Here is a 115,343-nt window from a genome sequence, read left to right on the forward strand (position 1 = left end):
CCTCGACGAACACGTCCTGGAAAGCGTTCACAGCTGCCTCAGCCTGTGCCTTGGTCAGGTTGGACTTCTGAGCGATCTTCGAGACGAGATCAGACTTGTTGTATGCCATAAAGCATCCTTCTTGGGTCAGGGGACATTCTGATTACGAACATCCACGTTCTCTATGATATTAGCGCACTCTTATGAGGAAAATGGCATTTTACAAGGGTTTTGGTCGCTTTTTTGAAAATCAGGGGGAAAACAAAGTGTACGGGGGTGTTTGTCAGATCAAATTATGCATGTCAAGCCATTTCATGGCCAACGCACCGACCGGAATACGCAACCAGTAGAAGGCGATTCGGTAGACAAGAGTAGCGGAAACCGCGATGGAGGAGGGGATGCCCACGGCAGTGAACGCCACCGACAACACGGCCTCCACGGCACCCAGACCGCCAGGAGTGGGAACCGCGGAGCCCAAAGTGTTGGCAAGCAGGAAAATGAAGGTGGTTTCCGCAGGATTCGTGTGGTATCCAAACGCCATCAATGCTGCCCAGAATCCCAGTCCGGTCGCAAGGTTAAGCACCAGTGCGCCGGCAATGCCAAGGGCCAGTTCCTTTGGCCGTGCAAGCACATTGACCAGGTTGCGCGCGTATGCTTTGACCACTGGAAGGTATTTCTCGGTCACCAAATGACGCACTGGAGGAATCGCCATGGCGGCTGACACAACCAACGCGACGATGGCGATCACCATGATCAGCGTATTGGTCGGAATCATGCCGGACAATGTGTTGCGGCCGGTGAATAGGCCAATCGTCAGCAACAACACGATGGTGGTGCCTCCCTGTACGGCCCAGACCGCGCTCATAACCGCGGTCGCAGCCGTACTGCGATAGCCGCTTTTACGAAGGAACTGCAGGTTGACGAATGCTGGACCGACGCCGGCCGGCATGGACACCGCAGTGAAACCGGACGCCATCTGAGAGCAATACAAGCCGATCGTGTTGCGTTTATCGGAATCCATGAACACACCCAAGGTGATAGCGGAACCAAGCCACGCCACAAAGCCAAGCGCGACGCAAACCAACGCCATGGCGAGATTGGCGTCTCTGACGGCCTTGATCATTTCGGCCGGCTGAATCTGGGTGAACACCACATATACGGCGACCACCAGCAGCGCAATCGCAATGAACGAGCGAAGACTGAACCGGGAAAGCGTGACTTTTTCCATGGAATCCGCGACATCCTGCGGAGCGAGCGCCGAAATACGCGTACGTAAATCGGTAAGCACATGCTTGTCCCAGCCAGGCAATGCGCGCGTGGAAGCGGGAATGGCAGCCTTCTGTATGAAGGGTGCCAAATCGATCAGCTGCTCGTCTCCCCAAGTCCTGCGAGCGCAGGCGATCGCACGATCATTGCCATTGAGTGTGGCAAGAAGAACCAGCAACTGTACTTTGTCGAGTGCGAAGTTCGGAGCGGAACTGCCATAATCGCCATTATGCCAACCTGCGATTACCGGATGCCCGTTTTCCATGCGGGACAGGGTTTCCGGAGTGATGCGACGATGGGTGAAGCCATGATGGTGTGCTGTGGTGAGATATTCCATGAACGCTTCCATATCATGGTCGGACATGGTGTTTTGGTTGCATTCCAATGGCATGCGGTTGCGGTGGAACACCAGAATGGAGGATTCTCCATAATCGGCCACACCATACACGCGCGGAGTTTCCAAACCGGCATTGGACAGGCCGAGAATCATGGCGTAATGATGGTGCATGGCGTCAACCGAGGAACGGTCGCGACGCATGGAAACACCGGTCAGGCGAAGCCACTGCCATACTTGGTTGAGATATCCGGCCGCATGCACTTGATTGTCGAGTACGGAAACGGTGTATTGCTTGCCGTCATAGTCGACAACATCGTAAATACGGGAATTTTCGGTCAGATCATCATCCAGCGTGGCCTTCAATACTCCCGAATCGACGTAGGGGGCGACTCGGCGGGTGAGCAATGATGTGTCAATACCGATGGAACGCAATGATTGCGCGATTTGTGATCCCCACGCGCCATTGTTCTGCGTGCCTATGGCGAAACGGATCAGCATGCCGATAACACGGCCTATGGCGTAGGATGCGATGACGCCAGCCAGTGAATTCCATGAAAGCACGACCATCAGCACTGCCACTGCATACAGCACGTTCCAGCCCCATTTGGTGCATGAGCGGATACGCCGAGGGCCGGAGACGGTGAGGAACGATGCCATGGCGGCATAAAAATCGGGGAGCAGTCCAGTGCCTACGGATGTGCTGTTGGATTGCAGTGGAATGATCAGCATGGTATTGCCGGAGTTGCTGATCAGCGCGGATATGCCCCACACCGCAAAGAATCCGAATATGAGGGAAACCACGGAAATCACGCTTTGCAGCCACTCTTTGGAAGTAAGCAGCTGGATGAGCACGCTGACGGTGATGCATACGATGGCAAGCTGCTGCAATAATGCCGAGGGAACATCCATCAGCCAGCTGACCACGCGGCCGGCGGAATGAACGTCGGATTCCACGCCGGACGCGGTGCCATGCAAGTACACGGAGAACAGAATCACGCCTATGCCGAGCACCAAGGCGAAGAATGCGTGCGTCAGATCGGCGAAATCACGACTGCGCTTCGGCGGCACATCGTCGATATGCGGGGCGGGCTTATTGACTGCAGGGGAGTGAGACACTGTTGACTTGCTCCATACGTGAGATTGGCTTCAGGTGGGTCATATCGCCCCACTGCATTCGATAATACGCCCTGAGGGTGGCTACGAAATACGCGGCCACCCTCAGGGCGTATGGTTTTGGTACTTATTTGACAGCTTCGGTTCAGTGGTCGAAATCTACCAGTTTGCTGGCGACGCCGGTATATGTTGCCGGAGTCAGCGCCTTCAGACGAGCCGTGGTAGCGTCATCGAACGCCTGCTGATCGATGAACTGCTCGACGGCTTCCTTGGAGATCTCATGGCCGCGCATAAGCTCCTTGACCTTCTCGTACGGCTTGTCCATGCCCGGCAGGCCGGCAAGTTCGCAGGCGCGCATGGCGGTCTGGATCGGCTCGCCAAGCACCTCCCAGTTGGAGTCCAGCTCGGCTTCGATGGCGATGTCGTTCGGATGGATGGAGTTCAGACCGCCCATCAGATTGTTGAGCGCGAGCACGGAGTAGCCCAACGCGGAGCCGATGTTGCGTTGCGTGGTGGAATCGGTCAGATCGCGCTGCCAACGGGATTCGACCAGCGTTGCGGACAGCGTGTCGAGCAGCGAACAGGAGATCTCCAGATTGGCTTCCGCGTTTTCGAAACGAATCGGATTGACCTTGTGTGGCATGGTGGAGGATCCGGTAGCACCCTTGACTGGAACCTGGGCGAACACGCCACGGGAGATGTACATCCACACATCCACGCACAGGTTGTGCAGAATGCGGTTGGTGTGGCTGATGGTGCCATACAGTTCGGCCTGCCAATCATGCGATTCGATCTGAGTGGTGAGCGGATTCCACGTCAGACCCATGCGGTTGGTGACGAATTCGCGGGAGACGTCCACCCAATCGACATCCGGGCATGCGGCCAAATGCGCGCCGAACGTGCCGGTAGCGCCATTGATCTTGCCGAGATATTCCTGAGCCCTGACCTTGTTCAGCTGGCGGTTCAGACGGTACACGTACACTGCGAGTTCCTTGCCAAGCGTGGTCGGTGTAGCAGGCTGGCCGTGCGTTAACGACAGCATGGCCTTGTCACGGTATTCCTCAGCCTTCTGAGCCAAATGGTCGACGATGGCCTGAGCGCCCGGCAGCCACACATTCTCGATGCCGTTTTTCACGCAGCGGGCGATGGACAGGTTGTTGATGTCTTCGGACGTGCATGCGAAATGTACCAAAGTCTTCAGGCCGGTCAGCTGGGTGTCGTGGCCAAGCACGTCGGCGGCCTTGTCGAGCTGGTCGTCGATGTAGTATTCCACGGCCTTCACATCATGATGGGTCTTTGCCTCATGGGCGGCGTGTTGCGCGATACCCTCGGCGCCGAACTCCTCAGGAATGGCGCGCAGGAACGCCTGTTCCTCATCGGTGAGCGGCTTGACGCCGGGAACGATGGTCTGGTTGCCGTTGCCCTCGAAACCGTTGGCCAGCAGAATCATCCATTCGACTTCGACGCGCATGCGCTCGCGGTTCAACGCAGGTTCGCTCAAATATTCGACAAGCGGAGCGGTCTGCTGATGGTAGCGGCCGTCAAGAGGGGTCAATGCGATTGCAGGGGAGATATCAGTAAGCTTCATAGACTACAGCATACGTTCAGCCGTAAACGAAAGTTGCGTATCTGTCCGCTCGGTGGATGGCTTTCATGATGTATGCCGTGATACCGTTCTTGTTGCGCCGTGGCTGCAGTGTTTTTTCATTTGCTCATGCGCCCTTCGAAATACATGACTTCCTGCAGATCGCCGTCGATGATCTCATCGAAATGCCGTTCGTGGGTGTTCACTGCGGTGGATCCCATGTCCGTTGCGTTCTGGTATGCGGCTTGGTGATATTTGAGCCAATGCGTGATTTCCTTGTTGTCTGGAGCGTCTGTGACGGGAGTGCCTGCGAACGTTGATTCCTGGTTGCTGCTGGATTTGCTTGCGGTGCCGCGTACGGTCAGCCAATGGTCGGAACTGGGGTTGGCGGCGCCATCGAGGGCCGCCACGAGCTCGTCGTCCATTTCCACGCTGGTCACCCATGTTTTTTCCGGAATCGGATGATTGGCGACGGGCGACCCGGCGGTAACCACATGTTCGATGTCATAATCGTCTTTCAGGTCCGAGGCGATGGTGGCGGCAACGATGCCACCTTGCGAATGTCCGATCAATGCGACGGGCTCATTGGATTTGATGCCGGCCTGTTTCATGGCTTCCTGCACCATTCGCGCACTGTCCGCTTCCATGCGTTGCTTGCTGTCCGAACTCATGAGTTCGACGTTTTGCGGCCACCCAAATGGAGAATCGTGCTTGCCGTCTGTGCCTGGAATGGTGACGAGCCATGAGTTGGTTCCGTCGGATTTACGGTATTTGGAGATGGCGATGGTGCCGTAGTCAAGTCCGCTGTCGAGATCGGTCTTGCCGAGACGTTCCTCGGCAAGACGTCGAAGATCCTCCATGGCCTCTCCGACATTATGCGATTCACGCACCACTTCGGTTTTCGGATGGACTTGGGTGACGGTGAGATTGTTGCCCTGGATCAGGTTGTAACCGCGCGACGATGCCTTGGAGATGGTGCCGGCTGCATGGTTGACCTCATCGGTACGCAGCAGGCCTTTGGCCTTGCCGTATCCGCTGACCGCGGCGCCGGCCGCGCTCATGATGCCTTCCTGCGCCCAATCCAACGAGTCCAGCAGATATATGGGATTGGATTTGCCCTCATTGGTGGATCCCATCACATATCCCAAGGCGGACATGGCTGCGCCGGCGAGTATCGATTCCTTCGGGAACGATGTGATCGCCACTTGCAGCAGTTCGTTCAGTGTTCTTCTGCCAGCGTCGTCGACTTGGGAATATAACGATTGCGCGCGAATGATCAGCGCCGATAGCTCAGACAATCTTGCCGCCATGGCTCCCAGCGCGCTTGCATGGGCGTCACATTGTTCGACGAGCTGGTCGTATGGCAGTTCGATGTGATCCGTGGCATTGCAATAGGGGCTTGATCCGGACAGCGAGGCGATGGCCGACGACGCATAGGGGTAGGAGGAAAGCTGAAGGCTCAATGCCCGGACTGAATCATGGGCGCGGTTCAGAGCGTCGGCTTGATGGCTGAGGGCTTTTGCCGCGCGCATATATGCCTCGGTTTCCTCCGTGGAGTATTTGCATCCGCCGCTGACTTTGGCGGTCACTTCCCAGCTCATGCCGCACCTACTGCCCATAGGAGACGCAAGGTGGCGTTGATCGAATCCCGTAGCGTCAGGGATTGCTTGCGTAACTCATCAAGCCGCGCGCGGTATGATTCGGCGGCGGTTCCTGTCCAATCGGGCAATGAACTGGATGCGAGCGTGGCGTCAAGATCGTCAAGATGTTTCGATATGGATGTGAGCTTGGCATTGACGAGCAGTTGGGTGGTTCGCACGCCAGCACGGCAATGGCATGGCATGCCTGGCGTTGAGGCCAAGGTGTTGATGAGGTTGAACCCCAGTCCGGGAATAAACGGATAGGTGATTGATGCGTTCATAGCTATATTGGAGCACATCGGGCGGTTGCCTAAGCCGGCGAACAAGGCTTGTGGTCGGAGGACGGGCGAAAAGCACGATGTCGGCGTGTCATCGTTGAAAAATCAACAAAAACACGCCGACATGCCTGTGGATAACTTCCTGAAATAAGCCCCCTTACCAGGGTTTTGCGGGCGAAGATGTTTGGTTGGAATCCTGCTTGGCCGCCGAACCGGAATCATCGGAATCGGACTGGGCGGACTGTGCGTTCTGGGCCAGAAGCTCCTCCACCTTCTGACGCTGCTCGTCAGTCAAGGTTCCTCCGTTGCCTTGGCCTCCATCGGTGACGGATTGCCCACCTTCGATGGCTGTGTCGGCCTCGGTGCCGTCGGCATGCTGCATCTCTTCGATTTTCTTGCGTATGGATTCGGTCAGTTTTGCCGAAACTTCGGCATTATGCTCGATGGATGTGCGTACGTTTGGCAGCAACAACATGCCGGCCGCGCCAGCTTCACGGAATTGCGCGTCGGTCTGCTGCTGTTGGGTCTGCAATTTGTCGAAATCGGCGTCTTGCTGTTGGCTGGCTTTGATATTCGCATTCAGACTGTCCGTGGCCTGGTTGTAGTTGCTGACGGATGCGAGATTCACTATGCCAAGCACGCCCACAATAACCGATATGGCTGCGATGACGGCGATGGCGATGCGAACGGGCAGCGATGCACGCGCTGTAACGGTTGTGCTCACAGCAGCCTCCTTGATTGCGTGATCCATGCCCCGGCCTCGAACGTCAGCAGCAGCGCTACGGCAATGGCGAACGGCCAGACCATGGCGACGGTTCTTGTGCGTTGCTTGGATGTCTGCGTGACACGCCATTTGCTGGATGCCTCTTTGGAATCCCCGCCACTCATGGTCGTCGTGGCATTGAGCTGGATGGCGGTTCCACTGAGCTCGTCGGCGATGGCGTTCATTTCGTCGGCATTCATACGGGACACGCCAGGCTCGCCGGTTTCCGGATCGGTGACCCATTGCGTGTCGCCTTCCTCTACGCCATCGCCGGTCACGGGGATATTGCCTCCCTGCTCGCTGCCCACGGCGACGGTGAACGCATCGGAAAGGTAGCGTCGCAACGATGAGAACGTTCGGCGTGTTTTCGACGAGGTCTGCTCGCCATCCGAAATCAGGTACAGCACGATCGCATCATCGGGATGCTGATCGTGAATCGACTTGCATGTGAGCAACAACTGGTCAATCGGCACATCCAAGGTCGAACCGGCCGAAATGGAAGTCGATTCCGGTGCAAGCGTGTCCGCCCAATTATCGATCGCCTTCGAATCAGGCGTCAACGGAACATCCAACGTTCCCGAAGCGCCGAATCGCAATGCCGCGAAACTGGAATTCGGATACATGGCGGCAATATCCTTCACCGCCTGCTTGGCAACATCCAAGCGGCTGAGCTGTTCGTCGGAACCATACTGCGCGTCCGCGACCGCCATGGAACCGGTCACATCTACCGCCACCACCACATCGGTGGTGTTAATCGCACGGCTGTTCGTGGACGAGACGATGCTTGGCGTCAATGCCATGATGGCCACCAGCGCACAAATCATCGATCGTCTTGCGCAAGCCCAGACGGTTTCATCGCTTTGGCTGCGTCTACGGATATGAAGCACAATCTGCGCGACTGCGCAAACCAGCATGATCACGCAGATCGCCGTGCCTAAAGGCCATCCCAAAGCAGGGGAGAGCGTCAGATTGGTCATCGCCTCAACCTCCAAGCCAAGAGCAGCCAAATCACTATCGCCACTGCCAATGCCAGCGTCCACCATCCCGGTGCGTCCGATATTGCGGCCTTGCTGCTTGCCGCGCTGTCATGGTTGCGCCGCGATTCGATTTGCTTGACCAGCTCAGCCACGGAAGCGCCGTTCGATTGCGTGAGAAACACGCCGCCATGCGATTCGATTTCGGATTCGAACTGTTTGGTCGTCTGTTCCGATTCGCTTTGCTGCGGTCCGGAGAACAGTCCGTCCACGGTGATTTCCGCCTGTTTGGTCAGGTCAAGAGCCTCCTGAAGCGTGTATGTCGGATCTCCGGAAACGACATTGTCGGTGGCGAGCACAATGGAAGCGGCACGTTGACGGGATGCGGTCTCGGCGTTGGAACTGCCGTAGGCGAAACCTGGCAGCATGGCTGCGCAACTCACCACGCCGTCGCCGATCAGGGAAGTGGCCTCTTTACGATTCTGCGTACCTTCCAGCCAGTCGGAAATCGCTTGGTAATCGCTGTCTTTCATCTTGTCGATATCATCCTGCGATTCGACGCCTTTCAGTATCGTGCTGGTCTTGTCGAGCTGTTCGGACACCAATTCGTAATCGTCGGTCAACGGAAACACGGTACGTGACGTGGAATTGAAAATGCTCAATCCGATGCGCTCGCCCTTGAAATTGTCCACCAATGTGCGGTAGGTATCGATCACTTCGCGGTCGTATGGCAACGCCGAACCAGATACGTCCAAGCACAGCACGATGTCGCGGCTGCTCGCACGCTCCTCTCCCTCATCCACGGTGCTGGGGCGTGCCACCAGCGCTATCGCCAGCACCAGTGCCATCACCAACAGAACGACGGCGGCACGTGACATGGTGCGCCACTGCCGAAATAATCTCGATGCGGTTTCGGTGTTGAGATCGTCATCCAAACTGAACGTCCGCACGGATCCTGAGTCGTTATGCCTGCGTTTTGCGGACGCCAATACCATGATGGCGATGACGGCCAATGACGCAATCAGGCCTGCAAGGCCTACCCACGGCCAGTGCCATGACAATTCCATTCATCGCCACCTTTCCACAAGATTGGCAACCCACTCTCCAGCCTGTTCAACCGTGGCCTCTCTGGCCGTGTGATTGCGTTCGGCATCCGCGAATTCCGGCGGATACAATGCCTCGATGGTCTGCCTGAGCAGGGTGAGCCCATGCTGGTTGCCGGTCGTGCGAGGTGTCGCTTCAATATCGGTGAGCGTCTGATTGCGCACATCGCTGCCGGTGGCCGTGGAGACGAAATCTCTGGCGATCGATGCGAGCAGGGCGAACGCTTCCTCTCTTCCGAGATCGCCGTTGGCATGACGGTCCACCACATCGTTGATGCGTTCATGCCATATCGACGTGCCCGTCGATGCGTCGTGACGTCCGCGATTGGTCTTCTTCGTTGGCTTGAGAGTTGGTTTCGACAGCCATACCACCAAGACGACAAGTGCCACGGCAAGGATGAGGCATACCGCGACAACGATGCCCAGCCCCGTTTCGATATGAATCGGGTCCAGTGTGTCGAAATCGTTGCGAGACAAGGCGATGTGATTCATGCTTTGCCTCCCAAGGTGAGTGAGGACGGTGCTTTGAGCTGATTGCGTGTGGAGCGAGATAGGGATGCGGATACCATCCGTACGAATTCCCGGAACATACGTTCGCTTGAATCGGCACGGATCACTGTGGAACCGCAACGATTCAGCTCATGTCTGATGGACGCGGACAGATATTCGCGATGCGTGCGAACCTCCTGCGCCGTTTTGCCGGTGCGCAGGAATGCCGGAATGCGGCGGTCGCTGCCCGCGTCGAATACGTCGCGCGCATGGCTATTGTCGAACGGATTAATGGTTGCGACATCGATGAGCACCATCGGATGGGTCCTTGCGATCCTGCGAATGGACTCCACGTGACGTTCCTTAAGTGCGTGCTCATCGGTGGCGATCACCACCAACGCATCTCTGTCGCGAATGCGACGGGCGTACTCCAGCAAAGCGTCGATATTGCGAGGTTTGTTCCAATCACGCTGCAGCGCATTGTCCAACGTCTGTTCGAATTGCGTAAGTCCGCCATTGAATGGCACACGGGTGATCGAGCCTGAATCGCCGAATACTATGGACACTTCGTCACCACGACGCAGGCTGAGCGCCGCGAACATGCATAGGGCGTTGGCTGCGACCTGATGAACCTGTTCGCCGGAAACGCAGGTACCGGTCATTTCCTGTCCGACATCGAGCAAAAGCCAGGCGCGTGAAGTGGATGGGCGTTCGCGCTGCACCACCATGGGGCGGCCCACACGGGCGCTGGTCTTCCAATCAATCCGTTTTGCCTCGTCTCCAGGCTCATAGATGCGGATATCCATGACATCGTCGGCGCCGAAACGCTTGTCTGATGCGTGCGCACCCTCAAGAACACCGAGCGCCTTGCGAACAGTCGGCAGGCTCAACGTGGTTCCGAGGGCTTCGATCTTACTGCGGATCGGATCTTCGGAACGAATTGCGTCGATCATGGAACGGGAACCGCCTGAACGATCGAGTCCACGACCTGATCGCTGGTGACGCCGTCGGCAAGGGCCTCGAACGTGAGCAGGATGCGGTGGCGAAGCACTTCATGTGTGAAGGCTTTGACGTCTTCCGGAATCACATAGTCGCGGCCTTGCATCAACGCGTTGGCCTGTCCGATGCGAGTCAGCGCGATGGACGCGCGTGGCGAGGCTCCGAGACGCACTAGTGTGGACAATCCCTGCACCGGCTTGGTGCCGGCTCCTCGGGATGTGGCAGTGATATCGACCGCGTATTTCATGATTGCGTCGGACACATGCACGCGACGGGCCGCGGCGCGCAGGAATTCGACATCGCTGATGGACACGACGTCACCGGTGAGCGTTCGTGAATCAAAAGTGTCGGAGCCGCGGTGGGTGAGCATGGTGAGCATGCGCTGTTCCTCCTGCGCGGTCGGATACGTCATGACGGCTTTCATCATGAAACGGTCCATTTGCGCCTCAGGAAGGTTGAACGTGCCTTCCTCCTCGATTGGATTCTGTGTAGCGATGACCATGAACGGTTTCGGCAGTGCGATGCACTGGCCGCCGATGGTGGTGGCTCCTTCGGCCATGGCTTCAAGCATGGCCGATTGGGTTTTTGCGTTTGAACGGTTGATTTCGTCGAGCAGCACGAAGTTGGCGTGGATCGGGCCGATCTGCGTGGAGAACTTCTGCGTCGCGAAATCGAAGACCTGGGTGCCCACCAGATCGGATGGCATCAGATCAGGCGTGCATTGCACTCGCTTGAACGATCCGGACACGGAAGTCGCCAGCGTCTGCGCGGCCGTGGTCTTGGCCAGACCCGGTACGGATTCGATGAGAATATGTCCGCCTGCCACCAGCGTGGTGATCAGCGATTCACGCAGGTTGTCCTGTCCAACTAGGGTCTGCGCGAAGCGTGCGCGGATGCACGTGCCGAGCTGTTTCGCCCGGTTGATGTCCTCTGGGGGCAACGTGCTCGGTTTGGTGACGGCCGGCATTGGAACGGGGGTTGGTGTCGGTACCGGATTCTTCGGAGGGAATAAAGCCATAGTTGCTACTGTAACGGGTCAAGCTGACGGGAGGGACCAGTCCACAGGCTTCTCGCCTGCGGCGATGAGCGCTTGGTTGGCGCGGGAGAACGGTTTTGAACCGAAGAATCCGTATCGCGCGGACATAGGACTCGGATGAGGTGAGGCGATAATATATGCGTTGGTGAGCAGCGGTCCCAGCGTCTGCGCCTTGCGCCCCCACAGGATGGCGACCAAGGGTTTGATGCTGCCATCGGGATTGCGGCGGTTGTTAAGCGCTTTGATCGCCGCGTCGGTAACGATCTCCCACCCCTTGTCCTGATGGCTGCCGGGCTTGCCCGCTTCGACGGTCAGGCATCTGTTGAGCAGCATGACGCCTTGATTCGTCCAAGGCGTCAGATCGCCGTTCGTGGGCATGGGTACGCCGAGGTCATCCGTCAGCTCCTTGTATATATTGGTCAGACTACGAGGAATGGGCTGGACATCGGGCGCCACGCAGAAGCTCAGTCCCACCGGATGACCGGGGGTTGGGTAGGGGTCTTGGCCCACGATAAGCACCTTGATGCTGTCGAATGGGATGGTGAAGGCGCGCAGAATGTTCGCGCTGGCGGGAAGATACCGGCGTCCGGCTGCGATTTCGCCTCGAAGGAAATCGCCCATGCGGTGCACCTGTGGCTCGACCTCGGCGAGGGCATTCGCCCATCCGGGCTCCACGAGATCTTTCAACGGCTTGATGTTCGATTGTGTCATGCACCTTACTGTACGACGTGTTGCGGTCCTGATGACAGGGGTGGTTTGGTTTTCACGGGATGGTTTCACGAACGTTCGGAATAGGGGTGGGAATGCGGCTCGATTGTGTTCTGACTGAGGTGGTCGGTACACTTGGCAGATAAGTGTGTGAGAAACGAGGTTTGCAATATGGCTAAGCAGGACAAGGAGACCTACGATTCCTACGAGAAGGATGTGTACGACAATCCTCCGGCGGGACCTATGGGTGTTCACCGTGGCGCGCGTTCCGCGGCGTCCCGGGCCATGCCGTACGTCATTGTCATCATTGTGGCGCTGCTTGCTGGTTTGCTGTTCTGGAGCATTTATTCAGGTGAGATCAACAATCTGAAGATGCCGTGGTCGTCGCAGGAGAGTTCGACTACTTCAAGCGCCGAAAAGAGCAAGAGCGGCGAGAGCAAGTCCAAGTCCCAATCCGACTCCGCTTCCGGCAATAAGACGGACGCATCCAATGCCGATTCGCCGACCGACTCGCAGCAAAATGATCAGAACGCCGACCAGAATGCCGGCCAGAATGCCGAGCAGACGGATAACGCCACTGCGCAGCAGGCTGTGAACACGGGTACTGAGGTTCGCGTCGTGAACGCGACGAATATCACCGGTTATGCGCAAAGCAAGGCCGACGTGCTGACCCAAGCCGGGTATACCAGTGTTTCTGCCAGCAATCCGACGGGAAACGTTCCTTCGCAGACCGTGGTCTGGTATCAGAACGAGACCGATAAGGCGACCGCCGAAAACGTCGCACAGACGCTGGGAATTTCGAATGTGCAGCAAAGCGATGGACTCGTCACGCCAATCGTTGTGGTGTTGCTTGACTGAAAAACGCCGTGAGCGAAACAAAAAAGCCTTGTTCTTTTCCCCAAGAACAAGGCTTTTTTGTTTTCCTTGGAATTCCAACGTTGATGGCTTATTTAGACGAACAATTCTTCTTGCTTACAGCGCAACTGGCGACATGGAGTTTGGCACTCTCGGCCTGAGAGTGCTAATCTGCCAATTAGCACTCGAGGAGCGAGAGTGATAACTGGCAGCTGACGGCTGGTGCGTTCTTCGCTTCGAAGGTGGGAATAATACCGTGTAGCCATATGTGGAGGAACAATGGCAAAGATCATTGCATACGACGACGAAGCTCGTCAAGGAATGCTCGCGGGCCTCGACAAGCTCGCTGATACCGTCAAGGTCACCCTCGGTCCGAAGGGCCGCAACGTGGTCCTCGACAAGACCTACGGCGCTCCGACCATCACCAACGATGGTGTCTCCATCGCCAAGGAAATCGACCTGGACGACCCGTACGAGCGCATCGGCGCCGAACTGGTCAAGGAAGTCGCCAAGAAGACCGATGACGTCGCTGGCGACGGCACCACCACCGCAACCGTGCTCGCCCAGTCCCTGGTGCACGAAGGCCTGAAGAACGTCACCGCCGGCTCCAACCCGATCGCTTTGCGTCGTGGTATCGAGAAGGCTTCCGAAGCCATCGTCAAGGAGCTTATCGCAGCTGCCAAGGACGTTGAGACCAAGGATCAGATCGCTGCTACCGCAACGATTTCCGCCGCCGATCCGGAAGTCGGCGAGAAGATCGCCGAAGCTCTTGACAAGGTTGGCCAGGACGGCGTCGTGACCGTTGAGGACAACAACCGCTTCGGCCTGGATCTGGACTTCACCGAAGGCATGCGTTTCGACAAGGGCTATATCGCTCCGTACTTCGTGACCAACGCCGAAGATCAGACCGCAGTGCTCGAAGAGCCGTACATCCTGCTGACCTCCGGCAAGGTGAGCTCTCAGCAGGACGTCGTGCACATCGCCGAGCTGGTCATGAAGACCGGCAAGCCGCTGCTGATCATCGCTGAAGACGTTGATGGCGAGGCTCTGCCGACCTTGATTCTGAACAACATCCGCGGCACCTTCAAGTCCTGCGCCGTCAAGGCTCCGGGCTTCGGCGATCGCCGTAAGGCCATGCTGCAGGATATGGCCATCCTGACCGGCGCCCAGGTTGTGTCCGACGAACTCGGCCTCAAGCTCGACTCCGTCGACATGTCCGTGCTCGGCACCGCCAAGAAGGTCATCGTCTCCAAGGACGAGACCACCATCGTGGCCGGCGGCGGCTCCAAGGAAGACGTGGCTGCCCGCGTGGCTCAGATCCGTGCCGAAATCGCCAACACCGATTCAGACTACGATCGTGAGAAGCTGCAGGAGCGTCTGGCCAAGCTGGCTGGCGGCGTTGCCGTCATCAAGGTTGGCGCTGCCACCGAAGTCGAGGCCAAGGAACGCAAGCACCGCATCGAAGATGCCGTGCGCAACGCCAAGGCCGCCATCGAAGAAGGCCTGCTGCCGGGCGGCGGTGTCGCTCTGGTCCAGGCTGCAGCCAAGGCCGAGAGCGATGTCAAGCTCGAAGGCGACGAGGCAACCGGTGCCGCGATCGTGTTCCGCGCCATCGAAGCCCCGATCAAGCAGATCGCCGAAAATGCTGGACTGTCCGGCGACGTGGTGATCGACAAGGTTCGTTCCCTGCCTGACGGCCAGGGCCTGAACGCAGCCACCAACGAGTATGAGGACCTGCTGGCCGCCGGCGTCACCGACCCGGTCAAGGTCACCCGTTCCGCTCTGCAGAACGCAGCTTCCATCGCTGGTCTGTTCCTGACCACCGAGGCTGTTGTGGCCAACAAGCCGGAACCGCCGGCAGCCGCTCCGGCCGCTGGCGCTGACATGGGCTACTGATCCAACGGTTTGGCAAAGCCTGACGGCATAAGCAAAAAGCTATAAGTGGAGTCCGTTTCCCATAGTGGACGCGGGCTCCACTTTTTGTTTGCGCCAGCTATTGCTTTGATTGTGTCGGAAGTACCGCCGCTACTGCGCAAACAGACGCGATGCCTGCATTTCGGTTTCCGCATACAGTGCGGATGCCTGCGTCAGCGCATGCTGAATCGATTCGAGCGACTGCTCCATCTGCTGTTGGGCGGCACGCCATTGTTCCGCCACCGCATTGAACTGTGTGGCCGCTCCGCCCCTCCAGACGCTCTGCAGATTGTTGAGATTGGCGTACATGCCCTGCACCGACTGACGTATCGCTTGGATGGAGGCGTTTACCGCCGCGCTCGAGGATTGAATCTGCTCGCTGTCCACCTGAAACTGTGCCATGATGATCCTTTCGTTGCCAGGTACTTTTGTGTGCTCGGTTGGTACCGTTCTCTCGCACTTGACGTATCTGAACGGTAATGTGGACTGTATGGCAACAGTGAACGCGATGAATGAAAAAACCAGGGTTGTGGTCGGAGGATGTGCGAAAATGTGCCCAATCGGTGTGTCGCGACAACGGCAAAACTTCAGAAATCGTTGGAATGTAGCGGCTTGCATGCTTCTTTCTATGCTGTTGTGTTGTGCGATGATGTTGTGGATAACTCCCGTCGGCAGCGCGGAAGACAATACGGGCACCGGAATCACGGCCACGGAAAATATCACCGACACTGAGAATCTGCTCGGATCAAACGTCGCCGAGATCACGGATGCCATCAGCGCGACAAAGCAGGAAACGGGCGTCACCGTGCATTTGCTGTACCTGGCAAGTTTCAACACCGAAGAAAAACCTGCAAAATGGGCGAGCGCGCTGTTGGAATCGCTTGATCCGAAACCGAATACGGTTTTGCTGGCGGTCGCTTCGAACGATGGCAATCTCGTGGTTGCCGTTTCGTCGAATTCCGACGAATGGTTGAAGAAGAAGTCGACGGTCGATGCGCTTTCCGATGCTGCGCAGAAACCTTTGATGGAAAGCACTCCGGATTGGTCGAAATCCGCAACCGATATGATGGATCAGATTGCGGTGCAGAAGAAGACCTCGACGTCGTCGCAGACCGTGCTGTTGGGTGTTGGCGGCATGATAGCCGTGCTGGTGCTGCTGATTGTGATTATGGTGGTGTTCCATATTCTGCGCAAGCGTGGCATCATCAAGCGCAAGGTGCGCAAGCATGCGGGAAGGCATGCCGCGATTACTGTGCGTTCCGAGCCGGTGAAGGCGTGGAGTGTCGATGGTGAGCTGTCCGTTGAAGCGCATGATGGAGGGCAGACGTCAAAGGAAGACTCAGAATCCGTTCAGGAAACATCCAGTGAACAGAGTGATGCTTAAAGCATGAGCAAGCCTATTGAAGCATCCATTGTCGTTGTTGACGACGAACCGTCCATCCGTGAGCTGTTGGTGGCATCCTTGCATTTTGCGGGTTTTGAAGTGAATACCGCGGCTTCGGGATCTGAAGCCATCGAAGTCATCGAGAAAATACAGCCTGATTTGATTGTGCTTGATGTGATGCTTCCGGATATCGACGGTTTCACGGTGACCCGTCGTATCCGTCAGGAAGGCATCACTACGCCGGTGCTGTATTTGACGGCTCGCGATGATACTCAAGACAAGGTCATGGGTTTGACCGTGGGGGGTGACGACTATGTGACCAAGCCGTTCAGTCTTGAGGAGGTCGTTGCGCGAATCCGTGCCATTCTGCGCCGTACCCAGGAGCAGGTTGAGGATGATCCGATTATCCGTGTCGCGGATCTGGAGATCAATGAGGATTCGCATGATGTGTCCCGTGCCGGACAGCCGATCGATTTGAGCCCCACCGAATACAAGTTGCTGCGTTATTTGATGGATAACGAGGGGCGTGTGCTCTCGAAGGCGCAGATTTTGGATCATGTGTGGCAGTACGATTGGGGCGGGGACGCCGCGATTGTTGAATCGTACATTTCATATCTGCGCAAGAAGGTCGACGGACTTACGGTGGAGGATGAGAACGGCGAGAAGCACAAGGTGGCTCCGCTTATCGAAACGAAGCGTGGCATCGGCTACATGATTCGTGCGCCGAAGAACTAAACGGTCCCGCGATGAGTCAGGATACCCGTCAGCCGTCGGCTGACCCGCAGAACACGCAGAAGAACGGCGGCCAGCCGCGTCCGCAACGTGTGCCTTGGCATCGGCGGATCGGCAGGAAGGTGCAGGCCATTCCGTTAAGCACCAAGCTGGTCACTTGCATCATTGTGTTGTTGACCATTGGCACTATCGGCATTTCCTTTTCCATTCGCACGCTTGTGGGCAATTATCTGCTACAGAAAACCGACACGCAGTTGGTGAATCAGGCGCAGATGATTTTCAATAGCATGGATTCGCTGGACAGCACCACGAGCGAGGATGGCCGGAGCTTGGTGAACACGTATTATGTCGAGGTGCGGGACAGCGAATACAAGCGTACCGGCGCTGGGTCGGTGCCTATGCTCCGTGAGGGCGTGGTGTCCGAGCCGAGTCTGCCTTCCGACGGCAGTATCGACGGGGTCACGCTCGGAGAGCCGTTCACCACACAGGCGGTGGTGCACGTTACCACCAGCAGGGTGCCGGATCATGCCATCATGCAGGCCGCACAGTCGCCGTGGCGTGTTGTGGCGCTGCCTTGGAGCGAGAAAACCAAAACGGGGCAGGTCAAAGACAGCGGCGTCGTGTTCATCGGATTGTCGCTGAGTGACCAGATCGACACGTCCAACACGTTGACGCGGTTCTGTGCCATGGTCGGCATCGCGGTGGTGTTGATCGGCGCCATTCTTGGTACCATCGTCGTGCAAAGCACGCTTGCTCCGCTGAAACGTATCGAGAAGACCGCTGCGAAGATTGCGGCAGGGGATTTGAGCCAACGTGTTCCCGATTTGCCGGAAAATACGGAAGTCGGATCGCTGTCCATGTCGCTGAACACCATGCTGACGCGTATTGAGGAAAGCTTCCACGCGCAGGAGGAAACGACCGAGAAGATGAAACGGTTCGTTTCCGATGCCAGCCATGAGCTGCGTACTCCGCTTGCCGCGATTCACGGATATGCGGAGTTGTACAAAATGCAGCGTGACATGCCCGGAGCATTGGAACGTGCCGATGAGTCCATTGAACATATAGAAGCGTCCAGTGCGCGTATGACGGTGCTTGTCGAGGATTTGCTGTCATTGGCGCGGTTGGATGAAGGACGTGGCATCGATATCACCCAGCAGGTGAAGCTGACTTCCGTGGTCAATGATGCGGCTGATGATCTGCACGCGCTCGACCCGGATCGTGGCATCACCTGCGGCCAGGTGGTATTGCAGGCGGGATCGGATATGGAACATCCTTCGCGTCTCGCCTTCCAGCCGGGAACCATGCCGGACATCACGTTGACCGGCGATGCATCACGCTTGCGTCAGGTGGTCACGAACATTGTGGGCAACATCCATCGGTACACGCCGGCCGATTCCCCGGTTGAAGTGTCCATGGGCGTGCTTCCGGCGTCCATCAGCCCGGAATCATTGTCTCGCATGCCATCCAACGAGCAGTCGTTGCATCACTTTATCGAGGCCATCGAGGTGGGGCAATCCATGCAAGTCGGCATGAATTACGCAATTGTGCGATTCAGCGATCATGGTCCCGGCGTTCCCGCAGATGCACGCTCGAAGATCTTCGAACGGTTCTACACGGCGGATCCGTCCAGAGCACGACAGAAGGGCGGTACGGGTCTCGGCATGGCGATCGCCCAGTCCGTGGTCAAGGCACACCATGGTTTCATCTGCGCTTCCGGCAGTGACGGGACTGGATTGACACTGACGGTAGTGCTTCCGGTGGCTCCTGTGGAACCACGTCCGTTGGCGCAGACCAGTGACGAACGCAAGGTCGACAAGCGTGGGCGCAGGCCGAAAAAACAATGATGCAAACATGCAAAAAGGCATGATCTGACGATTGTTGGCGCAAGAGATGGTTACATATCCCACCTCTTGCGCTAAACTGTATCTTTGATTTGTAATCGGCGGACGATTGTTCTTTCGTTCGCCTGAAGGTATGTGGATTACGTAAGAGTGAGGTGACAATGCCTAGCGGACGCGTTCGTTGGTTCGATGCGAACAAAGGCTATGGTTTTATTCAGAACGAGCAGGGTGCCGATGTGTTCCTGCCTGCAGCCGCCCTGCCGGAGGGCGTGAAGACGTTGCGTAAGGGTGCAAAAGTCGAGTATTCCGTGGTGGAGGGCCGCCGTGGTCCGCAGGCAATGGGCCTCACCCTTGTGGCATCCGCGCCGTCTCTGGTCAAAGCAACTCGACCGAAGCCGGATGATATGGCCGCCATTGTGGAGGATCTTATCAAGTTGCTGGATTCCGCGGGGAACCAGTTGCGCCGCCACCATTATCCATCTCCGGCTGAAAGCAAGAAACTGGCCACGCTGATGCGTGCCGTGGCCGATAACTTCGACGTACAGGAATAATTCATGTCCGATACCACAATGGATCCCAAGGCGATCGCCCAGGCGGTGGCCATCGAAGTCGCCGATGAGGATGGCCAAGTCGGTGACTTCGTCGAAGCCATCGACTTGGGAGACAACGTTACTGATTTTCGTTTTGAAACCTGCATACGTGGGTATGAGGGATGGCAGTGGTCGGTGACGTTGTATCGCGATGCTGAGTTGGACCATTGGACGGTCAATGAGTCATCGCTGGTGCCTACCGACAAGGCGTTGCGCCCACCGGAATGGATTCCATGGAAGGATCGTCTTGAACCGACCGATTTGGCGGTGACCGATTCGATCGGCACCGATCCCGATGATCCACGTATGGAAGAGGGGTTCCGCAGAACTGAGCCCGTTGAGTCTGCCGAAAGCGTTTCCGACGATGTGCAGACCGTCGAAGCGGCGGACGGCGGCGACAATGCCGGAGCGGACGCTGACGTGGTTGACGGTTCGCAAGACGAGAATGCCGTAGCATCGGTGACCTCCGAAGAGGACATCGACGAGGCGGTTGAGGAATTCGATCTGTCCCGCAGGCACGTGCTCACGCCTTTGGGCCGTTCCCAGACCGCGAAACGCTGGTATGAGGGACCGCGCGGACCGAAATCGTTGTCCACCAAAACATCGGATGGCAATCCATGCTCGACGTGCGGATTCTTCATTCCTCTGAAAGGCGAACTGAATCTTCTGTTCGGCGTGTGCGCTAACAAGTGGAGTCCTGATGACGGTCGTGTTGTATCCATCGACCATGGCTGTGGCGAACATTCCGAAATCGAGCCGCCGGAACCGTCTCACTTGTGGGTGCAGTCGAAACCTGCATTTGACGACCTGCATATCGATATCATCGCGCAGGCGCCGCGTGATGAACGCGGTTCCGTCGAACTGATCGAGCAGCTGTCGGTGAATGAAGACGGCAATCCGAACGATGAGGAAGAAGCCTCCGAAGCCGATATCGAAGCCAATACCGTGGATGATGATGCGAATCAGGAGGAAGTGCTCGAACATACGGCCCAGCAGGATGAGCCGGAGGTGGAATCCACCGTTGATTTGAGCGATGACGAAGAGCCGGTTATCGTCGAATCCGAAGAGGATGAAGCGACGGATGCGGAACCCACCGAAGCCGAGGAAACGGACACTGCAGAGGAAAACGCTCCGGAAGCTGAGTAATCCTGTCTTATCGAGGATATGAAAGAAGTCCGTTCCCTATGTAAGGAAGCGGACTTCTTTCATATCCTCAAAGGTTTAGTGCACGACAGTGACGGTGCAGTCGGCGAAATTGACGATTTGCTTGGAGACGGAACCAAGGAAATGCGCGTCCAAGCCGGACAATCCACGGGAACCGACCACTAGATGGCGTGCGTAACGGGATGCCGCGATCAGCCCCTTCGCAGCGGAAATATGGAAGGCGTGCGATTCGATCTGGAAATCGTCGGGAATGCCGGCAGTGGGAATCTCAACCGAATCGAGCAGCTCGTCAAGAATGCGTTCCGCCCGTTCCTGACCGACGGCAATCGGCGCTATGGCGTTCTCATATCCCTCGATGACGCCAAGATCCTTGAGCTGCCAGCAGAACATCACCTGCAGGGGAGCGTGATGCAAAGCCGCCAGGTCGATAGCGAATCGCAAGGCGTGTCGCGAGGTTTCCGAACCATCGACGCCAACCACGATCGGCCGCTGGTTCTTAGGCAGAGGGGAGCCGGGCAAATCGTACGTCACCGTGTTCTCCGAAGGCGTAAGCGCGTTGGCGATGGCATCCTGCACGCTGGATTCCTCGTCGTCGAGAATGCGAACTATGGTAACGGGAACCTGTGCGGCTTCGGCAAGCGATTCCGAAAGCGAGCCGAGGAACCAGCGTGCCACTCTGCCGAGTGAACGGCGTCCGACTACGATCTGCTGCGCATCCTTGCCGATCTCCAGCAATGCGGACGTTCCTGTGGCCTTGACCGACGTGAGTTTGACATGATCCTCATTGATGGTCATGCCCTGCGAAGCTTTGGAAACCCAGTCGCGAAGCCGTTGCGCGATCTCATGGCGGACTTCGGCCCACTGCTCTTCATCTTCCGGTTCCGAGCCCATATCCCAGGAATGGGACCATGCGAACACCGCATTGACCTGCTGGCCGGTAAGCGATGCCTCGTTCAGCGCCCAGCGTAATGCGGCGAAGGATTCGTCGGAACCGTCGACGCCGACGACGATGTCGTGCAAGCGGATATCTGCGAGCATCCCGGATTCGGTTGCATTTAGGGTGGTGTCGCTCATCTTGGTGACCTCCTTGGTCGTTGCTATATGTCAAGCATATCCGTTGCGTTGCGTCGAGAGCGCAATTTACGCGCGGATGAAAACAAACGTCATCGCGAATCGGTAGAGTGTTGATGGACTAACAAGAGTGGAAGGACAAGCATGTTCGAACGGTTTACCGACCGTGCGCGGCGCGTGATCGTGCTGGCGCAGGAAGAGGCTCGTACCCTCCAGCACAACTACATCGGTACCGAGCATCTGCTGCTTGGCCTGATTCGTGAGGGTGACGGCGTCGCAGCCAAGGCGCTGGCCTCAAAGGGTGTGACCTTGGATGACACCCGCAAACAGGTCGAAGAGATGATCGGTAAGGGGAATGCCACGCCGAACGGCCACATTCCCTTCACCCCGCATGCCAGGCAGGTGTTGGAGCTGTCGCTGCGTGAGGCGTTGCAGCTGGGGCACAGCTATATCGGCACCGAGCATATCCTGCTCGGTCTGATTCATGAAGGCGAAGGCGTCGGCACCCAGGTGCTGATCAAGATGGACGTCAATCTTGGCGAGCTGCGCAGCGCCACCATCGACCTGATCCGTGGCAATTCCGGTGATGGCAAGGGTGATGGCAAGGGCGATTTGGCCAATGCCGGTGGCGTGCAGGATCGTCGCAACCAGACCGGTTCCGCGATTCTTGACCAGTTCGGCCGCAATCTGACCGCTGAAGCTGCCGCCGGCAAGCTTGATCCGGTGATTGGGCGTTCGAGTGAGATCGAGCGTGTGATGGTGGTGCTGAGCCGCCGTACCAAGAACAATCCGGTGCTAATCGGCGAGCCGGGTGTCGGCAAGACGGCCGTGGTCGAAGGCTTGGCGCAGAAGATCAATGCCGGCGACGTTCCGGAGACGCTGAAGGGCAAGCAAGTCTATTCGTTGGATCTGGGATCCATGGTGGCTGGCTCGCGGTATCGTGGCGATTTCGAGGAGCGTCTGAAGAAGGTGCTCAAGGAGATCAAGACCCGCGGCGACATCGTGCTGTTCATCGATGAGATCCACACCATTGTGGGCGCTGGTTCCGCAGATGGCGCTCTTGGCGCTTCCGACATGTTGAAGCCAATGCTCGCGCGAGGTGAGCTGCAGACCATTGGCGCCACCACCACCGACGAGTACCGTAAGTACATCGAGAAGGATGCCGCTTTGGAACGTCGTTTCCAGCCCATCCAGGTGCATGAGCCGAGCATTGCCGAAACCATCGAGATCCTTAAGGGCTTGCGTTCGCGTTACGAGAACCATCACCATGTGACGATCACCGATGGTGCGTTGCAGGCCGCGGCCGATCTGTCGAGCCGTTACATTCAGGACCGTCATCTGCCAGACAAGGCCATCGATCTGATCGATGAGGCCGGTGCGCGTCTGCGCATCCGTCGTCTGACCGCTCCGCCGGAGCTTAAGGAACTTGACACGAAGATCGCCAAGCTTGCCGAAGAGAAGGACCAGGCCATCAAGGGCCAGGACTTCGAAAAGGCCGCTGAGCTGCGTGATAAGCAGGAGAAGCTGGAAGCCGAACGCAAGCAGAAGGAATCTTCGTGGCGTGAGGGCGAATCCGATGTGAAGATGGTTGTGGATGAGGATGTCATCGCCGAAGTGATTTCCCAGACCACCGGCATTCCGGTGTTCAAGCTCACCCAGGCCGAGTCCAAGAAGCTCATGACCATGGAAAGTGAGTTGCACAAGCGCATCATCGGCCAGGACGAGGCCGTGTCCGCGTTGAGCCGCTCCATCCGTCGTGCTCGTGTTGGTTTGAAGGATCCGAAGCGTCCGTCCGGTTCGTTTATCTTCGCTGGCCCCACCGGCGTCGGTAAGACCGAGCTGGCCAAGACGCTCGCCGAATTCCTGTTTGACGACGAGGACGCACTGATTCGTGTCGACATGTCTGAATTCTCCGAGAAATATGCGGCTTCGCGCCTGTTTGGTGCTCCTCCGGGATACGTCGGTTACGAAGAGGGCGGCGAACTCACCGAGAAGGTTCGTCGCAAGCCGTTCTCCGTGGTGCTGTTCGATGAGATCGAAAAGGCCCATCCGGATATCTTCAACACGCTGCTGCAGGTGCTTGATGACGGTCATCTGACTGATGGCCAGGGCCGCAAGGTGGACTTCAAGAACACCATCATCATTCTGACCACCAATCTTGGTACGCGAGACATCGCCAAGGCCGCCAACACCGGCTTCAACTTGGGTGCCAACACCGAGTCGAGCTACCAGCGCATGAAGGATCAGGTTTCCGCGGAGCTGAAGCAGCAGTTCCGTCCGGAATTCCTGAACCGTCTGGACGACATCATCGTGTTCAAGCAGCTCACCGAGCCGCAGGTGCGTCAGATCGTCGATCTTGACGTCAAGCAGCTCAATGATCGCTTGTTCGATCGCCATATGTCGCTCGAGCTTACCGACGCTGCCAAGGATCTGCTCGCGCAGAAGGGCTTCGACCCGCTGTTGGGCGCGCGTCCGTTGCGTCGCGTGATTCAGCGCGATGTCGAAGACGCCATTTCGGAGAAGATCCTGATGGGCGAACTCGAAGATGGCCAGCGCGTGAAGGTCGATGCGGAAGGCGAAGGCATCCTGGGCGAGTTCACCTTTACCGGTGAAGCGTTCGAAGATCCAAACACGGAGCCTGCTGAAGGTGAAGTCGCAGCTGAAACCGAGGCACCTGCCGAATCGACGGAATCGACGGAACTTACGGAATCCGCAGAATCTGTTGAATAAGCAATCGGTGCGTAAGTAACGCGACACACGAAAGGCCTTGAAATCGTATGTAATGATTTCAAGGCCTTTCGTATGCCGAAAGTATTTCGAAACTTGACGAATTACAGTGTCAGCAGATCGAGATCGGCAGTGATTGACGTGTTACGGGTGAACAGTGTGCGACCCTCTCGTACCGAGCGAAGCACTTCGCAACGCTCGTATACGGCGTCGAACACGCTGGAAGCATCAAGCACAATGAAGTTTGCGGGCTTGCCTGCCTCAAGACCATACGAATCGCGCATGCCGAGCGTGGTTGCGCCGTTGACTGTCAGGAACTTCAACGCATCATCGATCTCTTCAAAACTCATCATCTGTGCCAAATGCAGCACATAATCGAGAATCAGCATCATATTGCCGTTACCGACCGGATACCAGGGATCTTGCATGGAATCCTGACCAAGCGACACATTCACCCCAGCTTCGGTGAGCTCCTTGACTCGCGTGATGCCACGACGCTTCGGGAACGTGTCTTGACGCCCCTGCAGATACAGATTTTCCGTAGGTGCGCAGGCGAAATTGATATGTGCGGCCTTCAACAGCTTGGTCAGATGGAAGAAATAGGCATTGTCGGCCGATCCCAAGGAGCAAGTGTGGCTTGCCGTGGTCTTCGAACCGATACCGGCGCGATAGGCGAGTGCGGACAGCAGTTCAAGATAACGTGAGTTTGGATCGTCGGTTTCGTCGCAATGCACGTCGATGAGCTTGTCGTACTTCGAAGCCAGTTCGACCACGGTGTGCATGGAACGTTCGCCGAACTCACGGCACTGCTCGAAATGCGGAATGCCACCGACGCAATCAGCACCCATTTTCAGGCCTTCCTCAACCAAATCCGCGCCGGATTCGCCATGAGGACCTTCATAGGAGTACATGCCCTCCTGCGGGAAGGAGACGATCTGCAGCGTGACAGTATCTTTCAGTTCCTCCTTAAGCTCCAGCAGAGCTTTGAGCGAGGTAAGATTCGGGTCGGTCACATCGGCGTGCGAACGAATGAACTGCACGCCATGACGCATTTCCTTGGCGATGCCGATTTTCGCGCGTTCCTTGATCTCGTCGACAGTGAGATCTGCCTTGGTTTCACTCCAACGCTGAATGCCTTCGAACAGGGTGCCTGACTCGTTCACCGCGCCGGGCTTGCGTGCGGTAAAGACGTAATCAAGATGCAGATGGGTGTCGCAGAATGGTGGACAGACCAGCTTTCCGCCCAAATCGACGACTTCCACGCTCGCCATATCTTTGCCTTGTGCTTCGAGTGTTGCTTTGAGATGGGGTGCAATGCTGATGAACTTGCCGTCTTCGACGAGAATATCTTGGATTGCCGCTGTTTCGGCTGCGGTGCTGCCCGGCATGCCGGTGGCGATGTGTGCGTTGATGAACAGTTGCGTGCTCATAATCACTCCTTCCAATACGAGTTTTCATGCGAGTTTTCGGGTTCCGGCAGACGTTTTGTCATATGTCCATTGGGTTACGGAAGGGAACCTTTGACGTAATCGTTGATGGTTATTGTCGGCGTATTGCTTTGCGGTCACGTTACTTGATGTGACATGTGTATTACTTCGGATTGGACGGTTTGTATGGCTGTTACGGTGAGGGAAGTGCTCGATGATGCCTTGGTTGCGACGGCGGAACCACAGGTTGAAGTTGCTGGCGATAGCTTGGATAATCCGGTGCGTTGGGTGTTCACCAACGAACGCGAGGACGTCGCCTCATTTCTGGCAGGAGGCGAGCTTCTGGTGGTGGAGGGGCGATCTTTAGTTGCGGACGGTCGTGAAAAACGTGCGGACGAATATGTGAAAAGCCTCGTGAATGCTGATATTGCGGCATTGATGGTCGAATTGGTTGAAGAAGTCACCCAACTGCCGAAAATGTTGGTGAAGGCAGCCAAGCATGAAGGACTTACGATTATTGGATTGCGCAGTCGCATTCCTTTCGTCGATATCTGCCAGAGCGTCAATACCATGATTGTGCGTGATCAGATGCGTATGCAGATGCAAGTGGACGTTATGTCAACTTCGTTGCGTTCTGAGCTTGCTCAAGCGTCCAATCCCAAAGCCGTTGCCGATGGCATTGCGAACCTGTTCGGCGAGGATGTGGTCATATTCGACGTGGACGGTCTTGAAGTCGCCCGAGCCGGACAGAACATCAATACCGCTACAGATTGCGGCATTGTACTTGCACTGGAGGAACAGAAACGGCCTTTGGGTGCTTTGGAGATCAGCCAGCGCAATACGGTGTTCGATGAAGCGATGTGCAGAAGGATCGAACAGATTGCCGCTCCGGTTTTGACACTGTATCTCGATGGGGGAGCGCGCGTCGGCATGGTGGCGCATCTGATTGCGGGGCCGGAAGATGGCGTGCATGTTTCGTCGATGGAAGCGCGTGAGGGCCATGCCATGCTTGATGCGTTGGGATTCGCCGCTTCGGGCGTGTATATGCCATTTGCCATGAAACTCAAGTCGGTGGCCAACGCCATGCCGGCAATCGTGTCGATGATCGACGATTTCGAATCCAACGGCGGTTGCGAATCGATCTGTTTGTTGGAAGGCGATTTAATGATCGGTTTTCTCGCGGCGCAAGACAGCGGCGGCGATGTGTCGGTATTTTCAGATCGGTGTTTGCATGCGTTGACGCAAGTCGCTGCAAACGAATACGTATATACCGTGCATGGACGCGCAGCGTTGGACACGATTTCATTGATGGACGCGTTCGGTGCGTTGCGCAGTGTGATTCGAACATGCATTTCGAACGATGCGGAATGCCCGTATGGAACCCTCGAATGTGTGGATTCCTCGTTGCTGGAACGCATGTTGGGAATGGAACGTACCGATGAGGCCGTGCGCATGGTGATCACGCAGACGGTTGGGCATGAGCTTATGCATAACGCCATGCTGATCGACACGTTGTGCGCCTGTTTCGACAATCTCGACAACAAGACCGGCGCATGCGAGCAATTAGGTATCCAACGGCAGACGTTGTACAACCGATTGGACAAAGTGACACAGATCGTGGGCATAGCGCCTACCGATAAAATCAGCTGGTCAATGCTGCTTTTAGGTGCGAAAATGGCGAAATCGCAACATAATCACACCATATCTTCCACTTCGGCGCTGTAAGCAAGGGGAACTTGGCAAAACGTCAAAAACAAACGGTTGCGGTTTAACAATCAGTTCACTTTGGCGCAAATACTTCGGGCGATAGTCAGAGTCACAACGTTCGCCGGGTATGAAGAAAACGCGAACGTACAGACAGATTCAGCAGAAGAAAGCAGGTGACATGATGAGTGCCAGTGCAACAATCGCAACCGCCAACAGGGCTTCCGTGTCTGAACAGTCCGAAGAGCAGAAGATGGTCAAGAAAGTGGCCGTCTCGTCTTTCCTCGGCAACTTCATTGAATGGTTCGACTACGCTTCCTATTCCTACTTCGCGACCACCATCGCTTTGGTGTTTTTCCCGTCCGGCAATCACACGGTCGCCATGCTGCAGACGTTCGGCGTGTTTGCACTGTCATTCGTGCTTCGTCCGATCGGTGCACTGTTTTGGGGTAACTTCGGCGATAAGAAGGGACGCAAGGGCGCTCTTGCGATTTCCATCATGTTCATGTCGGGTGCATCGTTCCTGATTGGCTGCCTGCCGTCATATGCTGCGATCGGCATTTTCGCTCCGGCACTGTTGCTGCTGCTTCGCATGGTGCAGGGCTTCTCCGCTTCCGGTGAATATGCCGGCGCCGCAACCTTCCTTGGCGAATACGCGCCGACCAAGAAGCGTGGCATCTACTGCTCGCTGATTCCGGCATCCACCGCCATCGGTCTGCTCGCAGGCTCCACGCTCGCCACCGTGATGACCGCTTCGCTGAGCTCTGATGCACTGACCTCTTGGGGATGGCGTATTCCGTTCCTCATGGCCGGCCCGCTTGGTCTGATCGTGCATTTCATCCGTACCAAGCTCGCTGATTCGCCGGTGTATGCTTCCATGACCGAAGCTTTGGACGACAAGCAGCAGTTCGCTTCCACCACTAAGAGCGTCTCCCCGCTGCGCGAGCTGTTCCAGAACCACTTCAAGACTTTGGTCATCAGCTTCGGTGCCTGCGTGCTCAACGCGGTCGGCTTCTACACGGTGCTCACCTACCTGCCGACCTATCTGAGCGACACGGTTGGCATGGCTGCCGCACAGTCGTCCACCATCACCACCATCTGCCTGGTACTGTATGTGGCTTTGGTGTTCGGCATGGGTCACATCTCCGACATGTTCGGACGCAAGAAGGTGCTGATTGGTGCATGCGTGGCCTTCATCGTGCTCACCGTTCCGGCCTTCATGGCGCTGAACACCGCACAGTTCTGGCCGGTGCTGATCGTTGAGCTCGCCATGTGCGCCACCCTGACCGCCAACGACGGTACGCTTTCGAGCTACCTGACTGAAACCTTCCCGACATCGGTTCGTTTCACCGGCTTTGCATTCAGCTTCAACCTTGCCAACGCCATCTTCGGTGGAACCGCGCCGTTCATCGCAACCTGGCTGATCTACACCACCGGTTCGAGCATCGCTCCGGCCTGGTACATGGTGGCGGTGGCCGCCGTGGCACTGGTCGCCATGATCCTCTCTCACGAAAACACGGATAAGGATCTGAGCCGCATCTGAGAAGAAACGGTTTTTACGAAACAATTCCTCGAAACAATAAACGCCGTCCCTGAAACATCGATTGCAACATCGATTCGCGGGGACGGCATCATCGCAATCATTATCAATTGTTGAAACGCAAACCAACAACAGCACATAAAGGAGCAATCATGAGCAGCAGCCGTCGGATGGACCATATGACCTGGCCGGAAATCGAAGCATCGAAATCAAAGCCGGTTATTGTGCCAATCGGCTCCACCGAACAGCATAGCCAGCATCTTCCCCTTGGTGTGGACGCCATGATCGCCAGCCATGTGTCTGAAGACCTCGCCGAACGCATCGACGGCATCGTGGCACCGACCATGAACTACGGGTACAAGTCGAAGCCGCTTTCCGGAGGCGGCCCATTGTTCCCCGGCACCATCGACATGAACGGTGTGACGGTGATCAATCAAATGCATGATGTGCTTGGCGAGCTGATCGCGGACGGTTTCACCAAAATCGTGGTGATGAACGCGCATTTCGAAAACGAGGCATTCATTATCGAGGCAATCGATCTGATCACCCGCGAAACCAGGGGAGTGGCCACCATCGTCGAAACCAACTGGTGGGATCCGCTGCCGGAGAACGTGGTCGAGCAGGTGTTCGACGGACTCGTGTTCCCCGGTTGGGCGTTGGAACATGCCGCAGTGACGGAAACCTCATTGATGATGCATTACGAGCCGGAATTGGTGCATATGGACCGTGTGATTGACGAAGGCAATGTCACACCGAAGGCTTACGTGCGCTACCCGGTGCGCAAGGGCGACGTTCCGGATTACGGAGGACTGGCCACTCCTGCAGGTTCCAGCGCCGAACGAGGTAAGCTCATCGTCGATGCCTGCATTGATGCGGTGGCCGATATTTGTGCTACCGAATTCGGCGAATGATAGTTGAATATTCTGTATGGTGATTGCGCACGTGAGAACACGTGCGATTATACGAAGAAGGCTGGTATGTGACGGATGTCGTTACGTACCAGCCTTCTTGATTATGCCTGAGTGAAGTCCGGCTGATATTTGACCGCATCTCTGTGGCGCAACCAAATATCAGGATGTGCGACTTACTTGATGGCGTTCAGCCACTGTTCCTTGGTGGCCTTCTCGGATTCGAGCTTGGCCTTCTTCTTCGGATCGGATTCCGCGGCGATCTTCTGATCAAGCTCAGCGAGCTGAGCGTTGAGCTGTTCTTCGAAGGAGGACTTGCGGGCGTCGGCTTCCGGATCGGACTGCTTCCAAGCGGCATCCTCAATGGCCTTGATCTGCTTGTCTACAGCATCGAGACGGCCTTCGATGCGGCGCACTTCGTCACGCGGCACGTAACCGATCTGGTCCCACTCCTCCTGAATGGCGGCGAGAGCCTGACGGGCCTGCTTGGCCTCTTCTTCGCTTTTGACGGGAACCAGCGCCTCGGCCTTGACCAGCAGCTCTTCCTTCTTGGCAAGATTTTCCTTCTCGGAGGAGCTGATCTGGTCACGATCGGCCTGACGTGCGTTGAAGAAGGTGTCTGCGGCGGCGCGGAAACGCTCCCACATGGCATCATCGTCACGACGACCGGCACGACCGGCCTTCTTCCAACGATCCATCAGCTCGGTGAACTTGCGGGAGGTTTCAACCCAAGCGGTGGAATCCTGCAGCGCCTCGGCCTCGGCGATGATGGCTTCCTTGGTGGACTTGGCGGAATTACGCTCTTCGTCACGGTTCTGCACCCACTTGCGGCGGGCGAAATTGAACTTGGTGCGGGCCGCGGAGAAACGAGCCCACAGGGCGTCCGCATCTTCCTTGTCGATGCGGACGTTGTTGCGCTGATGCTCCTGCCACTGCTGGAAGAGCGAACGGAACTTGTCTGCGGTGGAACGCCAGTTGGTGTTCTCGTCGAGGGAATCAGCCAGCGCCTCGGCCTTCTCCACAATGGCGGTGCGCTCCTCGACGGCCTTGGCGATAGCGGCCTTGCGTGCCTCGGTCAACGCGGTTTTCTTGGCTGCGCCTTCCTCCTTCAGCGCCTCGAACTGGGCCTTGAGAGCGGCCAGATCACCCACCACTGCCGGCTGTTCGGTTTCCGCGGACAGCGTCTTGATGGTCTCGTCGATTTCGCGGGACTTCACATTGTTGGACTTGAGCTTGTTCGCGAACAGGTCCAACTTGGCCTTCAAATCAAGGTAACGGCGGGCATACAGAGCCAGCGCCTCTTCCTTGGAGGCATCAGGGAACTGACCGACCTCACGTTCTCCTTCGCCGTCCTTGACGAACACAGTACCATCGTCGGCGACACGGCCGAATGCTTCGGCGGTCTTCACATCGGCATCGGAGAAGCCGGTGGATGCGGCAGCCGGAGCGGTGTGCTGTGGAGCTTTCTTGGCGAAGGCCGCGGGGCTCGGAGCATGGGGCTTCATCGAAGCCGGGCTCGGAACGGCCGGTTTGCTGGCCTTGACTGCGGGCGTCGTTGCCTGCTCGGTGGTTTCATTGGTGTTCTCGGACGCGGTGACATTCTCGTCGGCCATGGCCAGCTCCTTTAAGTAAGCTTCATGTAGTGCAGGGGATGCGGATCGTGCGAACGTGCTTTCAAAGCCTGAAAAACGCGCTGCATTTTCCGCAACCTCATTTATTATAGGGAATCGTGGCAAAAGGCGCATCTATTTCAGGATTTCCAGAGTGGCTCCCCTCTGAACGTGTTGTGGAGCAGCGTGTTATCGACACGCTCCGTGAAGTTTTCGAGCTCAATGGCTTCATTGGCATTGAAACTCGTGCTGTTGAGCAGGGTTCGAGTCTGCTCAAGAAGGGCGAAACCAGCAAGGAAATTTACCTGCTGAGCCGCCTTCAGGAGGTCGGTCATGAGTCCGACACTCCGATTGAGGACCGCCTTGGTCTGCACTTCGATTTGACTGTTCCGCTGAGCCGTTATGTGGTCGAACATTCCGGCGATTTGGCATTCCCTTTCAAGCGTTGGCAGATTCAAAAGGTCTGGCGTGGCGAACGCCCGCAGGAAGGTCGTTTCCGCGAGTTCGTGCAGGCCGATATCGATGTGATCGGCAACGGTGATCTGCCCGATCATTACGAGGTCGAGCTGCCGCTGGTCATGGTATCGGCATTGGAACGTCTGCGTGAGTTCGGTTTGCCGAAGGCCACCGTGCATGCGAACAACCGTAAGCTTTCTGAAGGTTTCTACCGTGGTCTTGGCTTGACCGATGTCGAGGGCGTGCTCCGTGAGATCGATAAGCTCGACAAGATCGGTGCCGACGAAGTGGCCAAGTTGCTGGTCGAAGGCTGTGGAGCCGACGAGAATCAGGCACGTGCGTGCCTTGAGCTGGCTGAACTGACCGCAGCTGACGGCGCTGAACTGTCCGGCAAGTTCGACACGCTGTGCGAGAAGCATGGCATTGCCAATGATTCCGAGGCGTACGTGCTCGCACGTCAGGGTCTTGACACGTTGGCGATGATTGTTGACGAGGCCGCTCGTATTCGCCCGGGATCCGTGATCGCTGATTTGAAGATCGCGCGTGGTCTGGATTACTACACCGGTTCCGTGTATGAGACGTTCCTTGACGGTGCTGCGGCTCTTGGTTCCATCTGTTCCGGCGGTCGTTACGACAATCTCGCATCGCAGGGCAATAGGAAGTATCCGGGCGTGGGCCTGTCCATTGGCCTGTCCCGTCTCGTTTCATACATGCTGCACACCGCCGGTGCCCATGCGAATCGCGTGTCTCCGGCTTCCGTGCTCGTGGCCGTGTGGAACGAGGAGGACCGTTCCGCTTCCAACCAAATCGCCAATCAGCTGCGCGCCCGTGGCATTGCGGCAGATGTGGCTCCGACCGCAGCCAAGCTTGGCAAGCAGATCAAGTACGCAGACAAGCTCGGCATCCCATACGTGTGGTTCCCCGCGGACAAGTCCGCGCAGGACGCTTCGGACGAAGTCAAGAACATCATCACGGGCGACCAGCAGCCGGCCAACGCACAGTCTTGGGAGCCGGATACTGTGTATGCCCAGCAAACCGTTACCGTAGAAGCCTGAAATCGCAAGACTTCAATCATTAGAGAACAAGGAATAGGGGAAGCATGAGCCAGACGGCTTATAGAACACATCATGCAACCGAAGTGACCGAGGAACTCGTCGGTCAGAAGGTGACGCTCTCCGGTTGGGTCGATCGTCGTCGTGACCACGGTGGCGTGGCCTTCATCGATCTTCGTGACAACACCGGTCTTGTGCAGGTAGTTATCTACGACGAAGACATGGCACGTCCGCTGCGCTCCGAGTTTGTGATTCAGGTGGTGGGCGAGGTCCGCCTGCGTCCGGACGGTAACGAGAATGATCATCTGGCCACCGGCAAGATCGAGGTTGTGGCGGAAAACATCGAGGTGCTCGCCAAGTCTGACGCGCTGCCGTTCCAGGTGTCCACCGCGTTGGAAAACGAGTCCGAGAACAAGCTGCCGGGCGAGGAAGTTCGCCTCAAGTACCGTTATCTCGACCTGCGCCGCCCGTCCATGCAGCGCAATCTGAAGCTGCGTTCCCAGATGTCGAAGGCTGCTCGCCACGCTCTGGAAGAGATGGGCTTCGAAGAGGTCGAAACCCCGACCATGATCAAGTCCACTCCGGAAGGCGCTCGCGATTTTGTGGTGCCGGCCCGCTTGGTGCCAGGTTCTTGGTACGCGTTGCCGCAGTCCCCGCAGCTTCTCAAGCAGCTGCTGATGGTTTCCGGCGTGGAACGCTACTACCAGCTGGCCCGCTGCTACCGTGACGAGGATTTCCGTGCAGATCGTCAGCCGGAGTTCACCCAGCTCGATATGGAAATGGCGTTCGTGGATCAGGAAGACGTGATGGCCATGGCCGAAAAGGTCATCGCCGCCATCTGGAAGTCCGCAGGCTATGAGATCCAGCTGCCGATTCAGCGCATCACTTGGCAGGAAGCCATGGATAAGTACGGCTCCGACAAGCCGGATCTGCGTTTCGGCAACCCGCTGATCGAGCTGACCGACTACTTCAAGAACACTCCGTTCCGCGTGTTCCAGGCTCCGTACGTTGGTGCGGTGCTCTTCAAGGGTGGCGCGGCCACGCCTCGCCGCCAGTTCGACGCTTGGCAGGATTGGGCCAAGCAGCGTGGCGCCAAGGGCCTCGCCTACGTGGTGTTCGCTGAGAACGGCGAGCTCAAGGGACCTGTTGCCAAGAACCTGTCTGAAGAGGAGCGCGCTGGCCTGAAGGAAGCCGTTGGGGCAGAAGACGGCGATGCCGTGTTCTTCGCAGCAGGCCGTCGCACCTCCGCTCAGGAGCTGCTGGGTGCCGTGCGTGTGGAACTGGCCGATCGCGCCGGTCTGCTCAAGCCGGACGACTTCGCTTTCACTTGGGTTGTGGACTTCCCGCTGTTCAAGCCCACCGACGATCCGGATGACGACGATGTGGCAGTCGGCCACTCCAAGTGGACCTCCATGCACCATCCGTTCACCATGCCGTCCAAGGATTGGATCGACACCTTCGACAAGGATCCGGAGCACGCCATGTCTGATTCCTACGACATCGTGTGCAACGGTAACGAAATGGGCGGCGGTTCCGTGCGTATCCACCGTGATGACATTCAGGATCGTGTGCTCGATGTGCTCGGCATCACTCCTGAAGAGGCTGCCGACAAGTTCGGCTTCCTGCTTGAAGCCTTCAAGTACGGCGCTCCGCCGCACGCTGGCATCGCTCTCGGTTGGGATCGTACCGCCGCCATCCTGGCTGGCGCCGACTCCATCCGCGACGTCATCGCCTTCCCGAAGGCTGGCGGCGGTCGTGATCCGCTGACCGGCGCCCCGGCTCCGATTTCCGACGAACAGCGTGCGGAAACCGGCGTTGATTATGATCCGGAAGAAGACGAAGACTGATAGTGTTTTCGCTTTGAGATAACAGGCTGTCTTTGCATGAGAGACCGTGCAAGGACAGCCTGTTTTTATTGTTTACGTTGTCTATTTTCTCTTGCTGCCGGTATGGTGGAGCAAAGATGAGTATCTGAAATATTATGAGAAAGAACTGAATCTGTAGTATGAATTTGAAGCAATCGTTGGAAAAACATGATTTTCATGGTGTCTGGATGCGACTTCTCGCGTTGGCGATGATACTGATTGTGGCAGTGAGTGCACTCATCGCATCCCCAGTTAGTGCTAACGCCGCCGAAATCGGAGATCCCTCCGCAGTCAAGGGCAAAACCTACGCGGTCGGCACCGATACCACATTCGCACCGTTCGAATATCGCGAGAACGGCAAGATGACCGGTATCGATATGGAACTGATCCGTGCCATCGCCCAAGAAGAAGGATTCGAAGTCACCATCCAATCATTGGGTTTCAATGCAGCATTGCAGGCTTTGAGCTCCAATCAGGTGGATGTGGTGATCGCAGGCATGTCAATCACCGACGAACGCAAGGCGACCTACGATTTTTCCAATCCTTACTTCCAGTCCGGTATCCAGATGGCCATCGCTGAAAACAACGATAGTATTACCAGCTACAAGGATCTTGACGGTAAGACCGTTGTCGCGAAAACCGGATCGGAAGGCGAATCCTACGCCAAACAGCATGCAAGCGAATACGGCTATACCGTGACTTCCGTGGACCAGTCATCAACCATGTACGAGATGGTCAAATCCGGCAATGCGGATGCCGTGTTCGACGACTATCCGGTGCTTGCCTACGGTGTTTCCCAAAACAACGGTTTGAAGATCGTGACTCCGAAGGTGCCGCATGGTGAATACGGCATGGCCGTGAACAAAGGCAAGAACGCCGATCTGCTGGCCGCCATCGACGATGGTCTGAACAAGCTCATCGCTTCGGGCGAGTATGAGACGATTGTCGCACAGTATTTGGGTGCCGATGGCGCGAAGGAACAGGTCGAGGCGATTTCCGGCAAGGTCACCGACAACGGTGCCGACGGTGAGGCGCAGAAGAAGGTCGGTTTCTTTGGTCTGGTCAAACAGTCGATGCCGGCTTTGCTGACTGGTCTGAAGAACACGCTGTTGATCACGTTGCTGTCGTTTGTGATCGCACTGGCGTTGGGTGTTGCTTTCGGCTTGATGAAAGTATCGGAGAACAAGATTCTGAGAGGCGTGTCCAAGGTTTATATCGCAGTGTTCCGCGGCACTCCGATTCTGGTGTGGGCGTTCTTCTTCTATTTCGGTGTGCCGCAGCTTATCGGACACAGTGTGAACATTTGGGTTGCAGGTGCGTTGACGTTGTCGCTCAATTCCGGCGCATATCTGGCGGAGATCGTGCGTGGCGCCGTGCAGTCCGTTGACTCTGGTCAGATGGAGGGAGCACGATCGCTTGGCCTCAACCATCATCAGGCCATGGCGCGCGTGATCATGCCTCAGGCCACTGCAATCGCCATGCCGTCGATCATCAACCAGCTGGTCATTATGATCAAAGATTCCTCGCTGCTGCTGGCCATCGGCTTTGGTGAATTGCTGTATCAGGCGCAGCAATTGTATGCGGCGAACTTCCGCGTCACCGAAACGTTGCTGATCGTCGGTGTGATGTACTTCGTGGCCATCACCATCCTCACATGGCTGGCCAATATCGTTGACAGGAAGGTGAATCGATGAGCGAGAACTGCAATCACGGCAACAATGATGGCGAAGTGATCATCGACGTCAAGAATCTGCATAAAAACTATGGTCATATGGAAGTCATCAAAGGCGTCGATCTTACGGTACGCAAGGGCGAGGTGATCTGTATCATCGGACCGTCTGGTGCCGGCAAATCCACCATGTTGCGTTGCCTGAACGGACTTGAACAGGCATCCAGCGGCCAGATCGTGGTCAACGGTCATGATCTGGGTGATCCGCATGTGAACATCGACCAGGTTCGAGAGCAGGTTGGCATGGTGTTCCAGCATTTCAACCTGTTCAACAACATGAGCGTGATTGACAACATCACGCTTGCGCCGAAACTGGTGCACAAGGAAACCGACGAGCAGGCGCGTGAACATGCGATGGCATTGCTGAAAACCGTGGGATTGGCCGAAAAGGCCGATGTCATGCCTCGCTCGTTGTCTGGCGGTCAAAAGCAGCGTGTTGCCATCGCACGATCCTTGGCCATGCGTCCGAAGGTCATGCTGTTCGACGAGGCCACGTCGGCGCTTGACCCGGAGATGGTCGGTGATGTGCTCGAAGTCATTCGTGAGCTGGCCGAAGACGGCATGACCATGGTGCTGGTGACCCACGAGATGGGTTTCGCCCGCGAAGTGGCCACCCGCGTGATCTTCACCGACGCCGGCGTGATCGAGGAGGAAGGCACTCCGGACGAGATCTTCAACCATCCAAAGAGCGAACGATTGAAGACGTTCCTTTCCAAAGTGCTCTGAGTGCTCTCTTGGCCCCGGCGATTGCTTAATCGCTGATCGCGGATGAAATGCTGCGATCGTGTGACGGATGGTCATACGAATCTGCATGTAAAAGACAGGCGAATGTAGGGTGAAATTCATCTTGCGTTCGCCTGTTCGGCTCTTTCTCGTTGCTTGGCGTTCCTACGTTGGTATGCATGAGCATTGGTGATACATGGCGTCGCGTTGTGGATGGTTTCAAATCCAAGGTGCCCGAACGAGTGGTGTTCGGTGCGGTGGTTGTATTGTTCGTAATAGCGGTGCTGGCTATCGAATTGCCACGATGGTGGTAGCTGCCACGTACGGCGCTCAAGATATCGGTATTGCGGTCGATAACGCGCTATGATGCATTTTGGGACAACGTTGTCTCATATTTCGAGCACGTCAGGGGGTGGTGACGGCCGCGGAAACATGGCTTTCATATACTATCCGTATGACAGATATCAAAGAAACGCAAGAGACGCGCCCGATCATGCCGGGTACGGAAGACAGCGACCGCCCGCTGGTCGAATTGACCCACGTTGAAAAGCACTACGGTGACTTGCATGTGCTCAAGGACATCAACCTCACCGTCAAGAAGGGCGAGGTGCTGGTCATCGTCGGTCCATCCGGTTCCGGCAAGTCCACGATGTGCCGCACCATCAACCGTTTGGAAACCATTGATTCCGGTGATATTCGCATTGATGGCAAGCCATTGCCCCAGGAAGGCAAGGAGCTCGCCAGCCTGCGTGCCGAGGTCGGCATGGTGTTCCAGTCGTTCAACCTGTTCGCCAACAAGACCATTCTTGAGAATGTGACGCTTGCGCCGATCAAGGTGCGCCACATGGATAAGAAGGCGGCCGAGGATCTCGCCATGGACCTGCTCTCCCGAGTGGGAGTGGCTTCGCAGGCTTCCAAGATGCCATCGCAGCTTTCCGGCGGTCAGCAGCAGCGTGTCGCCATCGCCCGAGCGCTTGCCATGCAGCCGAAGGTCATGTTGTTCGACGAACCGACGTCCGCACTTGATCCGGAAATGGTCAATGAAGTGCTTGACGTCATGGTGGAGCTGGCTCACGAAGGCATGACCATGCTGTGCGTGACCCACGAAATGGGCTTCGCGCGCAAGGTGGCCGACAAGGTCGTGTTCATGTCCGACGGCCAGATTCTTGAGCAGAGCACGCCGGAGGACTTCTTTGAAAATCCGAAGACCGATCGTGCCAAGGACTTCCTGTCGAAGATTCTCACCCACTGAAATGACTGACGGGAATAAGACAGAAGAAGGATTTTCGATATGAGACTTTCTATGAGGGCGAAGCGTATGCTACGCAGGGTTATAGCGACCTTCTGCGCATGCGCATGCGTGTTCGCAGTGTCCGCCTGTGGCGCGGACGACGCCGATGGCAAGATTCGCGTCGGTATCAAGTTCGACCAGCCTGGTTTGGGATTCAAGAAGTCCGGCACCTATGTCGGCTTCGATGTGGATGTGGCCAAGTACATCGCCAAGAAACTCGGCTATTCCGAAGACCAGATCGTATGGAAGGAGGCACCGTCGAAGCAGCGTGAGGCCATGCTGCAGAATGGCGATGTCGATTTCATCGTCGCCACGTATTCCATCACCGACGAACGTAAGAAGGTTGTCTCCTTCGCTGGACCGTACTTCGTTGCGGGTCAGGATCTGCTCGTGCGTAAGGACGAAACCTCCATCAATGGTCCGGAGGATCTTAATGGCAAGCGTCTGTGCTCCGTAACCGGTTCCACTTCCGCGGTCACCGTCAAGGAGAAGTTCGCCAACGAAGTGCAGCTCATGGAGCAGCCTGGTTACGCGGAGTGCGCTACCGCACTGTTCTCTGGCATTGTTGATGCGGTGACCACCGACGACATTATTTTGGCTGGTCTTGCCTCCGCGTCCCGCGGCCGTCTGCGCGTGGTCGGCAAGCCGTTCACCCAGGAGTATTACGGCGTCGGCATCAAGAAGGGCGATACGAAGCTGGCCACCCAGATCAACAACGCCATCGCCGATATGATCCAGGATGGTTCTTGGCAGCGTGCCATTTCCGACAACACGAAGGGCACCGCATACACGCCGAACGCGAAGTACAATCCGCCGGAGCCGACTGAGGGGGAGAGATAATGGAAGCGTTCATCTCATTGTTCAGCCAGTACAATGTGCCGGCTGCGTTCTTGGTGAACATTGAACTGACCCTGTGGTCGGCGTTGTTCTCCACGATTCTTGGCGTCATCCTCGTGATGATGCGCATCTCGCCGGTCGCGTCGCTGCGTATGGTCTCGGGTGCTTACGTCGAGCTGTTCAAGAACCTGCCGTTGACCATCATCATGGTGTTCATGGTGCTGGGTGCCTACGCGCAGCTGAAGCTCAGCTTCTCCGACACGTTCGCCACCAACTTCTTCTGGCTTGCCGTCACCGGTTTGAGCCTGTATACGGCGGCCTTCGTGTGCGAATCGCTGCGATCCGGCATCAACACCGTGCCGCTTGGCCAGGCTGAAGCCTGCCGTGCGCTGGGATTGAACTTCATGCAGTCCGCCACCCAGATCATTCTGCCTCAGGCGTTCCGTGGCTCCGTGGCACCGCTGGGCAACACGTTGATCGCATTGCTGAAGAATTCCACGGTTGCGGCCGCGGCTTCCGTCGCCACCGAAACCTCGTCGTTGATGAGCGAAATGATCGAATACCGTTCCGACGTGATTGTTCCGATCTTCCTGATCTTCGCATTCGGTTATGTGATTCTGATCATTCCGATCGGCATGCTGACCACGTATCTGTCCAACAAGCTCGCGGTGAGGAGGTGACGCACCATGGCAAGCGATGAAAGCGCGGTGCTGTTCGACCAGCCCGGTCCTAAGACCCGTAAAACCATTCGTATCGTCAACTGGATTGCCGGCATTGTCTTTGCAATCGTAGTTGTGCTCATTCTCATGAGGCTTCACAATCCGCCGGATGGCGAGAACCAGCTGAGCTGGGAGTTGTGGAAGCCGGCGCTTGACGCTGAAGCATGGACCGATTTCTATCTGCCCGGATTGTGGGCCACGATTCGAGCTTCCGTGTTGGCAGTGATCGGCGCAGTGCTGTTCGGTCTGATTTTCGGTATCGGCCGTCTGCTGCCGAATATCGTGATTCGTGCGGTTTCCGGCGCCATCGTTGAGTTCGCACGTGCGGTCCCTGTGCTGCTGCTCATGATCTTCTTCTGGCGTTGGTTCGCTTTCGCAGGCATGTCAAGCCCCGCATACTGGGCTGTGGTGCTCGCATTGGTGATCTACAACGGTTCCGTGGTGGCCGAGCTGGTTCGTTCCGGTGTCGGCAACCTGCCGAACGGCCAGCGTGAGGCGTCGCTCGCCTTGGGCTTGACCCGCACGCAGTCGCTGATGGAAATCGAAGTGCCACAGGCCATCTACGCCATGCTTCCTGCCGCCGTGACGCAGTTGGTGGTGGTACTGAAGGATACCGCTCTCGGCTCGATCATCATGTACACCGATTTGCTGCAGGAATCGCGTCGACTTGGTTCGATGTACTTCAATATTCTGCAGACATTGGTTGTGGCTGCCGTCATCTACTTCATCGCATGCTGGCTGCTGAGCCGTCTTGCGGAATGGCTGCCGGAACGCATGCAGAAGCACACTGCGGCACCTGCCGAACCGGAACCGGTCGCTCCGATCGCCATTATGGATCCGTCGAACGTGAACCAGATCGCCGTGGCTAGGGAAGGTGTGCCGCTTGGCGGTGCCCAGCGCCTGTACCATGTGCACCATCGTGGTTCCAACGCGTCGATTCGCCATTGGCGTCAGACCCGCTATGTTCAGGGATTCGATGAGACGCATCCGGAAAGCCAAGTCGAGTTCGATAAGAACGGCAGGCCGATCAAAGATACGTCCAAGCAGGACAAGCTGAGATTCGACAAGCCGAAGTCAGACAAATCAAAGGGTGATAAGCCCAAGCAGTGACGTCATTTGATCTGAGAAGACCGATAGGGCGCTGGTTTCTTGCAAAGAGCGAGGAATCAGCGCCCTATTGCGTGAAAGAAGTCAGACAAAACGTCAGAAAAGCGGGATGCGGCGATTGGGTGCGGCGATGCCACGGTTCAATCGCCGCATCGTCTATCATAGGGGACAAGCGAGGAGGCTTGACATGTCAGACAAAGACAAGGATGCGAAGACGTCGTCCATTGCGAAGACGTTGAACAAGGTTGAGGACAGGCTTGAGAAGGGGGAGAACTGCAGTTCCGTTGCCGAAGGGCTTGCGAATGTTGCCAAGGCCAGCGAGTTGCTCAGTTCCGTGTGGACGCTTCCGCCCAGTCAGTTATTGCGATTCCATCATGATACGAGGGTCGCTGCAATCGATGGCGATTCCACGCCGGGTTTCGACGGCAACAAAGATGATGCGGAACGATTCATTGCGATCAGTTCTTCTGAAATCGCACGATATCAGCGGCTTATGTACGCCAATGGAGTGAAAGGTTCCCGCCGTCGTCTGTTGATTATTCTGCAGGGCATGGATGCTTCCGGCAAAGGCGGCATCGTGCGTCACGTATTCAGCCAGGGCGATCCGATGGGCATGCATTATCACGGTTTCGGTGCTCCCAAAGGCGAGGAAAAGGACCACGATTATTTGTGGCGCATCAAACGGGAACTGCCGCAGAATGGTTGGATCTCCATTTTCGATAGATCGCACTATGAAGATATCGTCATGCCGCGCATTTACAAAACCTATCCGGAAGAGGTATGGCAGGCGCGATATGACGAAATCAACCGATTCGAATCGCAATTGGTTGCGGACGGATGCTCCATCATCAAAATATTCCTTGTGGTGAGCAAAGAAGAGCAGAAGGAGCATTTCCTCGGCAGGCTGGAGGATCCGACCAAATATTGGAAGTTCGACCCCAGCGACCTTGAAGCGCGTGCCCGTTGGAACGACTACATGGCCGCATGGCAGGACGTGTTCGCGCGTACGAGCACCGAGCAGGCGCCCTGGTACCTGGTGCCTGCCGACAATCGTTGGTATTCAAGGGCGGTTGTGTCTGAACTGCTCCGTAACGTATTGAAGAACATGAACATGATCTGGCCGCCCCTGGAAGTCGACGCCGACGAGATGCGACGTCAGTTGGAAACGCTGTAGTCGAAGAACACGACTTCGCCGCTCGACTGTGTGGTGTCCAAATCGACGGTTCCGGTGATGGCCCAATCATGGTCGCCATCGGAATCGTCGATGATCTGACGCACCTTCCAACTGTGCTCGCTGTTCTCCTTGGAATCGTCGAGGATGAACAGTTCGCCGCTACGGGCCTTCGCATCCGTGTTGACGTATTCGTGCTCATCGTAGAAGTCGTCGAGCGCATCCTCCCATTCGTGCACGCCATAACCCCAGTCTTTGTCCAGCGCGCCGAGCTCGTCGGGTTTGTCGAGATCCATGAGCTGCACGCGGCGGAACATGGCGTTGCGCACGAGCACGGTGAGGCCTCGACGATCCTCCACCACGGCCTGCTTCGCGCCGGGCGCGGCCAGGTTCGCGGCGGCTTCGGAAGCGTCGGTGCCGGCTCCCGCGTTCTCCCATTCGTCGACCAGCGAGGAGTCGATGGAACGAACCACAACGCGCAGCCAGGAGATGATGTCCCGTAACTGTTCGTTGCGCTTCTCCAAAGGAACGGTACGCGCCAACGCGCGATATGCGTCAGACAGATAGCGCAGCAGCGTGCCTTCGGAGCGGGCGATATTGTAGCGCGCGATGTAACCGGTGAAATCGGAGGCCGTTTCGACCATGTCCCGGATCACCGATTTCGGGCTCAACCAATAATCATTGGCCCAAGGCACATCGTGACGGTATTCGTCGAACGCAGCCTGAAGCATGTCTTCCAATGGTTTCGGATACGTGATCTCCTGCAAGCGGTCCATACGTTCGTCATAGTCAAGACCGTCTTCCTTCATGCGGATCATCGCCGCGTCGCGGGCTTGACGTTCCTGCGCGCGCAACACCTGCTTCGGATCCTCCAACGTGGCTTCCACCATGGAAATCACGTCAAGCGCGTAACTTTCCGATTCCGGATCAAGCAGTTCCAACGCAGCCAGCAGGAACGGGCTCAACGGCTGGTCAAGCGCGAAATCATCCGGCATGTCGACGGTCATGAAATAGTCCTTGCCACCATCATCGCGGTCTTCCGTTTCGATCACATTCGTGTCGAACAAGGTCTGGAAGATCTCGTCGGCACGATCATGAAGACGCTCCTTCTGTTCCGGAGTCTGCGCAGAATCGTCGATCAGGCGATCGATGCGGTAGCGTGCGTCGCCGCCCTGCGCCACTTCGTTCAACACCATGGAATGCGTGACCTTCATATGCGGCACCAAAGTTTCAGGGTCCGCGTCGATCAGCTTATCGAACGTGTTCTCATTCCACGTGACGAAGCCCTCAGGCGCCTTCTTGCGCTTGACTTTCTTGAGCTTCTTCGGGTCGTTGCCCGCTTTGGCGAGGGCCTTGGCGTTCTCGATTTCGAATTCCGGACCCTCGGCGATGACCAAGCCCTCCGTGTCGAAGCCCATACGTCCCGCACGCCCCGCGATCTGATGGAATTCGCGGGCACGCAGCTTGCGCATCTTCGTGCCATCGAACTTGGTCAATGCGGTCAACACCACGGAATGAATGGGCACGTTGATGCCGACACCCAACGTGTCAGTGCCGCAGATCACCGGAAGAAGACCCTGCTGGGCGAGTTGCTCGACCAGACGGCGATAGCGGGGAAGCATGCCTGCATGGTGAATACCCACGCCGGTACGCAGCAGACGCTGCAGAATCTTACCGAACGCCGTGGTGAACTTCGTGCCCTTGATCGCCTCCGCAATGGCCGCACGTTGCTCCTTGCTGGACACTCCCGTGCTCGCCAGGGCGTTCGCCGTCTCCAATGCGGCGTCTTGGGAGAAATGCACCACATAGATCGGCGTTTCCCCTCTGCCGAACGCCAGTTCGACGGTTTTCTCCAACGGGTCAAGCGTGTACTCGTACGTCAACGGTACCGGACGCGGCGCATCGGCGATGATGTCGACGTCCGTGTCCGTCATGTCCTCCAACTTGTCGGCGATTGCATCGACGTTGCCCAATGTGGCGCTCATCAGCAAAAACTGCGTGTTCGGCAATGTCAGCAGCGGAACCTGCCAAGCCCAACCACGCTCCGAATCGCCATAATAATGGAATTCGTCCATCGCCACACAGCCGACATCGGCATGACGGCCCTCACGCAATGCCTGGTTCGCAAGAATCTCCGCAGTGCAGCAGATGATCGGCGCATCGGCGTTGATGTGCGTGTCTCCGGTGATCATGCCGACGTTCTCACGACCGAACACCTCCACCAAATCAAAGAATTTCTCAGACACCAACGCCTTGATCGGAGCCGTGTAATACGAGCGACGGCCCGTGCACAACGCAGCGAAATGCATACCCAACGCCACCAGTGATTTGCCGGAGCCGGTGGGCGTGTTCAAAATGACATGATCGCCCGCGAGCAGGTCCATGATGGCCTCTTCCTGATGGGGCCACGGCTCAACACCTTTGACGTCCGCCACCCACTCGAAAAAGCGTTCGTAGATCTCGTCCGTGTCGATGTTGCGCTCGCCATCGCTCCAATTCGGCGCCAAGGCGCCCAAAGAACCGTAATTCGTATCGTCAGCCATGATTGCCAGTCTAGCGGCTGGCATGAACTCAAATGTCGAACGTGTGTTCGAATTATTGCGTATGTTGCGGTACAGTAGAAATTATGACTGAGGATTTGTTTGGTGCGATGGACGCTCCCGAAGATATGACACGCCCGCTGGCCGTGCGCATGCGTCCGTCGAGCGTGGACGAAGTGGTGGGCCAATCGCGGGTGCTAGGACAGGGCTCTCCTCTGCGCAGACTCGCCAATCCGGCGTCCAAAGGCTCGCTGACCGCGCCGAGTTCCATTATTCTGTTTGGACCTCCCGGAGTCGGCAAAACCACGCTCGCCTATATTGTGGCCAAACAGTCCGGTCGAGTCTTCGAAGAGCTTTCCGCAGTCACCTCCGGCGTCAAGGACGTGCGGGATGTACTCAGACGCGCCCATGATCGTCTTGTCGCGGAGGGCAAGGAAACGGTACTGTTCATCGACGAAGTGCACCGATTCTCCAAATCGCAGCAGGATGCATTGCTGCCAAGCGTGGAAAACCGTGACGTCACTTTCATTGCGGCCACCACGGAAAATCCAAGCTTTTCCATCATCAAACCGTTGTTAAGCCGATCCGTGGTCGTCAAACTCGAATCGCTGGAACCCGACGACCTGAAAACGCTCATCAAGAGGGCCATCGAAAGCGAGCGTGGGCTTAAAAACGAAGTCAAAATCAACGACGAAGCCGTTGACGAAATCGTGCGTATGGCCGGAGGCGACGCGCGAAAAACACTGACGATCCTTGAAGCCGCCGCGGGGGCGCTTACCGGAGACCAAGCGCGCAAAAAAGGTACGAAACGGCCAATCATCACTCCCGACGTGGTATCGCAGGTCATGGACGTGGCCACCGTGCGCTATGACAAAGACGGCGACGACCATTACGATGTGATTTCCGCATTCATCAAATCCATGCGTGGATCCGACCCGGACGCCACCATGCACTACTTGGCACGGATGTTGCGCGCCGGCGAGGATCCGCGATTCATCGCACGGCGCATTATGATCGCAGCTTCCGAGGAAGTCGGTATGGCGGCTCCGCAGATACTGCAGGTCACCGTCGCGGCGGCACAAGCCGTGTCCATGATCGGCATGCCCGAGGCGCGCATCATTCTCGCGGAAGCCGCGCTCGCCGTTGCCACCGCTCCGAAGTCGAACGCCAGCTACAACGCCATCAACAGCGCGCTCGCCGATGTGGACGCGGGATTGATCGGTCAGGTACCCTTGCACCTAAGGAATGCGCCGACCGCCCTGATGAAAAGTTGGGGCAATCATGAGGGGTATCGGTACGCTCATGATTGGCCGGGAGCCGTGGCTCCGCAGCAATACATGCCGGACGAGCTGGCAGGGCGGGAATACTACCATCCGAACGATCGCGGCTACGAGCATGAGATCAAACCGAGACTGGAGAAAATTCGCAAAATCCTGCATGAGAAGAACGGTGATAGGGGCTGATCGTTTCTTCCCGCCGCTGACGAGTTCACCCATATCCGTGTACAATGCTGACCTAGTGAACGTTAACATACGTTCGTGCTCAACGTGGAGGGCGAGTCTGGGCAAACTTGGACGCAGTGTTGAAGGGAATGACGAAGCAATGCGAAATATGCAGGATGAGTCTAATCAACGATTGATCATGATCGTCGACGACGATCAGGCTTTGGGCGAGATGCTATCCATCGTATTGGAGAGCGAAGGATTTAAAACCGTGACCTGCTTGGATGGGTGGCGTGCGGTGGAAATGTTCCCGACATTGCAGCCGGATTTGATGTTGCTTGATGTGATGCTCCCCGGTTTGGATGGCGTCCAGGTGGCGCAACGCATACGGCAGAACTCGAATACGCCGATCATCATGCTTACCGCCAAATCCGACACCACCGATGTGGTGAAAGGCCTGGAAGCGGGGGCGGATGATTATGTGTCCAAACCGTTCGAGGTGGTGGAGCTTATGGCCAGAATCAGGGCTCGGCTGCGCATGCCCAAGGTAAACGCGCCTGCAGGCAAGGATGAGGGCGACCTGACTGAACGATTGCAATGCGGCACGCTCGTAATGGATAGGGCTGAGCATACCGCCACCAAAGATGGTGTGGATCTGCAGCTGACGCCGACGGAGTTTGAATTGCTGTACGTGCTGGCGGCTCACGCGGGTGAAGCCCTGAGCCGTGCGAACTTGCTGAAACGTGTTTGGGGATACGAAAGTGGCGGAGATACCAGATTGGTCAACGTGCATGTGCAACGGCTGCGCATGAAGGTGGAGACCGATCCGGAGAATCCGCGGATCGTGCAGACCGTGCGCGGGATCGGATACAAGTTCGTAGCCCCGACGGTATAAGCGAACCATGCTGATGAGAACCCATCGAGTGTGGTGTATCTGGCATCGTGACAGACAGCAGGTGCGCCGATCATTGCAGGCGAGAACGGTGGCCGTGTCGATGCTGGTGGTGTTGCTGACGGCCGCGTTGCTGTCTTTGTTTTCCATGTACGTCATCAGGGGATCCGTGCTGGAGCAGGCGACGGATGACTCGCGCAGCGATTTCTCATCGCAGATTGTGCGCGTCCAGAAGCATCTGAATGCCTCGAATCTAACTGGAACGGACCAATACCAGCAGTTAGTGAGCAATCTGGCGTCCGAATTGCAAAGCAATGGTTCGAGCAATCTGGTCGGCGTGTACCTGATGGAACGTGATGCAGCGGATTCTGCGGAGCGTGGATTCGTGCCGGTATCGACGGAGCCGGAATATTCAAATCTGGTGTCGTCATCTATGCGCAACCGCATGCGTGCTGATACGTCCGGATTGATCTACTATCAGCCGGTACGTATTCCGAGAACTTCCGGAGGTACGCCCGGCGCGGTTTTGGGATCGGTGATTTCGTCGAATAACATGGGCTCATTGGAAGTGTTCGCACTGTACTCCTACCAATCGCAGCAGCAGGCGCTGAGTCAGATCCAGATCAACATGCTGATGGTGTGCGTGGCGTTGAGCGTGTTGATCGGGATGATCATTTTTCTGGTCATGCGTTCGGTTATCACTCCGGTACGGCGGGTCGCCTTGGCTACGGAAATCATGGCATCGGGAACTTTCGACGCCCGCGTGGCGGTGGACAGGGCCGATGAGATAGGCGTGCTGCAGAAATCGTTCAATGAAATGGCCGAATCGTTGGAGAATCAGATCGAAGAGCTGGAAAAAGCCGGGGATATGCAACGCAGCTTCGTTTCGGACGTCAGCCATGAATTGAGAACACCGGTGACGACCATGCGTATGGCCGCCGACATGCTGTCGATGCACAAAGACGAATACGATGCCACCACAAAGAGAACGGTGGAATTGCTGGATGGCCAGATCCGCAGATTTCAGGAAATGCTCGCCGATTTGTTGGAGATTTCGCGTTTCGACGCCGGGTATGCGGCGCTTGATTTGGTGGAGGCCGATATACGCGAGCCCATCGAACAGTCGGTTGAAGCGATTTCCGCCATCGCCCAGACCAAACATGTGCCACTGGATGTGCATATGCCCAACGTGGAAGTGCTTGTGAGAATCGATACGCGTCGTATAAGCCGTGTCGTACGCAATCTTCTCGCTAATGCCATCGATTTCGCGGAGGGCAAGCCGGTTGAGGTCCGTCTTGCCGCCAATCAGCGAATGGTAGTAATCAGCGTGCGCGATTACGGCGTTGGCATGACCTCGGAACAGTGTTCCAGAATGTTCGACCGGTTCTGGAGGGCGGATCCTTCCAGAGCGCGCACTACCGGAGGAACCGGTTTGGGCATGTCCATCGTACTGGCTGACACGAAACTGCATCATGGTGATGTTGCGGTGCGATCGCGGCTGGGTGAAGGAACATGGTTTTTGGTGACGTTGCCTCGCAATCCGGACGATGTCGATTGCGGTATGAACAACGCTCCGATTCGATTCGCGACCGATGGCGACGATATGCGGGTGGTCGGAGGCTTTGGCGTTGCCGATAACGGATTCGTGGACTATCTGACCAATAAACCCATGGTGGAGGGGCTGTGATGACTGCGAAAAACATTCGTCGTGTGATTGCCGCGGTCTCATTAGTGGTATTGCTGGGATGCTCCATGATGCATCTGGCCGGATGCTCGAGCATATTGGGACTTCCTGAAGATGGTCCGGTGCAGACCATGACCCCGGAGGAACAAAGCACAAGAAGAGTGTTCACGTCTCCCGACGGGCCGGCCGATGACGCGCAGCCGGAAGCCATCGTCAAAGGATTTTTCGACGTCATGCCTGCGGGAGTGCAGAGTGACGGGTTCGCCACGGGCAAGCAGTTCCTTACCGATGGCGCCGCATCAAGGTGGAATGCCGATAACCGGACTACGGTATATGCCGACGTGCCGAAATTCGTGCGTAAGGCCAGCACGGTGGAGTCAGGGCAAGGCGGGCAGAAAACCGTGGTGAGCGTCAGCCTCCAGATACAAGGGGAACTGGATGCGCATGGCGTGTATACGGCGGTGGCGAGCGGAGGGGCAAAAACCTACGATTTCTCCCTCTCCAAAGTGCGTGGCCAATGGCGGATCAGCAAACTGCCGACAGGCGTGATGATCAGCTCCTACGATTTCGAGCAGGTGTACCGTCAGGTTTCGCTATATCAGTTGGGCTCTTCCGAAAAAGAACTGATCCCCGATGTTCGTTGGCTTTGCTGGAGGGATTGGCGGACGCGCGCCGTGCAGGAACTGCTTGCCGGAAATGCGGCATGGCTGGAAGGCGCGGTAAGCGACACCAATACCAAGCGGATCGTGTTGCAGCCCGACGGTGTGCAGATGCGCGATTCGGTGATGGAAATGAGTCTCTCATCGGCGATGGAACGAATGACGGATGCCGAACGTGGCATTTTGGTCAGGCAGATTCGCCTATCGTTGGGGGACGGCAGCGCCGAGACGGAAATCAAGGTGATGTCTGGAAACCATGACTATTCGCATGCCGATGATTCGTCGTCTCTTGATGCGCAGACTCCGCTGAATCCCATGTATACGTTGAGCGTCGGCAATATCGTGTCGTTGAAATCCTACAGCGCCATTCGTGTGGCGCAAACGGATCTTTCGGACGTGCGAAGCTTCGTTTTCTCAGCACAGGGCGGAGCCGTGCTTGGTCGTGACGGATATGTGAAAAGGCTCGCAGAGGACGGTTCCACCCATGCATTGATGTTTTCAGGACGCATGATGAAAACCATCTGCAAAGGAAACGACTCCGAGATTTGGGGCATCGACACATCTGGCAAGCACATCATGGTCGATGATGCCGGCACGGTTCTCACCCTTGACGTTCCCGGCCTCGTATCAGCACAAACGCTCCATTCCATGAGGCTTTCCCCTGAGGGGGACCGTATCGCATTCTCCATCGAATCGGATGGGGGAGCGCAGTCGGGTGTGGCCATCATCGGGATATGCCGGGACCATGATGGCTCCGTGGCTGGGCTGTCCCAAGCGTTCGCTTTGGTTTCCACACAGTCCAATGTGTCGATGATGACGTTCTATAACGACGTCACTTTTCTCTATGCCACGCAATACGAGCGGGGGCGTGCGCAGATCGGACGACGTCAGATGGTGCCTGGTCCTGAAACGAGTCAGGCGCTACCCGACAATGGTGCGGTCGATATGGCCACAGGAGAAGTCGGCACATATCGCAGGCTTGTCGTACTCGACCATCTCGGAGTGGCGAGAACGGTCGACGGATCGTTGGATGGTGCATGGACGATTGCTGATTCCCAAGTTACGTCGTTATCTGTGCAATAGTGAAAAAGTTGTAATTCCGCCATTGTTATCGTTTCGTTATTGACTTGTTATCGAAACGTTATTGCTATGGATTGAGACCTTGGATTGTTCGAACGATACTGAAAACACTGATGGCAAGGAAGCCCATCAATAGAAATACTCGAGGAGGAGTTTTCATGAAGAATTGGAAGAAAGCTATTGCGATTTGTGCTTCGGCGGCAGCTATGGCCAGCATGGCGGCCTGCGGTGGCGGCAGCTCCAATGGCGATTCCAGCTCCAGCAAGAGCGATAAGAAGACCATCGGTTTCGTGGCAGTCGGTCCGGAAGGCGGCTTCCGTACGGCCAACGAGAACGATCTGAAGAAGGCATTCGAGGATGCCGGATTCGATCTGGTGTACTCCCCGACGCAGAACAACGATCAGCAGAAGCAGATTCAGGCATTCAACAAGTTCGTCAACGACGAAGTCGACGCGATCGTGCTATCCGCAACCAACGATTCCGGTTGGGATGACTGCTTGGAGAACGCGGCGGAAGCTGAAATCCCGGTCTTCACCGTCGACCGCAACATCGATATCAAGAGCGATGCGGCAAAGAAGGCAGTCGTCTCGCACATCGGCCCGTCCAATGTCTGGGCCGGCGAGCAGGCCGCTGAATTCGTCAACAAGAGCTTCCCAGATGGCGCCAACGGCTTCATTCTGGAAGGACCGGCAGGCCTGTCCGTGGTGACCGATCGTGGCACCGGTTGGGATAACAAGGCAGCAAGCAATATCAAGGTGCTTGAGTCCCAGTCCGCCAACTGGTCCACCGATGAGGCAAAGACCGTGACAGCAGGTCTGCTCGACAAGTACAAGTCCGACAATCCGCAGTTCATCTTCGCCCAGAACGATGAGATGGGTCTCGGCGCGGCACAGGCCGTTGATGCCGCTGGTCTGAAGGGCAAGGTCAAGATCATCACCATCGATGGCACCAAGGCCGCTCTGCAGTCTCTGGTCGACGGCGATCTTTCCTACGTCATCGAGTACAACCCGATCTTCGGTAAGGAAACCGCCAACGCCGTCAAGGATTATCTGGATGGCAAGTCTGTTGAATCCGATATCGAGATCGAATCCAAGACCTTCGATGCAGACAGCGCCAAGGAAGCCCTGGATGCCGGTACCCGTGCGTACTGATCCGATCAGATAACTTTCCGAATAGCATCTCTCCTTTTCACATAGCCCAAGAACGGTGCACCGCATAGCGCGATGCACCGTTCGTTCCATCTTGGGCAAATATCACAAAACGATAACAATTTTCGTAAGGCGAAGACATGGTAGATAAGCAACCAATCGTCGTGATGAAAGGTATCACGATCGAGTTCCCGGGCGTCAAGGCCCTGGACGGCGTCGACCTGCGTCTGTATCCAGGTGAAGTCCACGCTCTCATGGGCGAGAACGGCGCTGGAAAATCGACGATGATCAAAGCGCTTACCGGCGTGTACAGGATCAACGCGGGGTCCATTGAAGTGGAAGGCAAGCCGCAAACCTTCACCGGTACCGGTGATGCGCAGAACGCGGGCATCGCCACCGTGTATCAGGAAGTTAACCTGTGCACCAATCTCAGCATCGGCGAAAACGTCATGCTTGGTCATGAGGTGCGAGGGACGCTGGGCATCAACTGGAAGAAAACCTATGAGGAATCGAAGAAATTCCTCGCCCAGATGGGTCTGGATCATCTTGATCCGAGAGCACCGTTGAGCTCCATTTCCATCGCCATGCAGCAGCTGGTCGCCATCGCCCGAGCCATGGTGATCGATGCCAAGGTGCTGATTCTTGACGAACCGACGTCATCGCTTGACGCCAACGAAGTGCAGGATCTGTTCAAGATCATGCGCAAGATTCGTGATTCGGGTGTGGCGATCCTGTTCGTGTCCCACTTCCTTGACCAGATTTACGAGATCACCGATCGCCTGACCGTGCTCCGCAACGGTAAGTTCATCAAAGAAGTCATGACCAAGGACACTCCGCGTGACGAGCTCATCGGCATGATGATCGGCAAGAGCGCGGACGAGCTGAGCCAGATCGGCGCCAAGAAGGCGCATCGTGACGTGACTGAAGGTGAACAGCCCATCGTCTCCGTCAAGCAGCTTGGTCTGAAAGGCACCATCAATCCTACGGACCTAGATATCTACCCAGGCCAGGTTGTCGGCTTCGCAGGCCTGTTGGGATCCGGACGAACCGAACTCGGCCGACTGCTGTACGGTGCGGACAAGCCGGATTCCGGTACGTACGAGCTCAAAGGCAAGAAGACCAGTATCTCCGATCCGTACACGGCATTGCGCAACAAGATCGCATACTCCACGGAGAACCGTCGAGACGAAGGCATTATTGGCGATCTGACGGTCCGCGAGAACATTCTGATCGCCTTGCAGGCGACGAGAGGCATGTTCAAGCCGATTCCGAAGAAGGAAGCCGACGAGATCGTCGACAAGTACATGAAGGAGCTGAACGTTCGTCCGAACGATCCGAACAAGCTCATCAAGAACCTGTCCGGCGGCAACCAGCAGAAGGTGCTGATCGCACGTTGGCTGGCCACGCATCCCGACCTGCTCATTCTGGACGAGCCGACGCGAGGCATCGATATCGGCGCCAAGGCGGAAATCCAGCAGGTGGTGCTTGATCTTGCCGCTCAGGGCATGGGTGTGGTGTTCATCTCGTCCGAAATGGAAGAGGTGGTCAGGCTTTCTGACGACATCGAAGTGCTGAAGGATCGCCACAAGATCGCCGAACTCGTCAATGACAACACGGTTTCCCAGGAAACCATCGTCCAAACCATCGCGAACACGAACGTCAATACAGGAAAGGAGGCATGATGAGCGACAAGAAAACAAAGCAGGACGGCGATTCCCTCGTCAAGAAGCTGCTGTCGTCAAACCTCACATGGTCTGTGGTCGCACTGATTGTGCTGATCGTCATCTGCACCATCTCCGATCACCAATTCCTCTCGTTGAGCTGGAATAAGAACACCGGAGGTCTTTCGGGACCGCTGATCACCATGCTGCAGGAATCGGCGCGTTATCTCATGATCGCCACCGGCATGACATTGGTGATCTCCACTGCAGGCATCGACCTTTCCGTAGGTTCCGTTATGGCGGTTGCCGGTGCGGCGGCCATGCAGATGCTGACTTCCGGCGTTAACGTGTGGCTGGCGATTTTCCTCGCACTGCTCATCGGCCTCGGTGTCGGCTGCATCAACGGCGCATTGGTTTCCATTCTGGGACTGCAGCCGTTCATCACCACGCTGATCATGATGCTCGCAGGTCGAGGATTGGCCAAGGTCATCACTTCCGGCCAGAACACTGATGCCAGCTCCGTTGCAGGCGGCGCGCCGCTGAAATGGATGGCCAACGGCTTCATTCTGGGCATTCCCGCCAATTTCGTCATCGCATTGGTCATTGTCGCGCTGATTGGCCTGCTGTGCCGCAAAACGGCCATGGGCATGATGGTCGAATCCGTCGGCATCAATCCGGAAGCCTCCCGCATGACCGGCATCAAGCCGAAGAAGATCCTCTTCCTCGTATACGCGATTTCCGGTCTTCTGGCAGCCGTGGCAGGCCTGTTCGCCACCGCATCCGTGATGCGCGTCGACGTGGTCAAGACCGGGCAGGATCTTGAAATGTATGCCATCCTCGCAGTCGTTATCGGCGGAACCTCGCTGCTTGGCGGCAAGTTCTCCCTGGCTGGCAGCGCGCTTGGCGCGGTGATCATCGCCATGATCCGCAAGACCATCATCACCCTCGGTATCGATTCCGCCGCAACACCGGCATTCTTCGCCGTCGTGGTGATCGTGATCTGCGTGATGCAGGCTCCGAAGATTCATAACCTTGGCGCGGAAATAAAACGTAAGTGCGCGCTGAAGACGCAAACTAAGGCGGTGGCAGCATGACTTCTGCAACAGCTACTCAGGTCAAGAAGACCGTGAAACCGACTCGGCGTCGTCTTGACGCTCAGATGATTCCAACCATCGCAGCAGTGGTGATCTTCATTCTGATGATCATCATGGGTCAGGCGCTGTTCGGCACCTACCTGCGTCTTGGATTCGTGTCGTCCCTGTTCATCGACCATGCCTACCTGATTATTCTGGCCGTGGCTATGACGCTTCCGGTATTGACCGGCGGCATCGATCTGTCGGTTGGCGCCATCGTCGCCATCACCGCGGTCGTCGGTGTGAAACTCACCAACGCAGGCGTCGCGGCTCCGCTCGCCATGGTCGTCATGATTCTCATCGGCGTGGCGTTCGGCCTATTGACCGGCACCCTGATCGAAGAATTCAACATGCAGCCGTTCATCGCGTCGCTGGCTTCGATGTTCCTGGCGCGAGGCATCGCATCCATCATTTCGACCAAGGCGCAGACCTTCCCCGAAAATAACAACTTCGATTTCATTTCGCAGAAGATCACCATCATCGACAATCCGAAGATCTCCCAAGATCTGTACATCAATGTCGGTGTGATCATTGCGGCGCTCGTGGTTATCTTCGGGTACATCCTGCTGCACCATACACGCACCGGACGCACCATCTACGCCATCGGCGGCTCGCGCTCCTCCGCGGAACTCATGGGCTTGCCGGTCAAGCGCACGCAGTACGTCATCTACCTGACCTCCGCCACACTGGCCTCCATCGCCTCCATCGTGTACACGGCCAACATCCGCTCTTCCATCAACACGGTCGGTGTCGGCTGGGAACTTGATGCTGTGGCCTCCGTGGTCATCGGCGGCACCATCGTCACCGGCGGCTTCGGCTACGTGCTCGGTTCCGTCATCGGCGCTCTGGTCCGTTCCACCATCGACCCGCTGACCTCCGACTTCGGCGTGCCGGCCGAATGGACCACCATCGTGGTCGGCCTGATGATCCTGATCTTCGTGGTGCTGCAGCGTGCGGTCACCGCCTTCAACAAGAAAGAATAGGAGGAACGGCTCCAGTTCATACCATTTGTTTCTGATTCCCTTTGCGTAAGGCTGGACGTGCCGAAATGGTACGTCCAGCCTTACGCATGCCGTTCCCATCTAGGTCAGGGCTTCCATTACACTACACAGTGGTTTTCATACGAATGAATCATAGACGGCATCGCACAGGGCCGTAGGAAAAAGTGCGCGGATAAGGAATTATGGAAGAACGGAACATTACTACAACAACTGCAGCCACTGAATCGCAGGCGATTACGACAAACGCCGGAACTCAGGAAGCGGCGATTTCAGACGAACGCATCCCCGGCAAACTCATCGGAGCGATTGTGGCGGTCGGCTCCCTCGCCTTCATCGGCATTCTCACCGAAACCGTGATGACGGTGCTTTTCCCGCAACTCATGCGGGAATTCAACGTCGACACCGCAACCGTGCAGTGGATCACCACCATCTACCTGCTGGTGGTCGCGGCCACCATGCCGTTGTCGTCGTATCTTAACCGTCGGTTCAAGCACCGCACGTTGTTCCTTGCCGCGGTGGCGCTTGCCGTGCTCGGCTCGCTCATTATGATTGTCGGTCATGCGTTCCCGGTCATTCTCATTGCCCGTGTGATTCAAGGCATGGGTTCCGGTGTGGCCACGCCGTTGATGATCAACATCATTCTTGAACAGTCGCCAAAGAGCAAAGTCGGTCGTTTGATGGGCGTCGGTTCGCTGGTCATCACCGTCGCTCCGGCAATTGGTCCGACCGTTGGTGGCGCGGTGTCGAGCATTCTGCCATGGCGTGCGATTTTCGTGATTGTCATTCCGATCATTCTGCTGGTCTCGTTGCCGGTCGGTTTAAAATGCGTCGAACAGCATCGCCCGACGGAAGAGGCGCGTCTCAATTCGTTGCAGTTCGTGTCGATTGTGCTTGCATTGTGCGGATTGGTGATGTTCCTAAACCAAGCTGGAGTGGCCGTCAGCGCCGCGGTTTCCGGCGGCAGCGCCACGGTTTCCGGCGGCAGCGCCACGGTGTCGGCAGTGTTCGCCGTGGTGAGTCTGATCGTTGGATTGGGGGCATTGCTGTTTTTCGGCTGGTCGTCGAAGCGTTCGTTCTCGCCGCTGATCCGTTTGGGCTGGCTGCGTGACCCGATGGTGTTGTTACATTTGATCGCCTACATGCTGCTGCCGATCGTCGGCATCGGTTTCGGTTATGTGATCACCAATGTGGCGCAGCTTTCGTTGGGAACCAGCGCGTTCCTGTCCGGCGCGTTGGTGCTGCCGGGTGCGCTGATCGGCGCGTTTTTCGCACCGGTGGGAGGTATGCTGTACGACCGTTTCGGACCGGTGCGTCCGATTCTCGGCGCGTTTTTCGCCGCGATTTGTGGGCCGATTCTGCTGCTGGTATTTTCCATGCGACTGACACCCGTCACGCTTGCCGGTTTCTACTTCATTTTCGGATTTGGTTATTCGCTTGGTTTTTCCAATATCATGACCAATGCGTTGCGTAACATCGCACCTCAGTTCATGCCGGACGGCAATGCCGTGTTCAACACCTGCCTGCAGTTCGGCGGCGCGGCAGGCACCGCGCTGTTCTCCACGATTCTGTCGGTGGCTCAGGCTGGCGCAGGCGAAGAGGGGGGTGCCACGTTCCGTCACGCTACGGCTGTCGGTGGCAGCTGGACGTTCGCTACCATGATTGGTATCGTGGCCATTGCCATCTGTTGCTTGATTGCGGCGTTCCGTATTGGTGCGAAACGTAATAGCAGGCTATAGAAAAAGCCTGTAGCGTAAAGTGAGGAAAGCGTTCCGTCAAGGAATATCGGCTTGCTATGCTGTCTCTACCGTGTTATTGAGAGGACAGCAATGAGACTACAGCACCCGTATAGCGGCATCACTACCGGTCTGCTCAAGCCGATTACGGCGGCGCTTTCCATAGTTGCGCTGCTTGCGGGCTGTGGATCCGTGGAGGCGAAGGATTCCCAGCAGGAAGTCACCAGTGCCGATAAGGTGGTCAGCGTCAATATCACGGAACCATCGAATGGCTTGTTGCCAAGTGACACCAGCGATATGGCCGGTTGGAAAATCGTCAGCCAGCTGTATGACGGCCTGGTCACTTTCGATGCGGAAGGTAATGAGACGTTGGTCGAGGCCGAATCGATCACGCCGAATGACGACGCTTCCGAATACACCATCGCACTTAAACCGAATCTGGCGTTCTCCAATGGTGAGAAGATCACCGCCGACACGTACGCGAAAAGCTGGTCATTCGCGGCCAATGCTGCCAATGGACAGGTCGGAGCCTCCATTTTCGAAGATATTCAGGGCTATGATGAGCTGCAGGATGCAAGTGGTTCCAAAACCGCGCAATTGTCAGGCCTTACCGTGGTCGACGACACTACGCTGAAGGTCAAGCTCAAAGCGTCGAATTCGGCGTTCCTGTACAAAATCGGAGATATCGCGTTTCTGCCGATGCCATCCGAAGTCATCAAGAATCCCAAGGAATACGGGCAAAAGCCGATTGGCAACGGTCCGTACAAGCTGAAGGCGTACAAAAGCGGCGAAGAAATCATTCTTGAGAAAGACGACTCCTACAAGGGGCCGCGCGAAGTCAAGAACGCAGGCATCGATTTCAAGGTGTATCAAAGTCTTGACGCAGCCTATTCGGATCTGCTGGCAGACAACCTCGACGTGCTTGATGCCATTCCGACTTCCGCGTTGAAAACCTATCAGAACGAAAAGAACATCACCGCCGTCAGCAAGCCCGGTCCGTCGTTCTCAGCATTTACGATTTCGCAGAATCTCAAGCATTTCCAAGGTGAGGAAGGCAAGTATCGGCGTCAAGCCATCGCGCATGCCATTGACCGTGAGAATATCGCCAATGCGATTTTCGGTGGCACGGTAACGCCCGCCACCGATTTCCTTGCGCCGGTGATCAAGGGATATGACACCGATCTCGACACGGATGGCGTGCTCGCATATGATGAGACGAAAGCCGAGGAATTGTGGGCGAAGGCGGATGCGATTTCGCCATGGAGCGGAACGTTCCGCATCGCATACAGCGCCGATGGCACCGATAAGGAGTGGGTGGAGGCTGCGGCCAATTCCATTCGCAACGCGCTTGGCATCGATGCGGAAAGCTATCCGTTCGCCACGTCCAAGGAACTGCGCAGCGCCATTCAGGAGCGCACCATCGACGCGGCATTCAAATCGGGCATGCAATCCGATTATCCGCATCCGGAAGGCTATCTGGTGCAGGCATACGACTCATCGGCAGCGGACGGCAAGGGTTTGAACAACGGTGATTACAAGAGCGACGAATTTGATGCGCTGATTGACCAGGCTGCTGCGGAGACCGATTTGGACAAGGCCGTGAGCCTGTATCGGCAGAGCGAACGTGTGTTGCTGAAGGATTTGCCGGTGATTCCTTTGTGGTATACCAACGTGACCGCGGCATCGGCCAAAAACGTGGAAGTGAGCTACAACTATATGGGCGTTCCCGAATACAACACCATCGTCAAGTAAGGTTTGTTCTAGCGTGAAGACTCCACTGTGAGCGCAATTTCACCACCCGTCGCTTCGAAGCGGTAGGCTGTGAAACTATAGAGAACATAGGAAAAGGAGACAAGGTGAGCAACCTCAGTGCACCCCTGCCCGTCATGGCCGGCGAAGATATGCCGGCCGGACCCGCCGATCCGATTTTCAACCGTCTGCTGAAAGACCGCATCATTTGGATGGGCGAGGAAGTCAAGGACGAAATGGCCAATCGCATCTGCGCACAGATGCTGATGCTGGCAGCTGAAGATCCGAAGAAGGATATTTGGCTGTACATCAATTCCCCGGGTGGTTCCATCACCGCAGGCATGGCCATTTACGACACCATGCAGCTTATCGAGCCTGACGTGGCGACCGTCGGCTTGGGCATGTGCGCATCCATGGGCCAGTTCCTGCTGAGCTCCGGCACCAAGGGCAAGCGATTCCTGACCTCGCATGCCCGTGTGCTGATGCACCAGCCGTCCGGCGGCATCGGCGGCACCGCCACCGACGTGCGCATCAACGCTGAACTGATCATGGACATGAAGAAGACCATGAGCGAGCTGACTGCCGAACAGACCGGCCATACCGTTGAGGAAATCTACCGCGACAACGAGTACGACCACTGGTTCACCGCGCAGGAAGCGCTGGAATACGGTTTTGTGGATAAGCTCGTTTCCACGCACGACACGATGAACGCCACCAAGGGAGAGTGAACATGGCAAGCGAAGAATCCCGATTCGTAGCCCGCGCAGAGCGTCTCGCAGGACCGACCGGAGTGGTTGGTTTCCAGGCTGCAGCAGCCCGCGAAGCCGCTTTCGCGCCGCAGAACCGTTATGTTCTGCCGCAGTTCGAAGAGAAGACCCCGTACGGTTTCAAAAGGCAGGATCCGTACACCCGCTTGTTCGAAGACCGCATCATCTTCATGGGCGTGCAGGTCGACGACACTTCCGCCGATGACATTATGGCTCAGCTCCTGGTGCTCGAAAGCCAGGATCCGAACCGTGATGTGATGATGTACATCAACTCTCCGGGCGGTTCCATGACGGCTATGACCGCCATCTACGACACCATGCAGTACATCAAGCCGGATGTGCAGACCGTATGCCTTGGACAGGCCGCTTCCGCAGCCGCCATTCTGCTGGCCGCCGGAGCCAAGGGCAAGCGTCTGATGCTGCCGAACGCGCGCGTGCTCATCCATCAGCCGGCCATCGATCAGGGCTTCGGCAAGGCGACGGAAATCGAAATCCAAGCCAAGGAAATGCTGCGTATGCGTGAATGGCTTGAGAACACGCTGGCCAAGCATACCGGTCGCGATGTGGAGAAGATTCGCAAAGACATCGAGGTCGACACCTTCCTGACCGCACCTGAGGCCAAGGAATACGGCATTGTCGACGAAGTGCTGGAACACCGTAGCTGAACGGCGCATATGCGAGGTTCCATCTGAAGTCGCATCTTCACAAATCAATACCCCTGCCGGGCGTTGGCAGGGGTATGCTGTTCTTCAATGATGATTGCATGATGGCGATTGCTCAATGGCAGGTACGGCAAACAAAGGGGTGCGAATGGGACGAGTGGTCAGCTACAACGATGAAGTGTCACGATGCACGTTCTGCGGCAAAACCGAAAATCAGGTACGTAAGCTCGTTACCGGATCAGGTGCGGCCATTTGCGACGAATGCATCGAACTGTGCGTCGACATCATTTCCGAAGAACGTGTCAAAGACGCCCAGCTGAACACATTGCAGCTGCCGAAACCCGCACAGATCAGCGCCTATCTCGACAACTACGTGGTCGGGCAGGAATCCGCTAAAAGAACGCTTTCCGTGGCCGTATACAACCATTACAAGCGCGTCAATATGGAAATGCGCGAATCCGCGGCATTGCGCGATCGTGCGGCGCATGCGAGCGACGATCCACTGGCCGGCGTGCAGGTGTCCAAATCGAATATCCTGCTGCTGGGGCCGACCGGCGTGGGCAAAACGTATCTTGCGCAGACGCTGGCGAAGGTCATGAATGTGCCGTTCGTCATCGCCGACGCCACCACACTCACTGAAGCGGGGTATGTGGGCGACGATGTGGAAACCGTACTGCAACGGCTTATACAGGCCGCTGACGGCGATGTGGCGCGAGCGCAGCAGGGCATCGTCTATATTGACGAAATCGACAAGATAGCGCGTAAGAGCGGCGAGAACACGTCTATTACGCGAGATGTGTCCGGTGAGGGCGTGCAGCAGGCTCTGCTGAAGATTTTGGAAGGTACTGTGGCATCCGTGCCGGTGGAGGGTTCGCGTAAGCATCGTGAGATGGAGACGGTGCAGATCGACACTCGTGACATTCTGTTTATCTGCGGCGGCGCGTTTGTCGGGCTTGCCGATATTGTGGCGCAGCGTTTGGGCGCTCGTGAAAGCGGATTTGGTGCCGCGTGGCATGATCATGAGGTGCCGAATCGTGAGCTGCTTGCCCAGGCTTCGGCCGACGATCTTGCCGATTTCGGTTTATTGCCTGAATTCATCGGTAGATTGCCGGTGGTGAGCGTGCTTGAGGAGCTTACGGAGGATGATTTGGCGCGCATTCTGGTCGCACCGGAGAACGCACTGGTCAAGCAGTATCAGAAGTTGTTTGCGATTGACGGGGTGACGTTGACGTTCACTGAGGGGGCGGTGCGGCAGATCGCGGCCACTTCGATTCGCAGGGGCACGGGCGCCCGAGGCCTTCGATCGATTATCGAAAAAACCTTGGAGGACACGATGTTCCAGCTACCAAGCGTGACTGGCGTATCGGAGGTGGTGGTGGATGAGGCGTCCGTCAATGGTTCCGGCACTCCGAAACTATTGAAGGTTTCCACGGAGGAGATTCCTCGCAGACGTGCCGCGTAGTGCATTCGGCGTGTTGCGCGTCGTATGTGCGAGAGTTCAGATTTCGTAGGGTTGAAGCAAGTATGGATGCCGGTGCGAAATCCACGAAAACAGGCGCGACACGCCGAGATTTTGCTGCGCGGCCATTTGGGTGTATCTTATTCGAGTTGCCGAAAACAAGCAACGTTGCGCGAGTAGCCCAGCGGATTAGAGCAGCTGACTACGGATCAGCAGGTCGCAGGTTCGAATCCTGTCTCGCGCACCGGCCACCGGTCATCAGGTGGCGTAAATAAATGAGATGGCGTTGCGCGAGTAGCCCAGCGGATTAGAGCAGCTGACTACGGATCAGCAGGTCGCAGGTTCGAATCCTGTCTCGCGCACATGAACCTCCTTCGCGAAATGCGGAGGAGGCTTTCTTTTTTTCTGGAAGTAACGGCGGCGCTGCCGTGAATAGTGTTCGAGTCAATGCGATTCGCAAACCTACCAGAATGCTTATGTAAAGCGGCTGTTGTCGAGATACGTTCGGTTTCTCTCCGAGCGAACGGTGTGGTACAAGAAAAGCCGCCATGCCGAATAAAACCGTAAACACCAGTGAAAAAGACGGTTTGAAAACATAAACGCCGACACCTCTCGGTACACTGGAACCGCTATTGAAGCGTCTGCGCATGCCAATACCGCAGACGCTTTTCTTAAGTGAATGGCGGGCCGTGGATACTCGCGGCAACAGACGGGAGAGCAATGACCGAACGTAAGCAGGGACTCTGGGCGAAAATACGATACATAGCCGCTTCCGACCGCATATCTGGTCTGATTATGCTTGGCTTCGCCCTCGCAGGTCTGTTGCTTGCCAATCTGCCGTTCACGGCGCATGCGTTCGAAGAGTTGGAGAATTTCCGCATCGCCATTCCCTACACCAATATCGATATGGGATTGGGACACTGGGTGCAGGATGGTCTGCTGACGGTGTTCTTCCTGACTGTCGGACTGGAATTGAAACAGGAACTCGCCACAGGTTCGCTGTCGAACCCCAAGGCTGCTGCAGTGCCGATGCTGTGCGCTGTGGGCGGTATGATGGCTCCTCCGGTGTTGTTCCTGCTGGTATTGTTCCTGTTCTCCGGTTTCGGATCCGATCCGTTGGCCATCGCTTCGGGAACGAGTTTCACCTTTGGTGAGATGTCTCATGGTTGGGCGGTTCCTACGGCCACTGATATCGCGTTCTCTTTGGCTGTGCTTGCTTTGTTCGCCAAAGCGCTGCCGGGCTCTATTCGCGCGTTCCTGATGACGCTTGCCACAGTGGACGATCTGCTGGCCATTATTCTGATCGCGGTGTTCTTCTCTTCGGTGAACGCATGGTACTGGTTCGTCGGCATCGCCGTATGCGCTGTCGTATGGTATTTCCTGGTGCGTATGCGCAAAGTGCCATGGCTTGCCGTGGCCATTGTCGGCATTCTGGCTTGGGTGATGATGTTCGAAGCTGGTGTGCATCCTACTTTGGCTGGCGTGCTTGTTGGATTGCTCACGCCGGCTCATGAGCGTTTCGGAGAGAAAACCCCACGCGCCGAACGCTATGCGGACAAGCTGCAGCCGTTTTCCGCGTTGCTGGCTCTGCCGATTTTCGCCTTGTTCGCCACTGGTGTGCATTTTGAATCGTTGACGTTGGCCCTGTTCATTTCGCCGGTCGTCGTTGCCGTTATGGTGGCTCTGGTGGTCGGCAAGCCGTTGGGCATTATGATCACGGCATGGCTTTCCACGCATGTGGCCGGATTGAAAATGGCTAAGGGATTGCGTGTGCGCGACATGTTCCCCGCGGCCTGCGCATGTGGCATCGGCTTTACCGTATCTTTCCTGATTTCCTCGCTTGCATATCAGGATGCCGAACTGTCTGCTGAAGCACGTTTCGGTGTGTTGGTCGGTTCCATAGTCGCGGCGGTGATTTCCGGCATTCTGCTGAGCCGCCAATCCAAGAAGTTTGAGCTTGCCGCTGCCGCATCCTCGAAGCATAAGCATCATACTGCTGACGAGGATGCTGCTGGGGAAGTGGAATCTGTTCTCGAAGACGGCACCGTTGTGGTCAGCCAGATGATCGACACACATCCAAAGGTCAAATAACGACGTTCCGGCGTATGGCATTCCGCGCCATACGCCAGACACAACAAAAGCCGACACTCATCACTTATCCGTGAGTGTCGGCTTTTTGTATGAGGAAACGGTAGGCCGCTGGGAACGGCCATACTAGCGTTTGACTGCTACGAGCAGGCCCGTACCGGTCGGGGTGAGGGCAGTGACGAAACGCTCATCGGATTCCACGGTTTCCAGCAAACCACGCATGGCAATGGATTTGGCGTCACGATTGGCGGGATTCAAAACGCCGCCTGCGGACGTGGCTGAATCAAAAGCAAGAATATCGGTGAACACGATTACGCCATGCTTCTTCAACAGGCGGGGAGCCTGCTCGAAGGAAGCGCCGTAATTTTCCGCGTCGCCGGCAACTACAATCAAATCGTAGTTTTCTGCATTCAGACGTGGCAAAAACACGTCGACGGGAGCGTTGACGGCGCGAAGCGTGGTCTGTGTCTCGTCGGAAAGCCGATTAAACAACGTACGAATCAGCGCAATGCCCTGGGAAGAGGAATCAACCGCCGTAAGCTGACCGGAATTATCCAAACCGTTGACCAGCTGCAACGTTTCCACCACGGAACCGGTGCCGACGGCGATCACCGATGTCGCATTCACCATATGCACGAGCATGCGCAACAGCTCGGCTTGGGCTGCTGAACCCTGCGGAATGCCTGCTTCTTCAGCATGGGTGCGAATAGCATTCAAGTCGGTTGACTGGCGGGAGAACGCATGGTCCTCAACGTATTCCCATGACTTGGCGAGATTGGTATATGACGTTCTATCCATGGGTTCAGCGTTCCTTGACTTGGGCGATCAGCTGCCAGATTTCCTCGCCGACGTCAATGCCACGCGGGCATTCGCGGGTACATGCGCGGACCGACTGGCATGCGGCGATGCCATCGGCGGAATCAATGGCATCCATGCGTGCGTTCGCCTGACCGTCGCGGGAATCGTTGATGAAACGAGACGCCGCGATAAGGGCTGCAGGTCCGATGAACGCTTCGCCGCCCGCATACACAGGGCAGCTGCCTTCGCAAGTGCCACAGGCGATGCAGTTGCTGAGAAGCTCATACTTGGCAAGCTGCTGGGGATTCTGCAGATATTCGAAAGCGTTGATCTTGCCGTCCGCAGTGGTGGCGAGTTCTCCACGCGCCTGCAGATAGGGCTTGAGTTTTCTGATTTGGTTGAGCATCTGATCGATATCGGCAATCAAATCGCGCTGCACCGGGAAACCCGGCAGGGGAGCGAGCTCGATGACGCCAAGATCCCCTGCGCCGACCGCATTTTCCTGAATGTCGGAAACATCTCCGGTGTGTCGGAATCCTTCATCGTCGACCAATGTCGGATTCGACGGTTTGGCCCAATCCTTGACGGACGCGGTGCACAGCAGGGTGGGGGTGCCGTTGATGGACACCGCATCGGAACCGCACATGCCATGTCCGCACGAATAGCGGAATGCCAGCGTCGGATCGATGGTGCGTTTGATCTTCAACAGGCAATCAAGCACCGTGTCTTCCGGACGCACGTTCAACGTGTAATCCTGCAACCACTGCTTGCCGCGCGGGCGGCGGCGCGCCGACGTGCCGGAATCCCCAAACGGAGAGCTTTTTCTGGCGAACGGAGAGCCGCCACGTTCGCGGTCGCGGGCACGCTCGGCGCGCGGGGCAAACCTATTCACCCGCAATGTCACCGTATTCACGCCGTTTTCCATACCGCTCATGTACCCGCCTTTCCAATAAAACCGTCAACTAGTCTGCCATACGCCGTGCCCAGCGGAATCAGTATTCGCGGGCTTTTGGCGGCATATTCACAATGTGCACCGGCTGCCAGGAAATCTGGCCGGAGGCATTCACCATGGAATGGGCCAGGAAATGCTCATCGTCGCGTTCCGGAAAATCAAGACGCTTCAGCGAGCCACGGGATTCGTGACGCGCATCGGATGAGGTGAGTACGGCCTTGCCGAGTTCCAGAAGGTGGCGGACCTCCCAAATGGCGGTGATCTCCTGGTTGAACGTGGGGGAGTCGGAATGCGCGTGCAGGGCTTCGGCACGGGGCGCAAACTCATCATGCAATGCCGTTAGCGCCTGTTCGATACCCTGCTCGTCGCAACGCACGGCGACAGCGCGTTCCATGACGGTACCCAGATCGGCCATCAGCTGGTAAGGATTGTCGGCTGCATGCTCCTCGTCTTCCGGAAGCTGCACCAGCAGATCCTTGAGTTCGTTGGAACGGGTGTCAGCGGCCTGCTGGACCGCATCCGAACCATTGTCGGCGTCGGATTCAGCCATGGGATCGTTCACTGGAGCGCTGGAAATGCGTTCCGCCAGCGCCTTGCCGGAGCGGGTGCCGAACAGGCATGCATCCAGCAGGGAATTGCCGCCGAGACGGTTTGCGCCGTGCACGGACACGCATGCGCATTCGCCGGCAGCGAACAGGCCTTCGACGACATTTCGTTCGTCGTTCTGCCAACGGTAGACTTCGCCGTCGGTGGTGATCGGAATGCCACCCATGGTGTAATGCGCGGTAGGCTTAACCGGCACGAAATCGTGTGTCGGATCAAGATCCGCATATTTTTCGATGGTTTCCACCACCTGCGGCAGTACCTCATGCATATGGTCGGCATCAATACCGGTCATATCAAGCCACACGCAATCCTTTGGCCCTTCGGGGTCCTTCGGATCCGCCACGCCGTGGCCGGCATCGATTTCAGCCATAATGGAACGGCTCACCACATCTCGTGCAGCCAAATCGGCATGGCCGGGAGCATACTTTTCCATGAATGCCTCGCCATCGGCATTGCGAAGCACGCCGCCTTCCGCTCGTGCCGCTTCAGACAGCAGAATGCCGGTATGCGCCAGACCAGTCGGGTGGAATTGCACGAATTCGCTGTCTTCAAGCTGCAGTCCCGCTTGCAGTGCGAGAGCCATGCCGTCGCCGGTCAGATCCCATGAATTGGAGGTGGTGTGGAATAGGCGGCCTGCGCCTCCGGTGGCCAGAAGCACGTTGCGTGCGTGGATGGCGTGCGTTTGGCCCTTATGCGTGTCAAATGCCACTACGCCTTCGACTTTGGATCCGTCTTCGGTGATTACCAGATCGGTCACGTACCATTCCTCGGCGAATTCCACGCCTTCGGCCACGCATTGCTGCCACAAGGAGAAGAGGATCTGATGACCGATGCGGTCGGCCGCATAGGCGGCGCGGCGAACCGGTTCCTTGCCGAAATCCTTGGTATGTCCGCCAAAACGTCGTTGTGCGATATGGCCGTCCTCAGTACGGGAGAACGCCACACCGTCATGTTCCAGATCGATTACGGTTTCCGACGCCTCTTTGGCGAGCAGTTCGGCCGCGTCCTGGTCGACGAGCCAATCGCCGCCTTTGACCGTGTCGAAGTAGTGCCAGTGCCAGTCGTCTTTTTCGACGTTGCCGAGGCTGGCCGCAATGCCGCCTTCCGCGGAACCGGTGTGCGAGCGCAACGGCTGGAGTTTGGAGATCACCAGGATGTTCGGCTCGATGCCGGCTTCCTTCAGGGCTTGCATTTGTTCGCTTCGCAGCATTCCCAATGCTGCGGACAGGCCTGCCGCGCCTGCGCCGACGATTACTGCATCATACATATCTTCAACATGCTTCGGACTCATAGCAACGATTTTCGCACAAGGTGTGACCTCATTGCGGTTTGCCGGTTGGCGGGTTTGCCGCTGCATGCGTGGTTATGCGTGTCTGATGCGTATGTTTTCGATGGATTCCGTTGATCTGTGCAGGCTTGGCGGTGGCGTTGTTGGGCGTGATGTCATGTGGCGCTTGCGTCGGTGATGGTGATGTTGCCATGCTGTGTGCAGATAAGTCCGTTGAGTTCCATTAATCCCAGCTCCATGCTGATTCGTGAGATTGAGTATTCTCCGGGATTGCTTTCGGCCAGGATGGCGAGTAGACCGTCAGTGGAGACGTGGCCGTATTTCGCGCTGCATGTTCGTATGGCTTTGAGTATGGCTGCAGTGGCGTTGGTTGGTTGCGACAGACTGGTGTCGGTTGACTCTTCCGACGGTTCGTCGTCGTTGTCTGCCGCGTCGGCTGATTGCGGGCGATGCGCTGCGTGGCAGAATTCGTCGATATCGGTCAGCGAGCAGATGATGGAGGCTTGGCCTTCTTGTATGAGTCGGTTGCATCCTGTGTTGTGAGGCATGGTTACATCTCCTGGCACGGCGAATACACGGCGGTTGAGTTCGTTGGCCCATCCTGCGGTGTTAAGCGCGCCGGAGCGTGCGCGTGCCTGGGCTACGATGAGGGTGGATGATAGCGCCGCTATCAGGCGGTTCCTGATAAGGAATCGTCTGGCTTCCGGAACGGTTCCGGGGCAGAGTTCCGAGATGAGCGCGCCGGAATGGTTGATGATGGTTTCGAAGAGGCGCTCGTTGCTTTTCGGACCGATATAGTTGAGTCCTCCGGCGAATACCGCGACGGTGCGTCCTGCGAGGGGCGTTCCGATCTCGTCCATGGCTTGGATGGCTCCCCAGTGGGCGGCCGCATCGGTGCCCAGAGCGCCTCCTGACACTATGAGATGGCCTGCTCGGGCCGCTTGTTTGGCGAGCTCGTGTGCGCTTTGCCTTCCGTACTCGCTTACGCCGCGTGATCCGACGACACCGACCGGTTCGGAGCATGACACCAACGCTTGGGGGTCACCTTTCCCCCATAGGCATAATGGCGCGGCCCAGTCCGTGTGTATGGTGAGGTCGGCAAGCTGCGAAGGCCAGTAGGGGTGATGCGGCGCGACGATCCACTGCGTGCCGTTTGCGGTGAACCACGTTTTGAGCTCCTCGGGGTCGGTGCTGGGCAATGTGGTCAGGCGATGCTGCCACGAGACCATTGCGCCGTGGAAGGAGGCCATACCTCGAGCATTGATGGTGCGTCCCCAACGTGTAATGCCGTTGATGAGCGCCGCGTCCAAGGTTTTATAGGCTGCCGTGGCCACGCTTTCATGATTGCCCGGACCGCTGTCGGCAAGCAGTTGCAAGGTATGCGTGGCTGATCCGATGCCTTTGACCAGCGCGTACATCATCGCATCGGCGCTGTCCAGACAATAGGTGAGCACCGCGCGTGACAGGGTCTCATCGTCGATGGCGGTTGCGTTGACGCTCGTATCGGCGGTTGTGTTCTCGTTCATGTCAACCTCGTTCTCATGGAGATTCCTTGCATCATCTCTTCCGGTCCGGGAGAGGTTTTGCCTGACAGGTCGGATAGCGTCCATGCGAGTCGCATGGCTCGGTCCGCCCCTCTGAGGCTGAGCCGTTCGCTGGCCAACGCATGGTTCACGAGCTCGATGGCTTTTGTGGACGTGTTGGCGCGAAGCCATGTTCCGGTGGCTTGCGCATTGCAGACCCATCCGAATTCCCGGAAACGTTCCTGTGCCGTTTGCCTTGCCACCATGACCCGCAGGCGGATGGCGTGGCTGGATTCGCCGGAAGGAACCGTGCCTGGGTTGATGCGTTCCACAGGAGGCACTTCGATCTGAATGTCGATGCGGTCGAGGATCGGCCCCGACAGGCGGCTGAAGTACTTGATACGGTCTTTTTCCCTGCACGTGCAGCGCTCGCCGTTGCCGTATGCGTAGCCGCAGGGGCAAGGATTGGCCGCCATGATCAGTTGGAATCGTGCCGGATAGTAGGTGGTACCTTTCGCGCGGGATATCGCCACATACCCGGATTCCAATGGTTCGCGCAAGGTTTGCAGGGTGCGTGCCGAGAATTCGGGCGCCTCGTCCATGAATAGGATGCCCCGATGCGCCCGCGTGATCGCGCCTGGTTGAGCCAATCCCGCGCCGCCGCCGACCAAGGATGCGGTGGATGCGGTATGGTGCGGCGCTTCGAATGGCGGAACATCGCTGATGCCATAGCTGGGCAATGTGCCGCATAGGGAGCGGATCGATGCGACTTCCAGTTGTTCCGATTCGCTGAGCGGACTCATAATGCCGGGAATGCGCGAGGCGAGCATGGTTTTTCCGGTGCCGGGAGGACCGGTCATCATCAGATGATGGCCGCCGGCAGCCGCCACTTCCAACGCCCATTTGGCCGTTTCCTGCCCCATGACTTCGTTCATATCTCCGGGAGGAGGACATACCGACATGGCGCCGTCGTTGGCATCCACGTCTCGGATCATATCGGGTATCGTATAGTTCGCGGTGCCTCCCATCAGTTCGATCAGTTCGCCGACGTGACGTATTCCAATGGCGTCGACGTCGGGCACAAGGGCCGCCTCGTCCAAATTGGCATGCGGTACGATCACCTTGCATACGCCTTGATCGCGTGCATGCAGCAGAATCGGCAGCAGACCGTTGATGGGCAGTACCGTGCCATCGAGATTCACCTCTCCGAGCACGACGGTGTCGTTCAAGCAGTCATGCGGTATCGTTCCGGATGCGCTAAGCACGCTCGCTGCGATCGCCAGATCGTGTGAGGATCCGCGTTTGGGCATGGACGCCGGCGAAAGATTGACCGTAACCCGTGTCTCCGGCCATTTGGCACCGCTGGCCTGACATGCGGATTTGACACGTTCCCTCGCTTCGGAGAGCGAGGTGTCGGGAAGTCCGATGATGGAAAAGTAGGGGAGTCCCGGAGATACGAACGCCTGGATTTGGATGATGAAGGCTTTCAGGCCGATGAGACCCACGGAAAGCGCGCTGCCGATAGCCATCAGAACGCTCCTTCGATATGGTGGACAAGCGGTTTGCCATCACGGACGATGACGGTGACGACGTCGAAGCGCACGCCGTTATGCGGCGTGCGATGGTCGCTGTCCGACAGCCATTGCACGGCCGCGTGGCGCAGGTTGATCTGCTTGGATGACGTCACGGCTTCCTGCGGAGTGCCATAGCGGAGCGTCCGCCTGGTTTTGACTTCGACGAAGACGATGATTCCCGTATCGTCGCGTGAAACGATATCGAGTTCGCCATATCGGCAGTGCCAGTTGCGGTCGAGCGTCTGCCAGCCTTGGCCTTCCAGCCATGCGGCCGCATACTGTTCGCCGAGTTCGCCGACCTGTCGTGCGCACAGTGTGCCATCATGCAGTCGCCGTGCGATGGAATCAAGAAGCTGTTCCGAGCGCTGCGTTGCGTTCGGAACGTTATGTGTTGTGTTGCCGTTCATGATTCAAGTCCAGCAGAAAGGACCGGCGCGAAGCAAGGGCGAACGGCGAATGTGGATAGAGGATGCGGTTTCGGGCGTGTTTGGGATAGTTGGTGGATAACTTGCCGTTATCCACATTGCTCCACAAGGCGAGCGGCCATGGAGCGCCCGAAACCGCATATGGTTGGAATGTTCAGCGGCGAACCAGACGCGTCAACTCGTCAAGGTTCAGCTCGAAGCTCACACCGCGCTCAGTGTGGTTCGGCTGGAATTGCGTGCTTTCCATGGCATGGCGTACGAATTCGCCGGCGATATGCGCCGATTCAGCCAGAGGTCTGCCGGCCATCACCGCACCGCATAATGCGGATGCGAAGGCGTCGCCGGTGCCATGTGTCATGAACGGCAGCTTGTCGTGCGCAATCTCTTGCTTGCCGGATGCGCCGGAAGTGGCCGATGCCACATAGTTGCGAATGATGCCATCCTGACGGTCAACGCCTTTGAGCACCACGTTTTTCGCTCCCAAGGCAAGCAGCGCGTCAATAATGCCGTTCACTTCCGCGTTGTCGATGTTCTGCCCCGGGTAGGTGCGTCCCGTCAGCATGGACGCTTCCGTCAGATTCGGCATCAGCACGTCGGCGCCATCCACCAGCGTGCCCATCGCCTCGCATAATTCCGGCGTGTATGTGGCGTAGATCTCGCCGCCGTCTCCCATCACCGGATCCACCAAACGCAAGGCGTGCGGGTAATCCGCATACAGACGTTTGATAATCGCGACTTGTTCGGCGGAACCGAGGAAACCGGAATACACGCCGTCCAAATCGACGTTCTCCTTGCGCCACGCATCCAGATAGCCGTCCAAAATTTCGGTCGTATCGTGGAACGTGAACACGCTGTAGCGCGTATGCGCCGAAAACAGCGCCGTCGGCACGGGGCATACGTCGCATCCGGCCGCCGACAGAATCGGAATGGCCGCCGTCAGCGAGCACTTGCCGTAACCGCACATGTCGTGCACCGCGGCCACACGTGGAATGTACCGTGGGTCACGGTCGAACAGAATCACATCATTCATGGGAACCCTCTCTTGCGATTGCCTGACCATGACTTTAGCCGCTTGCCTGACTTCACCGCCCCATCGCCTCGTACGGCGAGTCACCATGATGCCGTTTGCTGGCGTGTCGCAAGTTTTTTGATGGCTACCAGAGTAGTTTTGCAAAGCCTGGATGGCAATGATTGCAACGGTTTATAAGGGGATATAGGCAAGTGCGATAACGTTTGGCTTGCATTGCGGAGCGCGGCCGGATTATTGTCGCTACCAACACCTGACCAACCGCCACACACGGCAAGGCGGGTGGTCAGCAAGACAAGCAACGAACCACTTCCCCACAAGGAGCAGAAACCATGGCAGATTCCAAGAACTACCGCTTCGAAACCCTGCAGCTTCACGTCGGCCAAGAGCAGGCCGACCCGGCAACCGATTCCCGCGCGGTGCCGATCTACCAGACCACCAGCTACGTGTTCCATAACTTTGATCACGCCGAGGCGCGTTTTGGTCTGGCCGATCCGGGCAACATCTACGGCCGCCTGACCAATTCCACCCAGGGCGTGTTCGAAGACCGCATCGCAGCCCTTGAAGGTGGCGCCGCTGGTTTGGCAGTCGCTTCCGGCGCCGCCGCGGTCGAATACGCCGTGCGCAACATCACCCAGTCCGGCGACCACATCGTGGCTGCCAAGAACATCTACGGCGGCACCTTCAACCTGCTGCGCCACACCCTGCCGCGTGACGGCATCACCACCACCTTCGTCTCCGCTGAGAACCCGCAGGAGTTCGAGGATGCCATCCAGGAGAACACCAAGCTCGTCTACTTCGAGACCTTCGGCAACCCGAACGCCGACCTGCCGGATTTCGAAGCCATCACCGCCATCGCACACAAGCATCATCTGCCGGTGATCGTCGACAACACTTTCGCCACCCCGTACCTGTTCCGCCCGCTGGAGCACGGTGCTGACGTCGTGGTCGAATCCGCCACCAAGTTCATCGGTGGCCACGGCACCACCCTCGGCGGCGTGATCGTGGAAGGCGGCAACTTCAACTGGGCCGAAGTGCCGGGCAAGTTCCCGACTCTGACCGAGCCGGATCCGTCGTACCACGGTCTGAACTTCTACGAGGCTCTGGGCGGTTCCGCGTTCGTGACCCGCATCCGCGCCATCCTGCTGCGCGACACCGGCGCAACCCTGTCTCCGTTCTCGGCCTTCCTGCTGCTGCAGGGCACCGAAACCCTGTCGCTTCGCGTCGAGCGCCATGTCGAGAACGCGCTGAAGGTCATCGACTACCTGAAGACCGTTCCGGAAGTCGAATCCATCTCCCACCCGTCCATCGAAGGCCGCAAGGACAACGAGCTGTACAAGAAGTACTTCCCGAACGGCGGCGGCTCCATCTTCACCTTCGACATCAAGGGCGGCAAGGACGCGGCACGCGTGTTCATCGACAACCTGCACCTGTTCAGCCTGTTGGCCAACGTGGCCGACGCCAAGAGCCTCGTGATCCACCCGGCCTCCACCACGCACTCTCAGGAGACGCCGGAGGAGCTTGAGGACCAGGGCATCCACCAGGGCACGATCCGTCTGTCCATCGGCACCGAGAACATCGAAGACATCCTCGACGATCTCAAGGGCGGTTTCGCGGCTCTGCGCGAATCCGGTCTCGCCAAGTGAGGCGTATCGGATCGGCGGAATAACGCCATCCTGAGCAAATGAAACGGTTTGTGGCACCGAAGAGAAGGTTGGTGCCACAAACCGTTTCGCCATATTCGCGGACGTTGTCATCGTAATGTAGCGCAGATGGTATAGAATCTGCGATTGTTACGAAAAGTAATATCTAAATTCTATCTTTTGAAAGAAAGAAGTTCAGATTTCTTTCAAAAAGATAAATAGTGGTAATGATATTGCGGATTACGTAAAGAGAGAAGAGAGAGGCGATTATGGCTCAAGAAGTCAAGAACGATATCAAAAAGGCGTTGCAGGTCAACACCATTCCGCTGATCGCCATTATGACCGCGGTCACCACGGTGCTGACCATGCTCGTGAAGATCCCGACCCCGATCCGTGGCTACCTCAACCTGTCCGACACCATGATCTATTTCAGCGCGTATGCGTTCGGACCATGGGTGGGCGGCATTATCGGCGGTCTTGGCCCGGCGTTGAGCGATCTGATTTCCGGTTATCCGCAGTGGGCCATCTTCACGTTCGTCATCGATGGCCTGCAGGCCGTGCTCGTGGGCCTGCTCGTCAAGAAGTTCAATCCGGCGAACATCATCATCGGTTCGGTGATCGCAGGCGTATGGAAGGTGTTCGGCTATTTCATCGCAGGCGGAATCCTTTCCGGATTTGGCCCGGCGTTGGGTGAGATCGCGGGCAACTCCTTCCAGATGGCGGTGGGTCTGATTGTGGGCTTCGCGCTGTTCACCGCCGTTCGTCAGGCCTATCCGCCGCTGGTACGTTTGGGCAACCTCGGTATTAAGGCGGGGGAGTGATACATTAATATCATGTGAAGGCAGGCCCGTGGATTTGCCGATGAAAGGCGATTCCACGGGTTTTATTGTGAAATGCGGTTACCGGCTGCGGAAAAAATGCGTGAAAGCACGGGGTGAGCGTCATGATTACGGTTCGCGACTTAGGATGGAAGTACGCGCCACTGACCGACGGGGGCAAGCCGGTGGAAAGTCTCAAGCGCGTCAGCTTCGACATCCGGTCCGGATCCTTCGTCGGCATCATCGGACCGACCGGAGCGGGCAAGTCCACGCTATGCATGGCATTGGCCGGCATCATTCCGAACCTGGCCGACGGCACCATGAGCGGCGTCGTGGAAGTTAACGGCATGAATACGAGCAGGCACTCCGTCTCGGCACTGTCGGAGCGCGTCGGCTACGTGCAACAGGATCCGGAAGCGCAGCTGTTCTGCTCGAGTGTCGAGGATGAGATCGCTTTCCCGCTGGAAAACCGCGGAGTAGCCCCAAGCATCATCGACAAGCAGATCGACATCATGCTCGACTTAGTCGGCATGGCCGGATACCGCAAGCGTGTGCCGACCAGCCTGTCGGGAGGCCAGATGCAGCGCGTGGCCATCGCCGCCGCGCTCGCGGCGGAACCCGATGTGCTTATTCTTGACGAACCCACCGCGGCCCTCGACCCCGAAGGCAAGCAGGAAGTGTTCGACGTGCTCGACCGCATTCGCCAGACCCGTTCCATGACGGTGATCATGGCCGAGCAGGATACCGAACACATCGCCTACTGGGCCGATCAGGTGCTCTTCATGGTCAACGGTGAAGTGGTGCGCAATGGAGACGCCAGCCTATTTACCCGGGAACGTAGACTGTTGGAATCCTCCGGCGTGCGGGTGAGTGACGGACCATCTCCAGTCATCAAGGCGTTGCCGGTAGGGAACGACGCCAAGCCGAAGCATGCGATCATCAGTCTGGACCATGTGACGCACCGCTATGGGCAGGGCGGCAATGCGTCTCCCGCACTGGACGACGTCAGCTTGGATATCGAACAGGGCGCCTTCGTAGGGCTTATTGGGCGCAACGGGTCAGGCAAAACCACGCTCGCCAAGCATCTGAACGGGCTGATTCAACCCACGCAAGGAATCGTGAATGTGGATGGGCTCGACGTGTCGAAGCATAGCGTGGGCGAAATGGCCGCGCACGTCGGATTCGTATTCCAAAATCCCGACCATCAGATTTTCTGCTCCAGCACCAAAGAGGAGATCGCGTTCGGCCCGACCGCGCTCGGACTTGACGCGGCCACCGTGTTCAAACGTGTCGACGAAATGATGACATTGTTCGACCTGCACCGGTATGAGGATGTTTCGCCGGCCACGCTCGGCTACGGCGAACGACGTGCGGTGGCATTGTCTTCGGTGATCGCCATGCGTACGCCAATACTCGTCCTCGACGAACCTACGGCGGGTCTCGACCATCGTCTCGCATCACGATTCCTTGGAACCGTGGAAAAACTCAACCGGCATGGCGTCACCGTCATCATGATCAGCCATGACATGCGTGCCGTATATCGGTATTGCACGCACGTGCTCGAATTGGAAGACGGTCATATCGTGCAATATGGACCGATCGACAAATCGCAGGAAGCGCAACAATCGCCCGCGCGACAGGCGCGTCAGCCGTACAAGTCGCGCGGTCCGGTATCGGCGACCCACGTATTGTTGAAAATCGCCAAGGATGAATGCGACAAGGAGGAACGCTGATGGATGCCGACCTGTATGTGCCAGGCGACGGATGGTTGCATCGCACCGATCCGCGCGTCAAATTCCTCATCTCCATCGTCATGCTGGCCCTTTGCCTCGTATGGCGTAACTGGGCGTTCATCCTCGGCATCCTCATTCTCGAACATGTGATGCTCGCCACCGACCGTGTGCCCGCCGAACGCATTGGATGGGTGTGGAAGATCCTCGCCGTGCTCATCGTGTTCATCGTGGTGCTTTGGCCGGTCTTCGACCAGAGTGGAACGCACGTGCTCTGGCAGTGGGGATGGTTGCGTCTCACGCAGGAGAACCTGCTCATGGCGGCGGTGATGGGTCTGCGCATTCCAGCGCTCGGCTTTGCATGTTTCATCACGCTGTTCACCACCAGCCAGACCAAACTGGTTCGTGGCCTTACCTCGCTTGGTATGCCCTACAAGGCCGGGCTTACCCTGGCAACCGCATTACGGTATATTCCCGTGTTCTTTTCCATCTTCCAATCCGTGTCCGAAGCGCAGCGTGCGCGAGGGCTTGATCTGAGCGGCAAAGTCAATGCGGCAGGTAAAAAACGCAACATATTCGTACGTCTCGTAGACCGGTTCAAATCGTATCTGCCGATCATCATCGCCGTATTGATCCGCGCCTACAAAATGAGCCAAAGCGTGGGCTGGGCCATGGAATCGCGCGGACTCAACCTGAATCGGAACGGTGTGAAACGCACATATCGGGTCAATCTCACGATGAGCATTGCCGACTGGATTATTCTCGTGATTGCCATCGCCGCCGCCGCAGGCAGCGTGTGGTTGATGACATGGCTGTCATAGGGGGTGCAATGACACAGGATGAAGGGCGTACCACAATCACCGCACGTGATTTGAAGGTGGTATCGGCACTGCAATGCAACGGACGCATGACCATGCAGGCGCTTGCCGATAAAATCGGCATTTCCGTATATGCGGCGACGGAAAGCTACAAACGGCTCACCGATGCGGGCATCATGACCATTGTGCCCGTATGCAATCCGTTGAGTCTCGGCAATTACAGTCAGGTGCTTGTGGGACTGCGCATCAACGGCAATCGCAACGAGGCGCTCGCCATGCTCAAAGCCATGCCTCAGGTCACCTATGTGGTCTGCACGCTGGGCGATGCCGACATCATCGCCGAAGCCGTGGTGTATTCAGCCGACGGTATGGACCATTTCCTGAAGTACGATTTGCGCGCACTGCCCGGATTGACCCGTCTGCAAGTGTTCTCCTGCGGTCGATTGGTGCTTGACGACCATAATGTCAGCGTGGTCAACCGTCTGCTGGCCGAACGCGGCGAAACTGGATTCATGACCAAACGTGAGGCCAGCGTCGGCACCGATATTCCCGTGCATCGGTTGGACGCGCGATTCGTGCACACGTTCAACGAATTGCAGAAAGACGGCAGGGCAAGTTACGCCATGCTGGGGGAGCATCTTGGTGTGACGCACACCGCGATTCGTGGGCGCGTCAAAAAACTGGAGGATTCCGGTGTGATGCGCATTATGGCCACGGTAAGCCCCATGCGTTTAGGCGGATTCCGCCAAGCGTTTCTCGGCATCGGTGTGAAGCCTCCGTATCGCCTCGACGTCGAACAGTTGTTAGCGATCGACGAGGTGACATATGCAATGAGCGGAGTCGGTTTGAATGGCGCCGACTACCTCATCGAAATCATCGCCGGAGATGACGAGGACCTGTGGCGTGTGGTGGATGAGTCCATCCGTTCGCTGCCAGGCGTGGACCAGACATGGTGGGCTTCCACCGTCAGCGTGGAAAAAGAGTCGTACTGGCTCGAACCTCCGCAGGATGGTGTACTTCTCGACGATTGATGAATCAATGGTATTAGGCGCCTCGTCTTTGCTCATTCTCAAGGATGAGATGATAATTCAGACCAACGCATGATATTCGAATCAGCTGTTTTTCCGTAATTTTGGAGGTAATCCAAAGAAAGGAATGACAGCATGGATATCAGGGACACCATCAAAGCTACCAATACGGCCATTGCAACCGTGGATCTTGTGAAGGACTACGGTTCCGGAAATAACACGGTGCATGCGTTGCGTGGCGTCAACGTCGCTTTTGAAAAAGGAAAATTCACGGCGATTATGGGACCTTCCGGTTCCGGCAAATCCACGTTGATGCACACGTTGGCAGGACTGGATTGTGCAACCGGCGGGCACATCATATTCAATGGCGACGATCTGACGCGCATGAACGACAACCAGCTTACGTTGCTGCGCCGCCGCGACATCGGATTCATCTTCCAAAGCTTCAACCTGCTGCCGATGTTCACCGCCGAACAGAACATTCTCATGCCATTGACCTTGGCTGGAGCGAAACCCGACCGACAGTGGTTGCGTCTGCTGGTGGAAACGCTTGGCCTTAAGGAACGTCTCAACCATCGTCCGAACGAACTATCGGGAGGCCAGCAGCAGCGTGTGGCCATCGCACGAGCATTGATCACCAAACCGAAACTGGTGTTCGCAGACGAGCCCACCGGCAATCTTGATTCCGTATCAAGCGCCGAAGTGCTGAGCTTCCTGAAACGTTCCGTCAACGAACTTGGCCAAACCATCATCATGGTCACGCATGATGCGGTCGCCGCGTCTTACGCCGACCGTGCGCTCGTGTTCGCCGACGGCCAGATCGTGGCGGACGTAAACAAGCCGACAGCAGACCAGATGAGTGAACTGCTGATGAAGGAACGTGAGGCCGCCACAATGAATGTGGCTTCCGCGAGACATTCCCGCTAAACGCACTATAGAAGCATTCGAAGAAGGGAACAGAATCCACCATGTGGTCCATCACTTTGAAACTCATGCGAAAAACCAAGCGCATGCTCATACCCGCAGGCATCGCCATCATGATCGGCACGGCGTTCATCGCCAGCACCTTCCTGTTCGGCAATGCCATGAACGACTCCCTGACACGGCAGCTGACCGCCATGTTCGGAAACGCCAACTATGCGGTGACCGTCAACAGCTCCGACCTGAGCGATAAGGAACTCAACGAGGCGTATTCCAGCACTGTCGGCGACTTTCATCTCGACCAGATCGCCGGCATCGAAGGGGTTGGCGGCGTCCGTGCCTCGGTGGAAACCGGCGTCAGCGTTTCCAAGGGAGACAGCACCGTCAGCGGCGAGATCATTTCCACCGCGGCACAGAAGAACATGCTCCCCGTGAATATCACGGAAGGGGACCAGCCGAAGGATTCCAACGAAGTCGCGCTGCCGGAAGACATGGCGAAACAGTTGAACGTCGGCGTTGGAGACACTGTAAGCCTGACCTCCCGATATGCGGTAGGCGACGATGGCAAAGCCAAGGCGGACAACGTGCGCGTGGTAGGACTCACGTCCGATCCGAACGGCGCCTACTCATACTATGGTGGTGCGATCGTAGGATCCAACAATCTGCTTGCCGCAATGCAGGGAGTGGACGATTTCAACGCCACCGGAACAACAATGGTGTATCTCGACCTTGCCTTGGATGGAAACAGCGTATCCGCAAAAACCATCAACGGTGTGAAAGCGTTGCTGCCAAAGCATTTCGATCTGATGTCACGACAGCAAATCAGTGACGAAAGCATCAAATCCTTAAGCGGCAACCAAACCAACATCGTCACCACATTCCTTATGTGCTTCGGCGTGCTTGCCATGTTCGTGGCGGCTCTGGTGATCGCCAACACGTTCCAAGTGCTCGTGGCGCAACGCCGCCGCACACTCGCCTTGCTACGCACCATCGGCGCAAAGAAAGGCCAACTGTATGGTTCCGTGCTGTTCGAAGCGGTGGTGCTCGGCTTCGTCGCATCCGTGCTTGGCGTGGTGCTTGGAAGCCTGCTCATGTGGGGCATGTGCGTCAGCGACATCATGCAGGCGGGTATGCGGTTCAACTTCTCCTGGCAAGCCGCCGTCGTACCGATTCTCTTCGGCATTGTGGTGACGGTGCTTGCATCCATGGGATCCGCACGTTCCGCCACCGCGGTAACGCCATTGGAGGCATTGCGTCCGATTGAACTGACCGACAACCGTCGTTCCAGCCTTACGCGAGCCATAATCGGTATTCTGATGGTGGCGGTCGGTATCGCCATGGCCATATTCTCCATCTGGCAGGTGCAGGCCACCAACGGCGGCGAGGATGCGAGCGGCGATCAATTCACGATGATTCTGCTCATAGCCATCGCCGGTGCCGCACTGGTGTTCCTCGGCATGGTGGTCACCGCGGTATTCTGGATGCCGACCCTCATGAAGGGCGTTGGAGCGTTGGCCTCGCTGACAGGTCCTTCCGCAACAGTTGCACACGCCAACATTCAGAAGAATCCGCGACGCATCGCAGCAACCGGTGCCGCTCTGCTCATCGGTGTCACCTTGGTCTCCACCATCGCAACCGGTGCCGCTAGCGCCAAAGAGACTATGAATGGTGCGCTCGCCACCCGTTATAGCGTCGACATCGTGGCCATGGGCGATGACATCAGCCAGCAAATGGTCAAGGATGTATCTGACATCAACGGCGTGTCCGACACGTTGTATGCGCCGGCGGTTTCCGTGACCTTGGAGAAAGCGGATGGAACCCAGCCTACGTCCGCATTGCTGGTTGGCGTGAAAAACATCGATCAGGTCAAGCAGGTCATGCGTGCCAACTTGGGTAACGCCTCCATCGACAGTGATAGCGTGCTCATGCCAACATACAATGCGCAAACCGGCAAGGAGCTGCAGTTCGCCAATGGCACGGCTGATTTCTCCACTGAATGGAACCAGAACGGCGACGCTACGCGTTCGCTGACATTGCAAGCCAACCAAGCCGACTACCGTCGTGTATCCGCGCAATATGGAGCTGTCGGATTCGTGGATGAAAGCCATTTCACCAATGGTGACCTTGACGCCGCCACCCATGTGTTGCTGGTCAAGGCAGACACTGACAAGTCGGGAGTTTCCGTTGACGACATCTACAACGACATGCAGGCCGCATTGGAGAAGAGCACTGATGCGACAGTGACCGGACCGATCGCCGAACGCATCGTATGGGCGAACATGATTGACTCCATGATGATGCTTCTGGTGGGGTTGATCGCCGTGGCCGTGCTCATCGCACTTGTCGGCGTAGCCAACACGCTGTCGCTGTCAGTGATCGAACGCACCCGAGAATCCGCCACACTGCGTGCCATCGGCATGACGCGAGGCCAGTTGCGACGCTCCCTCGCGGTGGAAGCCCTGCTCATCTCGCTGGTATCCGGCATCTCGGGCGTACTGCTTGGCACACTGTTCGGCTGGCTGGGCGCATACGTGGTGTTCAGCATGTACGGCAAAGTGGTGTTCCCGTTCGAATGGGGCATTAACGGCATCGTACTCGCCGTGGCAGCCGTGGCAGCACTGCTCGCCAGCGTATTCCCCGCACGCAGGGCAGTGAGCACGCCTCCTGTTGAGGCGCTCGCCGAAGCCTGAGCTTCATAGCAAACACAACGAAAAGGACTCCTACCACAAACATGGTAGGAGTCCTTTTTGCGTATCATGCATACGCAAAACAACAAACCAGTCAGACCAAATGGTTTTCGTAAGCGAACACCACCGCCTGTACGCGGTCACGTGCATTGATTTTCGCCAGAATATGCGCCACATGCGTTTTCACCGTCGGCAGGCTGATGAAAAGCTTGTCGGCAATCTCCTGATTCGACAATCCATGCGCGATCTCAATAAGCACTTCGCGCTCGCGGTCGGTCAGGTCATCCAATTCCGGATCGGTATATGTTGAATCCGTAGTAGAAGTAGTTGCGGAATTTTCAGGCCTACCAACGTTCGCAGCCATGAAATCGCCTTCCATCATTTTCTCGATAAGACGTTTCGTGGCGGACGGTGCGATAATCGCATTACCTTGAAAAACCGTGCGAATCGAATTCAGCAATGTTTCCGGTTCCGTATCTTTCAGCAGAAAACCGGACGCTCCGGCAGTGATCGCAGCCATAACATATTCATCCAAGTCGAATGTCGTCAGAATGATCACTTTGGTATGAGTGACTTCTGATTGCGTTCCATCGGCAGCGAAGCGATGCCGCAACGCACTGATCTGCCGGGTCGCCTCGATACCATCCATGCCGGGCATGCGCACGTCCATCAACACCACGTCAGGATGCAGCGTTTCCGCCAACGCCACAGCTTCCGCGCCATCGCGAGCCTGCGCCGCAACCGCCATATCAGGTTGGGAGCCGATCACCATGGCGAAACCGGCACGTACCAATTCCTGATCATCGGCAATGACCACACGAATCTTCTGTTCCTCGCTCATACTCTCCACCTTATCGGCATTGTTCCGCTCACAGCGCGAAACAAACCCTTAAATCTCCCTGAAAAACTTGAATCGGCTATCGAGACACGCGCTGCAGCTGCTCCTCCAACGGTGCCGCGGGCCTCAACTGCAGTTCGCTCGCACTACCGGCATGAGCGTCATCGCTGAAACCAGTCTCACGAAGCACGCCAAGCAGTTCGCGCATACGCTTGAGCGCGGCGCGCCCCTGCTCGCCAATGGCTTTGAACGCTGCGGAAATCTCGTCGGCGGTAGGCTCCTTGCCTTGTGCTTCGGCGCTGTCCAACATATGAATACCATCGACGGCCTGGCTGATCACGCTGTTCAACGTGGCGGTGACTTCAGCCTGAATGCTGGCACTGATACGGTCACGTTCCATATTCGCCGCGAGAATACGCTGCTTCTCCTGCTCGGCCACCAGTGCCTCTTCGCGAGCCTGCAATACCAGTGCGTTTGAATCGCTGGAACGCGCCCAACGTGCCCACGCCATGATGCCGGCGCACAGCATCAGCACTGCAACCGTATACATGACACCGGTAAAGAACGCTGCACTACTACTTGACGTGGCTGAAACCGGTTTTGTTAAGCCCGCGGAAGCGGCGATGGCGCCGAACAAGGTAGTGTATCCGTGCTGGTCGGCTGCGATTTTCAAGCCCATCAGAGCTGAACAGGTGACAGCGGCAAGACCGGTCCAGCGCCATGCGTGTTCACGCCCATACAATACGGCTGAATACAGCGCACACAGCGACGCTACGATATGTCCAACCTCAATCAATCCCAAAAGCACCAATTGCACAACCGACAATACGAACACAATAAGCGCGCAAGTCTCGGGGAACCTGCGTCGAAGAGCCAGCGCCAGCAAGCAGCATGCGGCGATCGCATGAGAGAGCTGCGCATCGCGTGAACTATCAAAAAAGAACGTAATCGACATGCGATTCAGCAGCATGACCAATATCACGGCGCCAACGGAATCCATGAGCACATAATGGTGCTGCGTCCACGCGGAAACACGTTCCACCCAATTCAGCCCTCGCGAATTGGATGTATTGGCAAGTTCTACGGATTTCAGTTTCAACGATATGAGCAAATCATGCAGATTGGGTGCGGTAATGCGCAAGTGTTGCAGGGCGTTCGAACGATGATCGCGACCGGTTGGTGGGTTGGTTTCCTGCGTCTGTTCCGATGGTTGATCTGGGATTCGCGCCGATATGTTGACGGCTGTGTGAGGTGCGATTGCTTCGTCGGATAATTTCGCTTTGCTGGATATGGCAGTTGTGTTGCAAGATTCGGACTGTTCCGAGGCATACTGTTCGCCGGTTTCGTCTGTCGCTGGCTCTTTACCGCCGTAAGGCAGGGTGGCCATAACTTCGAAGCCTCCGCCGAGTTGAGGGCCAGCCTGCAATGAGCCTCCGGCCGATTCGATGCGTTCCTTCATGCCCAACAGGCCGTAACCTGGCGTATGCCCGTCGATATTGGCCGCCGCGCCACGACCATTGTCGGTGACGCTCAAAGTGAGCAAACCGTTGTTCCATGACTCTTTGATATGCACATCGACGTGCGGCCCCGCATACTTGCGGATATTCGTCAGCGCCTCCTGCACTACATGGTAGGAAGCTATCGAGGCTTGTTCACCGAGTTGTTCTGGGCTGGCGGTGCCGGTGATATTCCGTCGGATTCGAATGTCGGGGGAGACGTTTCGCGCTTGTTCCACAAGATTGCCGATATCGTTATAATCGGCGTGCGGTGAACCCCCGAATACTCCCAGAAGACGTTGCATGTCATGCAGTGCGCGTTCCGATTCGTGTCGAATCGTCTCCATGGTGTTTCTAGCCACCGCGGGATCATGCGTGCCTGCATAGCGGCCGCCATCAGACTGCACGATGATGATTGACAGGGTGTGCGCCACCACATCGTGCATGTCACGTGCGATGCGTGCTCGTTCCGCCAACGCGGCGATATCGCGTTCGTCCTGGTCTCGCGCGGCGATTGCCTCATTGCGTTCCCGCATCATGCGAACGGTTGCCAGACGGGCACGCTGCCAGAACGCTACAATGACGGTGGAAATGATACATACTTCGAAAATCGGCGTCAGCACCAGCATGTATTGCGCCACCATGTCGGCGACTTCCGACATGGATGTTCCTGTGTAGATGGAGCCGAGAGTGACTTCCGTGACCATTGCGCCATTTGGATTTGAGCCATTCCAACTGCTCCACGTATGCACTTTGCCACCGGTGAGCAGCGGCCCATTGGTCATGGTCCATGCCATCAACGCCGAAGCCAGAAGACCGATGGCCAACGCCAAAATAATGAAGGCTTTCGTGTTTTTGGGATTGCCGTAGACGATCACCGAATACAGCATGACCAATGCCAGAATATCGGCGCCCAATATGCAAGGGCCGAATATGAGATGCGTCAAGGCCAATGCCACACAGAGCAACGCTCCGGTCTGTGGCCGCCATCGACGAATCAGCAGCGGGATCAGCATTGCCGCTTCCCACGCCATCTGTATGGAAGGATTAAGGTCAAACAGCAATCCCGGATTATAGGTGATGCTGCCGGTCACGCCGAACAGCCGAACACCTATAACAAGCGTGAGGATGAGATCGCCTGCGAAGACATGACCATGCATCCACGACAAGAGACGCTGCTTGAAATTCGACATATGCTCCACCCTAGCGCCAGATACGCTGTGGCGCCATCATGCGCAGGAATGAAATGGCGGTAAGATAAAGCCGCTTTTGTGAGGTAAGGTTGTCTCCGCGTGTGGGTGGGATGGAAGCCATCAAGAAGCCACTACTCGCATTGAATATGCCGATGACGCCAAAGGAAAGGTGAATGCATGACGTTGCTGAGCGAATACTACGTGCCCGGATTGCATATTGAGGATCGTTCCATCAAGGTGCCGTTGGATTGGACGGGCCACGAGCCCGGTCATGGGTTCGATGGCGAATCGATCAGCCTGTTCTACCGTGTGGTCACCGCTCCCGAACATGTGCATGACGACCTGCCGCTACTCGTGTTCCTGCAGGGCGGCCCAGGCGGTTCCGGTCCACGTCCGCTCGGCCCAAGTTCCGATGGCTGGATCGAGGAAGCGATCAAGCATTTCCGCGTGGTATTGCCGGATCAACGTGGTACGGGGCGTTCGTCTCGTGTCGACACGCATGTGATTGAGGGCATGGACGGCGACGGCAAGGCCGGTGCCGCGTTTTTGAAGCGTTTCCTCGCTGATTCGATCGTTCGTGATTTCGAGCATCTGCGTCGCACCGAATTCGGGGGCGCACGTTGGGTCACGCTTGGTCAAAGCTATGGCGGATTCCTGACATTGACGTATCTTTCGCTGTTCCCGCAAGGGGTTATCGCCAGCTTCACTACGGGCGGTATTCCGCACGTTCCCGCCGATGCGACCGACGTGTACCGTCATACGTTCCCGCGCATGGCGGCAAAGACGAAGCAGTTCTACGAGCGCTACCCGATCGATATCGAACGTGCCGCTACGGTTGCCGACATACTGCGATCTCGCAAGGTCACATTGCCGAACGGCGATCCGCTTACGGTGGAACGCTTCCAATGCTTGGGATCCGATTTCGGTATGAAGCCAAGTTTCGAACGCGTGCATTGGATTCTTGATCAGGCATTCCTTGACGGAGACGGTTCGGCCTCGACATCGACGGAACTGTCTGACGAATTCCTGTCTTCCGTGATGGATGCGACCTCGTCTCGCCCACTGTATTGGCCGTTGCAGGAGTTCATCTACGCCAACGGCGAGCTGAAAACGCCGATTCGCTGGGCCGCCCAGCGCGTGCGCTGCGAGCATCCGGAATTCGCGGGTGACATTCGTCCGCTTAATTTCACCGGCGAGGCCATGTTCCCGTGGATGTTCGAGCAGGAACGTGCGTTGCGTCCGTTCAAACCTGCCATGGACGTGCTTATGGAAGACACGCACTTCGGCACGATCTACGATGCCGACCAGTTGGCTCGCAACGAGGTTCCGCTGCAGGCCGCCGTCTATTTTGACGACATGTACGTCGATTCTGGATTGCAGCTCGACACGCTGTCTCGCGTCGGTCGTTCACATTATTGGACTACCAACGAGTTTGAACATGACGGCGTGCATGGTTCCACCGTGTTCAGACATCTGTTTACCGAGGCGTTGAACCGCGGAGATTTGGCGGAGTTGTTCTGACGATTGTTCGGCAACGACGAGTATCGATAGCAAAGGAAAGAAACATGGCCAATCCAACCATCGGATTCATCGGATACGGCAATATGGCACAGGCGATCGCCGAAGGCCTAGTCAACGCTGGCGTCGTCAATGGCGGCGACATCGTGGCCTGTGCCGCGCATTACGACAAGCTGGAACGCAACGCCGCCAAACTCGGCGCAAAAGCGGTGCGTACCGCCGCGCAAGTCGCCGAAGCAGCTGACATGGTCGTCATCGCCATCAAACCGTATCAGATCGAAACCGTGATCGCACCGATCATTGATCAGCTGGCGCAAGAGAACACCATCGTCGTGTCCATTGCGGCAGGCTGGGATCTGAACAAATTCCGCGACCTGTTCGGAACGTCTTTCGAACAGGCACACATCCAATGCACCATTCCGAACACGCCGATGGCTGTCGGCAAAGGCGTGCTGGTCACGGAAATCGACAACACGCTCACGCAGGAACAGACGGAAACCTTCGAAAGCCTGTTTTCGTCAATCAGCCTGATTGAACGCGTGGACACCGCACACATGGGCATCGGCATGTGCATCGCCGGCTGCGCGCCGGCCTTCACCGACATGTACATCGAAGCATTGGGCGATGCCGGTGTGAAATATGGATTGCAGCGTGCTACCGCGTATCGTCTGGCTGCCAAAATGGTGGAAGGCGTGGGCGCGCTCTATTTGGCCAACGAAACGCATCCGGGTGCCATGAAAGACGCTGTCTGCTCTCCGGGAGGCACCACCATCAGGGGTGTCGCATCGTTGGAGGAAAGCGCGTTCCGTGGTGCCGTTATCAAAGCAGTCGACGCCATCGAAGCCTAATACTAAGCTAGGGAACCATGTCTCTTACTATCGGAATCGTCGGACTGCCGAACGTCGGCAAGTCCACCATGTTCAACGCATTGACCCGCAACAACGTGCTGGCGGAAAACTATCCGTTCGCCACCATCGAACCGAACACCGGCATTGTGCCGTTGCCGGATGACCGTCTGCCGGTGCTCGCCAAGCTCGTGCATACGGAGAAGATCGTGCCGGCCACCGTCACCTTCGTCGACATCGCAGGAATCGTCAAGGGCGCTTCGGAAGGCGAAGGCCTGGGCAACAAGTTCCTCGCCAACATTCGCGAAGCCGACGCGATCTGCGAGGTCGTGCGTGCCTTCGAAGACGATGATATCGTGCACGTCAACGGCAAGGTCGATCCGTCCGACGACATTGAAACCATCAACACCGAGCTGATCCTCGCCGATCTGCAGACCATCGAGAACGCGCTGCCGAAGTTGGAGAAGGATTTGCGCGGTAAGAAGATCGAACCGGCCTACATGGAGGCCGTCAAGCAGGCGAAGACCATTCTTGAAGCCGGCGAAACCATTGATAAGGCGGCTCGCGAAGGTCGTTTCGACAAGGATTCCGTCTACGATCTGCACTTGATGAGCGCCAAGCCGTTCATCTATGTGTTCAACGTGGACGATGCCGAACTGCAGAACAAAGACATGCAGGCCAAGCTCGCCGCATCCGTGGCTCCGGCTCCGGCCATTTTCCTCAACGCGCAGTTTGAAGCCGACCTGACCGAACTCGACGAGGCTGACGCTCGCGAGATGCTTGCGGACGCCGGTCTTGAGGAGTCCGGATTGGATCAGTTGGCGCGAGTCGGCTACGATACGCTCGGCCTTTCCACCTTCCTCACCGCAGGCGAGAAGGAAGTTCGCGCATGGCAGATTCATAAGGGCTATACTGCCCCGCAGGCTGCCGGCGTGATTCATACGGACTTCGAAAAAGGCTTCATCAAGGCCGACATCGTCTCCTACGACGATTTCGTGGCTGCCGAAGGCTCCATGGTCAAGATCAAGGAGGAAGGCAAGCTACGCCAGGAAGGCCGCGACTACGTGATGCAGGACGGCGATATCGTCGAATTTAAATTCAACGTCTCCAAAAAGTAAGTGTTTCTCTGGCTCCCCTCTTTGAGGGGAGCTGTCGCTACAAGCGACTGTGAGGAGCGGCACGGATAAGGCCTGAGAAGTCGTCTTCTCAGGCCTTTGTCATGACATTGTTCTGCAAGGACTGGCTGCTGCAGCAGCATAATGTGTGTTTTATTATTCGGCCTTGGTGGCTTGCTGGTCAATCCAATTGTTGACGTCGGTGACCGCCTCGTCAAGGGTTGCTTTGGCGGCTTTGTAGTATTTGGAATCTACAGGTTGACGATTTCCGCGCCGAACGGCCAGAGCGCAAGCTTGGTCATCTTGAATGATTGCAATCCGAACGGAATACCGATAATGGTGATGCAGTTGAGCACGCCGGCTCCCAGATAGCCGAGCGCCATCCGCCAGCCGACCAGCACCACCCACAGGATATTGCCGAGAACTCGCATGATTTGCCCCTTTCCGATTCCGGTCGATGCCTCGCATGTTCGGCTTCACTATTTTGCCAGACAGCATGACGGAAACACGAGACGTAACCTTTAGCTCGCCCCTGATTCATTCTCGGACCGCTATTCAGGCGGATCGTATGCGGTAAGCCCAATCCTTTTGTGAAGATTTTGTGTATTGTCGGGCATACGTGGTTTTCACCGTCGATTTGAATGATGATAGGCTTCTCGATGTCTGCCGTATGAAGACCCATCAAGGAGATGCCATGAACCTGTATCGCTACGCGATGTTCATCGCACGCGCCTGCCGTGGGTCGTTCGTCGGCAATGTTCTGTTTGCCAATCCACAAATGGCCCTATTCTCGATGCTGGTGTAGCGGGGACACGCCTTATGCCGGGATGTACCGATGGCCCATCCGCAGTCGACGTCGCATGAATCGCTCACCATAGCCATCAACTTACGCAAAGCCGCGAATCGTTTGCCGTATATGAATGCGGAACGGATGGCGGCTTTTCCTTTACCCCGGACTCATCAGTGTCCCCGCGTCTTGACACAAGTATGGGGCCGGATCGTCCATACATGCCGTTACCAACAGAAGGAAATGCTGTGACCTCACAGAAGACCGCGGAATTTGGGTCCGCCGCCAGTTCCGTAAAGCCTATTGATTCGCACGCCCGATTCATCGTCGTGGGCGTGATCGTCGTCGGCTCGTTCATCGCGCTGCTCAACCAGACCGTCATGTCACCGGCCTTGCCGGCACTGATGCGTGATTTCAATATCACCACCGGCACCGTGCAGTGGGTGACCAGCGTCTACATGCTGGTCTCGGGCATCATGGTGCCGATTTCAGGCTATCTGATTGATAAATTCTCCACCCGAAAGCTCTTCGCCGGAGCTCTTGCCACTTTCATGGTCGGCACACTGCTGTGTGCCGTCGCACCGAATTTCATGCTGTTGCTCGTCGGACGCATACTGCAATCCGCCGGCTCCGGCGTGCTGTTGCCATTGGTCGCCGTAGTGCCGATGCTCGTCTATCCGCCGGATAAGCGCGGCACTGCCATGGGCATGGCCGGTATCGTCATGGCCGCCGGCCCGGCTATCGGCCCGGTTGTCGGTGGTCTGGTGATTGACAGTTTCGGATGGCGCCCGATGTTCATTGGCATCGCAGTTGTGGCACTGGTCATCCTTGTCGGAGGCACGATGATGCTCAAGAACGTCGGCGAGTTGAAGAACCCAAAGCTCAACATCCTGTCCGTGATCCTTTCGACCATCGCGTTCGGTGGCCTGCTCTATGGCTTCTCGTCTGCTTCCACGATGGGATGGACCAGTCCGGTCGTCATTATTTCAATCGTCGTTGGTCTTGTGGCCTTCGTCGCATTCGTATACAAGCAAGTCAAGCTCGATGAGCCATTGTTGCGCGTTGACACCCTTGCCACCCGCAACTTCCGCAACTCCGCGATTCTGGTCACTCTGATTAACGCCGCAGTCGCCGCAACCAACGTGACGTTGCCTATCTTCATCCAGAATGTACTCGGCCAATCCGCCACCGTCACCGGCATGGTCATGCTGCCCGCCGCGGCGGTCGGCATCATCCTGAGTCCGGTCGCCGGTGCCGCATTCGACAAATTCGGCCCGCGCGGCGTGGGCATCGGCGGCCTTGCGCTCATGACCATCTCTCTTGGTCTTCTCGGCACCATCAATACCAGGACATCAGTGCTGTTTGTCGCCGTGTTCTGCGCATTGCAGGCATCCGGTCAGGCTATCGCCAACATGCCGATCAACACTTGGGGCGTCAACGCTTTGCCGAACGACATGATCGCCCATGGCAACGCCATCGCCAACACCGGCCGCCAGATCGCGGCAGCCATTGCGACCTCGCTTCTGGTCACCGCAGAAACATCCGTGACCGCCTCGCACATGTCTCAGGGTGTGAAGTCCGCCACGGCCAGCGGCATCGCGTTCTCCTACCTGCTGTGCGCCGCCATCTCGCTGGTCGCCCTGATCATCTGCATCTTCACCGTCACCAGCCGTGCCAAGGAGAAGGCCGCACGCAACGCCAAGGCCTACGAGGCGCAAGCCTCCGCCGAAGTCGCGGTCGAAACCACTGAAGGCCAGCCCGCCGAGCATCACTACGCCGGCGCATACGTGGCCCCCGCCGCCTCCCTGTTCAAGCAGGCCCAGGAACAGTCCATCGGCGGAATCATGGACGATCAGCCCTACAGCTGCCTGGACAGCGATGACATCACGCATGTGGTGCACGAGTTCATCCGCCTCAACGTCTCCAGCCTTCCCGTGGTGAACGGCGATGGCAGGCTCGTCGGCTTCGTCAGCGACGGCGATGTCCTGAAAGCGATTGCCACCTATGAATCCCGTACGGTTCCCACCGGCACCGGTTCGACGATGGTGGTGTTCGACGACGAAACCGTGGCCTCCAAGGTGCAGGCGCTCTCCGGCAAGAAGGTGATGGATATCGCCACGCGTAAGGTCGTTGCCGCCACGCCCGACCAGCATGTTGGAGAGGTGGCCCGAATCCTCGCCAAGAAGCAGTTCAAGAAACTGCCGGTGGTGGATGGTGATGGCAGACTCGTCGGTGTGATCCGCCGTAAGTCCGTGATGGAACATGCCTTCGACGCGCTGTTCCCAAAGGATGATCGGTGATTCGGCGTCATCATCGCTGAATAGAATGAATGAAATATGAGGCTTCCCTTCTCGCGGGGAAGCCTCATTGCTTTGTCCGCGGAGTCTTACGGCACCTGCGCAAGGGCAACGTCACGCCTTCATGATGCACTATTGAATAGTGTGTTCCTATCGTTGCATGGTGACGCTAACGCATGGCGTCACGATACTGAAGCCTGCCATCTAACGGCGGGTACGGCTCGTTGCTGGAGTCGTGCACGCATACGCGCGTCGGCGTGCGTGGGATGTCCATTCAGGTTTTTCCCATCTTCGGACTCGTAAAATAGGCGAGGTTAACAAGACGAAGAACGATGACATCCGTCGATTCGCAAGGGGTGGACGCATATGGATTATCAGTATCAGGCCGTTGAACAGCCTTCCAATCCCCGCAAAACCTGGCCGATTGTCTTTTCCGTGGTCGTGGCGCTCACTGTGGCATGCAGCGCAGGAGCGTACGTCTACCACAACAAACGGCAGGAGGCGTTGGACACATGCCGGCAATCGCTTGCGGAATTCAGCTCGGCCCGTAAGGCCGTGCTCGACACATCCGAAAACGGTAGCGAGCTGCAGAAATTGATCCGTGGTGCGCTCGGCGTGAACGACATCATCGACGCGTTCGCGGACGCGGCTACCAGCGCAGAGAACACGGTCGATACGGAAGGCTGTAAGGCGGACGCCACCATCACGCAGCTCAATCTCATCGCCAAAACACTAGACAGCGCCACGGACTCCCTGAATAACAGCCTGAAGGACATCCGGGAGAAGAACGGCACGAATGCGCTGCAGGATTCGCGGAACGATTCGGATGGCACGACAACGAACGGACCATCCTCCAATACTCAGTCCAATACGTCATCGGGGCAATTGCTCGACGTTCCTTCGAACGGTTCTTCCGCCACGGAATCGTTGGATGAATCGAAGAAGGAACTGCAGCAGTCGCTCGACAAGGCGGACAAATTGGTCAACAAGCTTGGCAAGGACGAAACACTGACGTTGACTGGCCGTAAACTGCTGTCCGCATTGTCCAAAGCTGTGGATTCCGGTCAAAAACTCATTGAAAACAGCAATATCAAGGATTCCAAGTACTACAAGGCAGCCAAAGTCACGCTCGATGAGGCCATCGATGTGGCCGAGAATTGGGTGGACAGACAGGCGTCCAAAGCGCAATGACGATTCTCCCTCGTGTTGCTTCCATACGCATGTCTAAAGTTTCCCGGAAAAACGTCGACGATTATGACATCAGAGAATATGACGCCATGACGGATGGAAGCGTAAGAGGGGATACGAATGACGAAATCGGGGTGTGGGCCGTCGGGAAACCTCGCGTTTGCGAACCCGGTCGCCCGTCCATATCCTAGGCGATCGGGTTCGCAAGACCGATCAGAAGAACAGCGCTGAGACTCCGGCCGCAAAGCACATCAGCAGCACAGACGTGATGAAACTGGCTAGGAATGCCTTCTGCCCCTTCTTGGCGATGGCGCTGAAATTCACGTTGATGCCGAGCGCGGCCATGGCCATGCCGAGCACGATGTACGCGAAATCGACCAGATTCGGTGCGATGGCACCGATGAACGGCACGAACGTGCCGATGATGGAAGCGCCGATGAAACCGAGCATGAACCATGGGAACGACACTTTGCGTTTACCGTCCGCTGGCATTTCGGAATGGTTTTTATCCCACCAAACGGCGATGACGATGGCTGCGAACACCAGCATCAGCACTCGCGACAGTTTCATGATGGTTGCGATGTCCACCGCGCCGAACGCGTCGCCGGCCGCCACGGCATGGGCGATTTCGTGCAAGGAAGCTCCGGCGGTAATGCCCAGCTGTGTCTTACTCAAACCGGTCAATGGTCCAAGGGTGATTTCCAGTAACGCGAAGATGGTGCCCATGATGGCGATGATGGCCACGGCCATTACTTCGTTGTTGGCTTTTTCATCCTCTTTTTCCGGCGGTACTTTGATGGAGCCAGACAATCCCATGACGGCGGCCGCACCGCAAATGCCGGTGCCGCCCGCCACCAGAATGGCGAGTTGCGGGTCGACGCCAAATTTGCGGGCGATGGCGTAGCACACCACGATGGTGAGTGTCACGACCACGGCCGCGATGGGCAGACACTTGATGCCTTGGGTGAACAATACGGTCAGATTGAGCTTGAATCCGAGCAGAATGATTCCCAGACGCAACAGTTTATTGGAAATAAGTCCTGCTGCGTCCTTCACGCCGGACCTGTGTTCCACGGAACGGCTGGAATACCATTTGCGAATCGGAAACTGGACCGCCATGCCGATGAGCAATGCGATGATCAGCGCGCCGAACAGACTGAATCCCGGAAACTGTTTAAGCCACGAAGCCACTAGTGAGGCGGCCAAAGTGACGATGCTGACGAAAACCATTTCCTTGGTGGCTATGCGAGCCCACCATGTTTTGCAAAAATCAATCACGTGTCTCAAGTGTTCCGGCCGGTTCGGACATCGGTATGGTGCAGAAAGCGATAACTTCAGCGCCGTGCCAACGATACTGAAATCCAATGCGCGATCGGCAGCAGGTACAGGAACACTGCCAATGTCAGACTGGACGTGGGCGCTCCCACCGAAGCGAGCGGCACCGCTCCGGCGATGGACCATGGAATCAGCGGAGCCACCACCACGGCGGTATCCTCCAGATTGATGGCCTTGCGATGCTCGTCGGACTCCAGATGGTCGCATAGCTGATTTGTCAGCATGATCGACAACGTTTGATTGCAGGCGACGGCACTCGCTACGAGAGACGTTACCAGCGTGGCGCCGAATACGCTGATATGCCGGGCAAGCGATGCGACCATCCGATGCGCGCCATCCAGCAGTTCCGTCTCTTGGAAAATGCCGGAATATGACGATGAAATGCATACGATCAGCATCACTTTGACCATTGAAACGATTCCGCCACCATCGATCAGCGGTGCGACGCGCGCGTCAGCACAGTGGAATCCGAATACCAGTGCGTGGCCAATCGCGGTCCAATCCATATGTTGTACTGCAACGCAAATCGGCAATGCAGTCAGTATGCTGGCGGTCATGGTGATGCGCACGTCAACCCTGGCGATCGCCAGCGCGACCAACACCACTGCGGGCAGGACGGTGACCCAATCAAGATCGAACGCGTTGGAAAACAGTCCGGCAATGTCAATGGAGCTGTTGGAAGGATGCGTGCACAGCGTCAATGCCGCATACACTGCGCACGTCAGCACGAACGGTACCGCGGCGGTTTTCAACATCAGTCGGATATTGTCGAAAATGTTCGTGCGCGTCAGCGTTTTGACCAATTGGGCGCTGGTGGATACGGGGGAGCAGCGGTCACCGAAATAGATGCCGGACAGTATCGCTCCACCGAGGAACACCGGTGGAACCTGCATGGAAGTGCCCAACGTCATCGTGATCACACCCATCGTCGCGGCCGAAGCGAACGATGATCCGGTCAGCAGAGACATCAGACAGTTGAGTAGGAACGTGAGTAGGACCACCACATGAGGATGCACCAGACCTGCCGTATTCGTCACAATGAACGACACAGTGCCTGCGGCGCGCCACAGGGTGGTCAGCAGGCCGATCAGAACGAACGTTACTACCACGATGCTGGCTGCACGCATGGTCGCGAAACCTTTGGAAATCATGGCGGTGAACGTATGCCCGGTAAGACGCCCATGAGCTAGGAAGATCACCACGCCGGCCAACAACGCCGGAATAATGGAAATGCCGGCGATAATGCAGACGATCAACGCACCACAGAACAACGCCATTGTGATGAGCTCGGCCATGGATACACGTCCTTCCTTCATAGGTGCCATGCGAAACACCGCACCAGTGAACCCGATTGGCATGGTTGATGCGTGGACTGTTTCGATATATGACTATCGGTGTGGCATGTGGCCGTTGCGCTGCGTCGGTTTGCTTCAAGCTGACTTGAAGTTGGTAATCTGGCTCTGGAAGCAAAATCGAACAGAATAAGGAGAATTCATGGCTGATTTCGAAGCAAGGAAGCTGGACGAATTGGATCATCGCACTGATGATGCCTCCGCGCCCGAAGTGTTCTTCACATCTGTGATCACGCCGGAAAGCCTGATCGGAGCCTATCATGCGCTCGGACGCAAGCCTCAAGGCAACGTGGCCATTAAAATCCATTCCGGCGAATCGGCGAAATCCAATAACCTCAATCCGGCGCTCGTCAAGGATCTCGTGCAGGAGATCGGCGGCACGCTCGTCGAATGTGCGACCGCATACGATGGCAATCGCGAAACGCCTGAGAAAAGCCTTGCCGTGTTCAAGGAACGTGGATACGCGGATATCGCGCCGATCCAAATCATGGACATGGGCGGTGAAATCGAAATTCCGGTAGCCAAGCACCGTCATATCGCCTATGACATCGTCGGCAAACATATCGACGACTATGATTCCATCTTCGTGCTCTCGCATTTCAAGGGGCATCCGATGGGCGGCTTCGGCGGCGCGCTCAAAAACGTGTCAATCGGCATCGCATCGTCGAACGGCAAACGCTGGATCCATTCCGCGGGCGTGGCCACCGACCACTGGGTGGAAACCGCCCAAGATGACTTCCTCGAATCGATGGCCGAAGCCGACGAGGCGGTGATCAGCCACATGCATGGCAACATGATGTATCTGAACGTCATGAACCGCCTATCCGTGGACTGCGACTGCATCCCCACCCCATCCGAACCGGACATGCACGATATCGGCGTGTTGTCATCGCTTGACCCGGTGGCGCTCGATCAGGCATGCGTGGACCTTATCCACGTTGCCCCCGACGGAGCTTCCGTCACCGAACGCATCGCTTCCCGCCACGGCGAACACACGCTCGAATACGCCGAAGAACTCGGCATCGGCTCACGCTCGTACCGTCTGACCGTGCTCGACTGACAGTGTCCGTAATGACCACGAAACCGGCGGGAACAGGCGGTGTCGTAATCGCCCATATTGAAGCGCTGCTTGCCGAACGCGACCATGTGCTCGTTGCGATAGACGGGCCATGCGCATCCGGCAAAACCATGCTCGCCGCAACCGTCAACAAGCGTTTCGGCGGCAACGTGCTGCATATGGACGATTTTTTTCTACGTCCCGAGCAGCGCACGCCGGAACGATTCGCGCAACCCGGCGGGAACGTGGACCGCGAACGGTTCGAAACGGAAGTATTGGCTCCGCTTTTCGCCGGAAAAACCGTGCAATACCGTCCATGGGATTGTCATTCGGGCGATTTCGCGGTCTCTCGTACCGTCGAACCGGCTCGGTTGACCATCGTGGAAGGCAGCTACAGCATGCATCCCGATCTGCGCGGGTACTACGATTGCATGATCTGTCTTGCGATTACGCCTGCTGAGCAACTGCGTCGGCTTGAGCAACGTAATCCGCGCATGCTGCGACGTTTCGTCGACGAGTGGATTCCGTTGGAAAACCGTTATTTCGAAGAGACCGGAACCGAATCGGCTGCCGACATGATCGTCGACACTGCATTGCCGGATAACGTATGACGACCATTGAAGAGAAGAAAACAAAAGGAGAATGAATATGTCTGATTCTGCAACTATGTCCGTGCGCGCTTTGCATCGTACCGAACTGCCGAAGCTGAGCCTGAGCACCAAAGCCGCGGCCACCGTGTTGGCCATTGTGGCCGCGGTCGCATTGCCGCAGCTGTTCCATGTCATCGGTGCCGTTTCCGGGCAGGGCACCATGCTTGGCGTAGCATTTCTGCCGATGCATCTGCCGATCATCTTTGTCGGCCTGATTGCCGGTCCTGCCGTCGGCGCCATCGCCGGAGCCGCCGCGCCGCTCGCCAGCTTCCTGCTGTCCGGCATGCCGATGCTGGCGATGCTGCCGCTGATGATGGTGGAATTGTGCGCGTATGGTCTTGTGGCCGGTCTGCTGCGCGAAGTCAAGCTGCCGAGTCTTGCGAAGGTGGTCATCGCCCAGCTGGCCGGCCGTGTGGTGCTGACCGCGGCCACTGCGATCGCTGTGTTCGCGTTCGGCTCAAGCAAGGCGGTCGCCGCAACATGGACGAGCGACCTGGCCGCCGGTCTGCCGGGACTCGCCTTGCAGTGGGCGCTGATCCCGCTCGCCGCCTACTGGACCGAGTCGCTGATTGCCAAGCGCAATCACTGAACAACGATAGTTCAAACGCGGCAGTCAGCCACGTTCTGAACAAAACCGATATTTTCGGGAGCCAAGCCATTACGCTTGGCTCCCGTTGTCATATCAGTCGGGAAATCGGGAGAAACGGTCATGATCGCGGGAGTGTCCATCACCACATTGCTGCTGGTGCTCGCAGCCGGCATCGGGGCGGGATTCGTTGGATACGCGGTCGGCGCATCCTCGCTGATATCCTATCCGGCGTTGCTGGCGTTCGGCATTCCGCCTGTGCTGTCCAACACCACGAACACGGTGGGCGTGTGCGGTACGGGCATCGGCGGACTGCTTTCCGCCCGAAAGGAGCTCAAAGGCCAAGGCGTGCGCGTGGCCGTCTACGCCTGCATCGGATTGGTCGGTGGCATTATCGGCGGACTGTTGCTGCTGGAACTGCCGGCAGAAGTGTTCGAATGCGCGGTGCCGCCGCTGATCCTGTTCAGCGCGATCATCATCGCACTCAATCCACGGAAGAAGGCGGCCGCGCGAGACGCCGTGGCGCAGGCGCTGCCGCAATCGCATCAAGGCGAACGAGCCGCGCGGATCGCCAGCAAAACCGCAAGCGGCACGTTGCGCAACGATCCGTGGTGGCTATGGCTTGGCGTAAGTTTTGTCGGCATTTATTCCGGCTATTTCGGTGCCGCAGCAGGTACGCTTGCCTTGGCGATTCTCGACTTGGGTAAGATCGGCCCGTTCCACCAGATCAACGCGCTGAAGACGGTAGTCGGGTTCGGTGCGAACATTTCCGCCGCAATCATGTTCATCATCCGTGGTTCCGTCGATTGGCCGTTCGCCATCATGATGTGCCTCGGTTGCACGATCGGCAGTGCGATCGCACCACCCGTCACCCGCCATATTCCGGAGAACATCATGCGCGCCGCCGCTGTGCTCACCGGCATCATCCTCGCCGTCAAGCTCGGCTGGTCCACCTACCTGTGACATGCGCTGTACATTGATTCGCAAGGTGAAGTCCCGCTGGAAGAACCGGTTTCTCCAGCGGATTTCTTTTTCTAGCTGCCTTGCGATTGAAGGACCTGCGAGCCGTCCATCGGTATCTCGCAAAACAGCATCGTGTCAGATAAGCGTCGACAGCGCTCGCATGACGATGTCCACGTCCTTGTTTTCCAATTCGCGAATGACATGCAGATAGGTTTCCTGTGTTGTGGTCATGCTGGCGTGGCCGAGGCGGCGCGACACGCTGGCGATCGATACGCCGGCGAACAGCAGCAGTGATGCGTGCGTATGCCGCAATCCGTGGATGGAAATGACTGGCACATCCACGTTCTTGCAATGTCTGGCAAGCACGTCGTTGGCTGTGGAATTGTAGACTTTGCCGTGCACGAAGATGGGTTTGTCATGCGGAAGATTCTTGAGCAGTCCGGAAAGCTGCATGATGAGCTGCCAGTCAAGCTGCACTTTGCGCACGGAGGATTCGTTTTTCGTGGGTACAAAACCGCCGCCGTTTTTGTAATCCCAGGTTTTGCTGACGGAAAGCGTTTGGTGGGCGAAATCGAAGTCGTCGGGCGTGAGCCCAAGCGCTTCGGAGAAGCGGAGTCCGGTTTTCGCGATGAGGAGAATGAGCCAATCCCAACTTGCCTCATCGCCAAGATCAAGATCAGCGAGCATAGCGTGCAGCTCGAATTGGTTGAGATACTTCATTTTTTTGATGCGTGGCTGCTTGCCTTTGATAATGACTTTGCGTGTCGGATCACGGGGAATGAGTCCTTCATCAACGGCATCGAGAATGGCGCCTTTGATCTGGTGATGAAAATCCATGGTGGTCTGGCGCTCATGATGCTGCGCGTAACCGTTAATGAGCTGCTGATAGGCGGTGCGATCCATATCGGCAAGTCTTAGTTCAGGGATGAGTTTGCCGATCCAAGATTGTGTGAGTCGATATTTACCCATGGTCACGTCTCTGATGGCACCTTCCTTATACGTTCTCACCCACTGGGCGTAGTAGTCGCAAAACAGCGATTCCGAAGTGATGTTTTCCTGCATAGTGTGCACCTTTCTAAAAAGATGGGGGATAAGGTGCAGCCATCATACTTACGCTGATGAAGGGTGATGAGCGAGTCCAGACAGTCGAAGAACGCGCCGATTTGGCGCTGCTCTGGTAAAGACGGAACGAGAATTTCCTGCTCAAGGAAGTCCTTTACAACTAATTCGTTCATCATAGTGCCACTTTTTGTGGAATTCACAAGAATTGGCCGCATAACTTCCTCGCTGTGAATAAAGTACTTCCAGAATGAGTACTCCTGTTCAACAATTGGTCGCAAGCAAGTGAATCTTGGTGACATAATGCCGTTTCCAGCATCATTAAGCACGAACCTTCCATAAGCAAATTCTTTGTTAGCATGTCCTTCAAATGCGATATCGCCTAATCGAAGCCGCTTGTAGCTCGGCAAGGAAGATTCATCAGCTCCGTTGCCTGTAGAGTTAAACGTCATTGAAGCAACGGATAAGGTTCGTTCAGATCCTAAACCATCAGTATTTCGCTCATCATTTTTCTGATATAGCTCACCCAGCTTACGCTGTTCCCAAGCGGGGGCGCGGTATTCTTATGGAAGATGTGCAGTCACTCGTGGAGCCGTGCATTGGTTTGCCGGTACCGCAATGAGGAGGGATAGATGAATAAGCAGCAGCTCGCTTCGAAGATTTGGGAATCCGCCAATAAGATGCGTTCCAAGATCGAGGCGAACGAATACAAGGATTACATTCTTGGCTTCATTTTCTATAAATTCCTTTCGGAAAACGAGCTGATGCGCTTGAAGGCCAACGATTTCACCGAGGATGACCTGCCACAACTTACGGAGGATAATCCGGACATTGTGGAAGGCGTACAGGATGAGTGTGGCTATTTCATCGCCTATGACAACCTGTTTTCCACATGGATCAAAAAGGGCAACGATTTCGAGATTTCCAACGTGCGTGATGCGCTTTCGGCGTTCTCCCGCAACATCAATCCGGCGCGTAAGAGAGTGTTCGACGGTATTTTCGACACGTTGCAGACCGGGCTTTCCAAACTTGGCACCGACGCGAGAAGCCAGTCCAAGGCCGCGCGAGATTTGATTTACCTCATTAAAGACATTCCGATGGATGGTCGTCAGGATTATGACGTTCTCGGCTTCATCTACGAATATCTCATCAGCAATTTCGCCGCCAATGCGGGGAAGAAGGCCGGCGAATTCTACACACCTTCTGAGGTTTCCCAGCTGATGAGCGAAATCGTCGCCTGGCATTTGCAGGGGCGCGAGCAGATCAAGATCTACGATCCGACATCCGGCTCCGGTTCCTTGTTGATTCATATCGGTCAGGCGGTGGCTCGACGTAACGGCAATCCGGATTCCATCATGTATTACGCGCAGGAGCTCAAGGAGAACACCTACAACCTCACGCGTATGAATCTGGTGATGCGTGGCATTCTTCCCGACAACATCGTTGCCCGCAACGGCGACACTCTGGAGGACGACTGGCCGTGGTTCGACACGTTGGAGAACAAGGAGGAAACGTACAATCCGCTGTTCGTGGATGCGGTGGTCTCCAACCCACCCTATTCGCAGAATTGGGATCCCACTGACAAGGAGATCGATCCGCGTTTCAGCTATGGCATAGCTCCGAAGTCCAGGGCAGATTATGCTTTCCTGCTCCACGACTTGTACCATCTGCGTGCCGATGGCATCATGACCATCGTTCTGCCGCATGGCGTGCTGTTCCGCGGCGGAGAGGAAGGTCAGATTCGTAAGAATCTGATCGAGAACCGTCATATTCAGGCGATTATTGGTCTACCTGCGAATATTTTCTTTGGTACGGGTATCCCCACCATCGTGATGGTGTTGCGCAAAAAACGTGACGACGACAGGGTGCTCATCGTTGATGCGTCGAAACATTTCATCAAGGACGGCAAGAACAACAAGCTACAGGCTTCTGATATCAAACGCATTGTCGATGTGGTGTCGAACAATCGCACGGTACCCAAGTTCAGCCGTCTGGTGTCCATCGATGAGATTCGCGCCAACGATTACAACCTCAACATTCCGCGTTATGTCGATTCATCCGAGGATGCGGAAATGTGGGATGTGTACGCTTCGATGTTCGGTGGCGTTCCGAAGAGTGAGGTTGAGCAGCTTGAGGAATATTGGAACGCTTGGCCGAGTTTGAAGGCTGAACTGTTCCGTGATAATGGTGCCTGCTATGCCTGCGATCACGATGATATCGCCACTGTGGTGCGCAACAATGCCGACGTACAGGCGTTCATTGCCTCGTATGGGCAAGCCATTTCCGGCCTGCCTGCTGACCTGCGCTCCCGTTTGGTGGCGCATCCTGAACAGGTGGATGCGCTCGGGCAGGAAACGGCCATCGGCAAGGAATTGGATGCGATGGTTGCCGATACCGCGCTGATCGATCCGTATGACGCCTATCAGAAACTTGATGATGCGTGGAACGGCATCTCCATTGATCTGGAAGTGTTAGGTTCCGAAGGTTTCGATGCGGTAAGAGCCGTGGATCCGAACATGGTCGTCAAGAAGAAGGCCGGCAAGGATGTGGAAGTGCAGGATGGCTGGATTGGCCGCGTTCTGCCGTTCGACCTGGTTCAGCGCGAGCTGCTGCACGATGATTTGGCCGCAATCGAGACGGACGAACGCCGTGTGCAGGACATCGATTCCGAGGTTGAAACCATTTTGGAAGGTTTCGATGAGGATGACAAGCAGAACAGCGATGCAATCAATCAGGACGGTGACGCCTTCGTTGCCGCCGAGCTGAAGAAAGCGGTCAAGGCGATCGGCAAGAATCCGTCCTCCGATTTCGAGCGTGGCTTGGTGCAGTCCCAGAAACTGTTTGATGAGGCGAAGAAGCTGAAGTCCGGCATCAAGACCAAGCGAAACGCGTTGGAGGAGAAGACCTACAACACGATTAAGGCATTGAGTGACGAGGAAGCCAGAAGGTTGCTGGAAGCCAAGTGGATTACGCCATTGCAGAAGCAGTTGGAAGAACTGCCGAATGCCGTGATCGACGAGCTCATTGGCAAAGTGAACGCGTTGAAGAACAAGTACGCCACCACATATGCCGATGTATGCGGCCAAATCGATGAAGCGGAGAAGGAATTGGCCGGAATGCTGGGCGATTTGACCGGCAATGCTCGCGACATGGCGGGTCTGGAAGAGCTCAAAGCACTGCTCGGGGGTGAATGATATGGCCGAACAGCATGGAAAAGCGTTGGTTCCGCAGATTCGTTTTGCTGGTTTCACTGACCCTTGGGAACAGCGTAAGCTGGGGGAAGTTGCGCATTTCATCAACGGTAGAGCATATTCGCAAAATGAGCTCCTCTCCTCTGGGAAATATCCTGTTCTTCGGGTCGGGAATTTCTACACAAATGATTCCTGGTACTATTCAAATCTTGAGTTAGAAGATAAGAACTATGCTTATGAAGGTGATTTGCTGTATACATGGTCAGCAACTTTCGGTCCGCACATTTGGCATGGCAACAAGGTTATCTACCATTATCATATTTGGAAAGTGCAGCTAGAAGCAGCTCTTGAGAAACTATTTGCATTTCAACTTTTGGAGCGAGACAAGGAACGAATTCTATCTGACAAAAATGGCTCTACGATGGTGCATATCACCAAAACAGGAATCGAAAATACGAGCGTGTTAATGCCTTGTTCGGTTGAAGAACAGCGCCGAATCGGCGCGTTCTTCGACCGTCTGGACTCCCTCATCACCCTTCATCAGCGTAAGTATGACAAGCTCTGCGTGCTGAAAAAATCCATGCTCGACAAGATGTTCCCTAAAGGGGGTTCCCTGTATCCGGAGATTCGTTTCGCTGGTTTCACTGACCCTTGGGAACAGCGTAAGCTGGGTGAACTGTTCGAGGAGAGTGATGAACGAGCTTCCGATAGAGAGATTTTGTCTGTCAGCGTAGCCAACGGGATATACCCAGCATCTGAGTCCGATAGGGAGACGAATCCTGGCGCGAGTCTCGCGAACTACAAAATAGTGCATTTCGGAGATGTCGTTTACAACAGTATGCGCATGTGGCAGGGGGCTGTAGATGCAAGTCGGTACGACGGCATCGTAAGCCCCGCATATGTAGTAGCAAGGCCCAATTCCGAGGTTTATGCACGATTCTTTGCGCGCCTTCTTAGGCAACCGATGTTGCTAAAACAGTATCAACAGGTTTCGCAGGGCAATTCCAAGGACACTCAAGTTTTGAAATTCGATGACTTTGCTTCAATCGGAATTTCTATGCCTGCCTCAGAAAACGAGCAGCGCCAAATCGGCGGGTTCTTCGACCGTCTGGACTCCCTCATCACCCTTCATCAGCGTAAGCTCGAATTACTCCGGAATATCAAGAAATCCATGCTTGACAAGATGTTCGTATAGGGGTGTTCATGGCAATAATCACGCTATTTCACGGTTCCCCGCACGAGTCAGTGACCCCCGAATACGGTTTAGGTAACGACAAACACGACTATGGCCGTGGTTTCTATCTGACTAAAAGTGTCGAGCTCGCCAAGGAATGGGCCGTGTGCAGGCCGGATGAGTCCAATGGCTGGGTCCACCAGTACGAACTGGACACGAATGGGCTGCGCATCCTGGATTTTCAGGAACATAACGTGCTTGCCTGGCTGGCCGAGCTGATGAAGCATCGTGATGCCGCCGATTCCAAACGTTATCGCGTGCTTGCCGCGAAGTTCATCGCCAAATACGGCATTGAAACCAGCAGTTATGACATCATCAAAGGTTGGCGTGCGAACGCCTCGTACTTCTACATCGCTAAAGAATTCGTTCGAGATAATGTGGACGTCGATATCTTGGAGGAACTGCTGTCGCTTGGCGGACTGGGCATCCAATATTGCATCAAAAGCGAAAAGGCATATGGGCAACTGCGAGAAGTCAAAGATGGCTTACTTTCCGTCAGCTATAGCGAATTCAACGACAAATACAATCAGAGGGATGTTGAGGCACGGCAGAACATGCGTGATCTTATCGATTCCGATGCCAATACGGTGACCAACGTGTTCAGCACGTTGCTCTAGGGGTGATGACAATGCAGGCATATCCAGAGGTCTACCGGGATGATGTGGTGGAAAGCCAAGGCAAGCTCTTCGACTACGTGGCGCAGTCGTTTCCGGGCAAGAGCACAGAGGATTTCATCGCCACGTATATGACGAGCAAAACACGCAAAAGCATTGATGAAGCCAAAGCCTACGTCAATACGATGGATGCGGAAGAGCTGTGGAAGTATTTCACCGAGACTGAGCATTACCAATTGAAGGACGGCAAGGCGCTTAAAGGGTTCATGCCCGATTGGATCGGTGAGTTCTATGCCTACTACCAATGGTTCTACGGTCTTCCCAGTTCTGAAGTGATTACCAGGGTGCCGTTGAACTTCCTGAAGAAAGCCTATTTCGGGCTGCATGATCTAGATCTGGAACTTGCGGTGCGGAAAGTCGGCGAAGAATGACAGGCATCGTTTGCTTCCATAATCCCGATGAGGAGAACGGGTACCTGAGCAACTGGTATCCGTCGCACTTCGTTGTGGATGATGTTGAGTTTTCCTCAATGGAACAGTACATGATGTACCGCAAGGCATGCTGTTTCAGCGATGCCGAAACAGCCGCGCGAATCCTCGAAACCGATGACGTGGCCGAGATCAAACGCCTTGGCCGACGGGTGGCCGGTTATGACGATCACGTATGGAACGGCGTTCGCCAAATCGAGGTCTATGAAGGATTACTTGCCAAATTCAGACAGAACGCCGAACTCGGGGCACGGCTTGAGGTAACCGGCATCGCGCTGCTGGCGGAATGCGCCGTCAAAGACCGCATCTGGGGCATCGGCCTGTCGATGCATGACCCAGCCAGGTTCAATCCGAGCCAATGGCGCGGTCGGAACCTGCTCGGATACGCTCTAATGCTCACAAGAAGGAAGCTCAGCCGTATAGATTGATGGTAATACGGCTGTTTTCCGGGCTCTAATTGTCCCCGCTTGGGAACAGCGTAAGCTGGGTGAACTGTTCGAGGAGAGTGATGAACGAGCTTCCGATAGAGAGATTTTGTCTGTCAGCGTAGCCAACGGGATATACCCAGCATCTGAGTCCGATAGGGAGACGAATCCTGGCGCGAGTCTCGCGAACTACAAAATAGTGCATTTCGGAGATGTCGTTTACAACAGTATGCGCATGTGGCAGGGGGCTGTAGATGCAAGTCGGTACGACGGCATCGTAAGCCCCGCATATGTAGTAGCAAGGCCCAATTCCGAGGTTTATGCACGATTCTTTGCGCGCCTTCTTAGGCAACCGATGTTGCTAAAACAGTATCAACAGGTTTCGCAGGGCAATTCCAAGGACACTCAAGTTTTGAAATTCGATGACTTTGCTTCAATCGGAATTTCTATGCCTGCCTCAGAAAACGAGCAGCGCCAAATCGGCGGGTTCTTCGACCGTCTGGACTCCCTCATCACCCTTCATCAGCGTAAGTATTGTGGTGTTGCTTCTTGGATGTTAGGGGTTGCGCTCGTAAGATTGGGCTCAGAAAGTGACGGTGCATTCGGGGAGATGAAACATGTTCTACGATAAAGAATCGGATTTCGAAGACGATCTGGTTGCGGTGTTGAAGCGCCATGGATGGACCGATGGCGTGTTGGAATATCCAACTGAACAGGACCTTATCGACAATTGGGCCAGTATCCTGTTCGACAACAACAAAGGCATCGATCGATTGAATGGGCAGCGCCTTACCAAAGGTGAGATGGCGCAGATCCTCGAACAGATCGAAACATTGCGCACACCATTGGCGCTGAATTCCTTCATTAACGGCAAGACCGTGTCCATTAAACGTGATAATCCCAGGGATGAGGCTCATTACGGTAAGGAAATCAGCCTGAAGATCTATGATCGGCAGGAAATAGCAGCGGGGCAAAGCCGGTACCAAATCGCAAGACAGCCTATTTATCCAGCTAAAAATAAGATGTTGAACGATCGCAGGGGAGACGTTTGCCTGCTTATCAACGGCATGCCGGTCATCCACATCGAATTGAAGAAAAGCGGCATCCCCATAAGCCAGGCCACCAATCAAATCGCCAAATACGCGCATGAAGGCGTGTTCACCGGACTGTTCAGACTCGTACAGGTCTTCGTGGCGATGAACCCGGACGATGCCGTGTACTTCGCCAATCCCGGTGAAGGCGATTTCAACGACGATTATTTCTTCCATTGGGCTGACTACAACAATGAGCCCACAGCGGCGAACAAGCATGTCGGGCAGGATGAGTGGAAACGGTTCGCGTCGGACCTGTTGTCCATTCCCATGGCTCATCAGCTCATCGGTTTCTACACGGTCGCGGATTCCGCGGACGGATGCCTCAAAGTGCTGCGCAGCTACCAATACCAAGCGGTGAACGCCATTTCCGACCGTGTCCGCACCTGCAAATGGGACGAGCCTGTGCCGAGCGGCACTCCGGGCCGACCGGGCGGTTATGTGTGGCACACTACCGGTTCGGGCAAAACCATGACCAGTTTCAAAGCGGCGCAGCTTGTCGCCGATTCGAAGGATGCCGACAAGGTTGTCTTCCTCATGGACCGTATCGAGCTGGGCACGCAGTCATTGCTCGAATACCGTTCGTTCGCCGATGATGTCGACGATGTGCAAGGTACGGAAAACACGGATGTGCTCAAGGCGAAGCTGGCAAGCATCGACCCGAAGGACACGCTTATCGTCACGTCCATTCAGAAAATGAGCAACATCAAGGCCGGCGAAGGGCATATCACCGAAGAGGAAGTGAAGAAGCTCGCCGGCAAACGCATCGTGTTCATCATCGATGAATGCCATCGTTCCACATTCGGCGAGATGCTGCAGGATATTCGCCATTCCTTCCCGAACGCGTTGTATTTCGGTTTCACAGGCACTCCGATCCATGAGGAGAACCGCAAGAAGGGCTCAACCACATCAATGGTATTCGGCGATTGCCTCCACCGGTACAGCATCGCTGATGGTATCCGCGATGGCAATGTACTCGGATTCGACCCGTACATGGTGTTGACCTACCGAGACAAGGATGTTCGCCAGGCTGTCGCGTTGCAGAAGGCGAAAGCGGCGACGGTTGAGGAAGCCCAAGCGGATCCGGTGAAAGCCGAAGTGTTCTACCATTACATGGATCCGAATCAAATGCCGATGGGACCTATGGAAACGCAGGCCGGAGAACGTATCAAGGGCATTGAGGATTACCTGACTTCGGCGCAGTACGCGCAGGGCACCCCGCATGAGGGCAAGGTTGTGGAGGATATCCTCGACCAATTCCCATTGCTGAGCAGGGGCAACAAATTCCATGCGATGCTGGCCACGAGTTCCATTCCCGAGGCGATCAGCTATTATCGCTTGTTCAAGGAGCGTGCGCCGCAGATGCATGTGACTGCGCTGTTCGATCCCAATGTCGATAACTCCAACGGCGCGATTCTCAAAGGGGACGCGCTTCAGGAGATCATCGGCGATTACAACGAACTGTTCGGCAAGGATTTCATCATCCCCACATGGCCGAAGATGAAGAAGGACATCACTGCGCGGCTTTCCCACAAGCGGCCATATCTGACGGTCGATCAGCATCGCGAGGAACGGCTGGATCTGCTGATCGTGGTCGACCAGATGCTGACGGGCTTCGATTCCAAGTGGGTCAACACGCTGTATCTCGACAAGATCATCGACTACGAGAACATTATCCAGGCGTTTAGCCGCACGAACCGACTGTTCGGCTCCGACAAGCCCTTCGGAACGATACGCTACTATCGCAAGCCGCATACCATGAAAGGGTATATCGAAGCGGCGGTGAAACTGTATTCCGGAGACAAGCCGCTTGATCTGTTTGTGCAGAAACTGCCGGAAAACGTGCGTCTGATGGATGCGCGTTTCGAAGAGATCGCTTCCGTGTTTCGTGCCGAAGGCGTGGAGGATTTCATGAAGCTGCCGGAGTCTGTGGAAGCATGCCGGAAGTTCGCGAAGCTGTTCTCGGAACTCAATGATTTTCTTGAAGCCGCCAAAGTACAAGGATTTACATGGCAGCAGCGTGAATACTCCGTCACCCATGACGATGGTTCGGTGGAGGTTGTGCGGCCGGAGCTCGACGAACGCACATATCTGATTCTCGTTCAGCGATACAAGGAGTTGTTTGCTGGAGATGGCGAAGGCCATAGTGAGGGTCCTGAGGCTCCATACGATCTTGATGGGCACATCACCGAAATCGACACGGGATTGATCGATACGGATTACATGAACGCCAACTTCACCAAATGGCTCAAGGCACTCGGCGGAGGAGATACAGCCCTGTTGGCATCCGCCGAGGAGGAGCTGCATAAGTCATTCGCTTCGCTCAGTCAGGAGGAGCAACGGTACGCTGAACTGTTCATGCATGATGTGGAGCGTGGCGAGATTGAGTTGGAGGAGGGCAAAACGCTGCGTGACTACATTACGTATTATGCTAACAGCGCCAAGAACAGCCAAGTGGAGAAGATCACCAAGGCGTTTGGCGTGGATGGAGCTTTGCTCAACGAGATGATACGGCTTGATCTTACCGAAGCGACGCTGAATGAATTTGGTCGGTTCGACCGGTTGAAAGCGTCCATCAACAAGCCTTTGGCAAAGGCGTTTTTCAGCAAGCCGGATAGCTCTGTCACCCAATTCACTGCGAATCTTCTCGCCACCAAGTTGCTGAAAAGCTTTATCCTTGAAGGAGGATTCGATCTGGACGATCGTAAATAGCGGACGGTAGTAAAACAGGGGGAGAATCATGTCGGTTGTCGATGAGGCGAAACTGGGGTATCTGGACTTTCTTTCGCGTGAGGATCGGGTACGCCACCATCGCTACGTTGAGGAAATGAAGCAGTATGACATGATGCGCTCCGGCGACATCAATGCCATTTCGGAAAGCGCGAAACTGTGGGATTCCGGACTATACGGCCATCTGTCGGACGATCCTCTGAAAAACGCGAAATACCGTTTCGTCACCACCATTACCTTGGCCACGCGTTTCGCCATTGAAGGCGGCATGGACGAGGAAGACGCATACAACGCCTCCGATCTGTACATTCAAGATCTTGACAATTGCAAGACCCCGGAAGACGTGCGCCGACTGCACACCGACATGATGACCTTCTTCACTTGGGCTATGGCCGACATGCAGAAAACCGACACCCATTCCAAAGCCGTCAACGAATGCATGGACTACATCCACTACCATCTGCATGAGAAAATCACTGTCGCGATTCTGGCACAGCACGTGCATTTGAATCCCACGTATCTGTCAGAACTGTTCGCACGCGAAACGGGAACGTCATTGTCGCAATACATTACCGACAAACGTATGGAAGCCGCCGAAAACATGCTGAAATATTCGGAATACAGCTTCAATGAGATCGCACAGATCCTCGCATACCGGTCGCAAAGCCACTTTTCGAAAGTGTTCAAAAAACATAGCGGCATGACACCGGGTGAGTACCGCGCCAAGTATTCACAGAACGGCATCTGGCCGGAGTAGTAGCGCCTCGGCGTGTCGCGGGCGATGCGGTGAACCGGACGTAACGACATCGCGAACTTCGGGTGTGCCAATCGTGAAATCGATGTGGTTTCGCGTGTGGCATACGTTCGAATCGACTACGGTGAAAGTATTCAATGATGATGCGCGCCGGCCGAATGAACGACAGAACGGAAACGCGCGCAGGATGTGGATGAAAGCAAAGGAATAAACGAATATGGGAATGCCCCTTGATTTGTATGTGATTCGACATGGCGAATCCGAAGCGAACGTGATTATCAGTGCCGGTGAACAGGGTGACAACTCGCTGTATACGCAGGACAACGTCACCGTGCCCGACCGTTCGTGGAGGCTTACGGCCACCGGCCGCAAGCAGGCGGACTGCATCGGCCGCTGGTTGGTCTCACAGCAGCCGTTGTTCGACCGCTACCTCGTCTCGCCGTACGTGCGCACGCGTGAGACGGCTGCCACGATGGCCCTGCCTAAGGCGAAATGGGAGGAGACGCGCGTGCTGCGCGAACGCTCCTGGGGTGAGATCAATACCATCACGAAAGACGATTTCAAAACCAATTACGCGCGTAACTGGATGTTCAAGAACACTGATCCACTGTATTGGCGTCCGCCGGCGGGCGAATCGATCGCCGATGTGGCCGAAAACCGCGTGCATAATCTGCTCACATCCCTGAACCGCAAGTCGGACGCAGAATCCGTGGTGATGGTCAGTCACGGCGACCTCATGCTGGCGCTTATGCTCACTTTGGAGGACTTGTCCGACGAGGAATTCATGCACCGTGCGGCGTCCGACGAATGGAAGATCACTAATTGTACGTGCTTCCATTATTCGCGCCGTGATCCGGCGACCGGGCGTACGCATAAGCGGTTCTGTTGGGAGCAGACCGCCCGCCCGGTGTTCGACGATGCGGAAGGTCGTTGGGCGGTGAAAGTGGACGATTGGCGTGAATTCAAGCGTCCAGTGCTGTCGAATGGCGATTTGGTGGACGTTGTTCATGCGGTTGACCGTCACCTGTGATGTGTGTTGGTCTGTTGATTGCATGATCGGATTGGCTGATATCGACGATTGATGCCCCCATCTTGCGTGTGCAACGCGCCCGTGTCCACGCCCCACTACAATGGCTGTGACACGCGGCGCGTTTTTGCTTGCCGCGAAAGAGAGTTAAGGAGACAATCACATGTCCAATCTGTTCACGTGGCAGGTCCACGGTGATGGCAAGACGCTGAAGCCGGGCGAAGTCGTTGAGCCTGACGAGCGCCTGACTTGGCCGCGCACCGCCGAAATTGGCGCACAGCATGTCATCGCCATGTTCGGTGCCACGTTCCTCGTGCCGATTCTGACCGGTTTCGACCCGTCCACCACTTTGTTCTTTACGGCCATGTCTACCGCACTGTTCCTGCTGATCAACAAGAACGTGCTGCCGAGCTACCTGGGCTCGTCCTTCGGTTTCATCGCGCCGATCGCCGCCGTGGCCAGCGCCCACAAGGGCCTCGCTGTCGCGTCCTTCGGCATCATGGTCACCGGCATCCTGCTGGCCCTGATCGGCGTGCTCGTCCATTACGCGGGCGCCAAGTGGATCGACATCATCATGCCGCCGGTTGTCAACGGTGCCATTGTGGCTATCATCGGCTTCAACCTGGCTCCGAGCGTGTGGAACAACTTCAAGGTCGCTCCCGACACCGCCATCGTCACCCTCGTGGCCGTGCTGCTCGTCGCCGTGTTGTTCAAGGGTCTGCTCGGCCGACTCAACATCCTCATCGGCGTGATCATCGGCTATGCGTACGCCTGCTTCCGTGGTCAGGTCGACTTCTCCGCCATCGGCAAGGCCGCATGGATCGGCCTGCCGGAATTCCGTCTGCCGCAGGTCGACTTCACCATCCTGCCGATGTTCATCCCAGTCGTGCTCGTGCTCATCGCCGAAAACGTCGGCCATGTCAAGTCCGTGTCCCAGATGACCGGCCGCGATTATGACGACCAGATCGGCACCGCGCTGTTCGCAGACGGTCTCGGCACCACCATCGCCGGCTTCGGCGGCGGTTCTGGCACCACCACCTACGGTGAGAATATCGGCGTGATGGCTGCCACCAAGGTCTACTCGACCGCCGCATACTGGTGCGCCGCCGCGTTCGCGCTGATTCTGAGCCTGTGCCCGAAGTTCGGTGCAATCATCAACACCATTCCGGCTGGCGTGCTCGGTGGCGTGACCACCCTGCTGTACGGCATGATCGGCATGGTCGGCATCCGTATTTGGGTTGAGAACAAGGTCAACTTCGACAAGCCGCTGAACATCATGGTTGCCGCAATCACCATGATCATCGCCATCGGCCAGTTCGCGTTCGCTTTCAATGGCATTTCCTTCAACGGCATCGCCATTGGCACCATCGTGGTCCTCGTCGCCTACCACGGCCTGAAGGCCATCGGCAAGGCTACCGGCACCATTGCCAAGGACGATCCGGACATTCTGTGACGGACGGCAATCAGCCGTATCGGACCCGTCGGTCTTATGACCGGCGGGTTCTTTTTGTATGTGTTTTCATGCAAACGTTCCAACATATTTCGTCAATCGATCAATGTGTTGCGTTGAGCAGGTTTTATGATGGTGCGTGTAAGTGAATGCGCATGCGGCAAGGGAGGTATGATGAGCACTGCAGCAGGAAAGAAGATCGCTATCGTCACCGGTTCCGCGCTTGGATTGGGATATGAGCTGACTCGACAGCTGATCGCCAAAGGATGGTTCGTTGCTGGTATTGATTTCAATGGCGCACGTCAGACGGAGTTGTCAAAGACTTTTGCTGCCGACGAATACAGAGCTTTTGTGGGCGATATTTCCGACGAATCGTTCGTGAAGAACTCTATTGCCGCAATCTCGAAAATCGGTCATATCGATTTGCTGATCAACAATGCCGGGCAGCCTTCGTTCAAAGTCCCGACCGCATACGAGGCGGCCGATGTGGACAAGTGTCTGAAGGGGCTGAAAGGCATGGTGTTGTGGAGTGTGGAAACGCTGAAAGCAGACGGTGAGCGGGATCTCAAAATCGCCAACGTTATGTCTACTGCGGCAACGCGAGGCAATCCCAACGAATCCGTGTACTGCGCCACCAAGTGGGGCGAGAAGGGCTACACCAAGAGTTTGCAGGCCGCATACAAGGGGACCAGTGTGAAAATCGTGGGTGTCTATCCGGGTGGCATCGACACCCCGTTCTACCGTGACAGCCATGACTACGTTTCAGAAGAAAAGCAGCATACCTTCATGCGTGCCAACCAACTGGCCGAAGTGATTCTGTTCAATCTGGTCAACGAAGCGAATCTGACCGTCACTGATATCGAAATCAACCGCAATCCGGCGTGAATATAACGAATATGAAGGATTGAAGGAACGTAAGAAAAAGTATCGGGCATAGGCTACAGTTATCAGGTTTGCGCAACGTGCGTAATATTTGACATGAAAGGCCATTGTGCCCGATACCGTTTTTGATGAAGATACCCTCGCAGCCGCTTCCGAAGTGATGGGCGAGGAAGAGGAACGCCCGCTGACATTCGCCGAACTCGGCGTTCCTGGTCCGCTGGTCCGCGTGCTTGCGGCTGATGACAAGAAAACCGCTTTTCCGATTCAGGCCGACACACTTCCCGATTCGTTGGCTGGGCGAGACATTCTTGGCCGCGGTCGTACCGGTTCCGGTAAGACGTTGGCGTTCTCGATTCCGCTGGTCGCTCGTCTGGGTGAAGTGGATGCCAACGAATATGAGAATATGAGCCAGTTCCGCCATGAGGTTGATCGTGTGAAGCAGGCTCATGCCAAGGAGCGGCGCGCCGATGATTTCGTGCCTCATCCGCGTGGCTTGGTGCTTGCTCCAACCCGTGAGCTTGCCAACCAGATCAACGACGTGCTGATGCCACTTGCCCAGATATACGGCATCAACACCACCACCGTGTATGGCGGCGTACGTTATGCCCGTCAGATCCGTGACCTTCAGGCCGGTGCCGATATTGTGGTGGCTTGCCCAGGTCGTCTTGAGGATTTGATCGAACAGGGCGCGCTCACCTTGGACAAGGTTGAGGTCGCGGTTATTGATGAGGCCGACGAAATGGCCGATATGGGCTTCCTTCCGCCAGTCAAGCGACTGCTCGGACAGATTTCGTTCGACGCGCAGATCATGCTGTTCTCCGCCACGCTCGACCATGGTGTGGACGAAGTGGTGGAAACCTTCCTGTCCGATCCGAAGGTGCATAGCGTTGATTCCGCGACGGCGACCGTTGACGAGATGACCCACCATGTGTTCAAAACCACGCAGGGCAACCGT

At 56.4% G+C, this 115,343-nt stretch carries 95 protein-coding genes, 2 tRNA genes and 1 pseudogene (2 of these 98 only partly in view); 67 read left to right on the forward strand and 31 right to left on the reverse strand.

Annotation, left to right across the window (positions count from 1 at the left end; translation table 11 throughout):
• The 12 genes from BBPC_RS03090 to BBPC_RS09775 form a co-directional block, all read right to left on the reverse strand.
• On the reverse strand, positions 1-109 hold the 5' portion of the coding sequence (locus tag BBPC_RS03090) for an HU family DNA-binding protein (protein WP_003808664.1). 173 nt of this gene lie to the left of the window's left edge; 109 of the gene's 282 nt are visible here — the first part of the coding sequence; it begins with the start codon at positions 107-109; its stop codon lies beyond the left edge, outside the window.
• Between the two features lie 153 nt (positions 110-262).
• Positions 263-2,698, reverse strand: a complete 2,436-nt coding sequence (locus BBPC_RS03095; RefSeq protein ID WP_022244918.1) for a lysylphosphatidylglycerol synthase transmembrane domain-containing protein — start codon at positions 2,696-2,698, stop codon at positions 263-265.
• A gap of 142 nt (positions 2,699-2,840) precedes the next feature.
• On the reverse strand, positions 2,841-4,283 hold the full coding sequence (gene purB / locus BBPC_RS03100) for an adenylosuccinate lyase (RefSeq protein ID WP_004219483.1): 1,443 nt from the start codon (positions 4,281-4,283) through the stop codon (positions 2,841-2,843).
• 116 nt (positions 4,284-4,399) lie between these two features.
• Positions 4,400-5,881 (reverse strand): esterase/lipase family protein, encoded by a 1,482-nt coding sequence (locus BBPC_RS03105; protein WP_004219480.1) that lies wholly within the window; start codon positions 5,879-5,881, stop codon positions 4,400-4,402.
• Entirely contained in the window at positions 5,878-6,201 is a 324-nt protein-coding gene (locus BBPC_RS03110) for a hypothetical protein (protein ID WP_004219474.1), read from the reverse strand. The genes BBPC_RS03105 and BBPC_RS03110 overlap by 4 nt, the downstream gene beginning before the upstream one ends.
• Before the next feature lie 154 nt (positions 6,202-6,355).
• Complete coding sequence (locus BBPC_RS03115; protein WP_226559783.1) at positions 6,356-6,922, reverse strand: DUF6466 family protein; 567 nt, start codon at positions 6,920-6,922, stop codon at positions 6,356-6,358.
• Positions 6,919-7,938, reverse strand: a complete 1,020-nt coding sequence (locus BBPC_RS03120) for a vWA domain-containing protein (RefSeq protein ID WP_004219468.1) — start codon at positions 7,936-7,938, stop codon at positions 6,919-6,921. The genes BBPC_RS03115 and BBPC_RS03120 overlap by 4 nt, the downstream gene beginning before the upstream one ends.
• Complete coding sequence (locus tag BBPC_RS03125; RefSeq protein ID WP_004219467.1) at positions 7,935-9,002, reverse strand: VWA domain-containing protein; 1,068 nt, start codon at positions 9,000-9,002, stop codon at positions 7,935-7,937. Before BBPC_RS03125 ends, BBPC_RS03120 begins: the two co-directional genes overlap by 4 nt.
• Positions 9,003-9,530, reverse strand: coding sequence for a hypothetical protein (locus BBPC_RS03130; protein WP_004219465.1), 528 nt, complete (start codon positions 9,528-9,530; stop codon positions 9,003-9,005).
• The gene (locus BBPC_RS03135; protein ID WP_004219463.1) at positions 9,527-10,480 is read right to left on the reverse strand and encodes a DUF58 domain-containing protein; all 954 of its coding nucleotides are present in this window, start codon (positions 10,478-10,480) and stop codon (positions 9,527-9,529) included. The genes BBPC_RS03130 and BBPC_RS03135 overlap by 4 nt, the downstream gene beginning before the upstream one ends.
• Positions 10,477-11,544, reverse strand: coding sequence for an AAA family ATPase (locus tag BBPC_RS09770; RefSeq protein ID WP_022244914.1), 1,068 nt, complete (start codon positions 11,542-11,544; stop codon positions 10,477-10,479). The genes BBPC_RS03135 and BBPC_RS09770 overlap by 4 nt, the downstream gene beginning before the upstream one ends.
• A gap of 18 nt (positions 11,545-11,562) precedes the next feature.
• Positions 11,563-12,273 (reverse strand): uracil-DNA glycosylase, encoded by a 711-nt coding sequence (locus BBPC_RS09775; protein WP_004219460.1) that lies wholly within the window; start codon positions 12,271-12,273, stop codon positions 11,563-11,565.
• A gap of 168 nt (positions 12,274-12,441) precedes the next feature.
• Here BBPC_RS09775 and BBPC_RS03150 point away from each other — a divergent pair, with 168 nt between their 5' ends.
• The 3 genes from BBPC_RS03150 (at position 12,442) to groL (ending at position 15,021) form a co-directional block, all read left to right on the forward strand.
• Positions 12,442-13,128, forward strand: coding sequence for a LytR C-terminal domain-containing protein (locus BBPC_RS03150; RefSeq protein WP_004219458.1), 687 nt, complete (start codon positions 12,442-12,444; stop codon positions 13,126-13,128).
• A gap of 8 nt (positions 13,129-13,136) precedes the next feature.
• Positions 13,137-13,286, forward strand: coding sequence for a hypothetical protein (locus tag BBPC_RS09780; RefSeq protein ID WP_155403260.1), 150 nt, complete (start codon positions 13,137-13,139; stop codon positions 13,284-13,286).
• 118 nt (positions 13,287-13,404) lie between these two features.
• Entirely contained in the window at positions 13,405-15,021 is a 1,617-nt protein-coding gene (groL, locus tag BBPC_RS03155) for a chaperonin GroEL (RefSeq protein ID WP_004223639.1), read from the forward strand.
• Between the two features lie 129 nt (positions 15,022-15,150).
• On the opposite strand, the gene BBPC_RS03160 is transcribed toward groL, so the two are convergent.
• A complete protein-coding gene (locus tag BBPC_RS03160) occupies positions 15,151-15,441 on the reverse strand; it encodes a WXG100 family type VII secretion target (RefSeq protein WP_022244912.1) in 291 nt (96 codons plus the stop codon).
• Between the two features lie 88 nt (positions 15,442-15,529).
• Here BBPC_RS03160 and BBPC_RS03165 point away from each other — a divergent pair, with 88 nt between their 5' ends.
• The 5 genes from BBPC_RS03165 (at position 15,530) to BBPC_RS03185 (ending at position 20,732) form a co-directional block, all read left to right on the forward strand.
• Positions 15,530-16,423 carry a TPM domain-containing protein gene (locus tag BBPC_RS03165; protein ID WP_033524287.1) on the forward strand — a complete coding sequence of 298 codons (894 nt, stop codon included), beginning with the start codon at positions 15,530-15,532 and terminating at the stop codon, positions 16,421-16,423.
• Between the two features lie 3 nt (positions 16,424-16,426).
• Positions 16,427-17,158, forward strand: coding sequence for a response regulator transcription factor (locus BBPC_RS03170; RefSeq protein WP_004223646.1), 732 nt, complete (start codon positions 16,427-16,429; stop codon positions 17,156-17,158).
• A gap of 11 nt (positions 17,159-17,169) precedes the next feature.
• Entirely contained in the window at positions 17,170-18,999 is a 1,830-nt protein-coding gene (locus BBPC_RS03175) for a HAMP domain-containing sensor histidine kinase (RefSeq protein ID WP_004223648.1), read from the forward strand.
• 158 nt (positions 19,000-19,157) lie between these two features.
• On the forward strand, positions 19,158-19,547 hold the full coding sequence (locus tag BBPC_RS03180; RefSeq protein WP_003836539.1) for a cold-shock protein: 390 nt from the start codon (positions 19,158-19,160) through the stop codon (positions 19,545-19,547).
• A gap of 3 nt (positions 19,548-19,550) precedes the next feature.
• A complete protein-coding gene (locus BBPC_RS03185; RefSeq protein WP_004223649.1) occupies positions 19,551-20,732 on the forward strand; it encodes a DUF3027 domain-containing protein in 1,182 nt (393 codons plus the stop codon).
• Positions 20,733-20,807: 75 nt separating this feature from the next.
• On the opposite strand, the gene BBPC_RS03190 is transcribed toward BBPC_RS03185, so the two are convergent.
• Positions 20,808-21,824: a universal stress protein gene (locus BBPC_RS03190; protein ID WP_004223651.1), complete on the reverse strand. Its 1,017-nt coding sequence runs from the start codon at positions 21,822-21,824 to the stop codon at positions 20,808-20,810.
• A gap of 141 nt (positions 21,825-21,965) precedes the next feature.
• Between BBPC_RS03190 and BBPC_RS03195 the strand changes: the two genes are divergently transcribed.
• Positions 21,966-24,551: an ATP-dependent Clp protease ATP-binding subunit gene (locus BBPC_RS03195; RefSeq protein ID WP_004223653.1), complete on the forward strand. Its 2,586-nt coding sequence runs from the start codon at positions 21,966-21,968 to the stop codon at positions 24,549-24,551.
• A 101-nt stretch (positions 24,552-24,652) separates the two neighbouring features.
• Here BBPC_RS03195 and BBPC_RS03200 read toward each other — a convergent pair whose 3' ends face one another.
• Positions 24,653-25,978 (reverse strand): amidohydrolase family protein, encoded by a 1,326-nt coding sequence (locus BBPC_RS03200; RefSeq protein ID WP_004223655.1) that lies wholly within the window; start codon positions 25,976-25,978, stop codon positions 24,653-24,655.
• Between the two features lie 183 nt (positions 25,979-26,161).
• On the opposite strand from BBPC_RS03200, the gene BBPC_RS03205 reads away from it, so the two are divergent.
• From BBPC_RS03205 to BBPC_RS03215, 3 genes are all read left to right on the forward strand, one after another.
• Positions 26,162-27,700 carry a PucR family transcriptional regulator gene (locus tag BBPC_RS03205; protein WP_004223657.1) on the forward strand — a complete coding sequence of 513 codons (1,539 nt, stop codon included), beginning with the start codon at positions 26,162-26,164 and terminating at the stop codon, positions 27,698-27,700.
• A 163-nt stretch (positions 27,701-27,863) separates the two neighbouring features.
• Entirely contained in the window at positions 27,864-29,222 is a 1,359-nt protein-coding gene (locus BBPC_RS03210; protein ID WP_047749724.1) for an MFS transporter, read from the forward strand.
• 149 nt (positions 29,223-29,371) lie between these two features.
• Positions 29,372-30,130, forward strand: coding sequence for a creatininase (locus BBPC_RS03215; protein ID WP_033524274.1), 759 nt, complete (start codon positions 29,372-29,374; stop codon positions 30,128-30,130).
• Between the two features lie 173 nt (positions 30,131-30,303).
• On the opposite strand, the gene BBPC_RS03220 is transcribed toward BBPC_RS03215, so the two are convergent.
• Positions 30,304-31,740, reverse strand: a complete 1,437-nt coding sequence (locus BBPC_RS03220; protein WP_022244904.1) for a DUF349 domain-containing protein — start codon at positions 31,738-31,740, stop codon at positions 30,304-30,306.
• 116 nt (positions 31,741-31,856) lie between these two features.
• Between BBPC_RS03220 and hisS the strand changes: the two genes are divergently transcribed.
• The 10 genes from hisS to BBPC_RS03265 all read left to right on the forward strand — a co-directional run bounded on the left by hisS (position 31,857) and on the right by BBPC_RS03265 (position 42,690).
• Complete coding sequence (hisS, locus tag BBPC_RS03225; protein WP_022244903.1) at positions 31,857-33,248, forward strand: histidine--tRNA ligase; 1,392 nt, start codon at positions 31,857-31,859, stop codon at positions 33,246-33,248.
• A gap of 44 nt (positions 33,249-33,292) precedes the next feature.
• Complete coding sequence (gene aspS, locus BBPC_RS03230; protein WP_004223671.1) at positions 33,293-35,092, forward strand: aspartate--tRNA ligase; 1,800 nt, start codon at positions 33,293-33,295, stop codon at positions 35,090-35,092.
• Between the two features lie 158 nt (positions 35,093-35,250).
• Positions 35,251-36,804 carry an ABC transporter substrate-binding protein/permease gene (locus tag BBPC_RS03235; RefSeq protein ID WP_004223672.1) on the forward strand — a complete coding sequence of 518 codons (1,554 nt, stop codon included), beginning with the start codon at positions 35,251-35,253 and terminating at the stop codon, positions 36,802-36,804.
• Positions 36,801-37,565 (forward strand): amino acid ABC transporter ATP-binding protein, encoded by a 765-nt coding sequence (locus BBPC_RS03240; RefSeq protein WP_004223673.1) that lies wholly within the window; start codon positions 36,801-36,803, stop codon positions 37,563-37,565. The genes BBPC_RS03235 and BBPC_RS03240 overlap by 4 nt, the downstream gene beginning before the upstream one ends.
• A gap of 176 nt (positions 37,566-37,741) precedes the next feature.
• A complete protein-coding gene (locus BBPC_RS10170; RefSeq protein WP_255298649.1) occupies positions 37,742-37,876 on the forward strand; it encodes a hypothetical protein in 135 nt (44 codons plus the stop codon).
• Positions 37,877-38,055: 179 nt separating this feature from the next.
• Complete coding sequence (locus BBPC_RS03245; protein ID WP_171025331.1) at positions 38,056-38,814, forward strand: amino acid ABC transporter ATP-binding protein; 759 nt, start codon at positions 38,056-38,058, stop codon at positions 38,812-38,814.
• Between the two features lie 66 nt (positions 38,815-38,880).
• Positions 38,881-39,693, forward strand: a complete 813-nt coding sequence (locus tag BBPC_RS03250) for a glutamate ABC transporter substrate-binding protein (protein ID WP_033524289.1) — start codon at positions 38,881-38,883, stop codon at positions 39,691-39,693.
• Positions 39,693-40,370, forward strand: a complete 678-nt coding sequence (locus BBPC_RS03255) for an amino acid ABC transporter permease (protein WP_004223681.1) — start codon at positions 39,693-39,695, stop codon at positions 40,368-40,370. The genes BBPC_RS03250 and BBPC_RS03255 overlap by 1 nt, the downstream gene beginning before the upstream one ends.
• Before the next feature lie 6 nt (positions 40,371-40,376).
• Positions 40,377-41,519 carry an amino acid ABC transporter permease gene (locus tag BBPC_RS03260; protein WP_004223683.1) on the forward strand — a complete coding sequence of 381 codons (1,143 nt, stop codon included), beginning with the start codon at positions 40,377-40,379 and terminating at the stop codon, positions 41,517-41,519.
• Between the two features lie 184 nt (positions 41,520-41,703).
• Entirely contained in the window at positions 41,704-42,690 is a 987-nt protein-coding gene (locus BBPC_RS03265) for a PPK2 family polyphosphate kinase (protein WP_022244898.1), read from the forward strand.
• Here BBPC_RS03265 and BBPC_RS03270 read toward each other — a convergent pair.
• Positions 42,672-45,230 (reverse strand): DEAD/DEAH box helicase, encoded by a 2,559-nt coding sequence (locus tag BBPC_RS03270; RefSeq protein ID WP_033524275.1) that lies wholly within the window; start codon positions 45,228-45,230, stop codon positions 42,672-42,674. The genes BBPC_RS03265 and BBPC_RS03270 overlap by 19 nt on opposite strands.
• 83 nt (positions 45,231-45,313) lie before the next feature.
• On the opposite strand from BBPC_RS03270, the gene BBPC_RS03275 reads away from it, so the two are divergent.
• The 16 genes from BBPC_RS03275 (at position 45,314) to nhaA (ending at position 64,388) form a co-directional block, all read left to right on the forward strand.
• Entirely contained in the window at positions 45,314-46,690 is a 1,377-nt protein-coding gene (locus BBPC_RS03275) for a replication-associated recombination protein A (protein WP_004223688.1), read from the forward strand.
• Between the two features lie 139 nt (positions 46,691-46,829).
• A complete protein-coding gene (gene mtrA / locus BBPC_RS03280; protein ID WP_004223699.1) occupies positions 46,830-47,564 on the forward strand; it encodes an MtrAB system response regulator MtrA in 735 nt (244 codons plus the stop codon).
• Between the two features lie 13 nt (positions 47,565-47,577).
• Positions 47,578-49,248, forward strand: a complete 1,671-nt coding sequence (gene mtrB, locus BBPC_RS03285) for an MtrAB system histidine kinase MtrB (protein ID WP_231857845.1) — start codon at positions 47,578-47,580, stop codon at positions 49,246-49,248.
• Complete coding sequence (locus tag BBPC_RS03290) at positions 49,248-50,987, forward strand: LpqB family beta-propeller domain-containing protein (RefSeq protein ID WP_004223713.1); 1,740 nt, start codon at positions 49,248-49,250, stop codon at positions 50,985-50,987. The genes mtrB and BBPC_RS03290 overlap by 1 nt, the downstream gene beginning before the upstream one ends.
• Positions 50,988-51,142: 155 nt before the next feature.
• Positions 51,143-52,135 (forward strand): substrate-binding domain-containing protein, encoded by a 993-nt coding sequence (locus BBPC_RS03295; protein WP_004223716.1) that lies wholly within the window; start codon positions 51,143-51,145, stop codon positions 52,133-52,135.
• Between the two features lie 137 nt (positions 52,136-52,272).
• Positions 52,273-53,814, forward strand: a complete 1,542-nt coding sequence (locus tag BBPC_RS03300; protein ID WP_004223717.1) for a sugar ABC transporter ATP-binding protein — start codon at positions 52,273-52,275, stop codon at positions 53,812-53,814.
• Positions 53,811-54,887: an ABC transporter permease gene (locus BBPC_RS03305; RefSeq protein WP_004223718.1), complete on the forward strand. Its 1,077-nt coding sequence runs from the start codon at positions 53,811-53,813 to the stop codon at positions 54,885-54,887. The genes BBPC_RS03300 and BBPC_RS03305 overlap by 4 nt, the downstream gene beginning before the upstream one ends.
• On the forward strand, positions 54,884-55,909 hold the full coding sequence (locus BBPC_RS03310; RefSeq protein WP_004223719.1) for an ABC transporter permease: 1,026 nt from the start codon (positions 54,884-54,886) through the stop codon (positions 55,907-55,909). Before BBPC_RS03305 ends, BBPC_RS03310 begins: the two co-directional genes overlap by 4 nt.
• Positions 55,910-56,109: 200 nt before the next feature.
• Positions 56,110-57,663, forward strand: coding sequence for an MFS transporter (locus BBPC_RS03315; RefSeq protein ID WP_004223722.1), 1,554 nt, complete (start codon positions 56,110-56,112; stop codon positions 57,661-57,663).
• 90 nt (positions 57,664-57,753) lie between these two features.
• Positions 57,754-59,412, forward strand: a complete 1,659-nt coding sequence (locus BBPC_RS03320) for a peptide ABC transporter substrate-binding protein (protein ID WP_004223725.1) — start codon at positions 57,754-57,756, stop codon at positions 59,410-59,412.
• 104 nt (positions 59,413-59,516) lie between these two features.
• Positions 59,517-60,137, forward strand: a complete 621-nt coding sequence (locus BBPC_RS03325; protein ID WP_022244890.1) for an ATP-dependent Clp protease proteolytic subunit — start codon at positions 59,517-59,519, stop codon at positions 60,135-60,137.
• A 2-nt stretch (positions 60,138-60,139) separates the two neighbouring features.
• The gene (locus BBPC_RS03330; protein ID WP_004223728.1) at positions 60,140-60,841 is read left to right on the forward strand and encodes an ATP-dependent Clp protease proteolytic subunit; all 702 of its coding nucleotides are present in this window, start codon (positions 60,140-60,142) and stop codon (positions 60,839-60,841) included.
• Positions 60,842-60,986: 145 nt separating this feature from the next.
• On the forward strand, positions 60,987-62,300 hold the full coding sequence (clpX, locus tag BBPC_RS03335; RefSeq protein ID WP_022244889.1) for an ATP-dependent Clp protease ATP-binding subunit ClpX: 1,314 nt from the start codon (positions 60,987-60,989) through the stop codon (positions 62,298-62,300).
• Positions 62,301-62,467: 167 nt separating this feature from the next.
• Positions 62,468-62,541, forward strand: a tRNA-Arg gene (locus tag BBPC_RS03340).
• Between the two features lie 44 nt (positions 62,542-62,585).
• A tRNA-Arg gene (locus BBPC_RS03345) sits at positions 62,586-62,659 on the forward strand.
• A gap of 358 nt (positions 62,660-63,017) precedes the next feature.
• Positions 63,018-64,388 carry a Na+/H+ antiporter NhaA gene (nhaA, locus tag BBPC_RS03350; protein ID WP_004223749.1) on the forward strand — a complete coding sequence of 457 codons (1,371 nt, stop codon included), beginning with the start codon at positions 63,018-63,020 and terminating at the stop codon, positions 64,386-64,388.
• A 123-nt stretch (positions 64,389-64,511) separates the two neighbouring features.
• Here the strand turns inward: nhaA and BBPC_RS03355 are convergent, their stop codons facing one another.
• The 7 genes from BBPC_RS03355 to BBPC_RS03385 all read right to left on the reverse strand — a co-directional run bounded on the left by BBPC_RS03355 (position 64,512) and on the right by BBPC_RS03385 (position 72,581).
• Complete coding sequence (locus BBPC_RS03355) at positions 64,512-65,183, reverse strand: O-methyltransferase (protein WP_004223752.1); 672 nt, start codon at positions 65,181-65,183, stop codon at positions 64,512-64,514.
• Between the two features lie 4 nt (positions 65,184-65,187).
• The gene (locus BBPC_RS03360; protein ID WP_004223754.1) at positions 65,188-66,117 is read right to left on the reverse strand and encodes a succinate dehydrogenase/fumarate reductase iron-sulfur subunit; all 930 of its coding nucleotides are present in this window, start codon (positions 66,115-66,117) and stop codon (positions 65,188-65,190) included.
• Between the two features lie 58 nt (positions 66,118-66,175).
• Positions 66,176-68,032 carry an FAD-binding protein gene (locus BBPC_RS03365; RefSeq protein WP_033524292.1) on the reverse strand — a complete coding sequence of 619 codons (1,857 nt, stop codon included), beginning with the start codon at positions 68,030-68,032 and terminating at the stop codon, positions 66,176-66,178.
• Positions 68,033-68,184: 152 nt separating this feature from the next.
• Positions 68,185-69,555: a DNA-processing protein DprA gene (locus tag BBPC_RS03370; RefSeq protein ID WP_004223760.1), complete on the reverse strand. Its 1,371-nt coding sequence runs from the start codon at positions 69,553-69,555 to the stop codon at positions 68,185-68,187.
• On the reverse strand, positions 69,552-71,081 hold the full coding sequence (locus BBPC_RS03375) for a YifB family Mg chelatase-like AAA ATPase (RefSeq protein WP_004223762.1): 1,530 nt from the start codon (positions 71,079-71,081) through the stop codon (positions 69,552-69,554). The genes BBPC_RS03370 and BBPC_RS03375 overlap by 4 nt, the downstream gene beginning before the upstream one ends.
• A complete protein-coding gene (locus tag BBPC_RS03380; protein WP_004223764.1) occupies positions 71,081-71,533 on the reverse strand; it encodes a YraN family protein in 453 nt (150 codons plus the stop codon). Before BBPC_RS03380 ends, BBPC_RS03375 begins: the two co-directional genes overlap by 1 nt.
• A 172-nt stretch (positions 71,534-71,705) precedes the next feature.
• Positions 71,706-72,581, reverse strand: a complete 876-nt coding sequence (locus tag BBPC_RS03385) for a pyridoxamine kinase (RefSeq protein WP_022244887.1) — start codon at positions 72,579-72,581, stop codon at positions 71,706-71,708.
• 329 nt (positions 72,582-72,910) lie between these two features.
• Between BBPC_RS03385 and BBPC_RS03390 the strand changes: the two genes are divergently transcribed.
• The 7 genes from BBPC_RS03390 (at position 72,911) to BBPC_RS03420 (ending at position 82,226) form a co-directional block, all read left to right on the forward strand.
• The gene (locus BBPC_RS03390; protein WP_004223775.1) at positions 72,911-74,224 is read left to right on the forward strand and encodes an O-acetylhomoserine aminocarboxypropyltransferase/cysteine synthase family protein; all 1,314 of its coding nucleotides are present in this window, start codon (positions 72,911-72,913) and stop codon (positions 74,222-74,224) included.
• Positions 74,225-74,490: 266 nt separating this feature from the next.
• Complete coding sequence (locus tag BBPC_RS03395) at positions 74,491-75,042, forward strand: ECF transporter S component (RefSeq protein ID WP_004223777.1); 552 nt, start codon at positions 74,491-74,493, stop codon at positions 75,040-75,042.
• A gap of 122 nt (positions 75,043-75,164) precedes the next feature.
• A complete protein-coding gene (locus tag BBPC_RS03400) occupies positions 75,165-76,772 on the forward strand; it encodes an ABC transporter ATP-binding protein (RefSeq protein WP_004223780.1) in 1,608 nt (535 codons plus the stop codon).
• A complete protein-coding gene (locus BBPC_RS03405) occupies positions 76,772-77,590 on the forward strand; it encodes an energy-coupling factor transporter transmembrane component T family protein (protein ID WP_004223783.1) in 819 nt (272 codons plus the stop codon). Before BBPC_RS03400 ends, BBPC_RS03405 begins: the two co-directional genes overlap by 1 nt.
• An 8-nt stretch (positions 77,591-77,598) precedes the next feature.
• Positions 77,599-78,618 carry an Lrp/AsnC family transcriptional regulator gene (locus tag BBPC_RS03410; RefSeq protein ID WP_022244885.1) on the forward strand — a complete coding sequence of 340 codons (1,020 nt, stop codon included), beginning with the start codon at positions 77,599-77,601 and terminating at the stop codon, positions 78,616-78,618.
• A 132-nt stretch (positions 78,619-78,750) separates the two neighbouring features.
• On the forward strand, positions 78,751-79,542 hold the full coding sequence (locus BBPC_RS03415) for an ABC transporter ATP-binding protein (RefSeq protein WP_004223788.1): 792 nt from the start codon (positions 78,751-78,753) through the stop codon (positions 79,540-79,542).
• A 41-nt stretch (positions 79,543-79,583) separates the two neighbouring features.
• A complete protein-coding gene (locus BBPC_RS03420) occupies positions 79,584-82,226 on the forward strand; it encodes an ABC transporter permease (protein ID WP_004223791.1) in 2,643 nt (880 codons plus the stop codon).
• Between the two features lie 91 nt (positions 82,227-82,317).
• On the opposite strand, the gene BBPC_RS03425 is transcribed toward BBPC_RS03420, so the two are convergent.
• Together BBPC_RS03425 and BBPC_RS03430 are read right to left on the reverse strand one after the other, a co-directional pair.
• On the reverse strand, positions 82,318-83,064 hold the full coding sequence (locus tag BBPC_RS03425) for a response regulator (RefSeq protein WP_004223793.1): 747 nt from the start codon (positions 83,062-83,064) through the stop codon (positions 82,318-82,320).
• A 76-nt stretch (positions 83,065-83,140) separates the two neighbouring features.
• The gene (locus BBPC_RS03430) at positions 83,141-85,750 is read right to left on the reverse strand and encodes a sensor histidine kinase (protein ID WP_004223796.1); all 2,610 of its coding nucleotides are present in this window, start codon (positions 85,748-85,750) and stop codon (positions 83,141-83,143) included.
• 177 nt (positions 85,751-85,927) lie between these two features.
• Between BBPC_RS03430 and BBPC_RS03435 the strand changes: the two genes are divergently transcribed.
• From BBPC_RS03435 to ychF, 3 genes are read left to right on the forward strand one after another with little or no spacing between them, the layout of a single operon-like run.
• On the forward strand, positions 85,928-87,271 hold the full coding sequence (locus tag BBPC_RS03435) for an alpha/beta fold hydrolase (protein ID WP_004223799.1): 1,344 nt from the start codon (positions 85,928-85,930) through the stop codon (positions 87,269-87,271).
• Positions 87,272-87,315: 44 nt separating this feature from the next.
• The gene (gene proC, locus BBPC_RS03440) at positions 87,316-88,116 is read left to right on the forward strand and encodes a pyrroline-5-carboxylate reductase (protein ID WP_004223801.1); all 801 of its coding nucleotides are present in this window, start codon (positions 87,316-87,318) and stop codon (positions 88,114-88,116) included.
• A 17-nt stretch (positions 88,117-88,133) separates the two neighbouring features.
• Complete coding sequence (gene ychF / locus BBPC_RS03445) at positions 88,134-89,231, forward strand: redox-regulated ATPase YchF (protein WP_003836618.1); 1,098 nt, start codon at positions 88,134-88,136, stop codon at positions 89,229-89,231.
• Positions 89,232-89,479: 248 nt separating this feature from the next.
• On the opposite strand, the pseudogene BBPC_RS03450 reads toward ychF, so the two are convergent.
• Positions 89,480-89,650 (reverse strand): annotated as a pseudogene (locus BBPC_RS03450) (YccF domain-containing protein); the annotation flags it as partial.
• 197 nt (positions 89,651-89,847) lie between these two features.
• Between BBPC_RS03450 and BBPC_RS10215 the strand changes: the two are divergent.
• From BBPC_RS10215 to BBPC_RS03465, 3 genes are all read left to right on the forward strand, one after another.
• A complete protein-coding gene (locus BBPC_RS10215) occupies positions 89,848-90,033 on the forward strand; it encodes a hypothetical protein (protein ID WP_003836622.1) in 186 nt (61 codons plus the stop codon).
• Between the two features lie 230 nt (positions 90,034-90,263).
• Entirely contained in the window at positions 90,264-92,315 is a 2,052-nt protein-coding gene (locus BBPC_RS03460) for an MDR family MFS transporter (RefSeq protein ID WP_033524293.1), read from the forward strand.
• A gap of 363 nt (positions 92,316-92,678) precedes the next feature.
• Positions 92,679-93,503, forward strand: coding sequence for a hypothetical protein (locus tag BBPC_RS03465; RefSeq protein WP_004223817.1), 825 nt, complete (start codon positions 92,679-92,681; stop codon positions 93,501-93,503).
• 210 nt (positions 93,504-93,713) lie between these two features.
• On the opposite strand, the gene BBPC_RS03470 is transcribed toward BBPC_RS03465, so the two are convergent.
• Together BBPC_RS03470 and BBPC_RS03475 are read right to left on the reverse strand one after the other, a co-directional pair.
• On the reverse strand, positions 93,714-94,730 hold the full coding sequence (locus BBPC_RS03470) for a YeiH family protein (RefSeq protein ID WP_004223820.1): 1,017 nt from the start codon (positions 94,728-94,730) through the stop codon (positions 93,714-93,716).
• 104 nt (positions 94,731-94,834) lie between these two features.
• Positions 94,835-96,130, reverse strand: a complete 1,296-nt coding sequence (locus BBPC_RS03475) for a Na+/H+ antiporter NhaC family protein (RefSeq protein WP_033524295.1) — start codon at positions 96,128-96,130, stop codon at positions 94,835-94,837.
• Positions 96,131-96,329: 199 nt separating this feature from the next.
• Between BBPC_RS03475 and BBPC_RS03480 the strand changes: the two genes are divergently transcribed.
• From BBPC_RS03480 to BBPC_RS03495, 4 genes are all read left to right on the forward strand, one after another.
• On the forward strand, positions 96,330-97,247 hold the full coding sequence (locus BBPC_RS03480) for a DUF362 domain-containing protein (protein WP_004223830.1): 918 nt from the start codon (positions 96,330-96,332) through the stop codon (positions 97,245-97,247).
• An 11-nt stretch (positions 97,248-97,258) separates the two neighbouring features.
• Positions 97,259-97,855: a uridine kinase family protein gene (locus BBPC_RS03485; RefSeq protein ID WP_004223832.1), complete on the forward strand. Its 597-nt coding sequence runs from the start codon at positions 97,259-97,261 to the stop codon at positions 97,853-97,855.
• Positions 97,856-97,892: 37 nt separating this feature from the next.
• Complete coding sequence (locus BBPC_RS03490; RefSeq protein ID WP_033524296.1) at positions 97,893-98,483, forward strand: ECF transporter S component; 591 nt, start codon at positions 97,893-97,895, stop codon at positions 98,481-98,483.
• A gap of 120 nt (positions 98,484-98,603) precedes the next feature.
• Entirely contained in the window at positions 98,604-99,443 is an 840-nt protein-coding gene (locus BBPC_RS03495) for a sulfite exporter TauE/SafE family protein (protein ID WP_004223839.1), read from the forward strand.
• A gap of 135 nt (positions 99,444-99,578) precedes the next feature.
• On the opposite strand, the gene BBPC_RS03500 is transcribed toward BBPC_RS03495, so the two are convergent.
• Together BBPC_RS03500 and BBPC_RS09545 are read right to left on the reverse strand one after the other, a co-directional pair.
• Complete coding sequence (locus BBPC_RS03500; protein WP_004223842.1) at positions 99,579-100,505, reverse strand: site-specific integrase; 927 nt, start codon at positions 100,503-100,505, stop codon at positions 99,579-99,581.
• Positions 100,448-100,954, reverse strand: coding sequence for a restriction endonuclease subunit S (locus tag BBPC_RS09545; RefSeq protein WP_155114918.1), 507 nt, complete (start codon positions 100,952-100,954; stop codon positions 100,448-100,450). The genes BBPC_RS03500 and BBPC_RS09545 overlap by 58 nt, the downstream gene beginning before the upstream one ends.
• 180 nt (positions 100,955-101,134) lie before the next feature.
• On the opposite strand from BBPC_RS09545, the gene BBPC_RS03505 reads away from it, so the two are divergent.
• The 12 genes from BBPC_RS03505 to BBPC_RS03565 all read left to right on the forward strand — a co-directional run.
• Complete coding sequence (locus BBPC_RS03505; protein WP_004221473.1) at positions 101,135-103,696, forward strand: type I restriction-modification system subunit M; 2,562 nt, start codon at positions 101,135-101,137, stop codon at positions 103,694-103,696.
• 1 nt (position 103,697) lies between these two features.
• Positions 103,698-104,888, forward strand: a complete 1,191-nt coding sequence (locus tag BBPC_RS09550) for a restriction endonuclease subunit S (RefSeq protein ID WP_155403261.1) — start codon at positions 103,698-103,700, stop codon at positions 104,886-104,888.
• Positions 104,889-104,896: 8 nt separating this feature from the next.
• Positions 104,897-105,544 carry a DUF3990 domain-containing protein gene (locus BBPC_RS03520; protein WP_004221469.1) on the forward strand — a complete coding sequence of 216 codons (648 nt, stop codon included), beginning with the start codon at positions 104,897-104,899 and terminating at the stop codon, positions 105,542-105,544.
• 5 nt (positions 105,545-105,549) lie between these two features.
• Positions 105,550-105,972, forward strand: a complete 423-nt coding sequence (locus tag BBPC_RS03525; protein ID WP_004221468.1) for a hypothetical protein — start codon at positions 105,550-105,552, stop codon at positions 105,970-105,972.
• Positions 105,969-106,457 carry an NADAR family protein gene (locus BBPC_RS03530; RefSeq protein WP_004221466.1) on the forward strand — a complete coding sequence of 163 codons (489 nt, stop codon included), beginning with the start codon at positions 105,969-105,971 and terminating at the stop codon, positions 106,455-106,457. Before BBPC_RS03525 ends, BBPC_RS03530 begins: the two co-directional genes overlap by 4 nt.
• Positions 106,458-106,521: 64 nt before the next feature.
• Positions 106,522-107,085: a restriction endonuclease subunit S gene (locus tag BBPC_RS03535; protein WP_231857850.1), complete on the forward strand. Its 564-nt coding sequence runs from the start codon at positions 106,522-106,524 to the stop codon at positions 107,083-107,085.
• Entirely contained in the window at positions 107,072-110,257 is a 3,186-nt protein-coding gene (locus tag BBPC_RS03540) for a type I restriction endonuclease subunit R, EcoR124 family (RefSeq protein WP_004221475.1), read from the forward strand. Before BBPC_RS03535 ends, BBPC_RS03540 begins: the two co-directional genes overlap by 14 nt.
• A 28-nt stretch (positions 110,258-110,285) precedes the next feature.
• Entirely contained in the window at positions 110,286-111,032 is a 747-nt protein-coding gene (locus BBPC_RS03545; protein WP_004221476.1) for a helix-turn-helix domain-containing protein, read from the forward strand.
• 214 nt (positions 111,033-111,246) lie between these two features.
• Positions 111,247-112,059, forward strand: coding sequence for a histidine phosphatase family protein (locus BBPC_RS03550; RefSeq protein WP_003835331.1), 813 nt, complete (start codon positions 111,247-111,249; stop codon positions 112,057-112,059).
• Positions 112,060-112,219: 160 nt separating this feature from the next.
• The gene (locus tag BBPC_RS03555) at positions 112,220-113,509 is read left to right on the forward strand and encodes a uracil-xanthine permease family protein (RefSeq protein ID WP_004221478.1); all 1,290 of its coding nucleotides are present in this window, start codon (positions 112,220-112,222) and stop codon (positions 113,507-113,509) included.
• 171 nt (positions 113,510-113,680) lie between these two features.
• A complete protein-coding gene (locus tag BBPC_RS03560) occupies positions 113,681-114,391 on the forward strand; it encodes an SDR family NAD(P)-dependent oxidoreductase (RefSeq protein WP_033523990.1) in 711 nt (236 codons plus the stop codon).
• Positions 114,392-114,497: 106 nt separating this feature from the next.
• On the forward strand, positions 114,498-115,343 hold the start of the coding sequence (locus BBPC_RS03565) for a DEAD/DEAH box helicase (protein WP_004221483.1). It continues 1,227 nt past the right edge of the window; the window shows 846 of its 2,073 coding nt (coding positions 1-846); its start codon is at positions 114,498-114,500; the stop codon falls past the right edge of the window.

The sequence above is a fragment of the Bifidobacterium pseudocatenulatum DSM 20438 = JCM 1200 = LMG 10505 genome, assembly GCF_001025215.1.
Lineage (GTDB): Bacteria > Actinomycetota > Actinomycetes > Actinomycetales > Bifidobacteriaceae > Bifidobacterium > Bifidobacterium pseudocatenulatum.

Coding starts and splice junctions, on each gene's coding strand:
- purB (WP_004219483.1), bottom strand. CDS start 4,283: ATGAAGCTTACTGATATCTCCCCTGCAATCGCATTGACCCCTCTTGAC.
- BBPC_RS03105 (WP_004219480.1), bottom strand. CDS start 5,881: ATGAGCTGGGAAGTGACCGCCAAAGTCAGCGGCGGATGCAAATACTCC.
- BBPC_RS03110 (WP_004219474.1), bottom strand. CDS start 6,201: ATGAACGCATCAATCACCTATCCGTTTATTCCCGGACTGGGGTTCAAC.
- BBPC_RS03120 (WP_004219468.1), bottom strand. CDS start 7,938: ATGACCAATCTGACGCTCTCCCCTGCTTTGGGATGGCCTTTAGGCACG.
- BBPC_RS03125 (WP_004219467.1), bottom strand. CDS start 9,002: ATGGAATTGTCATGGCACTGGCCGTGGGTAGGCCTTGCAGGCCTGATT.
- BBPC_RS03130 (WP_004219465.1), bottom strand. CDS start 9,530: ATGAATCACATCGCCTTGTCTCGCAACGATTTCGACACACTGGACCCG.
- BBPC_RS03135 (WP_004219463.1), bottom strand. CDS start 10,480: ATGATCGACGCAATTCGTTCCGAAGATCCGATCCGCAGTAAGATCGAA.
- BBPC_RS09770 (WP_022244914.1), bottom strand. CDS start 11,544: ATGGCTTTATTCCCTCCGAAGAATCCGGTACCGACACCAACCCCCGTT.
- BBPC_RS09775 (WP_004219460.1), bottom strand. CDS start 12,273: ATGACACAATCGAACATCAAGCCGTTGAAAGATCTCGTGGAGCCCGGA.
- BBPC_RS03150 (WP_004219458.1), top strand. CDS start 12,442: ATGGCTAAGCAGGACAAGGAGACCTACGATTCCTACGAGAAGGATGTG.
- groL (WP_004223639.1), top strand. CDS start 13,405: ATGGCAAAGATCATTGCATACGACGACGAAGCTCGTCAAGGAATGCTC.
- BBPC_RS03160 (WP_022244912.1), bottom strand. CDS start 15,441: ATGGCACAGTTTCAGGTGGACAGCGAGCAGATTCAATCCTCGAGCGCG.
- BBPC_RS03165 (WP_033524287.1), top strand. CDS start 15,530: ATGGCAACAGTGAACGCGATGAATGAAAAAACCAGGGTTGTGGTCGGA.
- BBPC_RS03170 (WP_004223646.1), top strand. CDS start 16,427: ATGAGCAAGCCTATTGAAGCATCCATTGTCGTTGTTGACGACGAACCG.
- BBPC_RS03175 (WP_004223648.1), top strand. CDS start 17,170: ATGAGTCAGGATACCCGTCAGCCGTCGGCTGACCCGCAGAACACGCAG.
- BBPC_RS03180 (WP_003836539.1), top strand. CDS start 19,158: ATGCCTAGCGGACGCGTTCGTTGGTTCGATGCGAACAAAGGCTATGGT.
- BBPC_RS03185 (WP_004223649.1), top strand. CDS start 19,551: ATGTCCGATACCACAATGGATCCCAAGGCGATCGCCCAGGCGGTGGCC.
- BBPC_RS03190 (WP_004223651.1), bottom strand. CDS start 21,824: ATGAGCGACACCACCCTAAATGCAACCGAATCCGGGATGCTCGCAGAT.
- BBPC_RS03195 (WP_004223653.1), top strand. CDS start 21,966: ATGTTCGAACGGTTTACCGACCGTGCGCGGCGCGTGATCGTGCTGGCG.
- BBPC_RS03200 (WP_004223655.1), bottom strand. CDS start 25,978: ATGAGCACGCAACTGTTCATCAACGCACACATCGCCACCGGCATGCCG.
- BBPC_RS03205 (WP_004223657.1), top strand. CDS start 26,162: ATGGCTGTTACGGTGAGGGAAGTGCTCGATGATGCCTTGGTTGCGACG.
- BBPC_RS03210 (WP_047749724.1), top strand. CDS start 27,864: ATGAGTGCCAGTGCAACAATCGCAACCGCCAACAGGGCTTCCGTGTCT.
- BBPC_RS03215 (WP_033524274.1), top strand. CDS start 29,372: ATGAGCAGCAGCCGTCGGATGGACCATATGACCTGGCCGGAAATCGAA.
- BBPC_RS03220 (WP_022244904.1), bottom strand. CDS start 31,740: ATGGCCGACGAGAATGTCACCGCGTCCGAGAACACCAATGAAACCACC.
- aspS (WP_004223671.1), top strand. CDS start 33,293: ATGAGCCAGACGGCTTATAGAACACATCATGCAACCGAAGTGACCGAG.
- BBPC_RS03235 (WP_004223672.1), top strand. CDS start 35,251: ATGAATTTGAAGCAATCGTTGGAAAAACATGATTTTCATGGTGTCTGG.
- BBPC_RS03240 (WP_004223673.1), top strand. CDS start 36,801: ATGAGCGAGAACTGCAATCACGGCAACAATGATGGCGAAGTGATCATC.
- BBPC_RS10170 (WP_255298649.1), top strand. CDS start 37,742: ATGAGCATTGGTGATACATGGCGTCGCGTTGTGGATGGTTTCAAATCC.
- BBPC_RS03245 (WP_171025331.1), top strand. CDS start 38,056: ATGCCGGGTACGGAAGACAGCGACCGCCCGCTGGTCGAATTGACCCAC.
- BBPC_RS03250 (WP_033524289.1), top strand. CDS start 38,881: ATGCTACGCAGGGTTATAGCGACCTTCTGCGCATGCGCATGCGTGTTC.
- BBPC_RS03255 (WP_004223681.1), top strand. CDS start 39,693: ATGGAAGCGTTCATCTCATTGTTCAGCCAGTACAATGTGCCGGCTGCG.
- BBPC_RS03260 (WP_004223683.1), top strand. CDS start 40,377: ATGGCAAGCGATGAAAGCGCGGTGCTGTTCGACCAGCCCGGTCCTAAG.
- BBPC_RS03265 (WP_022244898.1), top strand. CDS start 41,704: ATGTCAGACAAAGACAAGGATGCGAAGACGTCGTCCATTGCGAAGACG.
- BBPC_RS03270 (WP_033524275.1), bottom strand. CDS start 45,230: ATGGCTGACGATACGAATTACGGTTCTTTGGGCGCCTTGGCGCCGAAT.
- BBPC_RS03275 (WP_004223688.1), top strand. CDS start 45,314: ATGACTGAGGATTTGTTTGGTGCGATGGACGCTCCCGAAGATATGACA.
- mtrA (WP_004223699.1), top strand. CDS start 46,830: ATGCGAAATATGCAGGATGAGTCTAATCAACGATTGATCATGATCGTC.
- mtrB (WP_231857845.1), top strand. CDS start 47,578: ATGAGAACCCATCGAGTGTGGTGTATCTGGCATCGTGACAGACAGCAG.
- BBPC_RS03290 (WP_004223713.1), top strand. CDS start 49,248: ATGACTGCGAAAAACATTCGTCGTGTGATTGCCGCGGTCTCATTAGTG.
- BBPC_RS03295 (WP_004223716.1), top strand. CDS start 51,143: ATGAAGAATTGGAAGAAAGCTATTGCGATTTGTGCTTCGGCGGCAGCT.
- BBPC_RS03300 (WP_004223717.1), top strand. CDS start 52,273: ATGGTAGATAAGCAACCAATCGTCGTGATGAAAGGTATCACGATCGAG.
- BBPC_RS03305 (WP_004223718.1), top strand. CDS start 53,811: ATGATGAGCGACAAGAAAACAAAGCAGGACGGCGATTCCCTCGTCAAG.
- BBPC_RS03310 (WP_004223719.1), top strand. CDS start 54,884: ATGACTTCTGCAACAGCTACTCAGGTCAAGAAGACCGTGAAACCGACT.
- BBPC_RS03315 (WP_004223722.1), top strand. CDS start 56,110: ATGGAAGAACGGAACATTACTACAACAACTGCAGCCACTGAATCGCAG.
- BBPC_RS03320 (WP_004223725.1), top strand. CDS start 57,754: ATGAGACTACAGCACCCGTATAGCGGCATCACTACCGGTCTGCTCAAG.
- BBPC_RS03330 (WP_004223728.1), top strand. CDS start 60,140: ATGGCAAGCGAAGAATCCCGATTCGTAGCCCGCGCAGAGCGTCTCGCA.
- clpX (WP_022244889.1), top strand. CDS start 60,987: ATGGGACGAGTGGTCAGCTACAACGATGAAGTGTCACGATGCACGTTC.
- nhaA (WP_004223749.1), top strand. CDS start 63,018: ATGACCGAACGTAAGCAGGGACTCTGGGCGAAAATACGATACATAGCC.
- BBPC_RS03355 (WP_004223752.1), bottom strand. CDS start 65,183: ATGGATAGAACGTCATATACCAATCTCGCCAAGTCATGGGAATACGTT.
- BBPC_RS03360 (WP_004223754.1), bottom strand. CDS start 66,117: ATGAGCGGTATGGAAAACGGCGTGAATACGGTGACATTGCGGGTGAAT.
- BBPC_RS03365 (WP_033524292.1), bottom strand. CDS start 68,032: ATGAGTCCGAAGCATGTTGAAGATATGTATGATGCAGTAATCGTCGGC.
- BBPC_RS03370 (WP_004223760.1), bottom strand. CDS start 69,555: ATGAACGAGAACACAACCGCCGATACGAGCGTCAACGCAACCGCCATC.
- BBPC_RS03375 (WP_004223762.1), bottom strand. CDS start 71,081: ATGGCTATCGGCAGCGCGCTTTCCGTGGGTCTCATCGGCCTGAAAGCC.
- BBPC_RS03380 (WP_004223764.1), bottom strand. CDS start 71,533: ATGAACGGCAACACAACACATAACGTTCCGAACGCAACGCAGCGCTCG.
- BBPC_RS03385 (WP_022244887.1), bottom strand. CDS start 72,581: ATGAATGATGTGATTCTGTTCGACCGTGACCCACGGTACATTCCACGT.
- BBPC_RS03390 (WP_004223775.1), top strand. CDS start 72,911: ATGGCAGATTCCAAGAACTACCGCTTCGAAACCCTGCAGCTTCACGTC.
- BBPC_RS03395 (WP_004223777.1), top strand. CDS start 74,491: ATGGCTCAAGAAGTCAAGAACGATATCAAAAAGGCGTTGCAGGTCAAC.
- BBPC_RS03400 (WP_004223780.1), top strand. CDS start 75,165: ATGATTACGGTTCGCGACTTAGGATGGAAGTACGCGCCACTGACCGAC.
- BBPC_RS03405 (WP_004223783.1), top strand. CDS start 76,772: ATGGATGCCGACCTGTATGTGCCAGGCGACGGATGGTTGCATCGCACC.
- BBPC_RS03410 (WP_022244885.1), top strand. CDS start 77,599: ATGACACAGGATGAAGGGCGTACCACAATCACCGCACGTGATTTGAAG.
- BBPC_RS03415 (WP_004223788.1), top strand. CDS start 78,751: ATGGATATCAGGGACACCATCAAAGCTACCAATACGGCCATTGCAACC.
- BBPC_RS03420 (WP_004223791.1), top strand. CDS start 79,584: ATGTGGTCCATCACTTTGAAACTCATGCGAAAAACCAAGCGCATGCTC.
- BBPC_RS03425 (WP_004223793.1), bottom strand. CDS start 83,064: ATGAGCGAGGAACAGAAGATTCGTGTGGTCATTGCCGATGATCAGGAA.
- BBPC_RS03430 (WP_004223796.1), bottom strand. CDS start 85,750: ATGTCGAATTTCAAGCAGCGTCTCTTGTCGTGGATGCATGGTCATGTC.
- BBPC_RS03435 (WP_004223799.1), top strand. CDS start 85,928: ATGACGTTGCTGAGCGAATACTACGTGCCCGGATTGCATATTGAGGAT.
- proC (WP_004223801.1), top strand. CDS start 87,316: ATGGCCAATCCAACCATCGGATTCATCGGATACGGCAATATGGCACAG.
- ychF (WP_003836618.1), top strand. CDS start 88,134: ATGTCTCTTACTATCGGAATCGTCGGACTGCCGAACGTCGGCAAGTCC.
- BBPC_RS03465 (WP_004223817.1), top strand. CDS start 92,679: ATGGATTATCAGTATCAGGCCGTTGAACAGCCTTCCAATCCCCGCAAA.
- BBPC_RS03470 (WP_004223820.1), bottom strand. CDS start 94,730: ATGGTTTTCGTCAGCATCGTCACTTTGGCCGCCTCACTAGTGGCTTCG.
- BBPC_RS03475 (WP_033524295.1), bottom strand. CDS start 96,130: ATGGCCGAGCTCATCACAATGGCGTTGTTCTGTGGTGCGTTGATCGTC.
- BBPC_RS03480 (WP_004223830.1), top strand. CDS start 96,330: ATGGCTGATTTCGAAGCAAGGAAGCTGGACGAATTGGATCATCGCACT.
- BBPC_RS03485 (WP_004223832.1), top strand. CDS start 97,259: ATGACCACGAAACCGGCGGGAACAGGCGGTGTCGTAATCGCCCATATT.
- BBPC_RS03490 (WP_033524296.1), top strand. CDS start 97,893: ATGTCTGATTCTGCAACTATGTCCGTGCGCGCTTTGCATCGTACCGAA.
- BBPC_RS03495 (WP_004223839.1), top strand. CDS start 98,604: ATGATCGCGGGAGTGTCCATCACCACATTGCTGCTGGTGCTCGCAGCC.
- BBPC_RS03500 (WP_004223842.1), bottom strand. CDS start 100,505: ATGCAGGAAAACATCACTTCGGAATCGCTGTTTTGCGACTACTACGCC.
- BBPC_RS09545 (WP_155114918.1), bottom strand. CDS start 100,954: ATGACGTTTAACTCTACAGGCAACGGAGCTGATGAATCTTCCTTGCCG.
- BBPC_RS03505 (WP_004221473.1), top strand. CDS start 101,135: ATGAATAAGCAGCAGCTCGCTTCGAAGATTTGGGAATCCGCCAATAAG.
- BBPC_RS09550 (WP_155403261.1), top strand. CDS start 103,698: ATGGCCGAACAGCATGGAAAAGCGTTGGTTCCGCAGATTCGTTTTGCT.
- BBPC_RS03520 (WP_004221469.1), top strand. CDS start 104,897: ATGGCAATAATCACGCTATTTCACGGTTCCCCGCACGAGTCAGTGACC.
- BBPC_RS03525 (WP_004221468.1), top strand. CDS start 105,550: ATGACAATGCAGGCATATCCAGAGGTCTACCGGGATGATGTGGTGGAA.
- BBPC_RS03530 (WP_004221466.1), top strand. CDS start 105,969: ATGACAGGCATCGTTTGCTTCCATAATCCCGATGAGGAGAACGGGTAC.
- BBPC_RS03540 (WP_004221475.1), top strand. CDS start 107,072: ATGTTCTACGATAAAGAATCGGATTTCGAAGACGATCTGGTTGCGGTG.
- BBPC_RS03545 (WP_004221476.1), top strand. CDS start 110,286: ATGTCGGTTGTCGATGAGGCGAAACTGGGGTATCTGGACTTTCTTTCG.
- BBPC_RS03550 (WP_003835331.1), top strand. CDS start 111,247: ATGGGAATGCCCCTTGATTTGTATGTGATTCGACATGGCGAATCCGAA.
- BBPC_RS03555 (WP_004221478.1), top strand. CDS start 112,220: ATGTCCAATCTGTTCACGTGGCAGGTCCACGGTGATGGCAAGACGCTG.
- BBPC_RS03560 (WP_033523990.1), top strand. CDS start 113,681: ATGAGCACTGCAGCAGGAAAGAAGATCGCTATCGTCACCGGTTCCGCG.